The following is a 115,343-nucleotide window of genomic DNA, read 5'->3' as shown; positions in this document are numbered from 1 at the left end:
AACAATTTCATCTATTCCATGTTCCTCCATGTGTTTTCTTCCTGCTTCTATATTTAATTCTTCAATTGCTTTTCTTCTTGTATTTTGCGGGGCACCCGTGTAAATCATAAATGTATTTGCTCCATACGAGACTGCTTCCTCACTTGCTCCGAGAAGCATTTTTTTTCCACTCATGGAAACATGTGAACCGATTTTAAGCATATCAACACAACACTCCTTTTTTAACAATACTTCAACATAATATCATAACTTTATTAAATTAGAAAAACTTAGCTTTTCTTATACTCTGTTCCTTTACTTTTTAAGAGATAAAAAAATAAAAAGCTCCCTCATTGAGTAGGGAACTTTTCATTGTTATTTTCGCTTACCTTTATTTAGTTTTTCAATTTTTTGACGCATTTTTTTCTTATAACCAGGTTTTACTTTTTTCGGCTTTGGTAATGAGGCTTTTTGTTGAGGCTGAGGCGGCTTTCTCCTCACTCTTTTCTTAACAGGAATAAACTCTTCTCCTTTTACATCAACAAATTGAAATGCAATACCGCGTTTTTCCAACTTTTGAACGGCTGCTTCTTCTTGCTCAGGGTTATAGATTGTAATAGCCGTTCCTGATAAACCAGCTCGACCAGTACGTCCAACACGGTGAACATAAAAATCTAAGTCTGTTGGCAGTTCTATGTTAATAATATGACTAACACCTTTAATATCAATTCCTCTTGAAGCAAGATCGGTTGCAACAACAAATTGACACTCAAGTCGCTCAATCCGCTTCATAACTTGTTTTCGCTCTCTCGGTTGAAGCCCCCCATGAAGGACTTCTATATTTAGTCCAGCTTCACTTAACGCTTTTGCTGCTTCATCTGCATGTGATTTCGTATTTGCAAAAACAATTGCTAAATAAGGATTAATCGAATTAGCGATTTTAATAAGTAATTCGCTTTTATCACGGTGGCGAAGATCAATTGCCAAATGTTCAATTTCAGCTGCTGCAGCTTGCTCTGGTTTCACTTCAACAAACTTAGGGTTTTCCATATATTTCTTTAGAAATGGCTGCAGATTTTCTGGTATTGTTGCAGAAAAAACAAGCATTTGTAAGTTCTCAGCCATTCTAGAGGCAATTTGGTCAACATCTTCAATAAAGCCCATATCAAGCATTTGGTCTGCTTCATCTACAACAAGCATTGCTGCTGGGTAAACGGATAAAGCTTCTTCTTTAATTAAATCGTGAATTCTCCCTGGTGTTCCTACAACAATATGAGGTGGATTTTTCAATTTACTTACCATACGTTTTTTATCTGTGCCGCCCACTATTTTCCGGGCACGATATACATCATTCTTTGGAAGCAGTTTTAACAGCTCTTGATAAATTTGGGCAGCTAACTCCCTTGTTGGAGCTGTAATAATAGCCTGGCATTCATTCTTTTCTGGGTCAATCCGTTCAATAAGCGGTATTAAAAAAGCAAGTGTTTTACCCGTTCCTGTCTGCGACTTTCCAATTGCACTATTTCCATTGATTACCCCTGGAATTAAACGCTCCTGAATCTCTGTTGGTTTTACAAATCCTTGATCTGTTAATGCCTCTATTAAAAATGGCTTTAATTTAAATTGTTCAAATTGTGTTTTCAATGATATTCCTCCATTAATTCTTCGTTCTTACATATTTAATATACCGTCTCCTATAAGTATGTCCCTCATGTATTATAGTCTAGTATTTAGGGAAACGCTATGTCATTTAGCGAATTTCTTTTCTATGGAATGAAATCTTATAGGTATATACCCATTCTAACTTATTATACACACTCTTATAAAAAAGCAAGCATATTCTTAATTGAGATCCCAAAATAACCGCTCTTGAAAGGAGGGATTTCATGAACGGTTTTCCATCCCCGCCTCCCCAAAATTATAATCCAATGATGTCAAATCCTTTTTTTGGTCCTCCACCAAACATGCCGCAGCAAATGCCCATGTCAGGTAATGCTGGAGGAGGTCTGCTCAGTCGATTACTATCGAATAGCGGTTCAACAGGTGGAGGCGTTAACTTAGGCGGAATGCTCGGAAACATTCAACAAGGATTAAAAGTAGCGGAGTCTGTAACACCGATGATCCAACAATACGGTCCTCTTATAAAAAACATTCCAGCTATGATCAACATGTATAAAGAAATTATGTCTTCTAATTCATCCAGCACTGAATCTAAAAAGGAAGAGAAGGATAACAATGGCAAACAAGTAAAAAAGAAAACAAAAAAGAAAGCGACGCCTTCTCATCAAAAAAGAAAAAAACAGCGAACACCTTCCAAAAAAACAGTATCAACAAAAAAAACGAAAACTGCTTCTAAAACGAAGATCCGCTCTTCTAACCCAAAGCTTTATATTTAGCTTTTAATACCGCCTGTCTAAATATACATTTTCAGTACTTCCCCTGTTATAAGTGAGAATGTCTTTCATTGTTTTCTCTTCCTCTCTCCTTTATAATGAGAGAAGTGATAAGATTTTGACCTGTCAGGGAGGAACGAAAATGGAAGTCATAAAAATATCTCCACGCGGCTACTGCTATGGTGTTGTTGATGCTATGGTTATTGCTCGAAATGCTGCAATGGATAAAACTTTGCCAAGACCGATTTATATTCTTGGAATGATTGTTCACAACAGCCATGTAACAGAGGCATTTGAAGAAGAAGGAATTATTACACTAGACGGAAAAAACCGCTTAGATATATTAAAACAAGTTGATCAAGGTACCGTTATTTTTACGGCACACGGCGTCTCCCCCGAAGTACGAAAACTAGCAGAGGAAAAAGGCTTAACCTGTATTGATGCAACTTGTCCTGATGTAACTTCCACACATGATATTATTCGAGAAAAAGCTGCAAAAGGTTATGATATTATTTATGTTGGAAAACATGGCCATCCTGAACCAGAAGGTGCCATTGGCGTTGCCCCACATGCTGTACATCTTGTTGAAAATCAGGAAGATGTTATAAAATTAACCCTTCACAATGAACGTATTTTAGTAACAAATCAAACAACAATGAGTCAATGGGATGTTCGTGAAGTGATGGATCGAGTAAAAGAAAAGTATCCACATGTTGAAGTGCATAATGAAATTTGCTTAGCAACACAAGTTCGACAAGAAGCAGTAGCGGAGCAGGCAAAAGAAGCAGATCTTTTAATTGTTGTTGGCGATCCGCGAAGCAATAACTCTAACCGATTAGCACAAGTATCTGAGCAAATCGCCGGTACAACCGCGTATCGAATTGCAGATTTATCTGAACTTAATCTTGAGTGGCTGGATGGTGTTAAAAAAGTTGCCATAACGGCCGGCGCAAGTACACCAACACCGATTACAAAAGAAGTACTCCGCTTCTTAGAACAATATAACCCTACTGATAAAGCAACATGGAACAAAGAACGAACAGTAACACTAAATAAAATCCTTCCAAAAGTACGAAAAAAGTCACTATAAAGAGTGTACCCATAAGAGCCAGACCTAAAAAAGTTTTTAGGTCTGGCTCTTTTTGTTTTTATATCAACCTTTTTACATAAATTGAAATGGATCCGTATTTTTTTGTGAGGAGATTACCTCCGTCTCATATTTACTGCTTAGAGCGCTTTCCAAATACTTTCTAACCCCTTCTTTCATAATCTTTTCCACATTATGACCAGGATCGACTATATTCAGTCCTTCAAGCATGGCATCGTGGGCAACATGATAATAAATATCTCCTGTTACATAGACATCAGCCCCCTTAAAAAGGGCTTGCGTCATATATTTATTTCCATCCCCACCAAGCACTGCTACTTTCTTCACTTTGCTTTTTTTATTCCCAACTACCCTTACACCTGTCACATTGAATGTACGCTTTACATGAAGTGCAAATTGCTCTAACGTTAATTCCTCTTTCAATGTTCCAATTCTGCCAAGACCTAACGTTTCCCCTTTATTATCAAGTGAGTAAATATCATAAGCAACTTCTTCATATGGATGTGCTTTAATAACTGCGTTGATCACTTTTTTCTCAAGATAGTCCGGAAAAATACTCTCAATCTTTACTTCATCTACAAACTCTAATTTTCCTTGTTCACCAATATGAGGATCTGTCCCTTCACCTGGTAAAAACGACCCTTGTCCTTCACTGGAAAATGTACAGTGGCTGTAATTTCCAATCGCTCCTGCGCCTATATTCCCAAGCGCTTCACGGACTTTATCTACAGAATCTGTTGGAACAAAAACAACAATTTTTTTCAGGTTTACCTCTGTTGTTGGAACAAGAACCTCTGTATTTTGAAGCTGCAGTGCTTCTGCCATTAAATCATTTACTCCACCTTTTGCTACATCTAAATTTGTATGGGCTGCATATACCGCAATATCATGTTTTATTAGTTTGGTAACTATTCCACCTTCAGCAGAGTCTGTCGTAATTTTTTTTAAAGGTCGAAAAATAATCGGATGATGAGCAATAATAAGATCGACTTCTTCTTCAATTGCTTCCTCTACTACTTCATCAAGAACATCAAGTGCAACCATTACTTTACGAACCGGTTTATTTAATGTACCAATTTGAAGACCAATTTTATCTCCTTCTACAGCAAGCGATTTTGGTGCAAACTTTTCAAACTCTTGAACGATTGCTTGACCATTTGCAAATTTACTCATGACAGCCCCTCCTCTATTCGTTTTATTTCTTGTAATATTAACTTTTTTCGTTCCACTTTTTCTTCATTGTTAGAAGCAGATTCAAGCTGTTTAATAATTTTCCTTCTTTTTTCTAGTTCATGAGACCATTTTTTTTGAAAGACAGCATTTTTTTCTTTCATTAAATAAGGTCCTAATAAAAAAGCTGCTAATTTATCGTTTTGATACAATGATTTATCATTTCCCCGCTCTGCTGCCAGTACTTCATAAATCTTACCATCTTCTTCTAAAATTTCTTCACTAATAAGCAGCCAATTATTTTTGTGCAGCCAAATGCGAATTTTATCAGCGGCAACGTTCGGCTGCAGAACTAATCGTTCTACTCCCTCTAATTTTTCTTTACCTTCTTCTAAAATATCGCGTATTAATCCTCCGCCCATCCCCGCTACTGTAATTACATTCACTTCTTTTGGGGCAATAACAGCTAGACCGCTCCCTTTTCGCACTGAAATGGCATCATTCATCCCAAGCTTTTCAACTTGCTTTTTTGCAGAAAGATATGGCCCTTCATTTACTTCCCCTGCAACAGCGCCCTTGATAAGTCCATTGTTATAAGCATAACAGGGCAAATAAGCATGATCAGAACCAATATCAGCTACTATTGCTCCTTTTGGTATGTAAGATACGACTGCTTTTAATCGTTTTGAAAGGTATTGTTCATTCATTTTTTCACCACATTGTCTCACTTTTTTAGTTATTCTCTTATCATCATAGCTTTTTCCTTATCTTGACGCAAGAACAGCAAAAAGCTTTCTGGATTATCAGAAAGCTTCTTTTTTGCTTATTTTTTTTCAGCAAGCCACTCAGCAAGTTTATCTTTATCAGCGCCAGATACTAAACCTGATGGCATACCTCCTGGTAATCCTTCTTCAAGAATGGTTGCAATTTCTTCTGCAGAATACTTAGATCCTACTTGCTGGAGGTTCGGACCCATGCCGCCTTCTAGTTCACCGCCATGACAGCCGGAGCAGGTTTGTGTATAGATTTCTTCAGGTGCTAATTCAGCAGTCTCTTCCCCGCCATGAGCTTCTTCGTTCAAATTATTTAAACCAACGAAGGAAAGCGTAAGAATTAAAATAAATCCAGCTACTGCAGTTACTAGAAATGGGATAAGCGGATTGCCTTTCATCTTTTTTCCTCCTTGCTCTACTTTTTCTTACATAGTTTTCCCGATTATGTACGAGTAAACAAATCCATTATTATTTTACTTTAAAACATACAAGATGAAAAGCCTTTCCATTATATTTATTGATTTGTCACGAATTCTTCAATAATTTATTCAACATTTTCATCTTGTATTTGTTAAGTAATTGCTACAAAAAATTAACATGCTCTTAAAATTTGTATGGCATGATTAAATTATGCTCTTTTATCCATTCTTTTTCATTCTACTGCTTAAAGCGTTGAATAATTTTTATGAACTTCATTTGCAAAATCCAAAAAAAATCAGTAAAATAAATGACAAGAAATGTTATTGAACATTGACCTTGAAAAGGCATTCATTTTTGTTAACAAAACGCCTATTTAATTAAAATAAAATAGAGTTTGCTTAGTGATTAAGCAAACTCTATAAACCCTAAACAGATTGTCCCTTAATCTAAGAAGTCTTTTAAACGTTTACTACGGCTTGGATGGCGAAGTTTACGCAATGCTTTTGCTTCAATTTGGCGGATCCGTTCTCTTGTAACTCCAAATACTTTTCCAACTTCCTCAAGCGTACGTGTACGACCATCGTCTAGTCCAAAGCGTAAACGAAGCACATTTTCTTCACGATCAGTCAATGTATCAAGCACATCTTCAAGCTGCTCTTTCAGCAGTTCATACGCTGCAGCATCTGACGGAGCAAGTGCTTCTTGATCTTCAATAAAATCTCCTAAATGAGAGTCATCTTCTTCACCAATAGGCGTTTCAAGTGAAACAGGCTCTTGGGCAATTTTTAAAATTTCGCGGACTTTATCTGGAGAAAGCTCCATCTCTTTTCCAATTTCTTCTGGAGTTGGTTCTCTACCTAAGTCTTGTAAAAGCTGACGCTGCACACGAATTAACTTATTAATGGTTTCCACCATATGCACAGGTATACGAATTGTTCTCGCTTGGTCTGCAATGGCCCGTGTAATTGCTTGGCGAATCCACCATGTAGCATACGTACTAAATTTAAATCCTTTGCGATAGTCAAACTTTTCAACGGCTTTTATAAGTCCCATATTTCCTTCTTGAATTAAGTCGAGGAAAAGCATTCCTCTTCCAACGTAACGCTTGGCAATACTTACAACGAGACGCAGGTTCGCTTCTGCTAATCGGCGTTTTGCTTCTTCATCGCCGTCCTCAATTCGATTGGCAAGTTCAATTTCTTCTTCAGCAGAAAGTAAATCAACCCGTCCAATCTCTTTTAAATACATGCGTACTGGGTCATTAATTTTCACTCCAGGCGGCACACTGAGGTCATTTAAATCAAACTCTTCTTCTTTTCCTTCTTCAGGAATCGTTGCCGTTCCTGAATCCTCAATTACTTCAACACCCTGATCTTCCAAAAAGTCAAAAAACTCGTCCATTTGTTCAGAGTCTTGGTCAAATGGTGATAACCGATCTGCAACCGTTGAATAAGTAATAACTCCCGTTTTTTTACCTAAATCAACTAGTTGTTCTTTCACTTGATCGATGGTTAATTCACCTTCTGGCGCTTGGCTAGTAGGTTTCTCAGCCATTCGATCCCCCTCCTTCCATACTTCTACGACACTAATAATTATTTATTTGTGAAGGTTTTTTTAATTTCAATAATTTCCATAGCAATCTTAGCGGCCGTTAAAAAGTCTTGTCTTCGTTCAGCTTCCTTTTTTTCTTTTTCTTTTTCTTCAATCTGCATTTTCTTTGGATATATAAGAATTTGCTTCATATAATCGTCTAACTCTTTATCCGATATATCCTCATTAATTTCCAACATCGCAAGTTCCGATGCTGTTTTTATTAATTGCGGTTCATGAAGCCTTTCTAGAAAGGCACTTATATTTGGCTGATTTCCTTCTGCATAATAGGCATACAAATATGCAGCCACTGCGCTGTATTCTTCGATATTAAATGCGCCGCCAATTTCCTCTTGAACCTTTTCAGCAATTTCAATGTTACGAATCATATGAGCAAGAAGCAGCCTTTCAGCATTATGAAAAGCAGGTAGTAGGCGCTGAACATAGAAGTTTTTTCTAGCCTTATTATCTCTTTTCTCAAAAGGTTTATCCTGTTTTTTTTGTGATTGTTTATAAAATTGATGCTGCTGCTGTTTTAATGCATCTAATGATAAAGAAAACTCATTGGCAAGCTGCCTTAAATAATGATCACGTTCCACCGCTTTTTTTAATGTGCTAATTTCCTGCAGTACCTCTTCGATATACTGCATTCTTTCTCCTTCATCTTGAAGGTTTTTTCCTCTCCGAAAGTAATCCATCTTAAAGGACATAACCGTTAAACTTGTTCCAATGACATTCGTTAAAAATGCTTCTGCTCCATACTTACGAATATAGTCGTCAGGATCTAATCCGTCGGGCATCTTTGCAATTTTAACGAGACAGTCGGTTTGTGCAAACATTTCAGCTGCCCGAAACGCAGCATTGACACCTGCATTATCAGAGTCATAACAAATCGTGATCCCTTCAGCATTACGGCTTAAAATTTTTGCCTGTTCCTCTGTAAGAGAAGTCCCTAAAGTGGCCACACCATTTTTAACCCCAGCTCTCCATGCTGATGTCACATCAACATATCCTTCGAAAAGTACAGCTTGTTGGGTTAACCGAATTTGAGGCCTAGCAAGATGGAAGCCATACAAAGTTTTACTTTTGTTAAAGATCTTAGTTTCAGGACTGTTTAAATACTTTGGTTCTCCTTTACCTAAAACACGCCCACCAAAACCAATCGCATTTCCTTTTGCATCAAAAATGGGAAACATAATTCGATCACGAAAACGATCGAAATACTTTCCATCAAACTCTCTTTTACCAATTAGCCCAGCTTGTTCTACTTGATCTAGTTGAAAGCCTCGCTTTGCTAAGAATGCAGATGCAAATTCCCATGAATCAGGTGCATAACCAAGGTTATAAGTTTTGATGGTTTCCTCATCAAATCCTCTATCCTTTAAATACGCTAATGCTTGCTGCCCTTGATCTGTATTCAACAGACAATGATGATACAGCTTTGTTAATAGTTCATGTGCCTGCTGCATGACTTCACGATCACGATTTGATTTTTGATGTGCTGGAGACTGGTCAAGCTGCGGCAAATGAATTCCAACTTTTTCTCCAAGGTGGCGGACAGCTTCCGGAAATTGAAAGCCTTCAATTTCCATTAAAAAAGAAAAGGCGTTACCTCCTGTGCCACAACCAAAACAGTGGTAAATTTGCTTATCTGGAGAAACTGAGAAAGAAGGTGTATTTTCCCCATGGAAGGGACATAAACCAAAATAATTTCTACCTTGCTTCTTTAGCGTCACATAATCATTGATAACATCAACAATGTCCACTGCTTTTCTAATCTTTTCAACGGTATCTTCAGGAATACGAGTTGCTCCCATTAATCACATCACCGTTCTTTAAATTACACTACTTTTTTCGACAAATTTCACAAAAGTCCTTCTTTTTTTAAAACTTTTTTAAATTCTTCACTAAATCGTTCTTTGTCTTCTTTCCGGAAAGGCTTTGGGCCCTTCACACGGTTTCCTGCTCTACGTTCTTTACTAGATAAATGGCGCATATATAACAGGTCATCAATATTTTTCTCTAAATACCGTTTACCACGAGGCGAAAGAACATAAACTCCCTTTGGAAGAAGAATACTTGCTAGACCGTAGTCTTGAGTAATAACAAAATCGTTTGGAATCACATGATTGACAATATAGAGATCCACTTCTTCCCGATTAGAATCAACAATAATCCATTTTGTGTTTTTCTCCTCATTCATAACATGTGCATAAGAAGCAACAAAAAGTACATCTACAGGTACATTCCTACATATATCTTGAATTTCCTGTTTAATTGGGACTGGACACGCGTCTGCATCAATAAATATTGTTTGCATCTTTTTCGGCATATTTCTCTATTCTACATCTCCTTATGGATTCCTTCTTACATTTCTTTGTTTTAAAATTTAGAAATTTGTCGAAGTCTTTCGATTATCTGGTTATATTGTAACCATTTTAATTAACTTTTAAATCACAATATTTTATTATAAATGATTCATTACTAATTCGCTAGCAAAAAAAAGAAAAAAGCACAAAATTCTCAAGGAATTATGTGCATTAACGATATCCTTTTCCATGATAAATATTTAATATAATATTTGCAGTTTCCTCAACCGCTTTATTTGATACATCAATTACTTCACAGCCCATCTTTTTTACAATATCATCGAAATACTGCAGCTCTGCTTTAATTCGTTCAATATTTGCATAATTTGCTTGATCATTTAACCCTAATGATTTGAGGCGCTCACGGCGAATATCATTAAGCTTTTCAGGACTGATTTTTAAAGCAAAACACTTCTGCTGGGATACTTTAAATAACTCTTCCGGCGGTTCTACTTCTGGAACAATTGGAACATTTGCAACTTTTACGCGTTTATGGGCAAGATATTGCGATAAAGGAGTCTTGGAAGTTCTTGAAACACCAACAAGGACAATATCAGCGCGTAAAATTCCACGAGGATCTCGACCATCATCATATTTTACCGCAAATTCAATTGCCTCTATTTTCCGAAAATAATCTTCATCAAGTTTATGAACAAGGCCGGGCTCTCTTCTTGGTTGGCGTTTTGTTACACTTTCCATTTTTTCCATCATTGGCCCAATAATGTCCACGTATTCTACGCCTTCTTGTTCAGCAATAGAAATGAGATATTCTCTTATTTCGGAAATAACTAATGTAAAAGCAATAATTGCCCCTGCTTCTTTTGCTAAAGACACAACTTCACGAATTGTTGCTTTATCTTCTACATAAGGTACTCTTCGTACTTCAATATTTGCCGTATTAAATTGACTTGCTGCCGCTTTTACAACAAGATCTGCTGTTTCTCCGACAGAATCAGATACCACATATATTAATGGACGTGCCGTTAAACTATATTCCATTCTGTCATCCCCTTTCTACTATTCATTCTATATCTAAATCACTTCATCTATTGCTAAATCCACTAAGGCTTTTGTAATATTAGTCTTTGTTAATCTGCCAATCACTTCAAACCCTTGGAGATTTTCTGCTTCTTTTACAACCGGGACGGCATCAATTTGCTTTTCAATAAGCTGATTTGCTACATCAATTAATAGATCTTCTTTATAGCAAACACTAATATTCGGCATTCTTGTCATAATGATATTAAGCGGTATGGATGCTAAATCTTGTTTTCCCATGCTGGCTCTCAATAAATCTTTCCTAGAGACCACTCCAACAAGCTTTGCATCCTTATCAACGACAAAGAGAGTCCCCACATCTTCAAGAAACATCGTACAAATTGCATCATAAACGGTTGCTGCTTCATTTACAACAACAGGCATTGATTGAAAATCCTGCACTTTAATTTTTTTAATTTTTTCAGTTAACAGCTGTGAACCTGTTTTTCCTGTATAAAAATAACCTACTCTTGGTCTTGCATCTAAAAAACCTGCCATTGTCAATATGGCTAAGTCTGGTCTTAGCGTAGCACGAGTTAAACTTAACTGGTCCGCAATTTGCTCACCAGTAATCGGTCCTTCATCTTTTACAATCTGTAAGATTTGTTCTTGTCGTTTATTAAGTTCGATATGACTCACCACCTTTACCAGTCTATCTTAAATAGGCTATACACTTTACGAAATTATTATATACGATTTAGCTTCTTTTGAGAAATGATTAAATTGACTCACTTCAACTTTTGAATGAAAAATTCTAATCGATTTTAAATTGATCAAGCTGATCAAGAAAACGTTTTGATTTCAATTTAAGACCAGAATAGGTATCATAATAAGTTGTAAGTATTTGCTTGATTTCAGCTTTTGTCTGCTCTTTTACCGAGACCTGACCTAAGCGAGTAATGTCAAAATGATAAAAAAGCCTAAGAAGCTTTGCAGTAGATGAAGAGATTTTTAAGTGGTGTGGATCAATGTGTTGACATTTATGACAGAGAAAACCTCCCTCTCTTATTGAAAAAACAAATTGTCCTTCCATTGTTCCACAGTTAGCACATTTATTAAATTCAGGGGCAATTCCTGCTGCTGAGAGCATTTTCACTTCAAATATAAAAGTTAAGATTTCAGGGTCTATCTCTTCATGCATAAAATAAAGAACTTGATAAACTAATTCAAATAAATACGGATTTGGCGTTTTTTCCTCTGTAAGTTTATCTAATAATTCGACAACATAGGCAGCATAAGCTGTACGAAAAATATCTTCACGAATTCCTCGAAAAGAAGAAATCATTTCTCCTTGACTTAAACTCCCTAACCCACTCGATTTTTGAAATAAATATTGGCCATATGTAAAAAGCTGTGAAACAGAAGAGAGGCGACTGTTTGCTTTCTTCGCCCCTCTTGCCATAACGCCAATTTTTCCAGATTCCCTTGTATAAAGCGTTAATATTTTATTTGATTCTCCATAGTCAATTGATCGAATAACAATTCCCTCTACTTTTACCAGCATACTATTCTCACCACTAATTATTTAAATAAAAGATGACAAACATTAAGTAAACGGCACATTGACCTCACCTTCACCCATCACTTCTTCAACTACTTCTTTTCCCTCGTCACTTGAATAATTTTCCATCTCTTTTACTAAAAGATAGGTTTCCACATTTCCTGTTACACAAAATACTTTCCAAGCAAAATTCAACAAGAAAGCTCCCACCTTTCTACAGTGATTCGTTCTGTATGTTTATGATGACCTTCTTTTATTAAAATGATGTGAGATAAATTTTGTCAATTCCACTTCAAGTTAAAGGATGAATGTTTGTGACTTCTTCTTAATACTCGTCTTCAGTAAATCCAAAGTCTCTTAACACACTTGATTTATTGCGCCAATCTTTTTGTACCTTTACCCATAATTCCATATAAACTTTACTGCCAAGCATCGCTTCAATATCATAGCGAGCACGTTTTCCAATTTCTCGAAGCATTGACCCCTGCTTACCAATAATAATTCCTTTTTGAGAAGAGCGTTCTACAATAATCGTTGCATCAATATCAACAATCTCTTTGTCATCCCGTGCACGCATTTGATCTGTTACAACCGTAACCGAATGTGGGACTTCTTCCCTTGTTAAGTGCAGCACTTTCTCACGAATCATTTCCGCCACAATAAAACGTTCCGGATGATCTGTAATTTGATCGGCTGGATAATATTGTGGACCTTCCTCCAAATAATCTGTAATTTGATTAAGCAATGTGGGAACATTATTTCCTTGTAATGCTGAAATAGGCACAACTTCCGCAAAATCATAATGCTCTTTGTACTGCTTAATAAACGGCAGCAGTTGATCTGGATGCACTTTATCTATCTTATTTACCACTAAAAATACTGGCTTTGAGACTTTTTTTAAGCGCTCAATAATAAATTCATCGCCTCTCCCAAGCCCCTCTTCCGCATTGACTAAGAACATAACGAGATCCACTTCATTCAACGTATTTTCAGCCATTTTTGTCATAAAACTCCCAAGCTTATGCTTTGGTTTATGAATGCCTGGCGTATCGATAAATACAATTTGTGATTCATTTGTTGTATAAACACCATGGATTTTATTACGTGTTGTTTGCGGCTTATCACTCATAATGGCGATTTTTTGGCCAAGCACTTGATTTAATAAAGTTGATTTTCCAACATTCGGACGACCAATTAATGCGACAAAACCTGATTTATATTCTTGATTATTCATGATTATATCCCTCGCTGCTATTAAGAATCATGTTCTTAATTACTATATTCTCAATTCCTTACAATACTAAACGTAAAATAGGCGGTATAAAAAACAGTACACCTATTATAACAGCAACTATACTAAATATAAATACAGCCCCTGAAGCTGTATCTTTAGCGATCTTTGCTAATGGATGATAGTCAGGAGAAGCTAAATCAACCACACATTCAATTGCAGTATTCATTAACTCCAGTGCTAATACAATTCCAATTACGATAATAAGGATCGAAATTTTCATTACAGATAGTGCAAATATTTTGGCCATTACAAGAACAACGATCACTGCCGCTGTATGAATACGAAAATTCCTTTCGTTTTTGAAAGCATACCATATACCTTCCAATGCATAACGAAAGGAATGAATAATGGTTGGATTTTTTTTATCTCGTAAGGCCATATTGGTTTAAAATATCCTTTTGTCTTTGAAACATTTCTTTTTCTTCTTCTTCAGTCATATGATCATAACCTAATAAATGTAGAAAACCATGAACAGCTAAAAACCCTAATTCCCTTTCAAATGAATGATTGTAAGCATCTGCCTGCTCTTGAATACGAGGAATAGAAATAATAATATCCCCCAGTATACGGGGCATATCTGCTCCAACAATCATCATTTCATCTTCTCCCTGCTCCTCTAAAGCAAATGAAATCACATCGGTAGGTTGATCTTTGTCTCGGTATTCACGATTAATTTCTTGAATTCTTTCATCGGTTACAAAGGTTAATGAAACTTCTGCTTCTTCATGAATACCTTCCATTTCTGCTGCTTTTTGGAGCACCTCTTCTGCTAAAGCAAGATGCTCCTCAGAAAGACTATTTGTTTCATCATAGCTCTCAATTAATAATGCCATACTAATTCACCTTCTTCTTTAAATCTTCTGGATACTCAATTCTTGAATGAAAAATTCCTTTTAACGTTTCGCAAATTGTTTTTGCAACAATATCTAATTCTTTTAATGTTAGATCACTCTCATCAAATTGCCCGTCTTCAAGACGATCGGTAATAATTTTACGAACTAACGTCTCTATCTTTTGAGGAGTTGGCTTTGCGAGAGAACGGACAGCGGCTTCCACTGAATCAGCAATTCCAACGATCGCAGCTTCTTTTGTTTGAGCTTTTGGACCTGGATAGCGAAATTCTGCTTCTGGAATCTCTTTGTTCGCTTGACTGTTTGCTTTAAAATAAAAATATTTCAGCAGTGTTGTGCCATGATGCTGTTCAGCAATATCAATGATTTCCTTTGGAAGCTTATGCTTTTTTAATAAATCTGCCCCATCATATGGATGGGAGATAATAATGGTTTTACTTAATTGAGGTGCAATATTATCATGAGGATTTTCCATATTTAATTGGTTTTCAATAAAAAAATGGGGCCGCTTTGTTTTTCCAAGGTCATGATAATATGCCCCAACTCGAGCTAAAAGACCGTTCGCTCCTACTGACTCACATGCCGCTTCAGAAAGGTTAGCAACAATGACACTATGATGATATGTTCCTGGTGCCTCTATCAACAGCTTCCTTAACAGCGGCTGATGTGGGTTAGAAAGCTCAATTAGCTTCATTGTTGATAAAATACCAAAAGCGGCTTCAAAAAACGGCATCAATCCAAGTGTTAAGACAGCTGCTAAAAATCCTGATAATAATGAAAATCCTATATCTAATCCCATATGTATCCAATCGTATTGTCCGCTTTTTAACATATAAATGATCGCAACAACCACGGCATTAACAAAGGCTACAAACAAGCCAGCTTTTAATATTTTAGATCGCAAATTTCGCTTTCCAAGATAAAAGATACCGGCTAGAGAACTAAATAATATATAAACGCCGTATAGAGCATTTATTTGACCAGTGATATCTCCATTAAACAGAATACTTCCCACAACTGAAAAGACAATGCTTGAGGCTACTGCTGCCTTTTCATTAATAAGCATCTTTATCATCATTGTTCCCATTGCAACAGGTACTATAAACCCAATATCAACCGTTAATTCATGAATAACACTGGTGATTTTCATAATAAGTATTGCAATAAAAAAGAGTACAACAAATAGTAATAACTTTCTATTTTTATTATGCTTATTTGACTCGATCTCACGTAAATAATAATATAAAACTCCTGTTAAAAGGAAAACAAGCAATGTTAGTCCCACATAAGGGAATGGTTGAAAGCGATTATCAAGAAGACCAACAATATCAAGCTGTGAGAGAATTTCTCGATTAATAATTTCGCCTTCCCTTACCAAAATTTGTCCTTCACGAATCATGACAGGTGCCACAGCTTCTAAAGCTTCTTCTCTTTTGACTTTCGTCGCTTTTGTATCTAAAAAATAATTTGGAACAATTACAAATTGTGCCACTTGTTTTGCAGCACTCTTAAGCTTTGTATTTAAAGAAGCGTCCGGCATGATATAGTCCACTTCTTTTTTAGCACTTTCTAATTTATCTACAGAAATTTGCTGCTGCATTACTTTTGTTACCGCATTCATTGCCATCTCTTTTGAAATTTGGAGCTGAGAAGGAGCGGCTTCTAAAAGGGTCTCTAGTGTGCTTGTTGAAAGTTCTTCAGAGGCTGCAGTCGATAATAACTGGCGAAGCTGCTGTACTTGGTCACTTAACGGAACGGGTTCTTCTTTGCTGCTTACATCATTAGAAACCTTTTCAACTGAGTCGTATATTCCCTCTAATTGTTCCACTTGAAACTGTGCTGCCTCTTTTTTTAGTGTGAAAACAGGTTGAATATTTTGTGCTGCATCATTTTGTTTATCAATGGTTGCTTGTTTATCTTCAATGGTGATTGGTGATTGAATATCTTTTTCTGCGGCAGAATAAAGGGTAACAGCTATCTTCTCAGGAGTTATGTTTGAAAGCATAGCAGCATACATAATTAAGCAAATGATTCCATACAGCAGCACTTGTACATAACGATCATTCCGAAAAAGCTGACTACGGCTTAACCAGCTTATAAGGTTATTCATATCCGTTTTCACCTCACGACGTAGTAACCCAGATCGAATCTTTTTACTAGTAAATGAACTTTTATAAATTTTATCATGTATTCCTAAGCGGTAAAAGAAACAATTTTTTATTATTTAAGGATTTGAAACAAAAGATAAGACTCGTCAAACGTACGAGTCTTATCACATCTCTACACATTATCTTGTTTTTCATAAGCTTTAATGATTTTCTGTACAAGCGGATGACGTACCACATCGGCTTGTTGTAAATACATAAATGAAATGCCAGAGACAGTTCCTAATGTTTCTTCAGCTACTCTTAATCCAGATTTCTTTCCTTTAGGTAAATCAACCTGTGTAATATCTCCAGTAATAATCATCTTTGAACCAAATCCAAGTCTTGTTAAAAACATTTTCATTTGCTCAGGAGTTGTATTTTGTGCTTCATCTAAAATAACAAACGAGTCGTCAAGCGTTCTTCCACGCATATAAGCGAGTGGTGCAATTTCAATAGTCCCTCTTTCAATCAGCCGCTGAGTATGCTCTGTACCTAATACATCATGAAGAGCATCATACAAAGGCCTTAAATAAGGATCAACTTTTTCTTTTAAATCACCTGGTAAAAACCCTAAACTTTCACCCGCCTCTACTGCTGGGCGTGTTAATACAATACGTTTTACTTTATTATTTTTTAAAGCAGTAACAGCCATAACGACTGCCAAATAGGTTTTCCCTGTTCCTGCAGGTCCAATTCCAAACACAAGATCATGCTTTTTCATTGCATTTACATAATGCCGCTGTCCTAATGTTTTAACTCGAATTGATTTTCCTTTAGCATTCGTGGTGATTTCTTCTTGATAAAGTTCGGATAACTGTTCAAGCATTCCTTGTTGTCCTAATTGAATTGCATACATTACATCTCGCTCAGAGACATTAATCCCCTGCTCAATAAGACGGTGTAATGATTCCAAAATATCCTTTACAATGTGGAACGCTTCCTCATTCCCTTTTATAAGAATTTCTGCGCCTCTTGTTATTAACGAAACATTTAAAGCTTGTTCAATTAATTGTAAGTGGGAATCACTTGGACCGAATAAAGCTTGTGCTTGGTTTGAATTTTCAAGTTCTAACTGGATTTCGTATCGTTCTGCCAATATACTCAGTCTCCTTGAATAATGGGTTGTTCAACTGCAATATTTTCAATAACAGTGTAATGCATCTTTAACTTAACTTTACCATTCTCTGTCTTTTCGTGCAAAACTTTTTCTTCTTTTATCTCTGCATCATGATCAATTTTTCGTATTAATTCTTCTCGTGCCATCTCTTTTGCAGCTTGAACAGCCTCTTCTTTTGAGTAAGTTCTTTGGACATTTTCTGTCTCTAAATAGGTTTGTTTTGTGTATCCAAATGGCAGTCTCCATTTAAAAAAATAAAAAGGATAGTTCGTTTTAATTTTTTCATACTCTTTAAAACCCACTTCTCCAAAACCGTATACAGGAATCTTTACATTTCCCATTGTTATATAGTGTTTCACTTTATTTTCTCCCGTATGTGTAATAAAAGTGGTTTTAAAAGGAATGGTAACTTCTGACTCATACCACACCTCTCCTAAAATAACTCCTTTTGCCGGCACAATGTTCGTACTTTCTTCTTTTCCGATAATACCAGAAACAAGCAGTTTTCCTTTTGCAACATACTCATTCTTCTTAACCATCAGTTGTCCATTTTCAACAAAAACATCATAAATGATTGCTTTTTTTTCTGCTACTAAATGTCTTGGATTTAATGTTTTCTCTTTTTCAGGAAGCTCTTTTTCAACGACATCAAATGTATATTTTGTACCATCTATCTTTACTCCCACCCATGTTACACCCGTAAGCTGCTCTGTAACTTGCTGCTGCACATCTTGTACACTAGGTAATAAAAAAAGAAACTTCCCCCGTTTAATTCCTATTTCGTTTACTGCCTGCAGCAGTTCATGCTCTGCCTTTGGACTAGCTCCTTTTACGTCAATACTCCAAACCATATTCGATAAAATAAAAGTTAAGATAAAAAATAATAAAAGGCCAATTATAATTCCACTTCTTCTAAGAAGATGCTGAATAAAGAAAGGAATTCCCTTCTTTCGCTTAAAACGCACTTTGCAGCGGGCTTTTTTCAAATGAAAACGAACTCTTTTAATATCTTTTATATACATGGAAGCATGCAGTGTTTCTTCATTCACACGTTTAATACCCCATATTGGAATACGATATTGAATACATCGATTTAAAAAAAGTTCTGCATACTTTCCTTTCACTTCAATTTCTACATAACCGATCATTGAATCAATCCATTTATTTTTCAACGAAATCACCTCTCTTCTTTTTCAAATTATGGATAGCGTGTAATTGTCCGCGGTTTTTCCTGCTTTGGAGGAGCTTCTAAATAGAGAACTTGATCTATTTTCCCTTCAAGTAAAATTTCCTCTGGTAAAATGGTTTTAATGACAAATGCTTCTCCTTTAACAAGAAGCTGACCTTGCTTTAATAAGAGGCGCAGCTCTTGGTTTGAAAAACGAAGAACTCCTTGGTGATTTTCTATGTAAATGTGAAGCTGCCCAATCATTGTAATGCGTGGTAGGTCCATTACTGTGTCAGCAGGAAGTTCCATTTTTTGCATCATCCATTTTTTAATGCGCTCTCTCCATTTTGCCATTCGTGAACCTCCTCTCACCTCATGTGTATGAAATAAAAAAACAAAGTATCACTTTAAATAAAAAAACTTAACAGCTCATTTATTTCATCTTCTAAAAAGCTTGGAAACCGCGGTAATCTCACTTATCTGCTCCCAGTCTTTTTTTCTTAACCTACAACAAAAGGTTGAGCTGTAAGCTCAACCTTTTGTTCGTCGAAACGCATCTCTTCCATATGGTTTATGTGCTCTTGGTGAATGAAGAATTTCTGCCCATATGATGCCTTCCCTCAGTTTATTTTTAGATGGATTTTTAAACGTCTTTTTATTGATAACCGTTTTATTTAGCGAGTGACGTTTCAGCTTAGTAGATGACCTTTCTTCTACTTGTTCTTTGAATTGATAAAGCTTTTCTTCAGCATGTTGGAGATTGGTTTGCGGCCGCTTATTCTCAACTTGAATTGTTTCTACAGATGAAAAATCCGGATTTTGTTCTCTTGGAATGGAAGCCTCTTGCTTTTTTCCACTAACAGACGGGCGCTGAGCCGGCTTTGAAGGTTGATTATTAGTTTCTTTAAGCCGCTTCAAAAAGCTAATAATGCCACCAATAATGATAAATACAAAGAAAAGATTACTAAAAATAAATTCAATAAGAGTTTCAAGCGTCATTGCTCTCCTCCTTTGTCATCAGATGAACGGATGAGGCTGTTGGATCACTAGTTTTGTTCATTATCTGAGTCATTCTCATCTTTTCCAAGCATTTGTCTCATATCAGTATCTGCTTGAATATTTTTTAAGTTCAAATAGTCCATAACCCCAATATTCCCAGATCGTAGTGCTTCTGCCATTGCCATTGGGACTTGCGCTTCAGCTTCGACAACTTTTGCATGCATCTCTTGTACTCTTGCACGCATTTCTTGTTCTTGTGCTACCGCCATTGCCCGACGCTCTTCAGCTTTTGCTTGAGCAATATTTTTATCCGCTTCTGCCTGGTCTGTTTGAAGAACGGCGCCAATATTTTTACCAATATCAATATCTGCAATATCAATCGATAAAATTTCAAAAGCTGTTCCTGCATCTAAACCTTTTGATAAAACCGTTTGTGAAATTAAGTCAGGATTTTCCAATACTTTTTTATGATTGTCTGAAGAACCAATTGTTGAAACGATTCCTTCACCAACACGGGCAATAATTGTATCTTCTCCAGCTCCACCAACAAGTCGATCAATATTAGCACGAACAGTAATGCGTGCTTTTGCTTTCACTTCAATACCATCCATTGCAACCCCGGCAATAAACGGTGTTTCAATTACTTTTGGATTAACACTCATTTGCACTGCTTCAAGGACATCTCGGCCAGCTAAATCAATGGCTGCACAGCGTTCAAAGCTTAATTCAATATTTGCTCGATGCGCCGCAATTAAAGCATTTACAACACGATCCACATTACCGCCTGCTAAATAGTGACTTTCTAATTGATTCACTTGTAAATCAAGACCCGCTTTAACTGCTTTAATTAGCGGATTAATAACGCGTGATGGAATAACGCGGCGAAGCCTCATTCCTACTAATGAAAAAATACCAATTCTTACACCGGCCGCAAGAGCGGAAATCCACAGCATCACCGGTACAAATGTAAATAATACTGCTAATACAATAACAATCAAGCCAACAAGCAATAATGTTCCTATTGTCCCTATATCTAATGGCATAAAAGCCCCTCCTTTAATTATTCACTTTGATTATTAGTAGTGATTTCACGTACAACAACTCTAGATCCATTTGTTTTTACAATTTTTATTTTTTTATTTGCTGCAATATAATTACCTTCTGTTACAACATCTAGACGCTCCTCATTAAAGACTGCCGTTCCAGAAGGTCTTAATGGGGTCATTGTTTCCCCTTCAAGTCCAATAATATCTTCCCGAGTTACACTTGCGACATAACCTTGTTCTGTTTTTGTAGCATCAAATAAAATAATTTTACGCAGAAAGCCTTTATAACCAAATATTTTGATAAAAATAACAGAACCAATAACGGTAATAACAATTGCAATTAATATCGATAAAAGGCTGTATTGTAAAGAGGTGCCTGATGCTAAAACAATACTTGCTACAACTGCAATCGCTCCAAGAATGCCAAAAATGCCACCAGGTGTAAAAATTTCAATTAATATTAGGATAATTCCTGCTGCAAGTAATAATAATGCTTCCCATCCAGCAAACCCGGCAATCATATGACCGAAGAAAAATAATAACAGAGCGACCGCCCCCATTATTCCTGGGATCCCAAATCCGGGTGAATATAATTCTAAAACAAGCCCTAAACTTCCTATTGAAAGCAATATAGGCACAATAACTGGATTTGTTACAAACCGTGCTAATTTCTCTGCAAAGCTTATATCAATTTCTTTCGTTACAGCATCAGTTAATTTTAAATAGCTCAGCAGTGCTGTACGATCCTCAACAATTTTTTCAGCATATCCCACCTTTAGTGCTTGATCAGCTGTCAGCGTAAGCAATTCACCTTTCCCTGCACCGTATTCTGGTAAATCGATATCAGGGTTGGCCATCGCCATTGCATATTTCGGATCACGATTATTCAGCTCTGCAGATGCTTTCATTTCCGCAAGCCAATATGATTCTGCTTTTTTCCCTGCTGTATTACCTGACTGGTCAATAATAGCAGCCGATCCCATCGTACTTCCCGGCTTCATTACAATTTGATCTGTGTTTAAGGCTATGTATGCGCCTGCAGATAGAGCTTTTTTCGTAACAAATGCTGTTATTGGTATGTTTGTTTGTCTTAATAAATCAGCAATGTTATCTGCAGCATTCACCGCTCCACCAGGTGTATTAATTTCAAGAACAATGTGATCAGCTCCTTCTTCACCTGCTTCATCTATTCCTCGCTGCAAGAAAGCTTCTAACCCTCGTTCTACTTCTTGTTCCACCGGTATAAAATAAACAAGCTTTCCTTCTCCCTCACCATAAGCAGTTGATGCTATAAAAACTGCTGCGAAAGAAATGATGGTGAATAAAAATGAAATACCTTTCCGATATCGATACATCTTTTCCCTCCTTTCTTCTTTATTACTATATATTATGTACGTTTAAATTAGAAATAAGTTTCAACTTTTTAAACATGTATTTTTTCATATATCGTCCAAAAAAGAAAAATAAAAACACGCCTTGTATGAAACAAGACGTGCAGCATGTTTTATGATAAGTGCTGTTGTACAAGACGATTTATTTGTGATCCATCTGCCTTACCCTTTACTTTTGGCATAATGGCACCCATCACTTTGCCCATATCAGCCTTTGAGCTAGCGCCAACTTGTGTGATTGTTTCTTTTACAATGGCTTCAAGCTCTTCATCTGATAATTGCTCTGGTAAATATTCTTCTAAAATCAAGAGTTCTTCACGCAGTTTTTCAGCAAGATCATCTCGACCTGCACTTTCAAATTCATGGAGGGAGTCTTTACGTTGTTTTACTTCGCGAGTCAGAACAGTAAGTTCAGCTTCTTCGGAAAGCTCGCTTCCAAGCTTAATTGATTCATTTTGAAGCGAAGAACGCACCATACGAATCACTGAAAGCTTGAACTTATCTTTATTCTTCATCGCTTGTTTCATATCATCAGCTAAACGGTTACTAAGACTCATTTAAGAAAACACCCTCTCTTAAAACTTACGCTTTCTTGCTGCCTCTGATTTTTTCTTACGTTTAACACTTGGCTTTTCATAATGCTTACGCTTTTTTACTTCAGCAAGTGTTCCCTCTTTAGAAACCGTTCTTTTGAAGCGACGAAGTGCATCATCGATTGATTCATTTTTACGAACGCGAGTTTCTGCCATTTCTATCCCTCCCTCCAAAACATTGCATACAATCATAAACTAACATGCTAATCATTTAAAAACATGTCTTTTGACATTATAATATATAGACATTTCGCGGTCAACTACATCTTCTTGTTTATAGAAAGTAAAATGGTTAAAATTAATATTTTCGTCATGGCTTTACTACCTTGTCCATATGATATACCAAGGTGGTGAAAGCTATGCCTGAAGTGCTCTCGCTCATGGCGATATTTGTTGGTATTTTTTTATTTGGAATGACAGTTATTCGAATTGGTTTACAAACAGCATCAAAAAAGCATATGCAAGTTTTATTAATGAAAATGACGGATACTCCATTAAAAGGACTTATTACCGGTACCATTGTAACAGCCATTATGCAGAGCAGTTCAGCTGTCCTTGTCATTACAGTTGGCTTAGTTGCTGCTGGATTTCTCACATTTAAACAATCAATTGGAATTATTTTAGGTGTTAATATTGGCACAACTTTTACAAATGAATTATTAACATTAGATCCAAGCTCCTACCTGCCTTTTTTATTAATAGGTGGTACTGCGCTTATTCTTTTTAATTATCGTTTATTATTTAGTGTTGGCTGTTTATTTTTTGGACTTGGATGTATTTTTGTAGCAATGCAGGGTTTTGAATCATTAGCTGATCCTCTCTCCTCAACAACTGCTTTTACTTCTTTTCTGACAGATTCAAATGAAAATATTTTTTTAGGAGTTGGAATTGGTACTTTATTAACAGCCATTATTCAATCTAGTACAGCAACGACTGGCATCGTAATGGGTTTGCTGAACCATCATCTTTTAACATTGCCTGCAGCAATTGCCATTGTATTAGGTGCCAATATAGGCACATGTATTACCGCTTATTTAGCAAGCATTGGAACGAACATCGAAGCAAAGCTTGTGGCATACGCTCATATTTGGTTAAATATTTTAGGTGTACTTTTATTTTTACCCATTATTAAACAACTTAGCTTTATCACGGAACAGTTAACGTCCTTTCCTGATGTCCAAATTGCCCATGCTAGTTTAATTTTTAACCTTCTCTCTTCATTGTTAGCTTTACCGTTTGCGGGATTGCTGGCTTCCCTTTTGTTAAAGATACACAAAAAAAGACCAAGCTAATGTGCTTGATCTTTTTTATTTAAGAAGAAATGGCTGTTTTTGATGAAATTTCATTATCTATTACACGAACAAATTGACCCTCATTATAAGGATAGCCCGCTTTTGTAATTTTCACTTTAACAAGCTTTCCAACCATTTCTTCTGAAGCTTGCACTTTTACTTTCAAGTAATTATCTGTATAACCGACATACAGTCCGCTGTTAGGCTCTTCCTTATAAACCTCTTCAGGAATTACTTCCAGAACTTCTTCCTCAAATTGTGAAGCATATTCTTTTGCAAGCTGATTTGATAATTCAATAAGGCGGTGCACCCGTTCATTTTTTATTTCTTCAGGAACTTGATCTTCCATCCGTGCTGCTGGCGTACCAGTACGCTTAGAGTATGGAAAAACATGAAGCTCAGAAAACTTATGTTTTGCTATAAAATCGTATGTTTCTTGAAACTCTTCTTCTGTTTCACCCGGAAAGCCAACAATAACATCAGAAGTAATGGCTAGTCCTGGTAATACTTTTTTTAATTTCTCTAAACGATCAGCAAACATTTGCATTGTATATTTGCGGCGCATTCTTTTCAGCACAGTATTTGAAGCAGATTGAATAGGAATGTGAAGATGACGAACAATTGTGTTAGATTGCTTCATTGCTTCAATGACTTCATCCGTTACTTGACTTGCTTCAATGGAAGAAATACGCAAGCGCTTTAAGCCATGCACTTTTTTATCGAGATCTTTTAGCAGCTTTGCAAAATTATAATCCTTCATATCTTCACCGTATCCCGCGGTATGAATACCTGTTAGCACAATCTCTTTATAACCTGCATCTACAAGTTTTTGTGCTTGTTCAATAACTGCCTCAGGATCACGAGAACGCATAAGACCGCGTGCCCATGGGATAATACAAAACGTACAAAAGTTATTACAGCCCTCTTGAATCTTTAATGAAGCACGTGTACGATCAGTAAAAGCAGGTACTTCTAATTCTTCATATACACGAGCCTTCATAATATTGCTAACCCCATTAATCGGTTGACGTTCTTGTTTATACTGTTCAATATATGGAATCATTTTTGTGCGATCTTGTGTACCTACAACAATATCCACACCCGGAATGGCCATAATTTCTGCTGGCGAAGTCTGGGCATAGCAGCCTGTTACACAAATAACTGCATTTGGGTTTTTACGGACTGCACGACGAATGACTTGACGGCTTTTTTTATCTCCTGTATTTGTTACCGTACACGTATTAATTACATATACATCAGCAGTGCTTTCAAAATCCGCTCTTTCATATCCTTCATTTTGAAAAAGCTGCCATATTGCTTCTGTTTCATAATGGTTGACTTTACAACCTAATGTTTGAAATGCAACTGAAGGCATTATATTTCACCTCACATTAATTCAGTATGGTACGAAACAGCCGCTAAAAAATAAAGCGCAGCCGTTTCTGTACGCAAAATTCTTGGACCAAGACCGCATGAAACAAAGCCTTGCTCCTCTAATGCCATTACTTCATGCTCCGATAAACCACCCTCTGGTCCAATAACAAGGAGGATTGTTTGACCTGACTGCACTGTATTTAACGTTTTGGCCAAGTTTTTCTTTTCGCCTGTTTTAGCTGATTCCTCATAAGCAATCAGCTTAATATCATAATGGCTGCTTTCTTTAAGTAAATCTTGAAATGACGTTGGAAGCTGCACAGTCGGTACTTGAGTTCGGTGTGATTGTTCAGCAGCCTCTTTTGCGATCTTCTCGAGGCGTTCAATTTTTTTTTGCCCCTTTTGAGCATTCCATTTCACAACAGAGCGCGCTGCAGCAAAAGGCCAAAAACTATTTGCCCCAAGTTCTGTTCCTTTTTGAATAATGTAATCCAGTTTGTCACCTTTAGGAAGACCTTGGGCAATCGTGACAGCCACAGGAAGCTCTTTTTGCTCCTCTATCCATTCTACAATGTTTGCTGTTACTTCGTTATCTGTAATCTCTTCCAATTTACAGCGTGCCGCTTGAATGGAATTGCTGCAAATAATCATATCTCCTATTTTCATTCGCATCACACGTGCTATATGTTTCACATCTTCACCCGTAATGGTTACTTTGGTGTCTGTCATGTTTTCTTTTGGTACAAAGTATCTTTGCAACATTTACACCTGCTTCTATCCGTTATTTCTGGCGATAAAGGCAACCCAATCTTCCATTTCCAATGTCTCTTCAATTGAAAATCCTTGTGTAATAAGCTCCTGCTTAACTTCCTGCTTTTTGCCTTGAATAATTCCTGAGGTAATAAAGAATCCACCTGGCTTTAAGACACGCGGCACATCACCAGCAAAACGAATAATGATTTCAGAAAGCAAATTCGCTACCACAACATCTGCTTGAGCCTCTACATGATCAAGTAAATTATTCTGTTTAACGGTTACTTTTTCTTGCTCTTTGTTAAGTTTAACGTTTAAAATCGCACTTTTCACAGCTACTTCATCTAGGTCAAATGCATCTACTTTTTTTGCGCCAAGTTTTGCTGCAGCAATGCTTAAGACGCCTGAACCTGTGCCAATATCAAGCACATAGCCTCCTGAGTGAACCGTTTTTTCTAAAGCCTGAATGCACATAACCGTTGTTGGATGTGTCCCAGTTCCAAATGCCATGCCAGGATCTAATTCAATAATGAGTTCATCGGTACTTACCGGTTCATACTCTTCCCATGTCGGCGTAATGGTTACTTTCTCTGAAATCTTTACAGGCTTATAATATTTTTTCCATGCTGTTGCCCACTCTTCTTCATTCACTTCACTAATTGTGACTGTATTATAACCTAGATCAATATCATATAAAAGCAAGCTGTTAATTGCTTCCTTAATTTCCTCAACGGTTTCGCCTAAAAAGCTTGTAACAGATAAATATGCTTTAATTATAACGCCTTCTTCAGGATAATCGTCAGGATTGAGTTGATAGATTTCACCTAGTGAAGTATCCCATGACTTCACTAAATCACTGGGATCTTCAATAACAACACCACTAGCCCCTGCTTCATGTAAAATATTTGATACAGGCTCAACAGCCTCCTGAGTCGTATGAATACTAATCTCCGTCCATTTCAAGTTCTACCAACTCCTTACTTAATCACCTTTAAAGGCGCGTTTCACTTTAGCAAAAAAGTTTTCATGCTGTTCTTCGGGATGTGTCCCACTAATTTGCGCAAATTCACGCAGTAAATCTTTCTGCTTCTCTGTTAAATTTTTCGGTGTTACCACTTTAACTGTAACATGTTGATCACCTTGGCCATAACCTCTAACATTCGGAACACCTTTTCCACGCAATCGGAAATTTGTCCCTGTTTGAGTGCCAGCTGGTATTTTAATTTTTACTTTTCCATGCAGTGTTGGCACTTCAATTTCATCACCCAGTGCTGCCTGCGCATACGTTAACGGCATTTCACAGTGAATATCATCTCCATGACGCTCAAAGAATTCGTGTGGTTGAATATGAAAGACAACATAAAGATCCCCTGGAGGCCCTCCATTTACACCAGGCTCCCCTTTACCGGCAATACGAATTTGCTGCCCTTCATCAATGCCCGCTGGAACTTTTATATGAATTTTTGCTTGTTTATTTACTTTTCCGCTGCCTTGACATGTACGGCATTTTTCTTTAATTTCTTTACCGGTTCCACTACAGTAATGGCACACTCTTCGGTTTACTACTCGACCAAACGGTGTATTTTGTTCAACGTTTAATTGACCGCTTCCCTTACAATGGGAACATGTTTCTGGAGATGTTCCTGGTTTTGCACCACTGCCATGGCAAGTATTACACTCTTCCTCTTTCGGAATAAAAATATCCGTTTCTTTACCGAACACTGCTTCTTCAAACTCAAGTGTCATAGAATATTGAAGATCTGCACCTTGTCTTGGGGCATTCGGATTACGACGGCCGCCCCCGCCAAAGAACATATCAAAGATGTCGCCAAATCCTCCAAAGTCGGCACCGCCACCGCCAAAACCTTGATTAGGATCGGTATGACCGAATTGATCATAGTGAGCTTTCTTTTGCGGATTTGTTAATGTTTCATATGCTTCTTTTGCTTCCTTAAATTTATCCGCAGCTTTTGGGTCATCTTTATTTACATCCGGATGATATTTTCTTGCTAATTTTCGATACGCCTTTTTAATTTCATCAGGCGAAGCACTTTTCTCAACACCTAAGACTTCATAATAGTCTCTTTTACTCATGCTATCCACTCCCGATTCGTTTCACATAAATTTTATCTTATCACTATCTTTATAATCTGTGCAATACTCATCTCATGCTTGCATCCATTATATTTATGACATATAAAAAGTCAAAGCCAAGACAGGCCTGACTTTGACTTTTTATATATTAGTACTGCTGCTATTTTTATTAAGAATTACTTTTTCTCGTCATCTACTTCTTCATAATCAGCATCGACAACATTATCGTCAGCTTTGCCTTGCGCACTGCCATCTTGTTGAGCTTGTTGAGCTTGCTGCTGCGCCTGCTCATACAATTTTACAGAAAGCTGCTGAACAATTTCTTGTAACTCGTCTTTAGCTGTTTTGATTTCTTCAAGATTGTTTTCCTCAAGTGCTTTTTTAAGCTTATCTTTTGCCTCGTTAGCATTGTTAACTTCGCTTTCGTCCACTTTACCTTCAAGGTCTTTTAATGTTTTATCAACTGTAAAGACAAGCTGATCTGCTTCGTTGCGAAGTTCTACTTCTTCACGACGCTTTTTATCTTCTTCCGCATTTTCTTCTGCTTCTTTTACCATGCGTTCTACTTCTTCATCAGATAAACCAGATGATGATTTAATCGTAATCGACTGCTCTTTGTTCGTACCTAAATCTTTTGCTCTTACATTTACAATACCATTTGCGTCAATATCAAATGATACTTCGATTTGAGGCACACCGCGTGGTGCTGGCGGAATATCTGTTAATTGGAAACGACCTAACGTTTTATTGTAAGAAGCCATTTCACGTTCACCTTGTAAAACATGAATGTCTACAGATGTTTGGTTATCTGCTGCCGTTGAGAATACTTGAGAATGACTTGTTGGAATCGTTGTATTACGCTCAATTAGCTTTGTAAAGACGCCACCCATTGTTTCAATTCCAAGAGAAAGTGGTGTTACATCAAGTAATACAACATCTTTCACATCACCAGCAAGTACGCCAGCTTGAATGGCTGCACCAAGTGCTACTACTTCATCAGGGTTTACTCCTTTTGAAGGATCTTGACCAATTTCCTTTTTAATTGCTTCTTGAACCGCAGGAATACGAGTAGAACCACCAACAAGGATAACTTTATCAATTTGGCTAGCTGAAAGCCCCGCATCTTTTAATGCTTGACGAGTTGGTCCCATTGTTTTTTCAACTAACTCAGCAGAAAGCTCTTCAAACTTCGCACGAGTTAATGATACTTCTAAGTGCTTTGGTCCTGATGCATCCGCTGTAATAAATGGAAGCGAAATTTGTGTTTGCGTTACACCTGAAAGGTCTTTTTTCGCTTTTTCAGCAGCATCTTTTAAACGCTGAAGCGCCATTTTATCTTGAGATAAATCAATACCGTTTTCTTTTTTAAATTCTGCCACAAGGTGGTCAATAATTACTTGGTCAAAGTCATCTCCACCAAGACGGTTATCACCAGCTGTTGATTTTACTTCAAAGATACCATCGCCTAATTCAAGAATCGATACGTCAAATGTACCACCACCAAGGTCAAATACAAGAATTGTTTGATCGTCATCTTTGTCTAAACCATATGCAAGTGCTGCAGCAGTTGGTTCATTTACAATACGTTTTACATCTAGTCCTGCTACTTTACCAGCGTCTTTTGTTGCTTGACGTTCTGCATCGTTAAAGTAAGCTGGTACTGTAATAACAGCTTCTGTTACGGCTTCACCTAAATATTCTTCTGCATAAGATTTTAACTTTTGTAAAATAATCGCAGAAATTTCTTGTGGTGTATATTCCTTACCTTCAGCCTCAACTTTATAATCTGTTCCCATATGACGCTTAATAGATTGGATTGTATTTGGATTTGTAATAGCTTGACGCTTTGCAACTTCCCCTACTAAACGCTCGCCATCTTTAAACGCAACAACTGAAGGTGTTGTACGGCTTCCCTCTGGATTTGGAATAACTGTCGCTTCGCCGCCTTCCATTACAGCGATACATGAGTTTGTCGTCCCTAAATCAATTCCAATAACTTTACCCATTGTCTATTCCTCCTATAACTTATTTATGTAGTTACTCGCTTACTTTTACCATTGCTGGGCGAATAACGCGATCTTTTAATTGGTATCCTTTTTGCAATACCTCTATTACTGTATTTGATTCATGATCTTCAGATTGAACCTGCATAACCGCCTGATGATAATGAGGATCAAACGACTCGCCAACTGCATTAATTTCTTCAACACCTTCTTTTTCTAAGGCATCTTTCAATTGACGGTAAACCATTTCCATGCCTTGAAGAACTGATTTACTCTGTTCATCTTTTACTTCTACGGCAAGGGCACGCTCAAAATTATCTATTACCGGCAGTAATGATTCAACTAAATCTTTTGCTCGGTACTTTGCAGCTGCGGCCTTCTCATCTCTTGAACGGCGGCGGAAATTATCAAAATCAGCTTGTGTGCGAAGAAGACGTGTTTTAGTATCTTCAAGTTCCGCAAGAAGGGATTCTTTTTCTTGATCTGTTTCCTCAGACTCTTCGATAAGTTCAACATTGTCAGCTGAGTCTACCTTTTCATCACTCTGTTCACTTTCAGCAGCTGTATCAATTACTTCTTCTTCTGTTTCGTGTTGTTTATTTTCCATTTATTTCACCTCCCCTAATTTCTATCATAGATGTAAAACACTCTTCAAACAGTGTAGTATTTTATCCATTAGAAAGGGATGGAAGAAAATGCTCTTCCATCTCATATGTCACTATTACCATTTCTACCTAGATTGATACCGTTCTGTCAAGAGCTTCGTTAAATCTTTTGAAATAAAATCAAGAAGACTAATTACACGACGATATTCCATACGAGTTGGACCAAGCATAGCAATCGATCCCATATGTTTACCACTGATGGAATAAGAGGCTGTAATGATACTACAATTTTTCACCTCTTGCAAATGATTTTCTTGACCAATTTTCACTTCAATACCCGGCGCTTGTGCACGAACGAGTTGATAAACAAGCTCTTCTTGTTCAATTGCATTTAGAAGCATTCGAACTTTATCCACATCACGAAATTCCGGTTGTGAAAGAATGTTTGTTTTTCCACCATAAAACACTTTTTCATTCTTCGTAGCTGAGAAGCTTTCATTCAACATCGTAAGAACATGCTGATAATTTTTAATATGAGCCTTTAAAACATCAGCAATTTCTTCAAATAATTTACTTCGCAGCTCAATAAGCGAAACATTTTTTAAACGTTCGTTTAAAATATTAATAATTTTCTCCAACTCAGAGCGGTCAACCTGTTCTGGAATGGAAATAGTCTGATTTTCGACATGCCCTGTGTTCGTTACAAAAATTACTACAGCTGTCCCATTTGATAACGGGATAATTTGTAGATGTTTTAAGCGTGTTTCAAACATTTCTGGCCCTAAAATAATGGATGTATAATTGGTCATTTCCGAAAGAATTTTCGCAGACTCTTGAATCACTTTTTCAACTTCATATAATTTCTCTGTAAACAATCGTTTGATACTTTCGACATCTTCACCGGAAAGAGTTGATGGCGAAAGCAAATGATCAACATAGAAGCGATATCCTTTTTCAGATGGAATTCTTCCTGAAGAACTATGTGTTTTTTCGAGAAAACCCATTTCTTCAAGATCCGCTAATTCATTTCGGATGGTGGCTGAGCTGAATGTTACATCTTCACGCTTAGAAATTGTACGCGAACCGATGGGCTCTGCTGACCGAATATAATCATCCGTTAACAACTGTAAAATCAACAATTGACGATCCGTCAACATGAAACCATCACCTCTGTTAGCACTCGATCTGAGCGAGTGCTAAATCTAATAATAACTTACCAAAAGCACCTTGTATTTGTCAATTATTATTACACATTAAGAAACTGTTGAAACACTTCATTACCTAAAAAAATCCCTTGCTTGGATAATGTTAAGCGTTCTTCGTTATCAATAAGCAAACCCTTTTTTGCTAATGAAGTAACTTGTTCACCAAATACATCATATATGGATTTATTATATTTTTTCTTGAATTCATTTTTTGATACGCCTTTTATTTTCCGAAGCCCCATAAACATTTCTTCTTCCATTTTCTCATTCTCTGTTAACACGTTTTCTTCACGATATGGAAACCCTGTTTCTGTAATACTATTTATATATTGTTTTAACGGCCCTGCATTTACCCGTCTTACTCCATTAATATAACTGTGAGCTCCTGCCCCTATACCATAATAATGTTCATTACGCCAATAAGTTAAATTATGCCTACTTTCAAAGCCAGGCTTAGCAAAATTACTGATTTCATACTGTGCAAAACCGTTTCGTTCCATCTCATTCATCAGCAGCTCATACATTTTATATTCATTTTCTTCTGAAGGAACTTTAAGCTTGCCTTTATTCATTAAATTGTAAAATAACGTTTTTGGCTCAATTTGCAGCGAATAAGCAGACACGTGCGTAATATCGAGCAAAAAGGCTTTTTGGAGAGATTCTTGAAACATTTGAACGGTTTGATGAGGAAGACCAAACATTAGATCAATTGATAAATTATGGATACCTATTTCATATGCTAAAGAAACAATTTCAAAAATGTCTTCATAACGATGTGTACGTCCAATTCCCTTTAATAATTCATCTTGAAACGCTTGTACACCAATACTTAACCGATTAACACCCGCCTCTTTTAGAAGTTTAAGCTTGTCTTTTCCGATGTTTCCGGGATTTGCCTCAAAAGTAAACTCATAGTTGTCAGCTAACTTAAAATGCCGATGAATTGAATTCAAAAACAATTCTAACTGCTCAACATTTAAAGCTGTTGGCGTTCCTCCTCCTACGAAAATGGTTTTCATTTTTCGATCCGAGAATCTAGAAGTTGTATGAGCCATTTCCCTTTCCATTGCTCGTAAGTACTCTTCAACAGGCTGCCTATCTAAAAATACTTTATTAAAATCACAATAATGACAAATTTGCTCACAAAACGGGATGTGTAAATAAGCGGCTGTAATAGCCATATTATCACTGCTTTCTAAATAATCTTTATGGAGGAAAAGGACTGTCTCAATAGGGTCTGATCCCCTCCAATACCTACAATACATCGATACTTTTAATAAAAAGCATGTTGTATTAGACGAGGAAGATCTGACCCTATGTTTTTGAGACAGCCCTTTTTAATATTTCATTTTCTTATATTATTTTTCCTTTTTGTCTGAATCCATCTTCAATACAGACATAAAGGCTTCTTGCGGAACTTCTACTCGACCTACCATCTTCATACGCTTTTTACCTTCTTTTTGTTTTTCAAGAAGTTTACGCTTACGAGAAATGTCCCCGCCATAACATTTTGCCAATACGTTTTTGCGCATCGCTTTAATACTTGAACGAGCAATAATTTTCTGGCCAATCGCTGCTTGAACTGGTACTTCAAACTGCTGTCTAGGAATTAACTCTTTCAACTTTTCAGTAATCGATTTTCCACGTTCAAATGCAAAGTCTTTATGAACAATAACAGATAACGCATCAATTTGTTCACCATTTAATAAAATATCCATTTTTACTAACTTTGAAGCACGGTAACCAATTAGTTCATAGTCTAATGAGGCATACCCTTTTGTATTAGATTTTAATTGATCAAAGAAATCATAAACAATTTCACTAAGAGGAATATGATACGTAATGTTAACACGGTTTTCATCTAAGTACTGCATATCAATAAATTCGCCGCGTTTCTTTTGACAAATTTCCATTACGGACCCTACATAATCATTCGGCGCCATAATAGAAGCTTTCACATACGGCTCCTCTACTTGATCAATTACCTGTTGTGCCGGCATTTTTGATGGATTATCAACGGTCATTTCTTCACCATTTTGCAGTTTCACATTATAAATTACACTCGGCGCAGTGGTAATTAAATCAATACCAAATTCACGCTCAATACGTTCTTGAATAATCTCCATATGCAGCAGTCCTAAGAAACCACACCGGAAACCAAATCCAAGCGCTTGAGATGTTTCTGGTTCATACTGCAATGATGAATCATTCAATTCAAGCCTTTCTAATGCTTCACGAAGATCATTATATTGACTTGAATCAATAGGATACAACCCGCAATACACCATAGGATTCATTTTCCGATAACCAGGCAGCGATTGATCAGCTGGATTTTTCACTGTGGTGATCGTATCCCCCACTTGTGTATCTCCAACATTTTTAATAGCTGCTGTTAAAAATCCTACATCCCCTACCGACAGTTCTTTTTTAGCAATAGGCTTTGGAGTAAACACACCAAGCTCTGTAACTTCAAACTCTTTTCCGGTTGCCATCATTCGGATTTTCTCCCCGACTTTTACCGAACCTTCAACAATTCGAATATAGGCAACTACACCTCGGTAAGGATCATATAAGGAGTCAAAAATTAACGCCTTTAACGGACCTTCTGGATCTCCTTGAGGCGCTGGTACTTTTTCAACAACTTGTTCTAAAATTTCTTCAATACCAATGCCTTCTTTAGCAGATGCAAGAACCGCATCGGAAGTATCAAGACCAATTACATCTTCTACTTCTTTTTTTACGCGCTCTGGTTCGGCACTTGGAAGATCGATTTTATTTACAACCGGTAAGATTTCAAGATCATTTTCAAGCGCTAAATATACATTTGCAAGTGTTTGAGCTTCTACACCTTGTGCAGCATCAATAATTAATAAAGCCCCTTCACATGCTGCTAAGCTTCGCGATACTTCATAAGAAAAGTCGACATGGCCCGGCGTATCAATTAAATGAAAGATGTATTCATTACCATCTTTTGCTTTATACGTTAACTGTACGGCATTTAGTTTAATTGTAATTCCGCGCTCACGTTCTAAATCCATTGCATCGAGCATTTGTTCCTTCATCTCGCGCTGCGTTAATGCACTTGTTTTTTCTAAAATACGATCCGCAAGCGTTGATTTCCCATGGTCAATATGGGCGATGATGGAAAAGTTGCGGATCCGTGATTGCCGTTCTAATTTTTCTTTTCGATTCATTTTCTAATCACTCCTACAAAATTGAGCAAACTACACTAGATTAAATTATAGCAACTGCAATCCCTAGATTCAATGAGGAGTTTTAAATGAATACAATGTTTGCCTACTTTATTTAGTTTAGTGTGTCATTATTACCTTAATTATCTATTGAAAAATAAGCTGAAGAATTTTTTCAAAGAGTGCTGTGGTAAATCCAATCGTGATCTTTAAAAGTTCAATGATAAGTTCTGTTAGCTTTTGACCAATTGTAGAAAAAAAATTAAATGATTCCATTTCTTCAAGTTTTTTCTGCTTTTCTTTTAAATCATGAGTCGTAATGGTTTGGCCCAATACTTCTGCTTCCTGCTCATTGCTGGAAAGTTCAAAAGCATTAGGAAAGGAGGCATTTTCACCACGCATTTTCTTTAAGCCGCTATTTGCTTCCTGCATGCCTAAAAGTACTCCAAAAAACAATACCATTGTAAGCAGCAAACACTTTACTAAAAAACGCATGATGTTCCTCCTTTTATTTCTTTAATTATTCACTTTCTCAGCTTGCCAGTAATAGTCACTAATTACTTCCGCTAATGCTTCAGCAGTACGCGACAATTCCTCTATAGTATTGTCAACTCCTCCGATTTCAATAACTAAAGAATTTGGAGATAAATCTTGATTATAAACACCATTTACCCCTTTACCCTGTTTACCGATAATCCCTCGACTTAATCCTGGATATTTTTCATCAATTAGAGTGTGCAGCATATTTGCCATTTTTAAATTTTCTTGGTAATTTCCGTTTTCTTCTCCGATCACAAAGACCGTCTTTGCATAAGCTTTGTTATTAATAGTTACTGTTGTTTTATCTTTTCGTAATGAATCTCTGTGTAAGTCAAAGAAAAATTTAAGATCTTGATTATTAGCCATTGCAGATTGCACAATTGGTCTTGAAGCACTGTAAGCTCGGGAGGAATTCCATCCCTTTTTATGAAGCTCCTCCCCCATATTTGTTTTATTAACTTCAACACCAATCCCTCGTTTTTCCAACTCTTTACCAAATTTTTCACCAATAAGAGTAATATTTGTTTTAGAGTCTGTTGCTTGATTTGCATCGGATGTATCAATATCTTTAAGCAGTGGAAAATATGATTCCCAGCTGTGAGTATGATAAATATAAACCACTTTTTTCCCATTCGTTGTTAATGCAGGGGTAGGAATTTTATTTTCATCTGTTTCCAATCCCTCTAAATTTTCAACTGTCGCTTCTCGCTCTGCCATTAACACTTCCATAGGTGGAGCTGATTCAATTGGTAAGTTTGTAAAATCTGTTCCTTCTCCTGCTACTAATATATTGGCATCATAAAGAGCAAAGCCCGGCAGTTCTCTTCCTAAAAGACTTCGAATATCGCCAGGAGTTACACTTGTTGCAAGCTCAAAAGCAACCTTTGATAAAGAAGGTGGTTCACTTTCTTTTGATAATACTTGTGTAAAGTATGCATTTTCCATCCCCATCACATAAACAAGTGATTCACCGGAAAAACTTGTAATCCACTGATGAATCGAGGAGGACTGTAAACGATATTTCGCCTCAAATGACGTTAAAAAGCCAACCAGCAAAAAAATCAACACAATACCAATCACACCAGCAATCATTAGCTTTCTAAAGCTTGTCCGTTCAATTGCGACTTGAAAACTAAACGGCCGATTCATACTCCCACCCTTTCATAGCTTGTCTACATAACATATGCGAAAGCTTAAAAGGACAGAACTTTTTTTCTAATTAATGGGTATATGCTCCTGTATTGCCTTGATCAATTTGTTGATGAAGAGCCGCATTTAATCCCCCAGCAAGCACGTTTGCCATATCTTCAATAAACACGTCCACTTCTTTTGGAGTTACCATTAAATTATGACCAAGCGGAGCTAACACTTCATGCATTAATCTACGCTTTTCTTCCTCTTCTAATCCACCTACAATTCCTAAAAAGCGCTGTCTTTCCGGCTCATCAGGCAAGTCTTCCTCTGTTAAAGTACGCTTTTCACCAAATGTCATTCCAGATGGCACTAATGCTCGAGACGGTTTATCTTTTTCTTTTAACTCACGGCCAAAATGCTTTAATACTAAATCAATGCTGTCGCTTGCTATTGTTACAGCATCTAAAACAGTTGGAATTCCAATTGCAATCACAGGAATGCCTAATGAATTATAACTTAATTCTTTACGCTTATTTCCAACACCAGATCCGGGATGAATACCTGTATCAGAAATTTGGATTGTACTGTTTACACGTTCAATTGATCGTGATGCGAGCGCATCAATGGCAATAATAAAATCAGGATTTGTTTTTTGAACAACCCCATGGATAATGTCACTCGTTTCAATTCCTGTAATTCCCATGACACCAGGTGCGATCGCACTAACAGAACGAAATCCTTCTTCTACATTTTCTGGTGCTAACTCAAATAAGTGTTTGGTTACAATGACATTTTCTACAACAATTGGACCAAGCGCATCTGGCGTGACATTCCAATTACCTAATCCAACAATTAAACAGCTGGCATCTTTCGAAATGTTGAGCTGACTTAAAAATGATGAAAATTCTTCAGCAAAAACGGATTCTACTTTTTCTTGTAAGGCTGTATCCTGCTGACGTATCCCCTGTACTTCAAGCGTTAAATAACGCCCTGGTTTTTTCCCAATCATTTCGGCACCTTTTTCACTAATTTCCACTGCGGTTAATTTAATGCCATCCTTTGTTCTTTCCTTTACAATAACGCCTTCAATTTCTTCACGGGATTTTTGTTTTTCAGCCGCCATTTCGCGTGCTTCTACAGCTAAATCAGTCCGTACTTGATATTTTGAAAGATCTAACTTTTCGTTCATATTCTTCCTCCTTCATCATCATTTGCTATAAAATTAGAATGAACGTTAAAAGACATTTTCATTCCTGTATTGCATTTATAATATGAATTTGATAAAATACTTTTGTTCTACATTGAACCTTTTTAAAAAAAGCAGAAGTATCTTCTTATCCCTAAAGATTTAATTTTATGCTATAATAAGATTTTCATTCGTTGAATCGAACAAAACATCTAAAGGGTATAGATACTAGAGCTAGTTATATGGGTTACATATAGTAGGAGGTGAAAGGAATGCCAAATATTAAATCAGCAATTAAACGTGTAAAAACAAATGATGCTCGTCGTGCACATAATGCAGCAATTAAATCTGCAATGCGTACTGCGGTTAAAACAGTTGAAACGAAACTTGCGAATAACGATGTTGAAGGTGCAAAAGCAGCATACACTGTTGCTTCTAAACACCTTGATAAAGCAGTTAACAAAAACATCATTCATAAAAATGCAGCAGCTCGCCAAAAATCTCGTTTAGCAAAGAAGTTAAACACAGTTTCTGCATAACATAAAAATGGCTCTATCTAGTATCTAGATAGAGCCATTTTTATGTTCGTTACAGTAAATAAAAACTGTGAATTTTAATTACTTTAATCATTTTTTAACTTTGTGATTAACATTTCTAAAATTAATTTTTTATCCATAAATCCTGTTTTCATTTGATAATCGGCCTCTGCAAACGCAGCAATAATGGCTGATAAATCTTTTCCCTTAAAAAATTTAGCTTGTCCTGCTGCAACCTTTACTCCATAGGGATGGATTTTTAATGTCGCAGCTATTTGCTTTTGGGAATACCCGCGACGAGTTAATTCTTTTACATGATAGATAATTCGAAATTGCCTTACAAGAAGGGCAGCAATTTTAATCGGTTCTTCATTTTGCTGAAATAAATCATACAAAATCCGAAATGCTTCTTCTAACTTTCGATGAACGACTCGATCGACCAATGCAAAAATGTCATTCTCTAATGTTCTTGCTACTAAGAGGTCAACGGTTTCGCTATTAATTTCTCCTCCTTCTCCAACATACAAAGCCATTTTTGCTATTTCACTTGAAAGAAGCATTAATTTCGCTCCTAAAAGCTGTAGTAAACGATCTGCACCATCTGATGTTAAAGTAATATGATGCTCACCTGCTCGTTCATAAAGCCAACTATAAACAAGCTTTTCATTCATTGGAGAAGCATGAAGAACCTCAAACTGTTTTTTAATTAACTTTACGACTTTTTTTCGTTCATCTAATTTTTCATAAGGCGCTTCGATTATAAGACATGTATAAGGCACAGGATCGTTTATGTATGTTTCCAATCGTTTTAAGTTATGTTCAACTTTTTGCTTTTCCTTAGTCCCAGTTAGGAAAGCAGCATTTTTTAAAATAACAACCCTTTTTTCTCCCATAAACGGTAATGTTTCAGCATCTTCTACCGCTGTTTCTACAGAAACCTCATTCATATCATACGTTGATAAATTAAAATCATACTCTTCTTGATTTAACGCTGTCGTAATAATTTCTTGTTTTATTTCATTAATGAGGAAATTCTCCGTTCCATATAATAAATAAACTGGGGAAAGTTGCCCCTTCTTTAACTGCTTTTTTATTTCAGTTGACAATTCGCTCACCTCATCATTTATCGTAGAAGTTTTTTCTTTCATTCGCAAGCAGTTCCAATAATTTTTTTTAGTTATTCGCTACGTTAGCGAAAGAGAGGATTGTTAGATAAATGAATACAAAAGGGAGACCGAACGATTACGGTCCCCCATTTATATTAAACGCCAACAGCTAGACCCTAGGAATTCTAACTGGTGACGGTTTTCATTGCTGGTGTATTTGTTATGATATCCTATGCTTTGAAAAAGTATAGGTGACAACTCTTGACAAATTAGGAATCCGCCATTTGAAAACGTTTTAAAAAATTTTCAACTGTTAAAGATATTTCACAAGGAATTCTGGATTTTTCGCTTTTTTTAGCTTATACTATGTAGTGAAATAGGAGGGGTGCGGAAATGAATGAATTTGAAAAGGATGTTCAAGCAAAATCAAACGATGCCATTGAATCTGGTATAGGTTTTGGAGTATCATTTTTATTTTTCACAATCATCTTCTTTACCGGAGTTCTTATTAAAGCATTCGGTTAAGCAGCAAGTTATGTTACACACAAAAGACTTCCGTTGTACTTACAACGGAAGTCTTTTGTGTGTAAGAGCCTCCTTATTCCTATCATTATTTTACTCAATAACCCATGTGAAGATCTGTTTATTTTTTGTATACCTATATGTAATCGCCCCTCTCTCATCTGTTCTTAATATCGTTATTTTCTTGTCCATCAGCCTTTTTATGACACGTTGATGCGGATGTCCAAATCGATTGCTCCTGCCCACAGATATAATCGCAATTTTCGGGGAAAGATGTTCTAAAAATTCCTCACTTGTTGAAGTATCACTGCCATGATGACCAACTTTTAAAACATCCACAAATAAGTTTGGATATTGTGCGATTAATCGTTCTTCTCCTTCACTTTCTAAATCTCCCGTAAACAGCCATTTCACCCCACTTAAGTCAGCATAAAGAACAATAGAACGTTCATTTTTCTCACTTTCATAACCAACTGGATTTAAAACTTGAAAATTATTATTACCTTCCGACCATTTCACACCTTCTCCTATAAATACAACTGGAACACCATTTTTTTCAGCTTCTTCTAGTAAGCCGCGCTCTTCTTTTCCATGGACTGGACCTACAGGATATAAGATTTGTTCAACTTCCAGCTCCTTTATTACTGCTTGAGCCCCTCCAATATGATCATAATCTCCATGTGTTAACAAAAAACGATCAATTTGACGAATCCCCTTTGCTTTTAAAGTTTGAACAACGATGTCTTGTCCAATTTCAAACGTCTTTCTCCGTTTCTGCCACTCTTCATCATTACTAAAGGAAACCAATCCCCCACTATCTATTAAATAAACAGCTTTGCGATACGGCAATTCAATTAGAATACTGTCCCCTTGTCCTACATCAAGGATTGTTACCTTTCGTTCAGGATTTAGAAACGGAGCAATAAAATGCACAATTAGTATTACCATCATTGGCACAATTGCTTTTATAATCCAATGCTTCCCTTTATTCTCCCATTGTAACAAGGCGATAAAAATAGATAGAAAAAGAAGGAAAATAATAACGTCATGAGGCTTACCAACTATTATATGTCCAAATGGAATAGCTTGAATAAAATGCAGTGTCCTATGAATAAATTGAATAATGAAGCTAAGAACCACTATAAGGAATTGTCCAGCCTCAGGAATGATTACCAGCAAAATATAAGACAAAAATGATAAGGGGAGAACTATATAAGAAATAACAGAACAAACAATATATTAACAAATAAGCTCCATAAAGAGATTTCATAAAAATAAGTAATAATAAGTGGAAAAGATATAAGTTGGGCTAGAAAGGAAATCCAACCAAAACGCGTAAATAGATGGCGATAATCGTTTATAACCGTTTTAGCAGATAGGATTAATGAAAAGCTAATGAGAAATGATAATTGAAAACCTATGTGAAATAAATAGTAGGGGTTTACAGCTAATAAGAGAAGCCCAGCAGCACTAATACTGTCTAAAGGATTCCAAAACAATTGAAAACGCATAACAATCAAAACCGCTATTGCCATAATTCCTGCTCTTAATACAGATGGCGCCCCTCCTGTTAGAACAATATAAATCGGAATAGTAAAAATTAAAAAAGAAGCTGCCTGCTCTTTTGTTAGTCCTATTCGTATAAAGAAAAAATATAAAAAGCTTACTATAAGCCCAACATGCAGCCCTGATACAACCAATACATGCACAAGCCCTAATGACTGATAAGATAATCTAATTTCATCTTCTAAAAGATCTCTAGAACCGAATAATAAAGCAGAAACAATTCCTTCTGATTCAGCTGAATAAGCTTTCTCAATGAGCTGTAGACTGTTTTGCCGATACTGTTTTAAACGTTCAATACTGCTTAAAGGTTGATTTACACATGATGAAACAGAAAGGTGCTTTACATAGAAAAGCCAATGAATTTTTTGATAATACAAATAGGATTGATAATCAAATCCCCCTTCATTGCGGGCTGAATTTGGCTTCTGCAAGTTCCCTTCCACACGACAAAGCATCCCTACGTTTATTTTTTTCAAAAGCTTTTTTTCCTTTTCCTGTGAGATTCTATAAGTGATTTGAACATTTTCTTTTGTTGAAAGTTTCATGCGAAAAGAGAAATGATCCCCATCAACGATAGGAATTGAAGAAATTGTTCCTGTTAATAAAGAGGTATTGGGAGGTAATTTAGTGTGATTAAAATGATCAACTAGTAAATAAAGACAAAAATAACTAAGCAAAATACCAAAGCAGCATCGTGTAAAAAAATTATTCTTTTTTATAACAGAGAGGAAAACTGCCAAACCTACAGCAGGTATGGCAATTTCGTGATTTCTTCCGATTATAATTCCAAGGATCGCGTAAAATAAAAAGATATATAATTTTCCGCTAATCATTATTTTCACGTTGTATACAAATTATTGGCCTGCTCATATAACTCACGCACTTCACCTTCATCAATACCAGCTTTTTCTAACATTTGAAGAAGTGCTGCTGTAAATTCAAGTTTTTCTTTGTTTTTAGTATCTAATATCATCTCTTCTAATTCTACCTGCTCTACATGGACACCGGCATTTTTAAATAGTTCTACTGCATAGGGATGATTTTTATAATCTTGGGCATAAAAAACGGATTTAATGCCGCTTTGAATGATTCCTTTACAGCAGTGAATACATGGAAAATGAGTAACATACATTTCCGCTCCATCTGTTGAAGCACCAAATTTTGCACATTGAATAATGGCATTCATTTCAGCATGAATAGTGCGGACACAATGATTATCAATCACATAACATCCCTCATCAATACAATGAACCCCTCCAGAAACAGAGCCGTTATATCCTCCTGCAATAATTCGTTTATCTCTTACAATTGTTGCCCCTACTGCTAATCGTTCACATGTACTTCTTAGTGCAAGCAAATGGCTTTGCGCCATAAAGTATTGGTCCCAAGCAATACGTTTCACTTTAATTCCCCCTTAATATGTACCGTTTTCTCACTATTAGTTTAGACATGCTGTTTTCTTTCCGTCAATCAACAATTTTAGTTAATTTTTATTTTATCTTTTAATTGTTCAAATGATTTTTCACCAATTCCTGACACATAAAGAAGTTCTTCTATCTTTTTAAACGGCCCGTTTTCTTCCCGATACGCTAGAATGGCCTCAGCTTTTGAAGGACCTATCCCAGGTAATGTTTCAAGTTCTTGACTATCTGCACGGTTAATAGATACTTTCCCACCCTCTGTAGAATTTGGAATAAAAGCCGTCTCTTCAGATATTAACTCATCATTTGTTGGAATATAGATAACCATTTCATCATAAACAAGCATCGCTAGATTGATTTGCCTTTCATCAGCATTTGACAGCAGGCCTTCTGCTTTTGCAATCACATCCTTAATCCGCTGTCCTTCTTTCATTTCATAAACCCCTGGTGAAGAAACAGCTCCCTTTATATCTACCATAATAATGGTTTCAACTGTCTCTCCTGATTGACTCGCTTCCATTGCTACCTCTTCAACTTCTTCATCAGGAAATACCATTACTTCCTCTTGTTTTTCTGATGAGAAAAATAAATTCCAGCAAAAAAGCAATATAACAATAATCAAGCCAATTCCTAATCCCAATTCTCGTTTTGTCCACTGCATAACTGTTCCGCCTTTCAAATGAATTTAACACATAATTTATTGGCACCCATCATAACTTTTATGGTAGAAAGCTCTTTGTAAGGGAGGGAAATCAATGAAGGTTGGAATAATCGGAACCGGGAATATGGGTGGGATTTTAATTCACTCTTTTATTGAATCAGAAGCAGTAAAATCTTCAAATATGATTATTACAAATCGAACACTTGCAAAAGCACAAAAATTCCAAAAAAAATATTCTTCACTTCATATAGCGGGCTCTGCAGCTAAAGTTGCTGAAACAGCCGATATTATTTTTATATGTGTAAAACCTCGTGAATTTTATCCACTTTTACACGAAATAAAACGTTATCTCTCAGCAAATAAAGTACTTATTTCCATCACAAGCCCTATTACAATAGACGATTTAGAAAGCATTGTTTCATGTCAAGTTGCCCGCGTAGTGCCAAGTATTACAAATCGAACGTTGAGCGGCTGTTCATTAGTGACGTTTGGGCGAAACTGCTCAGAAGTAACTAAACATAAACTCGAACATTTATGTTCATATATATCAACACCTATTCAAGTTGAAGATAAAAATATACGTGCAGCATCTGATATCGCCAGCTGTGGCCCTGCTTTTTTCAGCTTTTTACTGCAGCGTTTTATTGATGGCGCAGTAAAACAAACAGACATCTCAAAAGAACAAGCAACAAGATTAACAAGTGAAATGATTATTGGAATAGCAAAATTGTTAGAAAATAACGTTTATTCCCTACAAACTCTTCAAGAAAAAGTATGTGTAAAAGGTGGGGTAACCGGAGAAGGCATTAAAGTGCTTGAAGAAGAACTTGGAGAAATATTTGAACATGTTTTTGAAGCTACTCATAAGAAGTTTAAAGAGGATCGTGAAAATATCATTGCGCAATTTTACAAATAATTTCTATAATTATTTTTCAACATCTCCCTTGAAAATCCTTTCTAAATTTAAAAATTCCATCGAATTTCATTCGATGGAATTTTAACGTTTTTCCGCTGCAAAAAACACTCTTTCAGTGCCGGGAGACGGAGAAGTATCCAAAAAGTCACCTGTAATTTCTAGAATTTCAAAATCAAGTTCACGTAACCACTGCTCATATTGCTCAATCGGAAAGGTACGTTGAAAGTGCAGCTCATCAAAACGATCATATGTCCCGTCATTACGTTTACTAAAGAAAGTTAGCTCATGCTCTACACTGTTTAGATGCTCTCCTTCAAAACACTGCCATAAATAAGACAGCTGCGGATCACTTCCACCATATGTTTGACCTACAAATAAATGTTCTATTTTATAAGTAGAATGAACATCAAAAAGGAGCAGACCACCTTCTCTTAAGTGATCATACATACCTTTAAACGTACGTTTCACTTCTTCTTCAGTTCTTAAATAATTAAGTGAATCACAGAAGATTACAATCGTATCAAATTCCCCAAGCCCAATCATAGAAGACATATCTTGTTGAAATAAGGGAATATGAAGTCCTTTATGTTCAGCTTTTGATCGTGCAACTGTGAGCATATCTTCTGATAAATCAATCCCTGTTACGTTAAAATTCTCTTGTGCTAACTGAATAGATAAAGCCCCAGTTCCACAACCAACATCTAATATACGTTTTCCAGAGTGTTGATACTCTTTATATATCCGCTCCACATAATAAAGCCAATTTTCATAAGGCACGTCAGCCATTAACTGATCATAGTAATAGGCAAATTGCTCATAACTCATCGCTTTTTACTTGTCCATTACATAAGCTTCTCAGCGATATCCAGCTGTGGTGCATCGCCCCAAAGTTTTTCTAAATTATAATATGAACGCTCATCTTTATGAAAGACATGCACAATTACACCGCCTAAATCAACAAGAATCCAACGCGATTCATCTTTTCCCTCTAAACGTTTAATTGAAACGCCGTTCTCCTGCGCTTTGTCCTTTACTTCTTCAGCTATTGCCTGTACTTGTTTTTCAGAATTTCCATGACAAATAATAAAATAGTCAGCGATTAATGATATACCTTCCATATTTAATACAATAATATCTTGGGCTTTTTTATCATCAGCTGACTTTGCTGCTAAATAAACTAATTGTTTTGATTCCATCCAATTATCACTCCTCTTTGTATATTTATCATTTCCCTTTAATAGACAGTAATATATCATTATATGCCGCAATCGTATCAGGAAATACAAGTTGATTTTGTTTCATTAAAAACTGTACAGTGTTTTTTAATGACTGCAGCACAGCTTCTTCTAAGCTTTGTTCTGCTGTTTTGCGTACTTCTTCTACACCTGGAAAAGCTCTATTTGGTTCTATATAATCTGCTAAAAATACAACTTTTTCAAGCAAGCTCATTCCAACCCTACCTGTTGTATGATAGCGGATAGCTCTTAGAATATCTTCATCCTTAATTCCAACCTCTGTTTTAACTAAATAAGCACCCACTGGCGCATGCAGTAATTCACTGCTGTAAGAAAGCAGCTGAAGATCCATGCCTTGATCTTTAATGATTTGTCTCATTTCCTCTTTTGGTCGGAATTTCGCATAATCGTGAAAAACAGCTGCAATTTCAGCTTTTTTCACATCAGCTCCATATTTTTTAGCTAACATTACAGATGTATCCGTTACTCCAATTGTATGTTGATAGCGATGTTCTGTTAAGTGCGGTTTAACAATCTTTAATGCTTCACTTCGCTCCATATAGATCATTCTCCTCTATATATTCTCTAACTTTCTCAGGAAGGAAGTAGCGCGTATTTCCACCATTAACAAACCTCGTTCTTAGAAAAGTAGATGACATTTCAAATTGCGGCACTTCTATAGAAATCATTTTTTTTGCATAAGGCGATTTAATTACTGTGCCCGGTCTTTTCACTCCAATAAAAGTAACAACTTGGAGGAGCTTATCAATCTCATACCAATTAACTAAATCATTCACCATGTCTGCTCCAATAATAAAATAAAAGCTTGTATTCTCATGAACTGACGTTAAATAGTTTAATGTTTTATACGTATAAGAAAGACCTTTCCGCTCAAATTCGACTAATGAAAGGCGAAAATGTGGATTGTTATCAATCGCAAGCTTTACCATCTCAATACGCTCTTCTGAAGCGGTGATGTGCTTATCCTGTTTATGAGGAGGCATGTAACTTGGCATAAACCATACTTCATCCAGATGGCAAGTCGTTAATGCTTCTTGTGCAATCATTAAATGACCATTATGTGGGGGGTCGAATGTGCCCCCTATAATTCCTACTTTACGCATTGTAGTGTCTCTCTTATTGAGGTAATTCTAATTGTTTATTTTCTTTAGATTCTTTATAAAGCACAATTGTATTACCAATAACTTGTACAAGTTCAGCTTTTGCTCCGCTGCTTAATTCGGCTGCCACATCCTCTTTATCTTCAAAACAATTTTGTAAGATACTTACTTTAATCAGCTCTCTTGCCTCAAGGGCATCATCAATTTGTTGAATTAAATTTTCATTTACCCCTGCTTTTCCAACTTGAAAAATTGGATTTAAATGATGAGCTTTTGAACGTAAAAAGCGTTTTTGCTTACCTGTTAACATAACTATCTTCCTCCAAGTGTTTCTTCAACAATTTTTTTCATTCTTGCTTGATTCGGCTCGACGCCGGTCCATTTTTTAAAAGATAACGCTCCTTGTCCAACAAACATGGATACTCCGTTATCAATGATCGCACCCTTCTCTTCTCCGATTGTTAACCATTTTGTTTTCAACGGGTTATAAATTAAATCAGACAAAATGGTTCCTTCCCTCAAATTATGAAGTGAAAGCGGAATATCATCGACATTTGGACTCATTCCAACAGATGTTGTGTTAATGACAACATCATATTCATTAAGAGCTTCTTCTGCCTGCTGAAGTGTTAATGACTTAGATGTGGCGAATTTCAATGCATGTTTTGACATTTCTTCTGCTTTTTCACTAGTTCGGTTTGTGATATCAATTGTCTTCACTCCATGCCTTGCAATAGAAGTAACAATCGCTCTCGCAGCTCCTCCAGCCCCAATGACTAAAATGCTTTTTCCCTGCAGAGATTCACCCGTAATTGTTAATAAGGACTGTAAATAACCTTGGCCATCTGTATTATAACCAATAAGTTGGCCATCATGATTAACAATCGTATTGACGGCCCCAATACTTGCTGCTTCCTCATCAATCACATCTAAAAAGTCCATGACAGCTACTTTATGAGGGATTGTTACATTAAACCCTGAAATACCAAGAGCTCTCATTCCTGTAACAGCATGTTCAAGCTGGCTTGGTTCGACGTTAAATGCTTGATAATAATTCGGCATTTCTAACTGACTAAACTCATTGTTATGCATTAATGGTGACATAGAATGACCAATAGGATAGCCAATTAAACCATATAATTTCCCCATCTTTCCCCATCCCCTTACTTAAATTAAAGATTTGCGTACTGAGATGCCAACTCCTTCTGGTGCATAGGCGATTACTTTTGCGCCTGGCTCATTAACGGTTACCCAACCCAGTCCCGAAAACACAATATCCATCTTCTCCTCTTTTAAGAGTAGTTCGTGTTTTTTTAAAGGCGGCAGGTTCTCTTTATTTTCCAATCTAGGCGGTTGAAGCAGCTCGCCTAAATGATTTTCATACAATTCATCTGCTTTTTCTAACTTTGTACGATGAATATGAAGTTCATTTGATAAATAACAAACCAACGAACGCCTTCCACCTGACACATAATCTAATCTTGCTAATCCCCCCAAAAATAATGTTTGTTCTTCATTTAATTGAAAGATCTTTGGCTTAATTTCTTTTTTTGGAGAAATGATTTTTAATTCTTCTTTATCAACAAAATGGGCCATTTGATGATGGTTAATAATCCCTGGAGTATCGTACAATGTTTTCCCATCATCAAGTGGAAGATCAATTAAATCTAGTGTTGTTCCAGGAAACTGTGATGTTGTAATAAGCTGTTCTTCATCACCGCCAAATTCTTTAATAAGGCGATTAATAAAAGTAGATTTCCCAACATTTGTACAGCCAACTATGTAGACATCTTTTCCATTTCGCTCACGATCAATTGCGTCAGCAGCTTCCATTACACCATGACCTTTTTGGGCGCTAATCAAGTGGACATCTTCGGGTTTCAATCCGTATTCTTTAGCGGAGGAACGCATCCATTGAATTAACCGGCTTTGATTGACTGATTTGGGTAATAAATCCACTTTATTACCTATTAACAATACTTTATTATTTCCAACAAAGCGGTGAATTCCAGGGAGCCAACTTCCATTAAAATCAAAAATATCAACAATTTTAACAACAAGAGCATCAGTTTGACCAATCCCATTTAATATCTTTAAAAAATCATCATCTGTTAGTGAAACATCTTGAATCTCGTTGTAATGCTTTAAACGGAAACAACGTTGGCAAATAATAACCTCTCTTTTTAGTGCAGATGAAGGCGCAAACCCTAATTCTTCTTTCTTTTCAGTTTGAATCTTCACACCACAACCCGCACAAATAATTCTGTCACTCACTTTTCTTCCTCCCAATGAATTAATCCTTTTTTCTTCATTTTTCCTAGAAGGACACGTTCCATACGACGATTAAATTTCGTAATAAAACCATCTGTACTTGCAACAGGGACAACTAGTATTGTATGTAATCCTAAGCGATTTCCTCCTAATACATCGGTAAAAATTTGATCGCCAATCACTACAATTTCTGTTGGCTGGAGTTTCATATCCGTTAACGCTTGTTTAAATGCACGTGTCATTGGCTTTTTAGCATGATATATAAACGGTACATTCAGAGGCTCTGCAAACGCCCCTACTCGCTGTTGATTATTGTTTGAAACAATGGTAACAATAATCCCTTTTTCTTCTAAATGTTGAAACCACTTTATTAATTCAGGCGTCGCATCTGGACGGTCCCATTCAACAAGAGTATTATCAAGGTCAGTAATAATCCCTTTAATTCCCCTTTTTAACAATAAATCTGCGTCAATCTCAAATACACTTTTTACGTGTTCATCCGGCAGAAATTTTTTTAACAAATTCAACACCTCTAAACTAGCATGTAATATCACAGTACTCTATTATAACAGTCTTTGCAAAAAGAAAAACCTTAAATATTTATTATTAGAAGACGTTTTTATATTTGTTACCATTGTATTCACCCTTATATCTGAATTTTAATTTTATGGTCATAAAAAGAAGGGTTCCTACCTAAGGGCGGTTTTCTAGTCATTATTCGCAATTTTTTAGTCTAAATATACAAATAAGAAAACAATTGTTCTTAAATGAATTTCATGTTATTCTTTTTTTATGTTTATTTTTTGAAATTTCTGGATTATATTTGTTTACTTTAATCATAAATCATTCTACTTTATGAAAGGGGACACTAAATGAATTGTAATAATCCTATTGCTGATTTATCTGATGACCTTTTAATTGAATCTTATCAAAAAGCACAAGATCTTCAGCTTAGTGTAGACTTTATTACTCTTATTCAAAAAGAGTTAGAACGCCGCTCTCTATCATTTACCTCCCACTCTATACATAAAAAGCTTACTTAATATACAAAAAGCCAACAAATACAAAATGTTGGCTTTTTATATTTCATCTAATACTTTATTCCACTCTAACTCCCACTCTTTTATATTCACGCTATATTTTTTATTTTTTAACTTCTTTATCTTTCTAAACTGAGCTGGAGTTGTGACAAGAGTGGCCGCAATTCCTTCGCTTTCTAACTGCTGTGAAATTCCTTGTTTTACTTCATCAAAATTTTTTTGATAATAGGCAGCTGGCTTAATTGCAATTAACATTTCTCCGCTATAACTAAGCATTATAATATCTCGTATTTTTGGATGTTGTTGAAATTTCTGCAAGATTTGCTGTGCTTTATCTTCTCTATCCGTTAGAGCGATTCCCACTTGTTCTTTGGAAATCCCACTTCGATAGTATTCTCTCGGTTCAAATGCTTCATCTAAATCTTTTTTATAAATAGATGATGTCATACATCCTGTTAATAGCATACATATAACCGAAATCCATAAAGTAATCCGCATATTCAGTCATTTCCCTTTTTTTAGTATTTTTAAAACATTGTTCTATCTAACTTTCATGTAAGTAGTGGACTTTACATATTTTGAACAAAAGCGGAACATTTATACAAGCCACCTTTTTAACAAATAACCGAGAGTAAAAAAATTTTTTTTTATTTACTATTAAATATGTAGAAACTAAGCATAACCTTATCAAGCATCGACAACCTTCTCACTTTAAAGTTGATAAGTCACAATTTTTTTGATTACAATTAACATGTTAGGAATTATAAAGGGTTTCATTTTTAATGATTAAAATCTTTTTAGATGATTTAAGGAGGATCTACATGATATGTTAATGCTTGCTGTATTAGCGCCTTTTTTAGCAGCTTTTTTTGTACCATTATTTCATAAAAAATTGAAAGGTATACATACTGGTTGGTTTGTTTTGCCTGTTCCAGTCGCTTTGTTTATCTATTTCTTATCGTATTTGCCAGACATTCATCATGGCGAAATTCTTTTAACGACCTATGAATGGATTCCATCACTTTCCATTAATTTTTCATTTCTCATTGATGGATTAGGGTTATTCTTTACATTGCTTATTACTGGAATTGGTTCCCTTGTTGTTTTATATTCCACCTATTATTTACACATTACTGAGAAGCTTGGACATTTTTATGTTTATTTACTCATGTTTATGGGAGCAATGCTTGGAGTTGTATTATCTGACAACTTGTTTGTTCTCTATACATTTTGGGAGTTAACGAGCTTATCTTCTTTTCTATTAATTGGCTATTGGTATTATAGAGAGCGCTCTCGCTATGGTGCGTTAAAATCCATGCTAATTACTGTATTTGGCGGACTTGCAATGCTTGGTGGATTTATTTTCCTTTACGTTCTTACAGGAACTTCAAGTATCCGCGGGGTAATTGAAAATGCTGATCTCGTTATTAACAGTGATTATTTTGTTGGTGTGCTGGTGTTACTGTTACTTGGGGCCTTTACAAAATCAGCTCAGTTCCCTTTTCATATTTGGCTTCCGGATGCAATGGAAGCGCCGACACCTGTCAGCGCCTATCTTCATTCTGCGACAATGGTTAAAGCCGGCATTTATTTAGTGGCGCGTTTTTCACTTGCCTTTAGCGGAACAGATCTTTTCTTTATTCTCGTTAGCGGCTTTGGTCTTTTAACATTGTGTTGGGGTTCTTATATGGCTGTGCGCCAAACAGATTTAAAAGCTATTTTGGCATATTCTACAATTAGTCAGCTCGGTATGATTATGGCAATGCTTGGCTTTGGTACTGGTGCAGCTATTTTAGCAGCTGTCTTTCACATTTTTAACCATGCAACATTTAAAGGAAGCTTATTCATGGTTGCTGGAATTGTCGATCATGAAACAGGCACACGCGATATTCGTCGTCTAGGCGGACTGATGACGATGATGCCAATTACAGCTACACTTGCTTTATTTGGAACATTCTCAATGGCTGGTGTACCGCTGCCAATTTTTAACGGATTTTTAAGTAAGGAAATGTTTTTTGATGCTTCCCTTGATATTGAATCAAGCTCGGCTGTTGTTGAAGCGGTCGCACCATACTTCCCTTTTATTGCTGTGTTAGGAAGTATTTTTACATTCGTTTATTCGATGATGTTGTTCTTCCAAACATTCACAGGTAAACGAAAAGGAAAGCTGAAAAAAGAGCCTCATGAAGCACCAATTGGCATGTTAATTCCTCCAATCATTTTAGTATCACTCGTGATATTAATTGGGCTTATGCCAAATCTTATTAACGAAAGCTTACTTGCGCCTACTGTGGCAGCAATTAATGGAGAACTTCCGCATGCCCACCTTGCATTTTGGCACGGGTTGAATATTCCGTTAGCGATGTCGCTAACAGTACTTGTCTTAGGTATACTTCTTTATAAAACACGAGAAAAGTGGACAGGCTTTTATCGGATTTTACCTGGGAAATTATCAGCTAATAAAGTGTACGATATTCTTGTAAACAGTTTAACTTCTGTTTCAGCTAAAATTACAAACACATATATGACAGGCTCAATCCGGCACTATATGATTTATATTTTACTATTTATGATTGCGGTTTTAACATGGAGCCTTATTAGAACAAATGGCTTTCAATTCTCAACAGAAGATTTAGCACCTATTTCCTGGCCTGAACTTTTAGTTGGTGTTGTCATGCTTATTGCAGCAGTTGGAACAATTGTTATGAAAGAGCGAATCGCAGCAATCCTAGTATTAGGCGTTGTCGGTTATGGACTCTCCCTTCTGTTTGTATTTTTTAGAGCACCTGACCTTGCTTTAACACAGCTGATTGTTGAGACTGTTACCGTTGCATTATTTTTACTATGTTTTTATCATCTTCCCAATATTGATAAAGCAAAAGGGCCTTCTGGGTCAAAACTTCTTAACATTGTAATTTCGTTATCTGTAGGCGTATTAGTTACACTTATTGCGATTTCATCCCACAGCACAAAACTATTTGAACCGATCTCTACTTATTTTGTAGAAAATTCGTATCACTTAGGTGGCGGAAAAAATATTGTTAACGTTATTCTTGTTGATATGCGTGGTCTGGATACGATGTTTGAAATTACGGTTCTTGGTATTGCGGCACTAGGAATCTTTACAATGATTAAACTACGAAAAGATGGGGGGACGAATAAATAATGGAAATCGCAATGTCAATATTAGCAGGCGGTCTTTTTGCAGCAGGTGTTTATTTAATTTTACAAAGGCAGATGCTGCGCATTATTTTTGGAACGGCCCTTCTTTCACACGGCGCTCACCTCCTCATTTTAACAATGGGAAAATTAAATAGAGGAGCACCGCCAATATTATCAGAATCAAAATCTACTTATGTAGATCCATTACCACAAGCACTTATTTTAACGTCAATTGTAATAAGCTTTGGCGTGACAAGTTTCTTGCTTGTGCTTGCTTATCGGGCTTATAAAACGAATAAAACGGACAATTTGGAACAATTAAGGGGTACAGATCATGAGTAATTTAGCAGTTTTACCAATTTTAATCCCATTAGTAACCGGAATTCTGTTAATTTTTTTAAATACTAATTTAAAAGCAGCGCGCTTTATAACAAAACTGATGACAATTGTAAACTTAATTGTTGTGAGTTATATCGGCGCACTTGTTTTTCAGAACGGGGCTATTATTTTAGAAACAGGAGATTGGATTGCGCCATTTGGTATTATTCTAGTCGCTGATCCGCTTGCAATGGTACTAGTTATTGTTACGAATATCATTGCCGTGGCTGCTACTTTTTACGCAGCCCGCTCTCTTGGTGAAAAACGTGAAAGATTCTACTTTTATTCATTTTTTCAATTTCTAATTACTGGCGTAAGTGGAGCATTTTTAACAGGTGATCTTTTTAACTTATTTGTATTTTTTGAAGTGTTATTAATGGCCTCTTATGGACTTATTATTTTAGGAGGTACAAAAGAACAATTTAGAGAATCGTTAAAATATATTTTAATTAATTTATTTTCTTCAATGCTTTTTGTTACGACAGTCGCTTTCCTTTATTCTGTTACCGGAACTGTTAATATGGCTCAGCTTGCAGAACGCGTTGGAGAAGTAGAACAAACCGGTATCTTAACGACAATTGCTGTTCTTTTATTTATCGTATTTGCCACTAAGGGAGCTCTTTTTCCTCTTTATTTTTGGCTTCCAAAATCTTATGCAGTGCCGCCTACAGTTATTTCAGCTTTATTTGGCGCACTACTTACAAAAGTAGGGGTTTACTCGATTTTACGCGTGTTTACTTTAATTTTTATTCATAACTTAGAATTCACGCATCAACTGTTTCTCTTCTTAGCAGGCTTTACGATGTTATTTGGAGTGATTGGAGCTCTATCAACGAATAATGTAAAAGCAATTATTGCTTATAATATTATTCCAGCTGTTGGTTTTATGATGATGGGAATTGGCATTTTTTCAGCAACAGGTTTGGCAGGTTCCATTTATTATTTAGCACATGATATGATTATTAAAGCTGCACTATTCTTTTTAGTAGGAGCAATGGTCGTTATTACCGGAACAACCGATCTTCGTAAAATGGGCGGATTAATTACTCACCATCCACTATTAGGTTGGCTTTTCTTCATAAGCGCAATCGTTCTTGCCGGCATTCCACCTTTTAGCGGATTTATCGGAAAAGTTCTCTTAATTCGGGCTGCGATTGAAGAGGAGCACTTTATTATTGTTGGTGCTGCATTGTTGTCAAGTTTGCTCATTTTATTTTCTGTTATGCGTATTTTTATTAACGGCTTTTGGGGAGAAACAAAACTTGAAAAAGCAGCAGAAAAAGGAAGCGAAAAAGGACTTATTTTCCCAACTGTCCTTTTACTCATTTGTTCCATTGCATTAGGGGTTGGTGCTGAATACTTTTATCCTTCCATTCAAGAGATCGCCGATAATCTTGTAAATCCATCCCTCTATATTGATTCGGTGTTAAAGGAGTAGATGATATGCCTTTACAAATTATATTAAACTTACTTATTGCAGTAATTTGGATGTTTCTCCAAGAAAATTATAACTTTACAAGTTTTTTAATTGGCTACTTAGTCGGGATTGGTCTGCTCTTTTTATTAAGAAGGTTTATACCTGACGCCTTTTACTTTAAAAGAATATGGGCAATTACTAAATTAATTCTTCTATTTATTAAAGAATTACTGCTCGCAAATATTGATGTGGTTAAAATGGTTTACAAGCCTAGATTGGATATGCAGCCTGGTATCGTGGCTGTTCCAACAGATTTAAAAACAAATTGGGAAATTACCCTTCTTGCAAATCTTATTACATTAACACCAGGTACATTATCTGTTGAAGTTTCTAATGATAATAACTACATTTTTATTCATGCGATGGATATACCCGATGTGGATGAAACCATTCAGCAAATTAAAAATTCTTTTGAAAAAGCTATTATGGAGGTGACAAGATAATGGATCTTCTCCATACAACAGCGATCATTTGCCTTTTAGTTACTTCCATATCTATTATGATGCTTCTCTATCGCGCTATTAAAGGTCCAACAAATCCAGATCGGGCCGTTGCACTTGATGCCATTGGTGTTAACTTAATTGCAATGGCAGGTTTATTAGCAATATTATTAGTAACAAATAAATTTAATGATGTGATTTTACTTATCGGCATTTTAACCTTCATCGGTACCGTAGCCCTCGCCAAATTTATAGAAAAGGGTGTTATTATTGAAAGAGATCACGATTAGCATTTTGTTAATTTTAGGAACCTTCTTTATTTTTTCAAGTTCTGTAGGTGTTTTACGTTTTCCTGATGTTTATTCAAGACTTCATGCTGCATCAAAAAGTGCAACGCTCGGAGTTGCAGGTGTTTTAATTGCAGCGTTTCTATTTTTCCTCTTTGAAGAACACGTGGTGAGCGGTAAGCTGCTTCTAGGAATTGTATTTGTTCTTCTTACCTCTCCTGTAGCAGGGCATATGATTTCACGTGCTGCTTATCGGTCTGGTGTAACTTTATCGGATAAAACAGTAACAGATGAACTTAAAGCTTATATAAAAAATGACCAAAAAAGAAATGCAAAATAAGAAGCAGGGCAGCTGTCCTGCTTCTTATTTTACGTTTATTTTTCAAATGAGCCGAGTTTGCTTCCCATTTTCACTTCCATTCCTTGTTTCAATTGGTCCCCAGTTTTAAAAGAGTCGCTTTCAATTAGTAAAATAACAGTCGACCCAAAAGAAAAATAAGCTAGCTCTTCTCCCTTTTCAACTTGTAAACAATTATGAGTTAAGTGAATACTATTAATATTCAAGGCACCTACTTTAACAGTCATTATCCTGCCGTATGAAGTCGACATTTCTGTGATGACACGATAGTTTGTGGAAAAAGGACGTTTTCCATATTTTAATCCTAGGTGATTTACAGGATAAGATATCCCTCCTGTATGCCATTGTTCCACAATTTCTCCGTTAATTGGACTATGTATGCGGTGATAATGCTGAGGACTTAAATATAAAATAAAATAAGTACCTTGTTTATAAACTTGTGCTTTCTCTTTACTTCCAAGCATCTCTTCTAAGTCATAACGCTGTCCTTTAATAAAAAAAGTTGCGTCTTCTGTCACTTTGCCAAAAGATTCAATTCTTGCATCAACAGGACTTACTAATATGAAAGGAGAAGATAATATAGGCCGAACGTTTTTTTGTAATTTACGCACAAACAACTGCTGTAATGTTTCATATTCGCTTAGGTTTTTTTCCATTTCTTCAAGGTTTAGTTTATAAACTTGTGCAAAAGGTTTTATAAGTACACGACTCAATCTTGAAGTTGTGAATTTCTGGATGATCTTTGAAGCATAACGATTTCCTGTTAGTTCCACAAACAGTCGGAACAGCGGCTTTATCAAATAAACCCCCCCTTTTTTATATTTCTATAGTCTCTTTTATATCATTAACCAATACTGTATACTAGTAATATTATTTAATTGGTTTTGCGCTCATTCACAATTAGGAGTGATGAAACATGTTTTTATTAGAACGATTTGATCATAATATAAAAAAGCTGAAAGCACAAACAGCAAATATCTTAACGATGGTAAATTTAAGTCTTGGGGTGCTGGGGGTTCTCTTTATTTTAAAAGGAGAGCTTCATACAAGCTTACTAATGATCTTTCTCGCTGCTTTCTTTGATCGCTTTGATGGAATGATTGCACGGAAATTACAAATTGAATCTGAATTTGGAAAACAACTTGATTCCTTATGTGATTTAATTTCCTTTGGAATTGCTCCTGCTCTTTTATTGTATCAAGCTGTTGTTTTCAATTATGGCGCTGCTGGAGTATGGTTTACCATCATATACATCTTATGTGGAGCTATTCGCTTAGCTCGCTTTAATGTGACGGAATTTACAGGGAGCTTTGTCGGTCTTCCCATTACCGCTAGCGGCTGTATTTTAACTGTAAGCTATCTAGCTATTCAACATCTTCCTGGCTTTATATTTATGTTTCTTCTTCTCATTCTTTCATTTTTAATGATCAGCACATTTCAAATAAAGAAAATGTAACAACACCTATCTCCTTGATAGGTGTTGTTTTACTGCTAATAATATTTGCTGTAATAATAATAGCCTCCACCAATAATAAGCAGTAAGACTAATAAAACAACGATTAAAGCAAATCCATAGCCAGACCCTTTATAATAGTTGTAGGGATATCCAGGTGAATATGGATAATAAGATTGTCCATAACAACACGACATACATATTCCCCTTTCTAGACATTTTATTTTGTATACTTCAGCATATGTCTTTCTTAATAATGTTGTAAAGGGCATATGACTACTAAAAACAGTTAAAGGAACAGTCCTTAATTAAGGACTGTTCCTTTAACTGAATAAATAGCTTATTAAATGTAATTTTAAAAGAGAGTATTATAAGTTTCTCTTCTCTTTTTCTTCTTTATAAAATTCATGAAACAGCTTCATAAGAGCTCGTTTTTCAATTCTAGAAACATAACTTCGTGATATCCCTAAACTTTTTGCAATTTCGCGCTGTGTTCGTTCTTTTTTTTGATCTAATCCAAAACGTCCAACAATGACTTCTTTTTCCCGATCATCCAATACATGAATATATTGGTAAATTTTTTGTTTTTCCATATTTAACTGAATTTTTTCGACGACATCTTCTGTGTCTGCTTTCAAGACATCAATTAACGAAATTTCATTGCCTTCTCGATCTTGACCAATTGGATCATGAAGTGAGACGTCTTTTTTAGTTTTTTTCAGAGAGCGCAAGTACATAAGTATTTCATTTTCGATACAGCGCGCCGCATATGTTGCCAGTTTTGTTCCTTTATCGATGGAATAACTTTCAATTGCCTTTATTAAACCTATTGTTCCAATTGAAATTAAATCTTCCGAGTCTTCACCTGTATTATCAAATTTTTTAACAATATGTGCTACAAGCCTTAGATTATGTTCAATTAACCGATTACGCGCAAGGTCGTCTCCTTTTTCCATCAACTCTAAATACTTCTTTTCATCCTTGTCTGATAGTGGCTGCGGAAACGCGTTGTTTTTAACATATGAGACAAAAAATAGCACTTCTTTAAAAAGATAAGCAACTGCTGCAAACAACGTAGACACAACCATGCACCTCCTAAAGTAAACGCTATGATTATATTCATATGTCCCTTTAGGCTTGTTTGTGTCTGTACCATTTTAAATAATTAAAAAAACAAAGATTGTGTAAACTTAATAAAGAGGTGAACGCTTCATGGAACACACATGCGAATTATGCAATCGTAATAAAGTAAAAACAACTGTACATCATTTAACACCAAAAAAAAAAGGGGGTACCTTTCTTCCAACTGCCAGCCTTTGTATACCTTGTCATAAACAAGTTCATGCCCTTTTTACAAATGAACAGTTAGCTGATCATTTGAATACAATTGAGAAATTAAAAAGCAATGAACAAATAATGCGCTTTATTAAATGGATTCGCAAACAGCCGTCATCAACCCTTCCCCAAATAAAAAAATCTAACGCTCTCAAACGAAGATAATCACACACGATAAGAATGAATAAGAGCAGCTTACAACATTTTTGCATTATCATTTTTAAACAAACAGTCCCGTTCACACTTTGTACTGCTCTACTTCGTTTCAAAATAAAATTCGTTTTATCCATTCATTTATATTTTTTGGTTAAAATATGCCAAGCCTCTACATATATTAAAATGGAGGTGACTGTTATATGTTTCAACTAACAAATATTATTCTTTCGATTATTGGTTTTATCGTCTTATTTAGTGTGATTAGTCATTTTCAATTGATGAGTCAATTGAAAGGGTGGCTGAAAGAAATAGAAAGTATTTCCTCAAAGCATATTGAAAGTCCGCACCTGTCTATATGGCTTCAGCTAGTTATTGATGATTACAAAACTCATCATTTATCAGGTGTATATCCTTTAAATACAGGAGCAATTATTGAAAAACATCTTTTCTTCCAAAAAATTCGGCTGTTTGGCATTTTTTCAGTACCCATTGGAAATGGAATGCGCTTACTGCAGCAGCTTCCATCGGCTGCCATTATTACTGGTATTCTTGGAACATTTATTGGATTAACACTTGCAATTCAATCTATGCAGGAAACATTATTGTTAATTAGCAATAATGCTAATGAACAGCTGACAATTCAAAATATTTTATCTTCTATTTCCTCTCCTTTCCAAGGAATGAGCCTAGCATTTATAACAAGTATTGCCGGAATTGGGGGCGGGCTTTTTCTTTCAATGCTTCATGCCGGATACTTCTCTGGTGGTAAATCGCTATTATATTTACAAAATCAAATTTACAGCAGCTGTGAAAACCTTCTCGATCATCAGCTGCAAGGAGAATTACAAAACGAAAAACCGAAAGATTCAATGGAAAAATTGTTAGACCGTTTAGTGACAAAAGTGCAAGAAAGTTTTCAACAAAGTATTGGCAGCTTCGGAGAACAGATGGTAGATTTCACAATCGGTCTCAAAACAGCAATGGATGATGTAAAAGGAATTTTTGAGGAACAGCGAATATTTACGGAACGATTTTCAGAAGCAAGCAGCAAGCTTCAGCAATTTGGCGAAACATTTTCTCATACCACTCAAACATTAAATGAGATTCAAACGACTACTTCTAACAGTTATTTAGCAGTAAAAACTAGTATTGATCAGTTTACAAAACAGATAAAAGAAAACCAAACAAAGCTGGATCACGGTCAGCGCCGCTTTGAACAATTATTAGAACGCTCTGATCAAGTTTTAAAAGATGGGCAGCAAAAATTTGAACAGCTGACAAACCTCTCTTTAAGGGGACTTGAAGAGCAGCTTGAACGTTTTCATCAGCGGACTGAAGAACAAGAACGACGTCTTCAGGACAAAAATGATGAATGGTATTATCGCTATCAAGAAAAACAAGATCATTACACACGCGCAGCACAAGATTTTGCAGCATCCGTACAGCAATTAGAAAAAGCGTGGCAATCTGCTGTTGAACGTGTAAAGCGCGATTTTACCGAACAGCTGAATTACAGCTTGGAGCGTCATCGTGATTTAAACAGCCGCGATCAATTCAATCAGCAGGAACTAAGACAAATTGTTCATCAAATGGCGGAAATGCAGCAGAATCTTACGCGAGGACTAAAGGAAATTCAGCATTACCTAGCAGAAGAAAATCAAATTTTATATCGTCTTGTTCAGATTCGCAACCAAGAAAATTTATCACAAACTCAAATTCCTTCAAGAATTATTGAATAGGTGAGAACCATGAGAGAAAAAAAGCGTTTTTTTGAAAGCGATGAAGACCAAAATATTTATTGGCCCTCTTTTACAGATATGATGGCAATGATTGTACTCATTATTTTATTCATTGCAATGATTGCTTTCGTACAAAGCATTTACAATGCTTATGAACAAAAGGTTATTCAGCAAGAAGCAGCAAAAGTTACAAACGTAAAAAAACATATTTCAGATTTACTTGAAAAAAAATTAGCCGAAAATGTTGGAAAAGATAAAATTGTTCGTGGACCGAATAATACCATCTCTATCGAAGGAGACATTTTGTTTGATACAGGAAGTGCAGAAGTAAGTGAAGAAGGAAAAGTGGTATTAAATAGTCTTGCAAACGGACTGACTGCCATTATTGAAGAAGATGAATTAAAAGAATTTTTATATATTATTTTAATTGAAGGACATACTGATGCGGTTCCATATGATAATTGGACACTTTCTACTGAAAGGGCAGTAGCAGTAGTTAAATATTTAATGCAGGCGGATCCTAAACTTTCTCAAAAAGATTATGCGCAGTATATAGCTGCAACAGGTTATTCGGAATATAAACCAATTGCACAAGGAAATTCAAAAGAAGCGCTTCAAAAAAATCGGCGCATTTCCTTTCAAATTATTTTAGACGATGAGAAGTGGCAGGAAAAGTTAAAGCATATTCTAGCAAATTAATATGTATAAAAGAGAGCTTAACACGCTCCCTAACTATGATGTTCCATTCCTTTTCTAATTAAGTTTGCTTTGTGTAAAAAGAAAACAGAAAACAACATCAACAGTGTAATAACTACGATTAAAATAATAAGCTGTTGATTATCTTTTCCCTCAAAAGGAATGTATAAACCAAATGATAGAAAGGCACCTAAACAGAATAGAACAGAACTAAAACGAGAATAATCAACAACTTTTTCATGAAGTTCTTTTTCCATTTGCTTCATTCTTCACCACTCCACACTACTAATCTTTAATTCCTTTATACTCAATATAACATAAAAATCAGCAAAATTGCGGTGGCAAATGAAGCCAATGAAAGAGAGGTTGTCTTTATAGAGTCTGAACCTATAAAAACAACCTCTCTTTCATTGATGTTCTGTTATTTGTTATTCTGCAAACACAATATGCCACTCATCTTTATGGCTTAACATTTCTTCTGCAATTTCCTTTGCACCTTCAAGGCTGTGATTAGCTGCCCAACCGCATTGGACTTCATTACAAGCAGGAACTTCCTCAGCTTTAAGGACATCTTGTAATGTTTTTTCTAATGCTTCAATAATATCTTCAAAAGAAGAATTATTTAATACAGATAAGTAAAATCCAGTTTGACATCCCATTGGTCCGATGTCAATAACATTATTAAGATGATTACGGATGTTTTCAGCCATTAAATGCTCAATTGAATGAAGTCCTGTCATTTCCATATAAGCTTTATTCGGCTGCTTAAAGCGAATATCATATTTATAAATCTCATCGCCATGCTCTCCTTTTGTAATGCCCACAAGACGCACATACGGCGCTTTCACCTTTGTATGATCAAGGTTAAAGCTTTCCACATTCATTTTTTTAGTCATGATTTTTCAGCTCCTTTATCATTAATAAAATAAGATTGGCAGAATTTTTAGAAGCTACTTCTAAAAACTGCTCAAATGACATTGGCGCATCTTTACCCGCAATATCTGAAATCGAACGAATAATCACAAACGGAACATTAAAACGGTGACAAACTTGTGCAATAGCCCCTGCTTCCATTTCTGCTGCATAAAGCTCCTTAAATTTACTGCGAATTACTTCTACCCGTTCAGCATCATTCATAAAGGAGTCACCTGTTGCAATAAGTCCTTTCAACACTTGCTGATCAGTAACTTTTTCTGCACTTTTTTCTGCTGCCTCTACAAGAAACGGTTCAGGTAAAAAGGCTGCAGGCATTTGCGGAACTTGCCCATACTCATAACCAAAAGCTGTCACATCAACATCATGGTAACGAACTTCTGTAGAAATCACCACATCTCCAACATTTAATGTTTGATTAAATCCTCCTGCAGAACCTGTATTAATGACATAATCAGGATGATATACTTGGTTTAAGAGCGCTGTTCCAATTGCTGCGTTCACTTTACCAATACCTGATTTTAGCAGCACAACGTCTTGTCCTTCAATTGTACCTGTCGAAAATTCAAAACCAGCAATTTCTTCATCTTTTCGCTCTTCAATTTTATCTTTTAAAATTTGTACTTCTTCATCCATTGCGCCAATAATTGCAATTCTCATTTTCACGTTCACTCTTTCTCTTAGTTTTTACAGCCTGATTGACCGCCTCTCCGAAATAATTTTAACATTTTATAAAAGCAATTGAAAAGTTTTTACGGCTGCGTATCTTTGCTATAATACTCTTATATCGATTTCTAGTAAAGATTCGACGTCCACTAATTAAGTTGAAGCTATATAGGATGAAAGGAGTTGAAAATAGAATGGGTTTCTCGTTAGAAAGAATAGAAGATAAAGTTGAATTGTTTGAGGCGCGCGATTTATCTACACTTGAACGAAAAATTAACGAACAAATCGATATTAACAAAGCACTTTTATTACAAGTTTATCATGTGTCACATAACGTTTACACAGATCCTAATGACGGAAAACCACTTTATACAGCTGTTATACATTTTAAAGCAAAAAACTAGATGCTATATCCTTTATAGCGTCTAGTTTTCTGCTTTAATTATTTATTAATTTTTTTTACGCTTATTGGCTTCCATCCCTCATTTTCAATCCATTCTAAATAAACTTCATAGGGGGTATTACGATTTTCAGGTAAACTTACAACCCCACGAGCTTTTTCTGGTCCTCCTCCGTTACCAAGCCACCAGATAACCATTCCTTCTTCTCTTGACAAACCTGTTGCATACTCTAATGCTTTTATTTTTTCTTCCCAATCAACTGTTCCTTTCTCAAAACTGGATGTATGAGCGCCTTCCTGTTCTGTACCAATAGGTTCCCATGGCCCCTCTGGTCCGCCACCATCTACTGTCTTCTCTTCTAACTCATCACTATTCTCTGAGTCTTCCGGATTCTCCACAACTTCATCATTTATTTCTACTTCAAAGTTATCTTCTGATTTGTTTGTATCTGTATTCTTTTCCCCTGGCGCAGTTGTTTCTACTGCTTCAGGTTCACTGCTAAAAAATAGTTGGTATCCAAATACTAAAATTAATCCGACCACAACAGCAATTAATACATTTAAAATTCGGTTTTGATTACGCTTTTTATTTTTTTCACTGTAACGTGAAGTCATGTCGATCTCCCCCTAACATGCATTGCTTGTCATATACCTATTATACTCTTTCGAAAGTTTTTTTTCATATTTGACTGTAAAAAATTGTTACAACATTCAAAAATTATTATATTGAGTATGTTTTAAAAGGTACTCCTAATCATGTTTTAGGGTGAGTCTTCCTATCATATTCATAAATAAGCTCTACCACTTTTTCAAAAGCATTATTTACGCTGCTGTCATTGTTTTCTAAATTAAATACAACCACTGCATACTTAGGATTCTCGTATGGGAAAAAGCCTGCAAACCATTTATTGTGTTTTTCTTTGTTTTGTTTCTGTGCGGTACCAGACTTTCCGGCAATCGTATAAGGTAAATCAACAAAGCGATGACCTGTCCCATTCTTACTTGTTACAACACTTCGAAGCATCTCCTGTAGGATTGCCGCAGTTTGCTTGGTAATTTGTTCTCCTTGAAGAGAATGTGCTGTAAACGGAATAGCAGTTGTCCCTTGTTTATACACAAGTTCACTGACAATACGCACTTGTTTCTTCTCTCCTCCGCGGGCAATCGTTGCCATCATATTAGCTGCAGCTAACGGTGTTAAGCGAACATTTAATTGACCAATCGCCGTTTGTCCAACTGCCTTGCTTACATTTTTATCACTTTCACTTCCCCAAAATTGGTTATGGCTTTCTCCTTCTAGTTGTTGAAAGTTATCTAGATGATAAACATTTCCGCTCCATCCTACATGTTTTGCTATTCCAAGTTTTTCAGCATATTCTTCTACTATATTTTTATGTTTCTTAATCATTTCATCAGCAAGAACAGCAAAAGTTCGATTGCAGCTTTGCGCAAAACTTTCTTCAAATGTAAGCATTCCAAGCTCTCGCTGTGATTGCCCTTCGCCATATAAATTTTCATTACAATTAAACAGTTGATCTTTAGAAATGATTCCTGATTCAATGGAGGCTGCACTAATCACTGTCTTAAAAATAGAGCCGGGAATATGAGATTTTAACACTTCATTATCTGCTCCTCGTCCTAGTGGGTCACTCTCATCAAAATGCGGCCTGCTTACCATTGCTAATACATCGTTTGTTTCAATGTCTAAAATGACAATACCGCCATGCTCAATTTTCTCTTGATCGACTGCTTCTTCTGCTATTACTTGAATTGATTTATCAATTGTAGTCCTTACCTTAAGTGGATAGAAAGGATTTGCTGGACCTGCGTATTTTACACTTAATCCAAATAAGGGTCCCCCGTAACCATCTGCATGATAAACAAGTTTTTCTTCTCCTTCTGATACAATAAATGGATCAAAAGCTTTTTCTAAACCGCTGATTCCAAGTTTTGTATCTTTCATTAAAATACCTTTCTCCACTTTTTCCGGATACCGATTTTTTAGTTCTTCAAAATTTAATCCTGTACTGCCAATTAAGTGCTGTGCAAACGTATCTTTTTGTTCACCATCAATTACTAATGCATACATACCTGGTATTTTTAATTGATTAATTTTCTCCATTTGTTCTTTAGATAACTCTTTAAAATAAGTAAAGGGCTGATCTTCTTTTTCAATTTGGCTTAAAAGGGTAGATGGTGATGTATTTAAAATAGAAGCAACGGCTTGGGTCGGCCATACCAATGTTTTGATTACCGGAAAAATAACAAGAGCACGTTTCTGGTTATGCTGTAATGGCTCATAAAATCGATCGATAAATGTTCCTCTTCCATTATTTATAATGTAAGACTGGGTTCGCTGTTCAATACTTGCTGTAATGAGGTTAATATTATGTTTAGAAAAGGATTCTACCGATATTAACTGAATATGAGCCAGGCGCCCCAAGAGCCCTAAAAAAATAATCAGTAAAAGAAATGAAAATAATTGAAGACGCTTTTGATGCATCGATTTCACCTCAGCATCATTTTCGCCTTATTTAATAGAATTTAACCATTAAATCCCTTTTAAAATATAAAAACTCCCCTGCTCTTTGCAGGAGAGTTTTGCTTTTATTTTACATTCACAATTCTTACTGAGATATCGCCACCTGGTGTTTGGACGACAACCTCATCACCAATAGATTTTCCTAATAAACTTTTCGCCATTGGTGAATCGTTTGAAATCTTACCTTCAAATGGGTCAGATTCCGCACTTCCAACGATCGTATATTCTTCTTCATCACCATCAGGAAGTTCAACAAATGACACTGTTTTGCCAATTGAAACAACATTTGGACTCGTTGATTCATCTTCTTCAATAATGACTGCATTACGAATCATATTTTCTAATTGAGCAATACGTGATTCAACAAATGCTTGCTCATCTTTTGCAGCATCATATTCAGAGTTTTCGGAAAGGTCACCAAAACTGCGAGCAATTTTTATACGCTCAACGACTTCTTTACGCTTTTCAGTACGTAAATGGTCTAATTCTTTTTGTAATTTTTCCTTACCTTCCTGAGTCATATAAAATTCTTTTTCTTCTGCCATATTTAACACTCCTTCAACTTCACTCTCTATAAGTAATATGCTGTAAACACCAAATTATATGAAAAAAAGAGGTGAACCACCTCATTTTTTAACATGAATGTTTCTTCATTCATAAAGCATACTGTCTTACGCAGTTATATGAACAAGCGCTTCTTATAAAAACGCTTTTTCTTCCAAAATGATTTTGATTTTCGTAACCATTAAATCAATTGCTACTTTATTTTGGCCACCTTCAGGTATAATAACATCTGCATAACGCTTCGTTGGTTCAATAAACTGTAAATGCATTGGCCTTACGACAGTTGAATACTGTTCAATAACCGATTCTAACGTCCGGCCGCGGTCTCGAGTATCACGTAAAAGCCTTCTCATAATTCGAATATCAGCATCTGTATCCACAAATACTTTAATATCCATTAAGTTTCTTAAACGTTCGTCTTCTAGTATTAAAATACCTTCTAAAATAATGACATCTTTTGGTTCAATTGAAATAATTTTATCACTTCTTGTATGAACTGTATAGTCATATACTGGTTTTTCAATTGCTTTATGACGAAGCAATGCCTCAATATGAGTAATCAACAAATCATTATCAAATGCTAAAGGGTGGTCATAATTTGTTTGTAAGCGCTGTTCCATTGTTTGATTTGATTGATCTTTATAGTATGCATCTTGTTCAAGAATTAAAATCGATTGATTTTTGAACTGACGATAAATTTCTTTTGCCACCGTTGTTTTCCCTGAACCTGAGCCGCCAGCGACACCAATTACAACAGGCTTTTTTGACATTTGCATATTCCTTTCTAACCAGATGTTATATTACTTCTCCTTTATGCTGACTGCAATGCCATCACCAATTGGATAGATTGTCGTACTATAGTCTGGGTGTTCCATTAAAAACTTATTGTACTGTTTTAATTTTTTCACCATGCTACGGAATCGTTTTTCAACAACTTCTTCTTCCGCAACAAGTCCTCGGAATAACACATTATCTGAAATAATAATCCCGCCTGATTGGACATGTTCAGCATATGTATCATGAAAACGCATATATTGTCCTTTAGCAGCATCAATAAATAATGCATCATATGGTCCTTCATACTTCACTTCTTCTGCCGCTTCTAACGCATCGCCTTCAATCACTTTAATGCGAGCAGTTAAACCGGCTTTATGAATATTTTGTTTTGCAAATTGAAACCTTTCTTCATCACGTTCAATTGTAATAATCTCGCATTCAGGCAGTGAAAGCGCCATTCTAATTGCTGAATATCCAATAGCCGTGCCAATCTCCAAAATTCTCTTTGGTTTTTTAAGCTGTAATATATTCAACATCGCTTCCATACTAACAGGATCCATAATTGGCACATGATGTTCTTTTGCATATAACTCCATTTCCGTTACATAAGACGGAAGTGGTTTTCTTAACTGAACGATATATTCTTGAATCTCAGTTGAGACCATTTCGCGCAGCCTCCTTTACAATAACCCGATATATTTTAACATAAAAAGAAGGAGGATTGCGAGTTTTTCTCACAATTCTCCTCTTGGAAAACGATGTTAATTATTATTTTTCTTTTCTTTAACCTCTTCCCACTCAGGTTTATACTTTTTAGCCGTTTGATTATGAGCTTTTAATGTTTCATTATAAATAACTTCTCCATTTGGACGAGCGTAAAAGTAAAGGTCGTCCACCTGCTCTGGATGTATCGCTGCCTCAATGGCCGCTTCTCCTGGACTAGCAATTGGTGCAACAGGAAGGCCTGTATTCTTGTACGTATTATATGCTGACTCTACTTCTAAATCGCTGTAAAGAACTTGCACACGATGATCTTGCTGGGCGTATAAAATGGTAACATCAGATCCAAGCGGCATACCTGCTTCAAGACGATTATAGAAAACACCGGATACTTTTTTCCGATCTTCTTGTTTCTTTGTTTCTTCTTCAATTACAGAAGCAAGTGTGAGAATTTCATGGGTACTGTATTGACTTGCATTTATATCGCCTTTATATTTCTCTAGTATTTGTTGCATTTTTGCAACCATGCTATGAATAATTCCCTCTAAATCTGGTTCTTCTTTCACAAATTCATAGGTGGCTGGAAATAGATAGCCTTCAAGAGGATAAATAATACCTTCTGCTTCGATTTTTTCTTTATCAATCATTGAATAAGTGCTTGCTAAAGAATTAATAAAGCCTTCATCTTGGAGTTTTGTTATAACTTCTTCATTAGTATATGGTGTTTTTTCTGCAATTTTTTCTGCAATTTCAGTAAGACGCAGCCCTTCAGGAATCGTAATTTTTAACGCTGCCTGCTGAATCACTTTACCTTCTTTTAACGAGCCAATAATTTCTTCTAGTTTCATTGCCGGTGTTAATTCATAGTCTCCTGCTTGAAAGCCTGTCTCATTTTTATATTTGACATAATAGCGAAAAACAAGTGCATCTTTAATAATGCCATTTTCCTCTAGTATTCGACCGATTTGAGATACAGAGGAACCAATCGGGATCGAAACATTGACCGCCTCTTGATTCTCTGAATCTACTGGTTTTAATGCATTATTTACATAAACATAACCGCCTGTTACTATTGCTCCTACCGCAATTACAATTAAAGCTACAATTGTAAAAACAATACGGCGCACAACACGGTTTTCTTTTTTACGCTCTTCTAATTGTTGATGATTGATTTGAAAAGTTGGTTCTGCCAAATCAGATCTCCTCCTTTCACCTGTACTATTATACTATATGTGTATAAAATGTCAGCTGTTTTTTAAGAAGCATTTAAGCACATCGCTTATATTCTAGATGTATTTCCTTATTTTCCACCATAAAAAACATCATTGTACAAAAGCTTTAAAAATAAAAATACGAACCTCTTTGTAAGAGGTTCGTATTTTATAATCGGTTCTATCTTTTAAAGAAAACTTTTACTTATTCATCCTCATCTTCTGGTGTAAACGTATTAAGCATTTCTTCTACCATTTCCCACTCTTCATCTGTTTCAATTGCATGAAGTTCTAGATCATCATCTTTTTCGCCTTTTTCTTCATAGCGGAAGGCGAAAACTTCTACTTCTTCTTCTTCATCATATTCTTCACCAACTGGAATCACTACAACATATGAGTTATTTGTCTCATCTACATCAAATGTAAAAAGTACTTCAAATAAATGTTCTTCACCTTTTTCATTTGGAATAATAATTCGCTCTTTGCTTTCAATTGCCATTTTCAGCACCTCGTTTTTCTATTTATTTGCTGTCTAAATAACCTTGTAAAATCATTACAGCAGCCATTTTATCAATAACTTTTTTCCGTTTTTTTCGGCTCACATCAGCAGAAATAAGCATTCGTTCTGCAGCAACAGTCGTCAATCTTTCATCCCAAAGCACTACAGGAAGTTCAAATACCTCTTCAAGATGAGCTGCAAATGCTTGACAAGCTTCCCCACTCGGCCCAATGGAACCATTCATGTTTTTAGGCAATCCAACAACAAACTTATCGACATTATATTGTTCTACAAGCTCTTTTAAACGGTTCTCCTCGTCTTCTAATCGAGCTGTTCGTTTAATTGTTTCAATCCCTTGAGCTGTCCAACCCATTTCATCACTTACGGCAACGCCAATCGTTTTTGATCCAACATCTAAACCTAAAATTCTCATACTTTCTCCTTTTAAAGGCTGTAAAAAGGCATCAATGCATCGATTGACGCCTTTTTACATTTACTGAAAACCTTAACTGTTCTTTAAATAGGATTTCACTAATTCCTCAATTAATTCATCACGCTCAATTTTACGAATTAAACTGCGTGCATCTTTATGACGTGGAATATAAGCAGGATCCCCTGACAATAAATAACCAACAATTTGATTGATCGGATTGTACCCCTTTTCCTGCAGTGCTTCATAGACATTGTTTAATACTTCATTCACATTGTGATTATAGGAATCGTCTTGAAAATTAAACTTCATTGTTTTGTCCATTGAACTCATTTCTAGCACACTCCTCTCTCAGCTTTCCCGCTTAAAGCCAACCTTCCATATTTCGCTAGTTCTATTGTACACTAGGATGACTGATTATGAAATGGATTTTACCCATTCATATGCATATTGAAGTGCTTCTTCTAATTTCGCTGGATCCTTTCCGCCTGCTTGAGCCATATCTGGGCGACCGCCGCCGCCTCCGCCGCAGCGCGATGCCACTTCTTTAATTAATTTTCCAGCATGATAGCCGCTTTCTATTAAATCTTTTGTCACACCAGCAACTAAGTTTACTTTATCATTTTGTGCTGATCCTAAAATAACAATACCAGAATCTAACGAATTTTTCAGATCGTCTACAATGGCACGTAAATTGTTCATATCAGAAGCATTTACTTTTTTAGCAATAATCGAAATCCCATTAATTTCCTTTACTTCTTGAGCAAGACTTTTTGCTTCAATATTACCTAGTTTTGCAGATAAAGATTCGTTTTCACGCTGCAAATTACGAACTTGAGTCTGTAATGCGTCAATTCTTCCTGGCACTTCTTTTACATTCGTTTTTAAAGCAGATGCTGCTTCTTTTAAAATATGAATTTCGCTGTTCATTAACTGATAAGCTTCTTTTCCTGTTACAGCTTCAATACGACGTGTACCCGCTCCAATCCCTGATTCAGATACAATTTTAAATAAACCAATTTCAGCCGTATTATTGACATGACAGCCGCCGCACAGCTCTAAACTGTAATCCCCTACTTGAACAACGCGAACAACATCCCCATACTTCTCACCAAACAAGGCCATTGCTCCCATTGCTTTTGCCTCTTCAATTCCTTTACGCATAATATTAACTGAGATATTTGCCCATACTTTTTCATTTACAATTGCTTCGATTTTTTCAAGCTCTTCAGCTGTAATTTGACCAAAGTGTGAGAAATCAAAACGCAGACGCTGTGGTGCAACAAGAGAACCTGCTTGGTTTACATGATGTCCAATCACATCCTTTAATGCTTGATGCAGTAAGTGTGTTGCCGTATGGTTTTTAACAATTTCCGCACGCTTTTCTTGATTCACCAGCGCTTGTACTGCTTGACCTTTTCGCAGTGAACCGCTCTCTACAACAACCGTGTGAAGATGCTGTCCGTTTGGTGCCTTTTGCACATCTTTTACGCTTACAAGTAGGTTTTCTGCCGTAATGGTTCCTTGGTCAGCAATTTGACCGCCGCTTTCTGCATAAAAAGGCGTTTGATTTAAAATAATTTGCGCTTCCTCACCTGCTGTTACTTCATCAGTAAAATGATTATCTTTTACAATCACTTCAACAGCAGCATCAATGACAAATTGATCATACCCAATAAACTCACTCTCTACTTTTACATCACCAAGGACACCGCCCTGGACCTGCATGGATCCAACTTCTTGACGTGCTGCACGCGCGCGTTCTCGTTGATTAGCCATTTCACGATCAAAGCCTTCACGATCAATCGTTAATCCTTTTTCTTCCGCATATTCTTCTGTTAATTCAAATGGAAATCCATACGTGTCATATAAGCGGAATGCATCTTCTCCAGAAATGACTGTACTATTTTCTTGCTGAAGCTTTTTCATAATTTCTGAAAGGATGGCTAAGCCTTCATTTAATGTTTCATGAAAACGCTCTTCTTCTGTTTTAATAACTTTTTGAATAAACGCTGTTTTTTCCTTCACTTCTGGATAATAATCCACCATAATATCACCAACAACAGGGACAAGTTCATACATAAATGGACGATGAATATTAATTTGTTTTGCATAACGAACCGCACGTCGAAGTAAACGTCGTAACACATAACCGCGCCCTTCGTTCGATGGAAGTGCGCCATCTCCAATTGCAAATGTCACTGTACGAATATGGTCGGCAATTACTTTAAAAGCAACGTCTTTTTCAGCTGCTTCATTATACTTTTCTTTTGCAATAAGCTCTGTCGCTTCAATAATTGGAATAAACAAGTCTGTATCAAAATTTGTTTTTACATTTTGAATAACTGAAACCATACGCTCGAGCCCCATACCAGTATCAATGTTTTTCTTCGGAAGCGGCGTATAGCTGCCATCAGGGTTATGATTAAATTGAGAAAAGACAAGGTTCCAAATTTCTAAATAACGCTCATTTTCTCCTCCAGGATATAATTCTGGATCATTCGGATCATCACCATACTCTGGACCACGATCATAGAAAATTTCAGTATTTGGACCACATGGACCTTCACCGATATCCCAGAAATTATCTTTTAAGCGAACAATACGCTCTGTCGGAACACCAATTTGATCATGCCAATAGTTGAATGCTTCCTCATCATCAGGATAAATCGTAACAGAAAGTTTTTCAGGGTCAAATCCAATCCATTTGTCGCTTGTTAAGAATTCCCATGCCCATTCGATTGCTTCTTCTTTAAAATAGTCACCAATTGAGAAATTCCCAAGCATTTCAAAAAACGTATGGTGTCTTGCTGTTTTCCCTACATTTTCAATGTCGTTTGTACGAATTGATTTTTGCGCATTTACAATACGCGGGTTTTCAGGAATAACCCGGCCATCAAAATATTTTTTTAATGTTGCAACTCCACTGTTAATCCAAAGCAATGTTGGATCTTCATGTGGCACAAGGGAAGCACTTGGTTCAATAGAATGACCTTTTTCTTTAAAAAAATCTAAATACATTTGTCTTACTTGTGCGGATGTTAACTTTTTCATACTACTCCTCCTCAATTTTATGTATAAAATGGTTCATTAGAAAAGCGTAAAGTACCTAGAGATGTAATTAAAACAAATAAAAAAACTCCCATCCCTAAAACAGGGACGAGAGTTTACACTCACGCGGTACCACCCTGGTTATGAACAGTTTTGTCCATCACCTTTAAGACCATAACGGCGGTCAACCGACAGGATTTGCCTGCTCTCTGGATTAGCATTCCATTACTCTTCATCTAGAATTTCTTCCAGCCTAAGGAAATTCTTCTCTTACATTGTGCAAACAATGCTTAGATGGGCTGTAATGTACTCGATCCGTCATCAATTTACTTATAATAAATTCATTATCTGCCGTTATTATAGAAAAGCTAAGCGTACTTTGTCAATGTTTTGTCCGATAAGTTCGAAAGTAAACAAATAATACTCTAATTACAGCTAGAATGGGCACTGCCACAATCATTCCAAATATCCCGCCAACTTCTTCTCCAACTAAAAGCGCAAAGATAATAAAAATAGGGTGCATATGCAAACTTTTTCCGACTATTAATGGTGATAAAACATTCCCCTCTAAAAATTGCAAAAATAAGACAATTCCTGCAACTAAAAATATTTTTTTAATAGAAATAGCAGCCGCAATAAAAACAGCAGGCAGTGCACCTAAAATAGGACCAAAATATGGAATGATATCCGTAATACCAATAATAACACCAAGCAATATTGGATAAGGCATCCCTATTGCCCATAAACTAAGCGCGGCCACAATCATTAAAATTGTAATCACTAATAATTGTCCACGTATGTAATGTCCTAATGATTCATCTATTTGTTTTAATAATGAACAAGCATGCTTTCTCCACTGTTTTGGGGTTATATACCATGCTGTTCGTTTCACACTTTCAAAATCCTTTAATAAATAAAAAACAAGAAAAGGAACAACAATTAACACGAAGATCCCATTTAACAGTTCCTTTATCCCAGCAATTAATGAATCAATGCTTTGATTAAGAGTATTTTCCAAATCAACAAGAGTTTGTTCAATTCTTGTATGGAAAAATGGAGGTAAATGGGATGTTTGATTATTTAACATACGAATCCAATTGTGATAGATTTCAAATAAATCAGGCATTCCTACTGCTAACTCTTGAAGCTGTTTTATAATATGAGAAAGTCCTTTTACAACACTAAAACCGACACCTCCAAAAAACAATAAATAAATAAGTAATATCGCTAACCAGCGTGGGATATGCCTTTGATGAAGTTTTTCAATAATGGGATGTAACAAATAGGTAATAAATCCGGCAATAAAAAATGGGACCAATAGTGTGATGATTACTTTAAGCACTGGTTCCCAAATCGGCGCCAGCTTTAAAAACATGTAGCTGCATAAAAAAATAAGCAAAAGAACAGTGAGTCGTATAAGCCATGGAACAAATTGATCTTTTTTCATTAAACTCCCTCCGTAATATTAGCTTGCAACAAGAAGGATATAAATATAACGAGGTTAACTCTTAAGAGTTAACCTCGTCTTCACAATTAATCAATTAGTAAATAGCTTTTGAAATTCTTTTCCTTAATTTTTTCACGTTTTTACTTGATAACATCTCCATATTTCGATTTCTTGCCATATTTGCTGCTGTTGCACCAACTCCCGCAGCAAGAATAGATGTTATGACACGATTCAAAAGAACCACCTCATTTTACATTTCCGCCTGTCTCTCTGTTTCATCAAATAAATCATCAAGCGTTGTTAAACTGCCATCTTCTTCTACTTGATTTAGGGAATACACACCGTTTGAAAGCGCAAGTTCAATATAGCAGCTCCAACAATAATAATGATTCACACCAATTTTACCTAAATTTTTACTTGAACAATTTGGGCAGCGCAAGTTTTGCTCCTCCTTAGGTATTTTTCACAATAAGGATATCGTTTTGTACGGAAAGCCCAGAATGAAACTTAATCTGTTTTAATCCTTCCGTCATATCTGTAAACCATCCTTCTGTCATCTCAATACCCTCAATTGTGCCCGCATGCTCTTGAAAATATACATCTTTTACTAACCCAAGTTGTTCACCATCTTCTGAAACAACAGGTTTACCCATCATAGCATGGCGCTGCTCCATTGAATAATATGATTTTACATCTGCAGTCATCGGCATTAAATCATCTCTGCTGTAAATGATTAACCCTTCTTCTTCAAGTAAAAACGGGACGGTAAAAGGTAAAAAGTGATCACGCTGCAGAAAGCCTTTGACATCGATTTTGAAACCTTTTATTTCACCTATTTGATCAAACAAAAGGTCTTCAATGCTCCCTAAAACCGAAACATCGGTAGAGTTAACAAGATAGACAGGCAGTTTTTTTAACTGGTTAAATGTCCGCAAAAGCATCGCCACCTTCCCGAACATTTATAGTTTATGTGTCAAGAAAGGAATCATCCGTTGAAACGATTTCCATTAAACGTTCCTGCAGTTTCGTTTTTAACATTGAATTTCGCTCTTCCTGCTCGTATTTTTCAACAGCCATTTTTATCGCAGCTTCTTCTCCGCACAACAATAAAAACTCTTTACTTCTTGTAATAGCTGTATAAATTAAATTTCTTCTCAGCATACGAAAGTATCCTTTTACAATTGGTAAAATGACAATTGGAAATTCACTGCCTTGAGATTTATGGATGGAACAGCAATAGGCATGTGTTAATTGGTTGAACTTATTTCGTCCATATACGACTTCGATTCCATCAAAAGAAACAACAAGCTGATCTTCTTTTTCCGTATTTTCTTTTGCATAAAACACAGCGACAATTTGTCCAATGTCTCCGTTAAAAACATTATTTTCTGTGTCATTAACAAGCTGCAGCACTTTATCACCAACACGGTAAAACAAGTCGCCAAACTGCAGTTCACGAGTTGTTTCCTTTTTAGGATTAAACAGCTCTTGGAGCATACGGTTAAGCTTTTCCACCCCTGCATTTCCCCTATACATTGGAGCTAATACTTGAATTTCATTTGCTGTATATCCTTTTCCAATCGCATTTTTACAAATTTGCTCTACTGCATCTCCAATTTGCTCCTGTGTACAGGGAAAAAAACGTCGATCATGTGTGGGCTTCTGTAAGTCATCCGGAAGTTCCCCATTTTTTATATGATGTGCTAGTTGAATAATCGATGATCCTTCAGCCTGTCGATAAATATCAGTAAGACGAACGGTTGGAATAACTGCAGAATCTAATAAATCTTTTAACACTTGTCCTGGTCCAACAGATGGAAGTTGATCTTCATCTCCCACTAAAATCACCTGCATACCTTTTGGAAGACATTTAAATAACTGATGGGCAAGCCATAAATCAACCATTGATACTTCATCAACAATTAATAATTTCCCTGATATTGGGTGGTCTTCATCATGCTCAAATCCTTCTCCTTTCCAGCCTAATAAGCGATGAATCGTAACGGCTGGCAGTGCAGTGGATTCACTCATACGCTTCGCAGCTCTTCCTGTTGGAGCCGCTAACACGATTGGAAACGGATTATCTTTTGAATAATCTCGTCGATTAAGCGAGAGATCATGAAGTTTTGCATATATTTCTACAATTCCTTTAATAACTGTTGTTTTCCCTGTTCCAGGTCCACCTGTTAAGATCATTACCGGCGACGTCAATGCAGTATGAATGGCGCGTTTTTGAGATTCTCCATACTGCATGTTGAACTGCTTCTCAATTTCCTCAAGCTTTTCATAAAATTGGGCTTCCGAAAAATGTTCTTTTACATCCGTATTCCCCATTAATTTCTCAATATTCGTAACAAGACCTTTCTCAGAAAAATAGAGTGATGGTAAATAAATCCGCTCTTTATCTAAGATGATTTTCTCTTCTTGATAAAGGCCAATTAACTCCCGGGAAATTTCCTGTTCATCTATTTTCCTTCCATCGTCTAGAAGCTCCTGCACCCCTGAAATATATGTTTCGTATTGTAAAAAAGCATGCCCCTCCTGCACAGACTTATCACTTAGCCAATACAAACATCCAGCACGAATTCGTTCTGGATGTTTACCACTAATGCCAAATGTTTTTCCAAGCTCATCTGCTCTTTTAAAGCCAATTCCTTCTACATCATGAATGAGCTGATAGGGATTATTACGAATCACTTCAATCGTTTCTTGTTTATAAGCTTTATATATCTTCATTGAAAGCTGTGGGCCAAATCCATAATCAGATAAAGCAATCATTACCCGTTCTAACCCTTCATGCTCTTTTAATGTTTGATACAGTGTTTGCGCCTTTTCCTCTGAGAGCTTTGGAACTTTCTCAAGAACAGCAGGATTGTTTAATATTTTTGAGATGGCTCGTTCTCCAAGGGCGTCGACAATATGTTCTGCTGTTTTCTTCCCAATCCCTGAAAATAAATCCCCAGATAAGTACTGAACAATTCCATGCTTCGTTTGCGGAAGTTCCCTTTTATGCTTTCGCACGTGATACTGATTCCCAAATCTAGGGTGATCAATAAAATCCCCATAAAAGGTGTAGGTCTCCTGTTCGTAAAGAAGAGGCAGACTTCCTGTAATCGTAATTTCTTTTCCATCATAGTTTTCAGTTGTTTCTTTAATTTTGATTTTTGCAACCGTATAGAAATTCTCCTCATTATAGAAAATATAATGAAGCAGGATTCCCTTAATAAAGCGTTCTTCTTCTTTATAAAAATCTAGCTGCTGTTGATCCATTGGACTTCTTCCTCACCTCTCTTTTAAGGCTTTCAATGATTTAACAGCTCTTCTACTTTCTTTTTACCATTTCCAGCCAGGAGATGATCAGGCTGTATTTCTAATGCTTTATTAAAAAAAGCTAAAGCATTTTCCGGCTGCTCTTGATAGATATATACTACCCCTAAATTAAAATAAGCATCTGCATGTTTAGGATCATGCTCAACAACCCATTGGAATTGTTTCTTCGCCTCATCAATTTGTTCGAGCTGCGCTAAACACAAGCCAAATTGGAATTTTGCATCAATATCTTGATTATTCTTTTCAACTGCCCGCTGTAAATGCGGTAATGCATAATGAAGCTCTCCTAAATGATAATACGTCATCCCTAACATAAAGTAGGCATCACCTTCATCTAGTCCCTTTTCAACCGCTCCTCTATACATCTCAACTGCTTTTTCATACTGCTCTAAATTGTAATAGGCATTTCCAGCACCATAGTAAGCTGTAGCGGAATTTCCATCGATTTCAATGGCACGATTATAAAAGCGAATCGCTTTATCAAGTTCATTGACCGCTGAAAGCAAATTCCCAAAATTTATATATGGAACTGGATCATTCGGATGCTCCTCAATTGCTTCTTGAAACATTTTTGCAGCCTCTTCAAGCTGCCCTTCCTGCATATGTTTAATTCCTAATTGATTTTTATCCATCATTACTCTCCTTATTGCATTGACGTTTTCATTGACAGTATAGCAAAGAAATGACATTCATTCAGCGTTTTAATTTTCATGCCGAAAAGGGACTGTCTCAAAATCATAGAGTCAGACCCTCCCCGCCTAATATGTAGTAAGTGTTTTATAAAAAGGCATCTACATATTGTATAAGTTGAGGGGGTTCAGACCCTATTGAGACAGCCCCTTTGTTATTAAAGATATGGAATTTTTTTACCATTTTTCAAAATATCATCTATTGTTGCACCACCAAGACAAACCTCTCCATCATAAAAGACAACTGCTTGTCCTGGTGTAATTGCACTCTGCGGCTCATCGAAGATAACTTCACACCTGTTCTCTTCTTTCATATGCACCGTTACTTTTACATCTTTTTGACGATAACGAAATTTCGCCGTGCATTCAAATGTGGAAGCAGGTGCTTCACCGCTAATAAAATTAATTTCAGAAGCCGTTAAAGCATCAGAATAAAGCGCCTCATTATCAGCACCTTGTGCAACATATAACACATTTTTCTCTAGATTTTTTCCAACAACAAACCAAGGTTCACCAGCGCCGCCAATTCCAAGCCCTTGGCGCTGTCCAATTGTATAATACATTAACCCATCATGTTTACCTTTCACTTCCCCGTCTAAAGTTTGCATCTCACCGGGTTGTGCTGGTAAATATTCGCTTAAAAACTCCTTGAAGTTTCGTTCACCAATAAAGCAAATACCTGTGCTGTCTTTTTTACCAGCAGTCGCTAAGTTTGCTTCAGCAGCTTTTTTGCGCACTTCAGGCTTTGGTAAATCACCAATTGGAAAGAGCACTTTTGCAAGCTGTGTCTGTGATAATTGATTTAAAAAATACGTTTGATCTTTGTTGCTGTCTATACCGCGCAGCATCTTTGCTTTACCATCTTCGTGCTCGATTCGCGCATAGTGGCCTGTTGCAACATAGTCCGCTCCAAGACTTAAAGCATGTTCAAGGAATGCTTTAAACTTAATCTCTTTATTGCACATAACATCCGGATTTGGCGTTCGCCCTGCTTTATACTCATTTAAAAAGTAAGTAAATACTTTGTCCCAATATTGTTTTTCAAAATTAACGGCATAATAGGGAATTCCAATTTGATTTGCGACGCGAATAACATCATTATAATCTTCTGTTGCTGTACACACTCCGTTTTCATCTGTATCGTCCCAATTTTTCATAAAAATGCCGATAACATCATATCCCATTTCTTTTAAACGAAGAGCAGCAACAGATGAATCAACTCCTCCCGACATTCCTACTACAACACGAATTTCTTCAGGCGGACGAGGATCGTGATTTGTAAGCATCTTGCTTCACCTCTTGCTTTTTTATTGTTTTGTTAAACGTTTAACGATCTTCACTGTTTCTTGGGCGGCTTTTTGAATATCTTCTTCCGTATTCCCTAAACCAAAACTAAAACGAAGCGAAGAATAAACGCGTTCGGATTCACCAAACATCGCCATCAGCACATGAGAAGGATCTACCGATCCAGCTGTACAAGCTGATCCGCTTGAAACAGCAATACCTGCGAGATCCAAATTCACAAGCATTGATTCTACATTTGTTCCTGAAAAACTTACATTTAGTATGTGCGGCAAATATTCTGTTGAATGTCCATTTACTCGAAAATTGATTTGCTCATTTTTAAATACATTTATCATATGGTTACGAAAGCTCTGATATTTTTTTTGACGCTCAGCTTTCGTTTCAAGCATAATCTGCACTGCTTTTTCAAATCCAACAATTCCGGCTACGTTCTCTGTCCCTGCACGTCTTTTACGTTCTTGTTCTCCTCCATGCTGCAGAGGCAGTATTTTTGTACCTTCTTTTACATATAAAAATCCAATCCCTTTTGGACCGTTTATTTTATGCGCAGATACAGATAACAAGTTGACATTCAGTTCCTTTACATCAAGTTCAACCATGCCGTATGCTTGGACTGCATCTGTATGAAAATAAATATCTTTTTCCTTTAAAAAAGCGCCAATTTCTTTTATCGGCTGCAGTGTTCCTACCTCATTGTTTCCATACATGACACTTACAAGAATGGTTTCATCTTTTAACGATTTTCCAAGTGTTTGCAGCGAGATTTGTCCTGTTTCATCCACTGGTAAATAGGTTACTTCAAAACCGATTCCCTCTAAAAACTGACACGTATGAAGAACAGCATGATGTTCAACTGCAGTTGTAATAATATGCTTTCCTTTATGTTGATTCGCTAATGCTGCCCCTATTATAGCTGTATTATCAGACTCTGTTCCACCGCTTGTAAAAATAATTTCGTTTACAGCAGCTCCGATACTCTTAGCAATTGTCTGACGGGCCTCATCAACAACGTGACGCGTTTTTCTTCCAAATCCATGAATGCTTGATGGATTTCCAAAATGCTCCGTTAAAAAAGGCAGCATAGCTTCTGCAACTTTTGGATGTGTTGGAGAAGTTGCTGCATGATCAACATAGACTGCCTGCATGAGATCACCTTTCTTTCATAAACTCAATTGAAACAACATGTATAGATTATATATAAAACATGTATGATTCTTGATCATCTTCACCTTCATATGTTGCTAAATATTCCAGTGTAGTATTGTCTAATACATCTTTGACTGCATCACGAATTTTAATCCATAAATCTCGTTTTGCCGGCTCTTCATCATCCATCACTTCCACAGGACTAATTGGTCCTTCTAAGACGCGAATAATATCGCCAGCTGTAATGGTTTCCGGCTCATGAGCTAAAATATACCCACCATATGCGCCCCGAATACTCTTCACTAACCTTGCATTACGAAGCGGAGCAATAAGCTGTTCTAAATAGTGTTCTGATAAATTATGTTCTTTTGCAATTGACTTTAATGAAGTGGGACCTTCACCGTGCTTTCTTGCTAATGCCATCATGATTGTTAAGCCATAACGGCCTTTTGTTGATATTTTCATCTGCAACCCCTCTTTCAAAAATTCCATTCACAAACGTACGGCATTGAGGTAGTGTGAAGCCAACAATAGAACCGATGCTAAAGCTGAAAATAAGCGTTCCTATTGAAACAGGTCCTCCTAATAACCATCCAAAAAAAAGAACAACAAGTTCCATTATCCCGCGCACCCATTGGACTTTTAATCCTACTTTTTCTGTTAGTGCTAACATTAAGCTGTCTCTTGGACCTGCTCCACAATTGGCAGCAATATATAGACCTATTCCATAACCAATTACAATAATACCTATTAAAAGCATCACTAGTTTCCCCATAAAAGAACTTGGTGTTTTTAGTATAGGTAATAATAAATAAAAATCAATAAAAACACCTACTAAAAGCATGTTTAAAAATGCCCCAAATAAAGGACGCTGTTTTGTTAACAGTGTTGTTAAGCCAATTATAAAAAAACCGATTATAATAGACCATGTTCCTATTGTTAATCCAAATTGGTAATATAACCCAACATGAAGCACATCCCATGGTGCACTGCCTATATTTGCTTTAATCATTAAAGCAATTCCAAAAGCCATAATGAGCAAACCTATTAAAAAAACAAGCCAACGAAGTGCAAACACGCTGTTAAAAAGTTCTTTCCGCTGTATCCCCATGCTTGCAGCCTTCTTTCTTCATATTTTTCTCTATTATCTCTCATCTTTAACCTAAGACATTATAGCATGAAACAATCTTTCTTGCATTTCGTAAACCTCTATAGTATTTTCAAGGAAACTAGAAAGGACGGTTTTAGATGGATCTATTTCATTATTCAACAGAGGAAAAACAAAAACTTACCAGTCCTTTAGCAAACCGCATGCGTCCGCGTACGCTTGATGAGTTTATTGGACAAGGTCATATTGTTGGGGAGGGAAAATTACTGAGGCGGGCAATAGAAGCAGATCAGCTTACACCAATGATTTTCTTTGGCCCCCCAGGCACTGGGAAAACAACACTTGCTAGAATTATCGCTAACTCTACTTCTGCAAAATTCGAACAACTAAATGCTGTTACATCAGGAGTCCAAGAAATTAGGGAGTTCATAAAAGAAGCAAAAGAAAGACTAGCAATCGACCAAAAAAGGACCGTACTTTTTATAGACGAAATTCATCGCTTTAACAAAAATCAACAAGATGCCCTTTTACCGCATGTTGAAGATGGTACCATGGTATTAATTGGCGCTACAACAGAAAATCCGATGTTTGAAATTAATTCTGCTCTTTTATCACGTTCTCGGTTGTTCCGTTTTGAACCATTAACAGATCAAGATATTATGAACATGCTCGAAGCTGCCTTAAATGATAAAGAACGAGGATTTGGCAGCTATTCTATTACAGCAGATAAAGAGGCAGTAGAACATATTGTTTCTGTATCAAATGGTGATGCTAGAACGGCATTAAATGCATTAGAACTTGCTGTCATTACAACAAAACCAAATAAAGAAAAAGTCATTTATATTACGCTAGAAATTGCCGAAGAGTCAATTCAGCAGCGTGCTTTACAGTATGATAAAGCAGGTGATAATCATTATGATACAATTTCAGCTTTTATTAAAAGCATAAGGGGATCAGATCCTGATGCCACCTTGTATTGGCTCGCAAAAATGATATACGCAGGAGAAGATCCTCGCTTTATTGCAAGACGTCTATACGTTCATGCAGCAGAAGATATTGGAACTGCAGATCCAAATGCTCTCCTCGTTGCTCAAGCAGCTGCTTATGCTGTTGATTTTATCGGCATGCCGGAAGCACGCTTACCCCTTGCAGAAGCAGCACTCTACTTAGCAACTGCTCCAAAAAGCAATGCTGTTATTAAAGGAATTGATGCTGCCCTTCAAGCCGTTCAAAAAGAAAAGTCCGGTCAAATCCCCCTTCATTTACGTGATGCTCATTATAAAGGGGCAGGTCATTTAGAGCATGGAAAACATTATAAATATCCGCATGATTATCCAGGGGGCTTTGTTCCACAGCAGTATTTACCTGATCGAATGAAAGGGAAGAAATTTTATCATCCTACAGAACGAGGCTATGAAAAAACAATCTTAAAACGACTTGCCTATTTTGATGAACGCAATAAAAACAGCAGTATTGAAAAGTGATAGAAGTCTATCACTTTTTTTATTTATATTTTCTGTTTAAAAACGCTTTTAATTTTAATTTCAAGCAATTAATAGAATGCAAGTATAAAACTCTCTTTAATTGGAAATGATTAAAACTGATAATCATTGCTTTGATCTATTAAGGTTAACCTTCCTTAAAGTAGAAAAAACATAGGCAAAGCAGATAGATGTATATGAAACAAATTCATATTCAACGATTCAGACAATTAAAAGGAGAGAACAATCATGAAAATTAGACAAGATGCTTGGTCACATGAGGATGACTTATTACTAGCCGAAACTGTTCTTCGTCATATTAGAGAAGGCAGTACCCAATTAAATGCATTTGAAGAAGTTGGTGATCGATTAAATCGTACATCAGCTGCTGTAGGATTTCGATGGAATGCCATTGTAAGACAAAAATATGAACAAGCTATTGGAATTGCAAAAAAACATAGAAAAGAACGCAAGCGTGCCCAAGCATCACAAACCGCTGCTGCACCATCTTCACCAAGAATTTCAGCTGAAAAAACTACTATACCAGACGCACTCTCATTAGATGATGTCATTCGCTTTTTAACGAAATTTAAAGATGATAAAACACAGTCTCAAAACTTGCAAAGCCAATTTGATAAGATTCAAAAAGAAAACGATCAACTTCAAAAAGAAAATCAAACACTTCAATCTGAGCTTAATCTATTGGAAGAAAAGTTTGCAATTATGCAGGAAGATTACCAATCTGTTATTCAAATTATGGAACGCGCAAGAAAAATGATTTTGCTTCAGGAAGATGATAAATTAGCTCCATCTTTTAAGATGGATAAAAACGGTAACTTGGAAAAAATCGCAAAATAAGTGCAGCAGTGTTATCTGCTGCACTTATTCCTTAATTATTGCGATCAATAACAATGTTATGTTTCTCTAGCAATTCATTTATTACATATCCTGCCATAATTAACCCTGCCACAGATGGCACAAAGGCATTAGAGGAAGGCGGCAATTTCGCTTTACGAATTTCTGCTTGATCATTTCCGACTTCTTTACGAATTTCTTCTTTAATTTTAATTGGATGTTCTTTTGAGAAAATAACCTTAATTCCTTTATGAATTCCTTCTTTGCGAAGCTTCGTACGAATGACACGTGCAATAGGATCATAACTTGTCTCTGAAATGTCAGCAATTTCAAGACGTGTAGGATCGGTTTTATTCGCAGCTCCCATACTCGAAATAATTGGTATTTTTCTCTCTAAACATTGTTTCATTAAATGAATTTTAAAAGAAATAGTATCTGAAGCATCAATTACATAATCAATTGGATATGAAAAAAATTTTTCATATGTTTCTTCATTGTAAAACATTTTTAATGCAATTACTTCACAATCAGGATTAATATCTGCAATTCTGTTTTTCATTAGCTCTACTTTATCTTGACCTACCGTTGATAGTAATGCGTGAATTTGTCGGTTAACATTTGTAATATCTACACTGTCTTTATCGACAAGAACAAGACGCCCAACACCTGAACGAGCTAAAGCTTCAGCAGCAAAAGAACCAACACCGCCAATTCCAAGCACTGCTGCTGTACTATTTTTTAAGGATTGTAATCCTTCTTTTCCAATCGCTAATTCATTTCGTGAAAATTGATGTAACATATTGTTCTCCTTCCAAACATCGTAAAAAATCATTCATTTTGTTAATTTATTAACGATATGACTATATCATAGACTGCCTCAAAAGTAACCATTTTATCGATATAGGACAAACCATTCAATTAAATATATATTTACCCATCTATGTATAAGCAATAAACGCATAAAAAACCTAAGGAGAAGTCTCCTTAGGTTTTTTACACAAAGTAAGAGCCCCAATTGTGCCGTCATATCCTTTGTTTTGAACCTGCTCTCGGCAGGTGGGTGCTCTGCTTCATTCTTTGTAAGTCCTCTCTTTTTAAAAATGAGGCATGTACTCCAAATGAAAACTCCAAGCTCCCGTTGTAAAAATGTTGGCTCAAAACAATCGGTATTTAACGAACACCTTAGGACTCTTAAATTGTTTATAATTGAATAATATCATAACTCTATTATTTTTTCAACATTCTGTTAATTACATCTCTATTACAATACGCAACTAAAAAAGAGGATGCCCGATATTTCCGAGTGCATCCTCCTATAAACAAAAATGTTATGAGTTTGCTTCTACTTTTTCTTGAACAGTTTCTAAATGAAGTTCTTTTAACTGTGCTTCACTTACTTCACCTGGAGCATTTGTCATTAAACAGCTCGCACTCGCAGTTTTTGGAAAAGCAATCGTATCACGTAAATTGCTGCGACCTGCTAAAAGCATAACAAGACGATCAAGTCCTAAAGCAATCCCACCATGTGGAGGTGTACCGTACTCAAAAGCGTCCATTAAGAAGCCGAACTGCTCACGCGCTTCTTCTTCACTGAATCCAAGTGCGGCAAACATTTTTTCTTGAATATCGCGCTTATAAATACGCTGTGATCCACCACCTAGTTCATAGCCGTTTAACACAAGATCATAAGCTTCCGCACGAACTTTGCCCGGATCTTTGTCTAAATACGCTAAATCTTCCTGCATTGGACTTGTAAACGGATGGTGCTCAGCAAAATAGCGGCCTGCTTCTTCATCATAAGAAACAAGCGGGAATTCTGTTACCCATAAGAAGTTTAATTTGCTTTCATCAATTAATTGAAGTTCTTTTCCAAGCTTCAGACGAAGAGCTCCTAAGCTGTCTGCAACAACACTTTTCTTATCAGCAACAAACAATAATAAATCCCCTGTTTTTGCTTCAAACGCCTCAATAAGCGCATTTGCTTCTTCCGCTTTAAAAAATTTAGCAATAGGTCCTTTTAATCCGTCTTCCTCTACTTTTAACCATGCAAGTCCTTTTGCCCCATACACTTTTACAAATTCAGTTAATGCATCAATATCTTTTCGCGAATACTGAGAGGCAGCTCCGGCAACATTAATTCCTTTTACCTGGCCTCCGCTATTTACCGTACTTGCAAATACTTTAAAATCAGAGTCCTTAACGATTTCACCAATATCTGTTAATTCCATTCCAAACCTTGTGTCTGGCTTATCGGAACCAAAACGGGCCATCGCTTCATGATACGGCATGCGGGCAAACGGTAAAGAGATCTCAATTCCCTTTGTTTCTTTGACCACTTTCGCCATCATCTTTTCAGTCATTTCAAGTAAATCTTCTTTATCTAAAAATGATGTTTCAATATCGACTTGAGTAAATTCTGGTTGACGATCTGCTCGTAAATCTTCATCACGGAAACAGCGTACAACTTGATAGTAACGTTCAAACCCAGAAACCATTAGTAATTGTTTAAAAATTTGCGGCGACTGCGGCAGTGCGTAAAACTCACCTGGATGAACACGACTTGGCACTAAGTAGTCACGCGCTCCTTCCGGCGTACTTTTCGTTAACATTGGCGTTTCAATTTCTAAAAATTCTTCATTATCTAAAAAGTTGCGAATTGTTTTCGTTACACAATGGCGAAGCTTAAATGTTTCCTGCATAACAGGACGCCTTAAATCAAGATAGCGGTACTTTAATCTTACATCTTCCGCTACTTCTGTTTCATCTTGAATCATAAATGGCGGGTTTTTTGCAGCATTTAAAATAACTACTTCATCTGCCACAACTTCAATTTTTCCTGTTGCAATATTTTCATTAATAGTACTCTCATCTCGTTCTACTACCGTTCCTTTTATGTCAAGAACAAACTCATTTCGTACCTGCTCTGCAGTTTCAAATGCTTGTTTTGCAATTTCAGAATTTGCAACAACCTGCACAATACCAGAGCGGTCTCTAAAATCAATAAAAATAACTCCTCCTAAATCGCGACGTTTTTGCACCCAGCCTTTCAGCTGTACCTTAGCGCCGATCTGTTCTTCACTTAATTGTCCACAGTTATGTGTACGACCTTTCATGGTAATTCCCTCCTAATTTTATTCCTTATATTTTTCTTTTTAAAAAATCTACAATCTCTGTTAAACTTACTTCCTGCTGCTCACCTGTTGCCATTTCTTTCACTGAAATAATTCCTTTTTCAAGTTCTTCATCACCAAGTACAGCTACATATTTTGCTTGAAGACGATCAGCTGTTTTAAATTGAGCTTTTAACTTTTTATTAAGATAATCTTTGTCTGCTTTAATACCATTTGCTCTTAATTGATATAGAAGCGGAGTTAAACGATCTTTTGCTCCATCGCCAAGTGAAACGAGATAACAATCAAGCCCCTGCTCAATCGGCAGTTCCACATTTTCAGCATCAAGGGCCATTAATAATCGTTCAATACTTAACGCAAATCCAATGCCAGGTGTTTCAGGTCCATCAAGTTCTTGAACAAGACCATTATAACGACCACCGCCAGACAATGTCGTAATCGCTCCAAACCCATCTGCATCACTCATAATTTCAAATGCTGTGTGATTATAATAATCCAATCCCCGTACAAGGTTTGGATCTACTACAAAGTCAATATCCATCGCTTGTAAATAAGCTTGAACTTTTTTAAAATATTGTTTAGATTCCTCATTTAAATAGTCGATAATGGCTGGTGCGGATGCCATTAATTCATGGTTACGATCTTTCTTACAATCTAAAATTCGCAGCGGGTTTTTCTCTAAACGTGATTGACAATCTGAACAAAACTCATTAACCCTAGATGAAAAATGATTCATCAATGCTTGTCGATGTGCTGTACGGCTTTCTGTATCTCCTAAGCTGTTAATAACAAGTTTTAACCTTTTTAAACCGACTTCTTTATAAAACGACATCGCAAGTGCAATTACTTCTGCATCAATGGCTGGATCATGACTTCCAAGCGCTTCAATACCAAACTGCACAAATTGCCGCATTCTCCCTGATTGCGGGCGTTCATAACGAAACATTGGTCCAATATAATAAAGCTTTGTTGGCTGCTGCGGCTGACCAAACAACTTATTTTCTACAAATGATCGAACAGCAGCTGCTGTTCCTTCAGGGCGAAGTGTTAAACTTCGATCACCGCGATCTTTAAATGTATACATCTCTTTTTGAACAACATCTGTTGTTTCACCTACTCCTCTTTGGAAAAGCTCTGTTGATTCAAAAATAGGAGTACGTATTTCTTGGTAATTAAAGCGAGAACAAATGTCACGCGCTTTTTTTTCAACATACTGCCAACGTTCTACCGTTCCTGGCAAAATATCTTGTGTTCCGCGTGGAATTTGGATTTTCATGCTTTCTTCCTCCTTTATAATTAACACGTTATGTACTAATACACAAAAAAACCCCCGCCCTTGAGAAAACTCAGGGACGAGAGTACGTATAATTTACCCGTGGTACCACCCTAATTGAAGCATGTTTGTTATGCTTCCACTTAAACAGTTAACGCCTGCACACGTTCCTTCCTACTAAAAACTTCAAAAGGAAACCTACGAAGTGTTCTTCAATAAGTCCTTATGCAGAAATACTCTCAGCCACGGTATTTCCTCTCTTAGCATTGGTGTTCTTATCTACTTTTCTTCATTATCAGTTTAAACGTATCAAATTCTATAATGCAGCTTTTTTTATAATATGAATAATACAACAATTTGTCAAGAACTGAAACAGCTTTTTAGCGCCTCATTCGATGTTTCATTACTTCAATCGCTTTTGACGAAGAGCCGAACTCATTATCAGCTAACATTTGTGTTATAATTTCTTGCTTAATTAACATATCATGAAATTCAACACCTGAAAACATTGATAATTGATGGTACACTGCATGTTCTTTATCTTGATAACGCATTATTTGACTCCTTCTCAATCTTTTTAGTTATATTGTACCCAATTTCAAGAAAAACCTTCCCTAATGTTCAAAGTGTTTTTTATAATGAATGTGTAAGCAATTTTTAAATTTACAGAAAGGAGAGTGATGAAGCTTGAAAAAAACCTGTTTGTTTGCCGCCATTTTATCTTTATTATTAAACCTCGTCTTTACGATTGAAACAAGTTATGCTCAAACGACTGCAACTGTTTCAGTAAACACATTGAATGTTCGATCCGGTCCCAGCTTATCTGACAGCATTATTACCCAAATAAAAAAAGGAGAAACATATCCAGTTCTTAAAGAACAAAATGATTGGATTAACATTAAACTTAGCAGCAATCAAAATGGCTGGGTTGCCGGATGGCTTGTATCAAAAAATCAAGAGACTGCTGTAAAAGATTCTGGATTATTAGGACAGGCCTCCGCAAAAGTAAACGCCTTAAATGTTCGAAAAGGACCAGCGTTATCTTATAATGTCGTTACTCAAATTAACAAAGGAAATACATACCCCATTCTTTCTGAAAAAAACAATTGGGTTGAAATTAAACTTTCAAATAATGAATCAGGATGGGTGGCTGGTTGGCTCGTCTCAAAAAGTGAAGCAAAAACATCGACACCAACTAACACTCAAAATAATGATAAAACAAATAAAAGTTCGAAAGTAATATCATCAACTGTCAATGGGTTAAACGTGCGTTCTGGTCCCGGAACTAATTTTCAAATTATCGGTCAGCTTAACCAATATGAATCTGTACCTTATGTGAAAGAACAAGGAAATTGGACAAACCTTGTGTACGAAGGAAAAAGTGGGTGGGCTGCTTCTTGGTTAATTACAACTTCTGAATTAAAAGAAAATGACCAGGCCTCATCACCACATCCTAAAGAAACATCAGCTGTTGTAAAAGCAACTTCCCTTAACGTCCGCTCTGGACCTAGTACTACTTACAATGTAATAGGTGCAGTAAAAAAAGGGGAGAAAGTTTCTATTATTGCTGTAAAAGAAGGTTGGTATCAAATAAACTTCCACAATAAAACAGGTTGGATTTCAAAAGACTATGTTGAATCAAGCAGCAATCATACTGATTCCTCTCAAAACCATTCAGATAGCGCAGTTGAAAACAGTCCAACTGTTACACTGCTTTATAATGGTACCAATTTAAGAAAAGGGCCAAGTACAAGTACAACTGTTATCGGTCGTGGAGATAAGGGAGATCAATTTCAGATTATTGACACTGCAGGCAGCTGGTATAAAATTCAACTATCGAATAAAAAAGAAGCCTATGTTGCAGGCTGGATTGTGAAAGTGTCAAACGATCTTCCTATTATTGAAAAACCAAATAACAACAACAGCTTAAAAGATAAAAAACTTGTCATTGACGCAGGTCATGGTGGTTATGATAGTGGATCAATTGGTGCGCAATACGGTACACTTGAAAAATTATTAACATTACATACCGCCAAGCTGTTAGCAGAAAAACTAAAAGCTGCCGGCGCTAGCGTTTCAATGACCCGCACTGATGACTACTATACCTCCTTGAGTTACCGTGTCAGTCTTTCTCATTATTATAAGGCAGATGCTTTTATTAGCATTCATTATGATTCAGCCCTGCAGTCAAGTGCAAAAGGTATTACAACTTATTATTACAGCCCATCAAAAGATCAAGAACTCGGTCAAAACATTCAAAAAGAGCTGGCTAAAGGCACTGGATTATTTAATCGCGGGGTACGTTTTGGTAACTTTCATGTATTACGAAACAATGGACAGCCTGCAGTATTGTTAGAATTAGGATTTCTTTCAAATCCGCAGGAGGAATATTTTGTCCGAACAAATAGTTATCAAGAAAAAGCTTCGCAAAGCATTTATAACGGTTTAATTCGTTATTTTTCAAAGTAAATAAAAGAGAGATCCAATTTGGATCTCTCTTTTATTTACTTTCAACAATTAATGTTACAGGCCCGTCATTTGTAAATGTAATATCCATCATCGCACCAAAACGACCGGTCTCCACCTTTATCCCCTGCTCTTCTAAATAACGATTGAATGCTTCATAAATTTCAAGAGCATGATCAGGCTTTGCTGCACTCATGAAATTTGGACGTCTTCCTTTGCTGCAGTCCCCATACAAAGTAAACTGAGATACAGATAATGCTTGTCCTTCTACATCTATTAATGAATGAGTCATCTTTCCTTCATCATTTTCAAAAATCCGCAAATTTGCTACTTTTTCAGCCGTATATTTTGCGTCTTCTTCCGTATCATTATGGGTAATTCCAACCAGCAGCATTAGTCCATTTTCAATTTTTCCAACCACTTCGTTATTTACTGTAACGGCAGCCTTTTTTGATCTTTGCACAACTACTTTCACTGCTAAAACTCCTTTGAAGCTATTTTCATCTTATTTACTGCATAACTCGTCTCACTGAATAAATATCTGGAAGTCTTTTTATACGTTCAACAACCTTTTGTAAATGATTAATATTATGAATAGAAATTGTCATATTAATGGTTGCCATTTTATTTCGGTCAGAACGTCCTGATACAGTCGTCATATCTGTTTTCATTTCCGCTACTGCCTGCAGCACTTCATTTAACAAGCCGCGTCGATCAAACCCAGTAATTTCAATATCCACATGATAATTTTTCATTCGTTGATCGTCACCTTCCCATTCTACCGGCAGTAAACGGTTAGATGCTTCACCTGTTTGAACATTTGGACAGTCTGAACGGTGAATGGAAACACCACGTCCTTTTGTAATATAGCCAACAATATCATCACCAGGTACAGGGTTACAGCACTTCGATAAACGAATGAGTAAATTGTCAACACCCTTTACGCGCACACCGCTTTCTGTACGTTTTGGCGGTGAATAAGGCTTGACTGCTGAAATTGTTTCAAGCAGTTCTTTTTGATCTTGTTCTTGATCCTTCTTTTTACGAAGCTTTTCAGTTAATCGCGTTGCAATTTGAGCAGCAGTAATGCCGTTGTATCCTACAGCTGCATACATATCTTCTTCATTTGAAAAATTGTATTTTCCCGCGACATTTTGCAAGTTTTCCTGCGTCATTACTTCTTTACTTTCAAAGCCATGCTTTTCCACTTCTTTTTCAACAAGTTCTTTTCCTTTTGCAACATTTTCTTCACGCTTTTCTTTTTTAAACCATTGGCGAATTTTATTTTTAGCATGAGAACTTTTAGCAATTTTTAGCCAATCTTGACTTGGTCCATAGGAATGTTTAGAAGTTAAAATTTCAATAATATCGCCAGTTTTTAACTCATGATCAAGGGTAACCATTTTTCCGTTCACTTTCGCTCCAATTGTTCGATTTCCAATTTCAGTATGAATGCGATAAGCAAAATCAATTGGTACCGAACCGCTTGGAAGTTCAATGACATCACCTTTAGGAGTAAAAACAAAAACCATATCTGAAAATAAATCCATTTTTAACGATTCCATAAACTCTTCTGCATCAGTCACATCATTTTGCCATTCTAAAATTTGACGGAACCATGTTAGTTTCTTAGAGAAGCCGTCCGTTTGCCCATGACTAATTCCCTCTTTATAAGCCCAATGAGCCGCTATTCCATATTCCGCCACATTATGCATCTCATGGGTGCGAATTTGGACTTCAATCGGATCGCCTTTTGGACCGATAACTGTCGTATGAAGAGATTGATACATATTCGCCTTTGGCATTGCAATATAGTCCTTAAAACGTCCCGGCATTGGCTTCCAGCACGTATGAATAATTCCAAGTGCTGCATAACAATCTTTAATACTGTCCACAAGAACACGGACAGCCAGAAGATCGTAAATTTCCGTAAACTGCTTATTTTGTTTTGCCATTTTGCGATAAATGCTGTAAATATGTTTGGGTCTTCCTGAAATATCAGCTTTAATCGTAACTTTTTCAAGTCTCGTGCGAATTTCAGTCATTACTTCCTCAATATTATTTTCACGCTCGGCACGACGTTTTTGCATGAGGTTCACAATTCGATAATATTGCTGTGGATTTAAATAACGTAAGGCAATATCCTCTAGCTCCCATTTTATTGTTGAAATCCCGAGACGGTGAGCTAAAGGAGCAAAGATTTCTAAAGTTTCATTCGCCTTTTGGACCTGTTTTTCTTTTGGCATATGTTTTAATGTACGCATATTATGGAGGCGATCGGCAAGTTTAATTAAAATACAGCGAATATCCTGAGCCATTGCAACAAACATTTTTCGGTGGTTTTCAGCCTGCTGTTCTTCTTTAGATTTAAATTTAATCTTTTTTAATTTTGTTACGCCGTCTACAAGCATGGCAAGATCTTCACCAAAGTTTTCTTTAAGATCCTCTAAAGTAACGCTCGTATCCTCTACAACATCATGCAAAAAGCCGCTTGCAACAGTAGTCGGATCCATCTCTAAATTAACAAGTATCCCGGCAACCTCAACAGGGTGAATAATATAAGGCTCTCCGGACTTGCGATATTGATCTTTATGGGCTTCTTTTGCAAATTCATAAGCTTTATTTAAAAAAGAGACATCTTCATTTGAAAGATACTCTTGCGCTCTTTTTAATACTTCTTCTATCGTCATGGAATCACCTTTAACTCGAAAGTGTATTGTTCTTATTATCTTTAAAAAACGTAACGCTGTAAAGTAAAATTCGAAATTTGTCGTTTTTTATATAAAAGGAAACTGTTCAATTGCTGAAATGTTCAAAAAACTCACCTTATACTCCTTCTTGTAGTGAATCTTTTTAAAACTTATAAAACAAGAGCGCTCAAAACAAGTTGAGCACTCTTTTATAAGGATGTCAGGTTGTATCTTAATATTGTGTTAATGTAAATATATCATAATTGTTTAACTTTTGGCGACCATCTAAATATGTTAATTCAATTAAAAAAGCTGTTCCTACTACTTTTCCGCCAAGCTGTTCAACAAGCTTTATTGTTGCTTCAATGGTGCCTCCAGTCGCAAGAAGATCATCGGTAATTAATACTTTTTGGCCTGGTTTAATAGCATCCTTATGAATAGTTAATACATCTTTTCCATATTCAAGACCATAATCAACTCTTACCACTTCACGCGGCAGCTTTCCTTCCTTGCGTACCGGAACAAAGCCTAAATTAAGTTCATAGGAAACAGGACACCCTACAATGAATCCTCTTGCTTCAGGACCAACGATCACATCTACATCTTTCTTTTTTGCATATTCTGCCACTTCCTGAATTGCTTTTTTATAAACATCACCATTTTGCATAAGTGTTGTAATGTCTTTAAAACGAATGCCCTCTTTTGGATAATTTTCAACTACAGTAATATATTTTTTATAATCCATTTTAATTAGCAGCCTCCTCAAATTCATCGAAACCTAACTTAGTATATTCAAACCACTTTTTTAAAGATTGATAAGATGAATACACAAACTCATTTTCAAGCTCAATATATGCTTGCTTACGCTTATAAGTCGGTGATTCACTTAAATCACGTTTTTCCGGCTGACCATTTAAAGAAACGAGACCATCATTTATTGTAACAAATTTTAAATCCAAAAACACTTTAATCATGAAATGAACCGTTTCCTTCGTCCAACCTCTATATTTTGCTAATTTTTCAGATTGATTCATATGAAAGGATTTTTGTTTTAATAAAAAGCTGTAGAACCACTTAAAATGTTCACGTGAAGGAATGGTCATAAAAAAATGATCTTCTTCATGAAAAAAAACAACATAGGTCCGCTCAGGCTGCTCGTGCTTTTGAACAAAGTCAACAAGCTGTTCCTTACAATCAGGTAAATCTAATAATACTGTATAACGGTCACCTAATGATAAAGTGGATTCATTGTTTTGCTTTAAACAAACATGGTAGTCCTTCCATTCCTGAAGTTCAAGCTTATCTATTGTATCTTCTTGAAACGATACAAGCAACAGCTTTTTCTTATCAAAAGATGCTAATTGTGTTTTTAAGTTACGAATGCTTCGATAATCAAACAGCTGCCACTCTTTTACCGCGATATCTTGAAGCATTAACTGGGGCTTTCGGATCCCATTCCATTCATTAATTGAAAGTTCTCCTACGACCGATATTTTAGACTGAGCATTCACTTCATTAAATAAATAACCAAATTGAAAGCCAATAATGTCAAGCTTTTCACTTTCATCTTTTACTAAAAGCTTTAAATGACTTTCATCGCTGCCAATGCGTTTTATTTGTGAAATATCCACATCTTCAATCAGGACTTTTGGTGTCGGATTACTCACACCAAACGGAGCAAGCTGTGCCATCTGTTCGATTGTTTCAATTGTAATATCGTCAAGCTTACATGTTAAATCAATACTTGTAATTGGAAGGAAATCTTCTTCCGTAAGTTTTTCTCCGGCTAAAGTATCTAATCGTTTCCTTAACTCCTCTAAATTTTTTGCTTCAAGTGTCATTCCTGCTGCCATAGGATGTCCACCAAAATGAGGAAGAATATCTCTGCACGTTGATAAATTCTCAAACATATCAAAACCTTCAATACTTCGCGCTGAGCCTTTTGCTAATCCTTTTTCCGGATCAATACTAAGCACAATGGTAGGACGATAAAATCGTTCAACAAGTCTTGAAGCAACAATACCAATGACTCCTGCATTCCAATTTTCTTTTGCAATGACAAGAACTTTATTTTCTTCTGGAGGAAAAAGCGTTTCTACCTCTTCAATTGCTTCTTTTGTCATCTCATTTACTAGAGCTTGTCTTTCCCTATTAAGCGCATCAATTTCTGCCGCAAGCTTTTCAGCTAACGGTTCATCTTCTGTAATTAATAATTCAACTGCAGGTGCTGCTGAATCTAAACGTCCTGCTGCATTAATACGCGGACCAATTCCAAAACCAATGTGTTCGGCATTTAACTCACTTGCTTCTAACCCGCATTGCTTTAAGAGAGCCTTTATCCCTTTTTTAGTAGAATGCTGGAGTGCTTTAATTCCTCTTTTGGCTAGAAGGCGATTTTCATCCTGCAGGGGAACAAGGTCAGCTATTGTGCCAATCGCTGCAATATCTAATAAGTGAGTAGGTACTTCCCCAAGTAAAGCATGAGCTACTTTAAATGCTACCCCTACACCTGCTAACCCTTTAAACGGATACGTACATCCAGGCTTTTTCGGATTAATCGTTGCAAAGGAATCTGGAAGGATAGGCGGCGCCTCATGGTGATCAGTAATAATAAGATCTATTTCTAATTCTTTTGCTATATTTGCTTCATGGACAGCTGAAATGCCGGTATCTACGGTAATAATTAAGCCAAAGCCCTGTTCCTTAGCCCAGCGAAAAGCTGCTTCATTTGGTCCATATCCTTCTGTAAAGCGATTTGGAATATAATACTCAAAATCAGCTCCCAACTGCCTCATTGTATAAACCATCACCGTTGTACTGCTTACACCATCAGCATCATAATCTCCAAAGATTAAAATTCGTTCATGATGTTGAATGGCTTTATTAATTCGCTCAACTGCTTCTTTCATCCCATTCAATAAGTAAGGATCATAAAATTCAAGTTCTCCTTGATGTAAAAAACGAGATGCTGTTTCAATCGTATCCATTCCTCGATTCACCAGCAGTTTTGCAGTTAAAAATGATACTTGGAGTTCATTTTGTATTTCTTCAACTTTTTCATTATTTGATGAATCAATCTTCCACCGTGTTTTTGCTCGTAACATGAAATCACCTCTTGACTTCTCCTATTATACAAAAGGAATGCAAGAGGTGGCAAAAAAATGATTTAAACTTATCAATTTAAGAATGATTTTCTTCCGTTTCTTTTTTATTTTCTTCTATTTCAGTCACTGTTTCATCTGGATCCATTCTTTTTATTTCAAACTCCTCTGTTTCATTATCCAGCTTCTTTTTAGTTTCAGTTAACTGGCTATTTTCTTTACGAAGACGTTTTACTTCACGCTGCAAATTAAAAATACGAAAGCCTCCAACAAAAGCAACGACGATTCCCCCCATTAAAACAGAAGTTAAAATCACTAATACTAGAGGCCATTCTGAAACTCCAAACCCATAATGAACTTGAACTGGATTCACATTTAATACAGCAAAAACAGCAATAAGAAGTGCAAAAAGAAGTGCAAAAATTAAGCGTGTTTGACCTTTCATATCTTTTTCCCCCTTTACAAAGTATGTTTGTTACTCATCATCAGCATATGGATTAATATGTACAAATACATCTTTTACTTCATTTAGCTTCATTAATGCATGTTTAACCTTTTTTCCAATCTGATGACCTTCTTCAACGGTTATATACGGATCAACCGCAATTTTCAGATCAATAATAACATAATACCCATGCTCTCTTGCAAAGAATTCATCAATTTTTTTTACCCCTTTTATCCCTTGAACAACTTCTTTCATCTCAATTGTATCTTCTTCATGCAGCACATGATCTAATGTATTATGAATGGATTCTTTTCCTAACTTCCATGCCATTCTAAGCACCATTAAAGATACTAATACCCCAGCAACCGGATCAGCATACACAAGCCACTCTACTTCATATTTCCCCCCAAGTACTGCACCACTAATCCCAATTAAAGCAGCAATCGAAGAATAAACATCTGAACGATGCTCATAGGCATTTATAATAATGGCGTCACTTTTTATTTTTTTACCCAGTTTATATTTATATTGAAACATCGCTTCTTTAACAATAATAGAAATCACCGCTGCATAAATGGCAATCGTTTTTGGGGCTTCTAACGGAATAAAAAATGCTTGAACAGAACTTTTACCAATTTCTAGACCAACAATAAACAAAAGAACAGCCACAATAATCGCTGCTATTGATTCGGCCTTTCCATGCCCATAAGGATGATCACGATCTGGAGGAAGCTTTGCTGCCCTTACCCCAATAAACACCGCTAATGAGCCTACAACATCAGATGCAGAATGTACAGCATCTGCAATTAAAGCACGACTGTTTGCTAAAAAACCAACAACCATTTTTACAGCAGCTAATAGTATATTGCCAACTACTCCAACCATCGCCGCAAATTCCGCCTGTTTAAAGCGGTGATTTGTTTCCAATCGATCACCTCGCCAAAAGTAATAGTTTCCAGTTTTTACAGTCTATCTTAACATATCCTATTTTTGCATGATTCATGAAAAAGTAAAACAGCCGCGGCATGCGCCGCGACTTCACCAAATTATGCTTCATTTTCAACAGATTGAAAACGTTTCTTTTCAAGCTGCTTTCCTTTCCATACTGCCCAAAGCTGAGATGCAATGAAAAGTGAAGAATATGTTCCTGCAATTAACCCAATAAATAAAGCAATCGAAAACGTTCGGATAGATTCGCTTCCAAAAACCATTAAAGCAGCTGCCGCAAAAACGACGGTTAACACCGTATTAATTGAACGTCCTAAGGTTTGAATTAAACTTTTATTTACAACTCTTGCCACATCTTCAAACGTTCTTACTTTCTTTTCATACTTCATATTTTCCCGAATACGATCAAATGTTACAATCGTATCATTAATCGAATAACCAACGATCGTCAAGACTGCAGCAATGAAAGCAATATCTACTTCTAACTGTAAAATACTAAACAACACAATAATAAAATAGGCATCGTGAAAGAGAGCAATAATTGCTGCCACTCCTTGAAGCCATTCAAAACGAATCGCTACATAAATAATAATTCCAATTGATGCAATCACTACAGCAATAAACGCATTTTTTGCAAGTTCACGACCAACTTGCGGTGAAACGGTGCTTATACTTGGTTCTGCATGATATTCGGAAGAAAAATGGTTTTTAATAGAAGCAATTTCTTCCTGAGAAAGAACACCAATAAAACGTGCTACAGCGATTTCACTGTTATTTCCCGCTAATGTAACTTCCTCTGGGGTAAAACCAATCTCTTCAAATTGTTCTTTTATTTCATCGACACTCAGTGTCTGTTCAGTTGTCACATCTACACGTGAACCACTTTTAAAATCAATGCCTAAATTTAGACCAAAGATAAATAAACAAATCGTCCCTAAAACCAATAAAGATAATGAGATTAAGAAAAATTTATTTCGATGTTTGACAAAATCAAACTCCCACTTTTCTGTATTAAAGCTCATTAATCTCACTCTCCTTTACACCAAAATAACCTGGTTTCTTATTAAGAATTCGGCTTTTAACCCAAAGACCTAATAATAAACGCGAACCATATACAGCGGTAATAAAACTTACTAAAATGCTTGTGATTAACATGACTGCAAACCCTTTAACAGAGCTTGTTCCAAATGCAAAGAGAACACCCGCTGCAATCAAAGTTGTAATATTCGCATCAAAAATAGTTGCAAATGAGCGGCGGCTTCCCGCTTTAAACGCAGATAAAATGGTTTTCCCTGATTTAATTTCTTCTTTCACACGCTCATATGTAATAATATTCGCATCAACTGCCATCCCCACTCCTAAAATAAGAGCGGCTATGCCTGGCAATGTTAAAACAGCATTCATCCAATCAAATACGACTAAAATTAAATAAATGTATACACTAAGCGTAAGTACCGCAATAATACCTGGGAAGCGATAATAGAAAATCATATATAAGAAAATGACGGCTATTCCAATAATTCCAGCAAAAATCGTTTTTTCTAATGCTTTCTCGCCAAACTGTGCTCCGACAGAGGTTGAATAGATTTCTTTTAATTTTACCGGTAATGAGCCCGCATTTAATAAATTGGAAAGGTTTGTTGCTTCTTCAACTGTAAAATCACCTTGGATGACAACATTTTTTGTATTAAGCACTTCCGAAACACGCGGTGCAGATAGAAATTTAGGGTTTTCTTTTTGTACTTCTTCTTGAAAGGAGTCCCCTTCTTGATAATCAAGCCAAATGACAAGTAAGTTCTCTCCTAAAGGACGCTCTGAAATTTCCTTTGTGATTGCACCAAATTTATCAGCATCTTTCAATGTTAAAGAAACCCACGGCTGATTTGTTTCACTAAACGTTAAACTTGCTCCACCTTCTTGTAAATCAGCACCATCAAGCATAAGCGTATCATTCACATCACGAAACGAGAGCTGTGCTTGTGTAGACAGCAGTTCCCGAGCTTGATTTTGGTCTTCTATCCCAGCAAGCTGGACACGAATTCGATTTTCACCTTCAATGTCTACATTAGGTTCTGACACACCGAGAACATCAATTCGACTGCGAATTGCTTCTACTGTTGCATCAAGTGTCTTACTGTTAATTTCTTGATCTTCTTTAACTGTTTCAACTTCATAAAGCACTTCAAATCCGCCTTGGAGATCAAGACCAAGCTTAATGTTCTTTGTTGTATCTGTAACCGTGTAAGCAATCAACCCCGCTAAGGCCAATACAACAATAAAAAATGTAATGATCCTTCCTTTCTTCACCATTCTCCCTGCTCCTTCCATAAAACCCAATAGTTATTTAATATGTATGAGAATAAATGTTCTAACCTCTTACTTTTTTATCAGTATAAAGAATAGACGCAATATCCTTATTATAGCGATCAATAATTTTCTCTGTCAATTTGATTGTAAATATCCGGCTTTCTTATAAAGTTTTGTTAATAACCATCTCACAAAAAACTTGGCATTTGCCAAGTTTTTTTGTGAGATGGTCAAACTTGTATTCCACCATTCCTTTTTATCATTTTCACCTCATTCAAAGAAAGAGATCAGGTTGCTTGATCTCCTATAAATAAGCCTGGAGCTTGATATGCTTTAATCGTAAGCCAATTCATATATTCATTGACAGACATTCTTAAAATAACATTAATAAATTGATGCAGCATATACTCTTCATTTTTTCGTTCTAATTTAGCCATCACGCAGTTCCACACTTCATTCGTTGTGACTCTCCCATACCCTAATAAATGAAACTCTTCCGCTTTACTAAGCAAAGCAGGATAAACCGCATCTTTCCATTCCTGTAATTGCTCCATATTTGCTGCCATATCATCCTCTCCCTTAAGAAAGAAATTCGTTACTAACAGTAAATTCCCCTTTTTATGACGCTATATTATAAGGCCCAGTTAATTTTTATTAAAAAATTGAATAAATGGCAAGACCTACTCCGAGTCCAGCAATTAATATACCAGCGGCGATCGCTGTAAATGCGTATTTAAACCGAATAGAAAATAGAGCTGCCGCCACACATGCACTATAAGCCCCTGTAGTCGGAAGCGGTACGGCTGTAAATAATACAAGCCCTAAAGCTCCATATCTCTCTACATTTTTACTGTTTTTTATTGTGCGGTGATACAACCAATTGTACATTTTTTCATACCATGCAAAGCGAAGAAACCAATCGCTCAGCGGTTTAAAAAGCAGTAAAAGCGGAATAACCGGCAAAATATTACCAATGATTGAGTAAAACAATGCTTCCCAAAGCGAAAAATCGAAGCTTCTTGCAAGCGGTATACCTCCGCGCAGCTCTAAAATCGGCATTGCTGAGACCGTTATGACGATTAATTCTTGGGGTAAAAAACTTAAATGTTCAACTAAAAATTCTTTTAATATTTCTTTCAAGAAAAACACTCCTATACCTTGTCATGCTTTGTCCATTAATAAGCATATACATAGTTTTAAAAAAGGTCTACATTTTTTTAGAAAGAGGGGCAATCATGTCAAAACAAACATTTTTACAAGGTACTTTTATCCTGATTATTGCAGGACTTATTACTAAAATTCTTGGATTTGTAAATAAAATTGTTGTCGCAAGAATAATGGGTGAAGAAGGAGTTGGCCTCTATATGATGGCCGTTCCCACCCTTCTTCTAGTTATTACTTTAACACGGCTTGGTTTACCTGTTGCCATTTCAAAGCTTGTAGCCGAAGCCGAAGCTGAAAAAGATTATAAGAAGATGAAACGCGTTCTTCTTGTTTCGCTTTCTATTACAATCATGTTAAGCATTATTTTTACTTCGGCACTTTTCTTAACAGCACCTATTTTATCACAAACCCTTTTAACGGATGAACGGACTTTTTATCCGTTAATCGCAATTGCCCCAGTCGTTCCCATTGTGGCGCTTTCTTCTGTGTTACGAGGATATTTTCAAGGAAGACAAAATATGCGTCCTTCCGCTTATTCTCAAGTAATTGAACAGGTTGTACGAATTACCCTTGTTGCCATGCTAACAAGCTTATTTTTACCTTATGGAATAGAATTCGCAGCCGCTGGAGCAATGGTGTCGGTTGTTATTGGAGAACTAGCCTCCTTGCTGTTTTTATTCTCTATGTTTAAATTCAAAAAGCAATTTAAACTGCGCACCGGCTTCTGGCATCATATCACTTCTGGAAAGAAAACATTAAATGAAATTTTAGGCATCGCATTACCGACGACAGGCAGTCAATTAATTGGTTCCATCTCTTATTTCCTCGAACCAATTGTAGTCGCTCGAAGTTTATACATTGCTGGAGTTGCTTCCCATGAAGCCACAAAACAATATGGAGAGCTTGCAGGTTTAGCTATTCCTCTTTTACTGCTTCCAACGTTTGTAACATTTGCAATTTCTACTTCCCTCGTTCCAGCAATTAGTGAAGCAGCGGCTCAAAAACATTACCGAACAATTGATTATCGACTTAACCAAGCCCTGCGACTTGCAATGATTTCTGGAGGAATATCTGTTGTTATTACTTATATCTTTGCTGTTCCAATTATGGAATTAATGTACGATGCCCCAACCGTAGCATCTTATGTAAAAATAATGTCACCCTTTTTCTTTTTTCTTTACTTTCAAGCCCCTCTTGCAGCAGCATTACAAGCACTTGATTTAGCAAAAGCAGCGATGATTAACAGTTTAATTGGTGCTGTAGTAAAGACCGCAGCAATCTTTGCTCTGGCTGCAAATCCTGATTTTGGTATTATAGGAGCAGGACTTGCGATAACATCTGGTATCGTACTTGTTACAATGCTTCATTTTGCAACCATTTTAAAAGCGATTCCATTTACGATTATTGTGAGGGACTATATAAAAGGCTTTATCGCAATTATTGCTACAGGATGTGCGGCATCCTTTCTCTATCACCATTCCTTATTAAAGGTTAATTTGCTTGTAGATACAGTGTTTTCAATCAGTATGACCGTTTTATTTTATTTTATTTTCTCAATGCTTATTGGAATTATTAAAAATGAAGACTTACAACCAATTCCTGTTATTGGGAAGTGGTTTCAAAATAAAAAATAACCAATCCAAAGCAAAAAGATTGGTTATTTTTTATTTTATAGAAATTAGTTCAAAACAGGAAAGAAGATAAAAAAATCAGCTTTTCATACATTAGAAATATGAAAGCTGACATTATTAATAATCATCTTTTAAATCAATAAAGAATGTATTATTTTGATCTAAAGAACAGTAAGATATTTTTTTTATATCGCGGTAACCTAACTTTCTCAGCTCCTGCCTTAACCAAAGCGGTGTTTTGTCAAGCTGTTTTAAATGTTCTTCTTGTACTTTCCCATCTAAAATAAGAGGCAGCATCATAAGAGATGAAGAAGATTTATTTGATGAACCCTGGGATATGTTTTTCTTTATAACTGACATTTTCCCAGACGGCTCTAAAATTGCAAACTCCACATCCGATAATTTTGAAATGTCTTTTTCACGCAGTTGAACAAGCAAATCATCAAAATTATACCGCTGTTTTTTCATTTCTTTTTCATCAATTTTCCCTCGGTTTATAAGCACTGATGGTGTACCGTCAATCAGTTCGCGAATGCTTTTACTTTTTAATGAAAAGTAAGCCATCATTATTTGAATAACAAAGAGGATAATGATTGGTAGAACTGTTTTAATTAAAGGTGTTTCAGGACTTTCGATTGATACTACGGCAAGTTCAGCAATCATAATTGACACAACAAGATCTAATACGCTAAGCTGTCCAATTTCTCGTTTACCCATTAGACGATAAATGAGAAGGATGAAAAAGTATAAAAAAAGTGTCCGTAATAAAATTGTAGCAAGCTCCATCTTGCTTCCCCTTTCACTTATACTTATTGTTAGTGTGACCAAGCAAAGGAAGAACATTAGATGAAGCAATTGGAAATAGAACGTTAATATATATAATTAATCAAATACCGGAAATAAAGGTAGATAGTTGAAATAAATAAAGATAACAATACAACCAGCATACCAATCTTTAAATAAGAAAAAAATGAAAAATGGAAGCGTTCTTTTGCTGCAAATCCAGCAACAATGACATTGGCAGAAGCACCAATAAGAGTACCATTTCCCCCTAAACAAGATCCAAGTGCTAGCGCCCACCATAGAGGGTCAAGATCTGTCATACCATAATCTTTAAATTCTAGTATAACTGGTATCATAGCAGCAACAAAGGGGATATTATCCAAAAAAGCCGAAAGAATACCTGATCCCCATAAAATTGCAACCGCTGTTATCGGCAAGTCTCCTTCTGTATAATACAAAATACCTCGCGCAAGTTCATCAATAATGCCAACTTCCTTTAAGCCTCCAATTAACATAAACAACCCAATAAAAAAGAATAACGTTACCCACTCAACAGACTTAAAAACTTCTTCCGCATCTTGTTCATTGTGAGTAATAAGCAATAATAACATGGCACCCGCCATTGCTACACTTGTTAAGTCAACATTTAATATTGGATGAAGCAAAAAACCTATTATTGTCATTAATAATACGGAAACAGATTTATAAAGAAGCGGTCCATTCTTCAAGTAACTTACAGGATCAATATTCATTAACTTTTGTTGATTTGTTTGACTGACAGTTAATTTGTTTCGATAATAAAACGATATAATCGAAAGTACAACACTAAAAATAATTAATATGGCTGGTCCTAGATTAAATAAAAAGTCGTTAAAGTCAAGGTGGCCCACAGCTTGCCCAATCATAATGTTAGGCGGATCACCAATGAGCGTGGCGGTTCCCCCAATATTTGAAAATAAAATCATACATAGTAAAAAGGGAAACACCTCTACATCAAGCATTTTGGTTAACGTTAGCATAATAGGTACGAGAAGAAGGACTGTTGTAACATTATCTAAAAATGCAGACCCGATCGCAGTTAACGTCGACATTACAATTAATAGTGGAACCGGCTTTCCTTTTACTTTCTTTGCAACTGTTACCGCTATAAACTCAAACACACCGTTTTGACTCGTAATCGAAACAAGAATCATCATTGAAAATAATAATGCAATCGTATGCCAATCAATATGCTCCATAAATGTATTATTAATATCTAATATTCCAAGAAGAAGCATTAAAATACCGCCACCGCACGCAATTAGGGCACGATTAATCTTTTCAGTAATAAAGCCAATATAACATAGCAAAAAGATGATACATGTTAAAATTATTTCCACTATTCCAACTCCCTCCATCGTCCCTTTCTTTCTATCATCATATGATGAAGGTGGATGAAACATGTTGTCCTGTTTTATAGGACAATTTCACTTCTAATTTGTCCGGTTACGAATAAAATGTACTATTACTTGCATACAAAGGGGGAAGCAGAGTGTCAGTACAACAATTATTACGAGCTGTTGGTTATGGTTTTTTAGCTATTATTACAATTGTTTTATCAATAAGTTTTATTTTCTCAGTCATATTAAGATTTTCATCGCTTACTGAAGGTTCCATTCGTTGGTTAATTGTCGGATCATCCTTTATTGCGATCTTTATAGGAGGTATTATTGCTGGAGGACGCGGAAAAGAAAGAGGCTGGATTATTGGAGCACTAACAGGATTACTTTATACAATTTTTGTGTTTTTTGTTCAATTTCTTGGCTATTCAATGACCTTTGATTCATCACAAATGCTTTTTCACTTTGGATATATGGGCACTGCCGTACTTGGAGGAGTCATTGGAGTAAATTTGAGCAGTAAATAGTTAAAATAAAACGAGCGGGATTCCCCGCTCGTTTTATTCATTAATCATTTTTTTTAACTTCTCTTATTGCTGCGCGATCATATGTAAGTTTTGAACCATCACCAGCACGAAGCACAATTGTCGTTTCATCTACTGCTTCAATCATCCCGTGAAAACCGCCAATTGTTACAACACGATCTCCTTTTTGTACACTTTCCTGCATTTGACGTGTTTGTTTTTGCCGCTTTTGCTGAGGACGAATTAAAAGGAAGTAAAAAATCGCAAACATAAGTAATAACGGTAATACTGAACCTACCAAACCTTCCACTTTTCCATTCCCTCCTTTCTAAATAAACATGAAATTTTATAAATGTGCACCTTTCAGTTTATCTCTTTTATAATAAAAATGATAATCTGAGCGCTGCACCTTTACATCATTAGAAGTTTTTTGCATTTGGCTTATTAAACCCGTACTGCTCAAAAAACTCTTCTTTAAAGTCAAGCAGACGATCCTCACGAATTGCTTGGCGTACCTGCTCCATCAATTTTAACAGAAAATACAGGTTATGATAAGTTGTTAATCGGAATCCGAATGTTTCATTTGCTTTTACTAAATGACGAATATAGGCACGGCTGTATGTTTTGCAAACATGACAATCACAATTTTCATCAAGCGGAGCGAAATCACGAGCAAATTTTGCATTTCGGACAACTAAGCGCCCATTGCTTGTCATACATGTTCCATTTCTTGCAATTCGGGTTGGCAGCACACAGTCAAACATATCAATCCCGCGAATTGCTCCATCAATTAAAGAGTCCGGTGAACCTACTCCCATTAAATAGCGAGGCTTATTTTCCGGAAGATGTGGGGTGGTAAAATCCAGTACACGATTCATCACATCTTTTGGCTCCCCTACTGATAAGCCGCCAACTGCATAGCCGGGAAAATCAAGAGAAACAAGATCGCGAGCACTTTGTTTACGCAGCTCTTCATACTCTCCACCTTGTACGATGCCAAATAATGCTTGGTCTTCAGGGCGTTGATGTGCTTCAAGGCAGCGTTCGGCCCAGCGGCTTGTCCGTTCAACAGAAGATTTCATATAGTCATACTCTGCAGGATATGGCGGACATTCATCAAAAGCCATCATAATATCAGAGCCGAGGGCATTTTGAATATCCATTGCACCTTCTGGAGATAAAAACAGTTTTTCCCCGCTTAGATGATTGCGAAAATGAACCCCTTCCTCAGTAATTTTACGAAGATCACTTAAGCTAAAAACTTGGAAGCCGCCTGAATCTGTTAAAATAGGGCGATCCCAGTTCATAAATTTATGCAGGCCGCCTGCTTCTTTTACAATGTCATGTCCTGGCCGAAGCCATAGATGATACGTATTGCTTAAAATAATTTGTGAGCCCATTTCCTTTAATTCTTCCGGACTCATTGTTTTTACTGTAGCTAGTGTACCAACAGGCATAAAGATCGGTGTTTCAATTACCCCATGTGGTGTATGCAGTTTTCCTAATCTTGCCCCTGACTGTTTACACGTTTTAATAAGCTCATATTTCACTGCTGTCATGTTCTAAACTCCCTTCTAAGATGAGCATTGCATCGCCGAAACTAAAGAAGCGATATTGTTCACGAACCGCTTCTTCATATGCGCTTAAAATAAATTCTCTGCCCGCCAATGCACTAACAAGCATCACAAGCGAAGACTTTGGCAAATGAAAATTTGTAATCATTCCGTTAATTGCCTTAAATGCATAACCAGGGTAAATAAAAATCGAAGTCCAACCCGATGCTTCCTTAAAAACGCCATCGTTATCTGAAGCAATTGTTTCAAGCGTTCGTGTCGACGTTGTTCCAACAGCGATAATTCTTCCGCCAGCGTCTTTTACCGCATTTAGCTTTTCCGCAGATCCTTTTGAAAGCTGATAAAATTCAGCATGCATTTCATGCTCTTCAACTTTGTCAGCAGATACAGGTCGAAATGTCCCAAGCCCTACATGTAGTGTTAAATAAACAATGTGCACACCCATCTCTTCAATTTCAGTTAAAAGTTTCTCTGTAAAATGAAGGCCTGCAGTTGGTGCTGCTGCACTGCCGCGATGTTTTGCATAAACAGTTTGATAGCGTTCTTTTTCATCCAGGGTTTCCTTAATATAAGGAGGCAGCGGCATTTCACCAAGTGAATCTAACACTTCATAAAAAATCCCCTCATAGTGAAACTCTAAAATACGCCCGCCATGCTCAAGCTCCTTTATACAGGTTGCTGTTAAGCGGCCATCCCCAAAAGAAAGAACTGTTCCGTTTTTAACTCGCTTTGCAGGCTTTACAAGTGTTTCCCATTGATCATCTTTTTCTTGTTTTAAAAGCAAGACCTCAACCTTTGCTCCTGTTTCCTCTTTTATACCATAAAGACGAGCAGGTAATACGCGTGTATCGTTTAACACTAAACAATCACCAGCATTTAAAAACTGCAAAATATTCTTAAACTGATGGTGACGAATTTGGTTTGATTGTGGGTCAACAACCATTAAACGTGAACTTGTACGATCTTTTAATGGTGTTTGCGCAATTAATGACTCTGGTAAGTTAAAATCAAAAAGATTTACATCCATATTTTTCACCTATTACTTTCTTTCAACTAAAAGATTATTTAAATTTGCCAATGAAGTAAAATACTAGTGACAAAACAATACTAATAACAATAGAAGTTACAATTGGAAAATAAAACGTTGTATTTCCTTTCTTAAATACAATATCTCCAGGAAGTTTTTCGATAAACTGCCATACTAAACCAATCACTAAAAAAGTGATGCCAAGCACAATAAACATTTTTGAAACGCCCATTATTTTGGTGCCTCCATATTAAAATGTTCATAAACTTTATGGGTAACAACTCTTCCTCTTGGTGTACGCTGTAAAAAACCAATTTGTAAAAGATACGGTTCATACACATCCTCGATTGTGTGAGATTCTTCACCAATTGAAGCTGCGATTGTATCTAATCCAACTGGACCACCGCGAAAGCGCTCAATAATTCCTTTTAGTAATTTATGATCGACGTGATCTAAGCCGAGCCGATCGACCTGAAGCCTTTCAAGTGCCTTCTCTGTAATTTCTGTTGTAATGACACCATCTGCTTGCACTTGAGCAAAATCGCGTACTCGACGAAGCAGGCGATTTGCAATCCTCGGTGTCCCGCGTGCCCTTTTAGCAATTTCATGGGAAGCAGGTGTTTCAATTTCTACACCAAACACTTCAGCTGTACGCCTTACAATCATTGCAAGCTCTTCCTCATTATAATACTCTAAGCGGCTGACAACGCCAAACCGATCTCTAAGAGGAGCTGAAAGATATCCCGCTCTTGTTGTAGCCCCAACAAGCGTAAAAGGAGGCAAATCAAGTCTTACTGAGCGAGCTGTTTCTCCTTTCCCAATTACAATATCTAGACAAAAGTCTTCCATTGCTGGATAAAGAACTTCTTCTACAGAACGATGCAGGCGATGAATTTCATCAATAAAAAGCACATCTCCCGGCTCTAGAGATGTTAAAATCGCCGCTAAATCACCCTGCCGCTCAATAGCAGGTCCTGCAGTTGTTCGAACATTAACACCCATTTCATTTGCGATAATGGTTGATAATGTTGTTTTCCCAAGCCCTGGCGGCCCATACAGTAATACATGATCGAGCGGCTCTTGACGCATTTTTGCGGCTTCAATAAATACATTTAAGTTTTCTTTTACTTTTTCTTGGCCAATATACTGAGATAAAAGAGTTGGACGCAAACTAAATTCATAAGCGTCTTCTCCTTTTATTTCTCCACTGACAATACGCTCGTCCATCTTTTCCACCTCCTAGCTTTTCGATGATAACTTTATTGATTTAATAAAAGCTGAAGTGCTTTTTTAATGAATTGGTCAGTTGTCATCTCTTCATTCATAAGCTTTGGTTCAATTTTTTTAATCTCACGTTCTGCATATCCTAACGCTTTTAACGCTTCTAATGCTTCTTCAAGCTCTTTTGAATAAGAAGATAAAGGAGCCTCAAATTCTAAAGGAAGGGACTGATCAAAAGATACAAGCTCTTGAAGCTTTCCTTTTAAATCTAAAATAATTTGACGAGCTGTCTTCTTGCCAACCCCTGGAAATTTCGTTAAAAACTTTTCATCTTCCCTTTCTATGGCCGATACAACCTGATCAGGCTGGCCGGTTGCCAAAATAGCAAGTGCCCCTTTTGGCCCAATTCCCGAAACATTTAGCAGCTTTACAAACAATGCTCGTTCTGATCGTGTTTTAAATCCATACAGCGCTAATATATCTTCGCGTACATGCTGATATGTATATACTTTAATTTCTTGATCGGATTGCTGAAAGATAAATGGATTGCCGCAATAAACTTGATAACCAATATTATTTGATTCTATAACAATATACTGTGGGTGAACATAATCAACTTTTCCAATAATAAATTCAATCAACAAACTTCTCTCCCTATACCCGTAGTAAAAGACGAACATGCATTTCTATCACTTATTTTACCACAGTCCTCTTAAAATGCCACATTGAAGGTAGGCTGTCAATACCGATAAAAATACCCTGCTCGTCTCAAAAGGTGACAGCAGGTTTTATGATAGAAAAAATAACAATGAGAGCTGCAATCGTTAACGCAGCTCTCATTGTTATTTTTCATAATTGCTCATTTTATTAAGAACATCTTGATAATGATCTGTTGATTTAATATCAATACCTTTACTTAATGCTTCTTCATAATTGGCTTCAAGTTTTTTTAAATCTAACTGAAAAAACTTTTTAATTTCCCTTTTTCCACTAGGCTTTCCATCATACATTGTTAAAATATTTTCACTAGAAATACCAAAGTATCCATTCGCTTTTGATAACGGAGAAATAGATGGTACTTCTTTTTGAAATATAACCTGTTCTTCATTTTGATCAATTAACTGCCAATCATCATAACTTGCCCAAAAATCTTCCATTGCCCATATTGTCTCCTGCACTACTTCTTCTATAATTTCCCCGTCTAAGTAAGCAGTTCGCAAATGAACATTGATTGTTTTCGGCCCAGTAATTTGAAAAACTTCTTCACTCAAATTTTCACTACTTTTCTTTGCATTAGCACCTTCTATAAACTGGAAACCAAGTACATAGAGCCCTCCAATAAGTGTAAAGCAAATAAAAAGTACGAGAGAAGAACGATTTATCAGCTGTTTTTGCATAGTGATCACCTCATATTTTGGAGATGCTGTTAGTTATTTATAGTCTTGCCATAACCACCCTAAATTATCCCAGCTATAAAAAATCTCCCCCTAAAAAATACAATAAAAGAGCAGAAAAAATTCTGCTCTTTTTCATTCGCTTCATTACGAATTGTCTTGAAATGGTCGTTTCATTGTATCACCAAGATCATTAAAAATATTATTGATTTCTGGCTGTACTTCATTAAAGTCACGACCATCACGCATATCGTTATTAATATTGTCAATACGACCAAACAAGTCTTCATCTGTTACGACTGTTACATTACGTCCTTGTACAATGCTGTTTACTGCTTTTCTTACACTTGCTTCTACATCTTGATCATTTTGATCATTTGTATCTACAGCAATAACAACCCGATTTCCGTAAACAAGTGTATTGACATCTTTAATATTATTTAATTTTTCTACTTTATCTGCAATTCTTTCAGCAAGTTCATTATCTGTCCCATCATAATAACCAACATTTCTTGGTCGGTCATTTGGACGATCCATGACACCTCTTCGATTATAATTGCGCGGGTCATTTCGATAATGATAATTGTCATCTTGATCAACCATATCTGTTAATGGACCTTCAGCTGTGTTATCTAAATTTCCCATTCCCACATTTCGATTGTTATAGTTGACCCCTAAAGGACGGTTATTTCCATTATCATTTGAATAATAACCGATAGGTCTGACATTGTCGTTGTAATCCATCGCTTCATTATTATCATTCATGTTACATGCTGTAAGCCCACCAATTAACATAGTTGCGGAAAGTGTCCAAGCGATTTTTTTCATTTTAAAACCTCCTTTCATCTTTAGAATGGCAAGAGGAGGCATTAATTAAACTGTTAGTTCTAGGTAGTCATATGAAATTTTGGAGAAATAAAAGCTAAGTATCCTTATTTAAGAAGCACCAACCATTTACTTCATCAAATTTTCGATATTCGTTCATAAGTTCCATTATCGTTGAATAACGCATATAAAATTTCATTTCCATATCTTGTATAAATAATGGAGATTGACGCTCTTTACAGCGAAAATAACGATTCCATTCCCGATATAAATCTGTTGGATATATAAGTGCTAAATAAAACCATGCTTTTTCTAACAAAGACTGAATCTCATTGTTTTCCAGTTTGTTTAAAGCAGGGATCTTCCACTTATAATAAGGCATAATTCGATTTAAATATTGAAGATAATCATATTCAATTGGAGCTTCTGCTAATAAATCGCAATCTAATAATAAAACCGATTGATCTTTTATACGTAAAAAATTATGGGAAGCAACATCTCCGTGCACCCACTGATGCTCAAAACAAGCTTTTTGTTCTAACTGCTTTAAATAATATAAAGGAAGCCTTTGTAATGCAAATTTTCCCCACCGCAGCAATTCATCAGCTATTGCTTTGAGCCGCATTTCCATATTAACTGAGTAGATGCTTTCTTGGAATGTTTCATATCTTTTTTTCCAATAAGAAAAAAGAGAAAATCGAGGAGTTTGTATGGAAAAACACATACTTAATGTTTCTTTATGAAAAAGATGAAGTTGATTTAATCCTTCCTGCTGATCCTTTAGATGTTTAAAGTTAAGAGGTGTTCCCTCTATATAAGGCATGATTCCCCAATAACCGTTTTCCTCAATAAAGAACTGTCCATCCGGAAAAGCTTTAAAAGGAATGATGATGTTCTTTTTAGATAAATATTTGCTTAAGGCAATTTGCAGTAATAAGGCGTTTTTTGTTGAATAACGCTTTAAAATATAAGAGCCGTTTTTTGTATCAACTAATAAGACATGTTTTTTAATGATTTTATAATGTTCGACCGCATACTTTGTTAATTGATAAAAAGAAAAAAAGAGACGATAATAATGTAAATCGTCTCCATTGCTATTCCTATAATGATTCATCATCATGACTTTCCTCAAACCGTTCCATTTGTGGATAACTTCCCATTTCTTGTGAAGGATACATATTATAAGAAGGATAAGATGGCATCATTCCATATGGGTAATATCCTTGATGGCCGGCATATTCTGCTGGCATTGAATAACCTGGTACTGCTGGTCCTGGCTGCTTACTACCTCCACAGCCGCAGCCGCAATCTCCCTGACTATATGGAGAATAAAAAGGTTGGGGGGGCATCTGGCCGGGCATCATCTGCTGACCCATTGGCGGCATCTGACCAGGCATCATCTGCTGACCCATTGGCGGCATCTGACCAGGCATCATCTGCTGACCCATTGACGGCACCTGACCGGACATCATCTGCTGACCCATTGGCGGCATCTGACCGGACATCATCTGCTGACCCATTGGCGGCATCTGACCGGACATCATCTGCTGACCCATTGGCGGCATCTGACCGGACATCATCTGCTGACCCATTGGCGGCATCTGACCGGACATCATCTGCTGACCCATTGGCGGCATCTGACCGGACATCATCTGCTGACCCATTGGCGGCATCTGACCGGACATCATCTGCTGACCCATCAAATCCGGCTGTTCTGAGGTTGGAGTTGGATAGTCCTCTTGCGGCATATAACTTGATGACTCCATCTCTTCTTCCGGTTCACTCCCTGAAAACATTGATTTATCTCCTATAGGCATTGAATAAGGCTGAGGAGCCATCCCAAACGGCAAGCCTGTTCCCGGAATCATTCCAGTCATTGGTACACAATCCCCATGAGGCATCATAGACTGCTGTGGATAAGGTGCTGGCATTTGCTGCTGCGGATAAGGTGCCGGCATTTGCTGCTGCGGATAAGGTGTCGGCATTTGCTGCTGCGGATAAGGTGCCGGCATTTGCTGCTGCGGATAAGGTGCCGGCATTTGCTGCTGCGGATAAGGTGCCGGCATTTGCTGCTGCGGATAAGGTGCCGGCATTTGCTGCTGCGGA

Annotated in this window: 124 protein-coding genes, 1 other RNA gene, 1 pseudogene and 1 other annotated feature (1 of these 127 running past the window's edge); of the genes and pseudogenes, 23 read left to right on the top strand and 103 right to left on the bottom strand. The window is 36.3% G+C overall.

Annotation, left to right across the window (positions count from 1 at the left end):
* Nucleotides 1-201: the 5' portion of a deoxyribonuclease IV gene (locus DS031_RS05745; RefSeq protein ID WP_113804978.1), read on the bottom strand. Its footprint begins 693 nt before the window's first position; only the first 201 of its 894 coding nucleotides appear in the window; the start codon lies at nt 199-201; its stop codon lies off the left edge, out of view.
* A 153-nt stretch (nt 202-354) separates the two neighbouring features.
* Nucleotides 355-1,629 (bottom strand): DEAD/DEAH box helicase, encoded by a 1,275-nt coding sequence (locus DS031_RS05740; protein ID WP_113804977.1) that lies wholly within the window; start codon nt 1,627-1,629, stop codon nt 355-357.
* A 236-nt stretch (nt 1,630-1,865) separates the two neighbouring features.
* On the opposite strand from DS031_RS05740, the gene vrrA reads away from it, so the two are divergent.
* Together vrrA and DS031_RS05730 are read left to right on the top strand one after the other, a co-directional pair.
* Nucleotides 1,866-2,375: a VrrA/YqfQ family protein gene (vrrA, locus tag DS031_RS05735; RefSeq protein WP_113804976.1), complete on the top strand. Its 510-nt coding sequence runs from the start codon at nt 1,866-1,868 to the stop codon at nt 2,373-2,375.
* A 139-nt stretch (nt 2,376-2,514) separates the two neighbouring features.
* The gene (locus tag DS031_RS05730) at nt 2,515-3,462 is read left to right on the top strand and encodes a 4-hydroxy-3-methylbut-2-enyl diphosphate reductase (RefSeq protein WP_113804975.1); all 948 of its coding nucleotides are present in this window, start codon (nt 2,515-2,517) and stop codon (nt 3,460-3,462) included.
* Between the two features lie 72 nt (nt 3,463-3,534).
* Here the strand turns inward: DS031_RS05730 and DS031_RS05725 are convergent, their stop codons facing one another.
* The 22 genes from DS031_RS05725 to rpsU all read right to left on the bottom strand — a co-directional run bounded on the left by DS031_RS05725 (nt 3,535) and on the right by rpsU (nt 23,103).
* Nucleotides 3,535-4,653 (bottom strand): Nif3-like dinuclear metal center hexameric protein, encoded by a 1,119-nt coding sequence (locus tag DS031_RS05725; RefSeq protein ID WP_113804974.1) that lies wholly within the window; start codon nt 4,651-4,653, stop codon nt 3,535-3,537.
* The gene (locus DS031_RS05720) at nt 4,650-5,357 is read right to left on the bottom strand and encodes a tRNA (adenine(22)-N(1))-methyltransferase (protein WP_113804973.1); all 708 of its coding nucleotides are present in this window, start codon (nt 5,355-5,357) and stop codon (nt 4,650-4,652) included. The genes DS031_RS05725 and DS031_RS05720 overlap by 4 nt, the downstream gene beginning before the upstream one ends.
* A 116-nt stretch (nt 5,358-5,473) precedes the next feature.
* Nucleotides 5,474-5,821: a cytochrome c550 gene (gene cccA, locus DS031_RS05715; protein WP_113804972.1), complete on the bottom strand. Its 348-nt coding sequence runs from the start codon at nt 5,819-5,821 to the stop codon at nt 5,474-5,476.
* A gap of 463 nt (nt 5,822-6,284) precedes the next feature.
* Nucleotides 6,285-7,397, bottom strand: a complete 1,113-nt coding sequence (gene rpoD, locus DS031_RS05710) for an RNA polymerase sigma factor RpoD (protein ID WP_113804971.1) — start codon at nt 7,395-7,397, stop codon at nt 6,285-6,287.
* Nucleotides 7,398-7,435: 38 nt separating this feature from the next.
* Nucleotides 7,436-9,250: a DNA primase gene (dnaG, locus tag DS031_RS05705; RefSeq protein ID WP_113804970.1), complete on the bottom strand. Its 1,815-nt coding sequence runs from the start codon at nt 9,248-9,250 to the stop codon at nt 7,436-7,438.
* 47 nt (nt 9,251-9,297) lie between these two features.
* Nucleotides 9,298-9,765 carry a YaiI/YqxD family protein gene (locus tag DS031_RS05700; protein WP_113804969.1) on the bottom strand — a complete coding sequence of 156 codons (468 nt, stop codon included), beginning with the start codon at nt 9,763-9,765 and terminating at the stop codon, nt 9,298-9,300.
* A 208-nt stretch (nt 9,766-9,973) separates the two neighbouring features.
* Entirely contained in the window at nt 9,974-10,801 is an 828-nt protein-coding gene (locus tag DS031_RS05695; RefSeq protein WP_113804968.1) for a pyruvate, water dikinase regulatory protein, read from the bottom strand.
* Between the two features lie 33 nt (nt 10,802-10,834).
* Nucleotides 10,835-11,482 carry a transcriptional regulator CcpN gene (ccpN, locus tag DS031_RS05690; protein WP_113804967.1) on the bottom strand — a complete coding sequence of 216 codons (648 nt, stop codon included), beginning with the start codon at nt 11,480-11,482 and terminating at the stop codon, nt 10,835-10,837.
* A 112-nt stretch (nt 11,483-11,594) separates the two neighbouring features.
* The gene (gene recO / locus DS031_RS05685; protein ID WP_113804966.1) at nt 11,595-12,344 is read right to left on the bottom strand and encodes a DNA repair protein RecO; all 750 of its coding nucleotides are present in this window, start codon (nt 12,342-12,344) and stop codon (nt 11,595-11,597) included.
* 42 nt (nt 12,345-12,386) lie between these two features.
* Nucleotides 12,387-12,539, bottom strand: coding sequence for a YqzL family protein (locus DS031_RS05680; RefSeq protein ID WP_113804965.1), 153 nt, complete (start codon nt 12,537-12,539; stop codon nt 12,387-12,389).
* A gap of 127 nt (nt 12,540-12,666) precedes the next feature.
* Nucleotides 12,667-13,575, bottom strand: coding sequence for a GTPase Era (gene era, locus DS031_RS05675; protein ID WP_113804964.1), 909 nt, complete (start codon nt 13,573-13,575; stop codon nt 12,667-12,669).
* 58 nt (nt 13,576-13,633) lie between these two features.
* Entirely contained in the window at nt 13,634-14,014 is a 381-nt protein-coding gene (locus tag DS031_RS05670; protein ID WP_113804963.1) for a diacylglycerol kinase family protein, read from the bottom strand.
* Nucleotides 13,998-14,468 carry an rRNA maturation RNase YbeY gene (gene ybeY / locus DS031_RS05665; protein ID WP_113804962.1) on the bottom strand — a complete coding sequence of 157 codons (471 nt, stop codon included), beginning with the start codon at nt 14,466-14,468 and terminating at the stop codon, nt 13,998-14,000. The genes DS031_RS05670 and ybeY overlap by 17 nt, the downstream gene beginning before the upstream one ends.
* A 1-nt stretch (nt 14,469) precedes the next feature.
* A complete protein-coding gene (locus DS031_RS05660; RefSeq protein ID WP_113804961.1) occupies nt 14,470-16,596 on the bottom strand; it encodes an HD family phosphohydrolase in 2,127 nt (708 codons plus the stop codon).
* A gap of 170 nt (nt 16,597-16,766) precedes the next feature.
* Complete coding sequence (locus tag DS031_RS05655) at nt 16,767-17,729, bottom strand: PhoH family protein (RefSeq protein ID WP_113804960.1); 963 nt, start codon at nt 17,727-17,729, stop codon at nt 16,767-16,769.
* 5 nt (nt 17,730-17,734) lie between these two features.
* A complete protein-coding gene (gene yqfD / locus DS031_RS05650; RefSeq protein ID WP_245947230.1) occupies nt 17,735-18,931 on the bottom strand; it encodes a sporulation protein YqfD in 1,197 nt (398 codons plus the stop codon).
* Between the two features lie 17 nt (nt 18,932-18,948).
* Nucleotides 18,949-19,272, bottom strand: a complete 324-nt coding sequence (yqfC, locus tag DS031_RS05645) for a sporulation protein YqfC (RefSeq protein ID WP_113804958.1) — start codon at nt 19,270-19,272, stop codon at nt 18,949-18,951.
* 177 nt (nt 19,273-19,449) lie between these two features.
* Nucleotides 19,450-19,917, bottom strand: a complete 468-nt coding sequence (locus DS031_RS05640) for a hypothetical protein (RefSeq protein ID WP_113804957.1) — start codon at nt 19,915-19,917, stop codon at nt 19,450-19,452.
* 47 nt (nt 19,918-19,964) lie between these two features.
* Nucleotides 19,965-20,960, bottom strand: coding sequence for a flotillin-like protein FloA (gene floA, locus DS031_RS05635; RefSeq protein ID WP_113804956.1), 996 nt, complete (start codon nt 20,958-20,960; stop codon nt 19,965-19,967).
* Between the two features lie 17 nt (nt 20,961-20,977).
* The gene (locus DS031_RS05630; protein ID WP_113804955.1) at nt 20,978-22,318 is read right to left on the bottom strand and encodes an NfeD family protein; all 1,341 of its coding nucleotides are present in this window, start codon (nt 22,316-22,318) and stop codon (nt 20,978-20,980) included.
* Between the two features lie 149 nt (nt 22,319-22,467).
* On the bottom strand, nt 22,468-22,911 hold the full coding sequence (locus DS031_RS05625; RefSeq protein WP_113804954.1) for a GatB/YqeY domain-containing protein: 444 nt from the start codon (nt 22,909-22,911) through the stop codon (nt 22,468-22,470).
* 18 nt (nt 22,912-22,929) lie between these two features.
* The gene (rpsU, locus tag DS031_RS05620) at nt 22,930-23,103 is read right to left on the bottom strand and encodes a 30S ribosomal protein S21 (protein ID WP_113804953.1); all 174 of its coding nucleotides are present in this window, start codon (nt 23,101-23,103) and stop codon (nt 22,930-22,932) included.
* Between the two features lie 203 nt (nt 23,104-23,306).
* Between rpsU and DS031_RS05615 the strand changes: the two genes are divergently transcribed.
* A complete protein-coding gene (locus tag DS031_RS05615; RefSeq protein WP_113804952.1) occupies nt 23,307-24,239 on the top strand; it encodes a Na/Pi symporter in 933 nt (310 codons plus the stop codon).
* A 19-nt stretch (nt 24,240-24,258) separates the two neighbouring features.
* Here the strand turns inward: DS031_RS05615 and mtaB are convergent, their stop codons facing one another.
* From mtaB to gpr, 12 genes are all read right to left on the bottom strand, one after another.
* Entirely contained in the window at nt 24,259-25,614 is a 1,356-nt protein-coding gene (gene mtaB, locus DS031_RS05610) for a tRNA (N(6)-L-threonylcarbamoyladenosine(37)-C(2))-methylthiotransferase MtaB (RefSeq protein WP_113804951.1), read from the bottom strand.
* 11 nt (nt 25,615-25,625) lie between these two features.
* A complete protein-coding gene (locus DS031_RS05605; RefSeq protein WP_113805098.1) occupies nt 25,626-26,372 on the bottom strand; it encodes a 16S rRNA (uracil(1498)-N(3))-methyltransferase in 747 nt (248 codons plus the stop codon).
* Nucleotides 26,373-26,387: 15 nt separating this feature from the next.
* Complete coding sequence (gene prmA / locus DS031_RS05600) at nt 26,388-27,329, bottom strand: 50S ribosomal protein L11 methyltransferase (protein WP_113804950.1); 942 nt, start codon at nt 27,327-27,329, stop codon at nt 26,388-26,390.
* 18 nt (nt 27,330-27,347) lie between these two features.
* Nucleotides 27,348-28,460: a molecular chaperone DnaJ gene (gene dnaJ, locus DS031_RS05595; protein ID WP_113804949.1), complete on the bottom strand. Its 1,113-nt coding sequence runs from the start codon at nt 28,458-28,460 to the stop codon at nt 27,348-27,350.
* A 176-nt stretch (nt 28,461-28,636) separates the two neighbouring features.
* Entirely contained in the window at nt 28,637-30,466 is a 1,830-nt protein-coding gene (dnaK, locus tag DS031_RS05590; RefSeq protein WP_113804948.1) for a molecular chaperone DnaK, read from the bottom strand.
* Nucleotides 30,467-30,497: 31 nt separating this feature from the next.
* Nucleotides 30,498-31,070, bottom strand: coding sequence for a nucleotide exchange factor GrpE (gene grpE, locus DS031_RS05585; protein ID WP_113804947.1), 573 nt, complete (start codon nt 31,068-31,070; stop codon nt 30,498-30,500).
* 123 nt (nt 31,071-31,193) lie between these two features.
* Nucleotides 31,194-32,225, bottom strand: coding sequence for a heat-inducible transcriptional repressor HrcA (gene hrcA / locus DS031_RS05580; RefSeq protein WP_113804946.1), 1,032 nt, complete (start codon nt 32,223-32,225; stop codon nt 31,194-31,196).
* An 89-nt stretch (nt 32,226-32,314) separates the two neighbouring features.
* On the bottom strand, nt 32,315-33,448 hold the full coding sequence (hemW, locus tag DS031_RS05575) for a radical SAM family heme chaperone HemW (RefSeq protein ID WP_181833044.1): 1,134 nt from the start codon (nt 33,446-33,448) through the stop codon (nt 32,315-32,317).
* 183 nt (nt 33,449-33,631) lie between these two features.
* Nucleotides 33,632-35,467 (bottom strand): translation elongation factor 4, encoded by a 1,836-nt coding sequence (gene lepA / locus DS031_RS05570; protein WP_113804944.1) that lies wholly within the window; start codon nt 35,465-35,467, stop codon nt 33,632-33,634.
* A 144-nt stretch (nt 35,468-35,611) separates the two neighbouring features.
* The gene (locus DS031_RS05565; protein WP_245947229.1) at nt 35,612-35,959 is read right to left on the bottom strand and encodes a DUF3679 domain-containing protein; all 348 of its coding nucleotides are present in this window, start codon (nt 35,957-35,959) and stop codon (nt 35,612-35,614) included.
* Between the two features lie 21 nt (nt 35,960-35,980).
* Nucleotides 35,981-37,153, bottom strand: a complete 1,173-nt coding sequence (gene spoIIP, locus DS031_RS05560) for a stage II sporulation protein P (RefSeq protein ID WP_113804942.1) — start codon at nt 37,151-37,153, stop codon at nt 35,981-35,983.
* Between the two features lie 70 nt (nt 37,154-37,223).
* Nucleotides 37,224-38,327, bottom strand: a complete 1,104-nt coding sequence (gpr, locus tag DS031_RS05555; protein WP_113804941.1) for a GPR endopeptidase — start codon at nt 38,325-38,327, stop codon at nt 37,224-37,226.
* A gap of 269 nt (nt 38,328-38,596) precedes the next feature.
* Here gpr and rpsT point away from each other — a divergent pair, with 269 nt between their 5' ends.
* Nucleotides 38,597-38,863: a 30S ribosomal protein S20 gene (gene rpsT, locus DS031_RS05550; RefSeq protein ID WP_113804940.1), complete on the top strand. Its 267-nt coding sequence runs from the start codon at nt 38,597-38,599 to the stop codon at nt 38,861-38,863.
* A gap of 83 nt (nt 38,864-38,946) precedes the next feature.
* Here the strand turns inward: rpsT and holA are convergent, their stop codons facing one another.
* A complete protein-coding gene (holA, locus tag DS031_RS05545; RefSeq protein WP_425451932.1) occupies nt 38,947-39,975 on the bottom strand; it encodes a DNA polymerase III subunit delta in 1,029 nt (342 codons plus the stop codon).
* Between the two features lie 384 nt (nt 39,976-40,359).
* On the opposite strand from holA, the gene DS031_RS05540 reads away from it, so the two are divergent.
* On the top strand, nt 40,360-40,491 hold the full coding sequence (locus DS031_RS05540; protein WP_113804938.1) for a YqzM family protein: 132 nt from the start codon (nt 40,360-40,362) through the stop codon (nt 40,489-40,491).
* A 90-nt stretch (nt 40,492-40,581) separates the two neighbouring features.
* Here the strand turns inward: DS031_RS05540 and DS031_RS24555 are convergent, their stop codons facing one another.
* From DS031_RS24555 to DS031_RS05520, 4 genes are all read right to left on the bottom strand, one after another.
* The gene (locus DS031_RS24555) at nt 40,582-41,667 is read right to left on the bottom strand and encodes a DNA internalization-related competence protein ComEC/Rec2 (protein WP_342767232.1); all 1,086 of its coding nucleotides are present in this window, start codon (nt 41,665-41,667) and stop codon (nt 40,582-40,584) included.
* A 29-nt stretch (nt 41,668-41,696) separates the two neighbouring features.
* Nucleotides 41,697-42,887: a ComEC/Rec2 family competence protein gene (locus DS031_RS24550; protein ID WP_113804936.1), complete on the bottom strand. Its 1,191-nt coding sequence runs from the start codon at nt 42,885-42,887 to the stop codon at nt 41,697-41,699.
* Between the two features lie 5 nt (nt 42,888-42,892).
* Nucleotides 42,893-43,456, bottom strand: coding sequence for a ComE operon protein 2 (locus DS031_RS05525; protein ID WP_113804935.1), 564 nt, complete (start codon nt 43,454-43,456; stop codon nt 42,893-42,895).
* A gap of 77 nt (nt 43,457-43,533) precedes the next feature.
* A complete protein-coding gene (locus DS031_RS05520; RefSeq protein ID WP_113804934.1) occupies nt 43,534-44,136 on the bottom strand; it encodes a helix-hairpin-helix domain-containing protein in 603 nt (200 codons plus the stop codon).
* A 94-nt stretch (nt 44,137-44,230) separates the two neighbouring features.
* Between DS031_RS05520 and comER the strand changes: the two genes are divergently transcribed.
* A complete protein-coding gene (comER, locus tag DS031_RS05515) occupies nt 44,231-45,052 on the top strand; it encodes a late competence protein ComER (RefSeq protein WP_113804933.1) in 822 nt (273 codons plus the stop codon).
* Nucleotides 45,053-45,133: 81 nt separating this feature from the next.
* Here comER and DS031_RS05510 read toward each other — a convergent pair whose 3' ends face one another.
* From DS031_RS05510 to DS031_RS05475, 8 genes are read right to left on the bottom strand one after another with little or no spacing between them, the layout of a single operon-like run.
* Nucleotides 45,134-45,877, bottom strand: coding sequence for a class I SAM-dependent DNA methyltransferase (locus DS031_RS05510; protein ID WP_113804932.1), 744 nt, complete (start codon nt 45,875-45,877; stop codon nt 45,134-45,136).
* A gap of 17 nt (nt 45,878-45,894) precedes the next feature.
* Nucleotides 45,895-46,248: a ribosome silencing factor gene (gene rsfS, locus DS031_RS05505; RefSeq protein WP_113804931.1), complete on the bottom strand. Its 354-nt coding sequence runs from the start codon at nt 46,246-46,248 to the stop codon at nt 45,895-45,897.
* 28 nt (nt 46,249-46,276) lie between these two features.
* Nucleotides 46,277-46,846, bottom strand: a complete 570-nt coding sequence (yqeK, locus tag DS031_RS05500; RefSeq protein WP_113804930.1) for a bis(5'-nucleosyl)-tetraphosphatase (symmetrical) YqeK — start codon at nt 46,844-46,846, stop codon at nt 46,277-46,279.
* A complete protein-coding gene (locus tag DS031_RS05495; RefSeq protein ID WP_113804929.1) occupies nt 46,833-47,411 on the bottom strand; it encodes a nicotinate-nucleotide adenylyltransferase in 579 nt (192 codons plus the stop codon). Before DS031_RS05495 ends, yqeK begins: the two co-directional genes overlap by 14 nt.
* A 13-nt stretch (nt 47,412-47,424) precedes the next feature.
* Nucleotides 47,425-47,718, bottom strand: coding sequence for a ribosome assembly RNA-binding protein YhbY (yhbY, locus tag DS031_RS05490; protein WP_113804928.1), 294 nt, complete (start codon nt 47,716-47,718; stop codon nt 47,425-47,427).
* 2 nt (nt 47,719-47,720) lie between these two features.
* Entirely contained in the window at nt 47,721-48,557 is an 837-nt protein-coding gene (gene aroE / locus DS031_RS05485) for a shikimate dehydrogenase (RefSeq protein WP_113804927.1), read from the bottom strand.
* Between the two features lie 18 nt (nt 48,558-48,575).
* Nucleotides 48,576-49,682, bottom strand: coding sequence for a ribosome biogenesis GTPase YqeH (gene yqeH, locus DS031_RS05480; protein WP_113804926.1), 1,107 nt, complete (start codon nt 49,680-49,682; stop codon nt 48,576-48,578).
* Nucleotides 49,679-50,206, bottom strand: coding sequence for a YqeG family HAD IIIA-type phosphatase (locus tag DS031_RS05475; RefSeq protein WP_113804925.1), 528 nt, complete (start codon nt 50,204-50,206; stop codon nt 49,679-49,681). The genes yqeH and DS031_RS05475 overlap by 4 nt, the downstream gene beginning before the upstream one ends.
* Before the next feature lie 345 nt (nt 50,207-50,551).
* Between DS031_RS05475 and DS031_RS05470 the strand changes: the two genes are divergently transcribed.
* Complete coding sequence (locus DS031_RS05470) at nt 50,552-50,722, top strand: sporulation histidine kinase inhibitor Sda (protein WP_220182074.1); 171 nt, start codon at nt 50,552-50,554, stop codon at nt 50,720-50,722.
* Nucleotides 50,723-50,758: 36 nt separating this feature from the next.
* Here DS031_RS05470 and DS031_RS05465 read toward each other — a convergent pair whose 3' ends face one another.
* A complete protein-coding gene (locus tag DS031_RS05465; RefSeq protein WP_142675754.1) occupies nt 50,759-51,166 on the bottom strand; it encodes a hypothetical protein in 408 nt (135 codons plus the stop codon).
* A 379-nt stretch (nt 51,167-51,545) separates the two neighbouring features.
* Between DS031_RS05465 and DS031_RS05460 the strand changes: the two genes are divergently transcribed.
* Genes DS031_RS05460 through mnhG form a run of 6 tightly spaced genes read left to right on the top strand, consistent with a single transcriptional unit; the run spans nt 51,546 to nt 56,803 of the window.
* Nucleotides 51,546-53,885, top strand: a complete 2,340-nt coding sequence (locus tag DS031_RS05460; protein WP_113804923.1) for a Na+/H+ antiporter subunit A — start codon at nt 51,546-51,548, stop codon at nt 53,883-53,885.
* Nucleotides 53,885-54,223 (top strand): Na(+)/H(+) antiporter subunit C, encoded by a 339-nt coding sequence (locus tag DS031_RS05455; RefSeq protein WP_113804922.1) that lies wholly within the window; start codon nt 53,885-53,887, stop codon nt 54,221-54,223. Before DS031_RS05460 ends, DS031_RS05455 begins: the two co-directional genes overlap by 1 nt.
* Nucleotides 54,216-55,697 (top strand): Na+/H+ antiporter subunit D, encoded by a 1,482-nt coding sequence (locus DS031_RS05450; RefSeq protein ID WP_113804921.1) that lies wholly within the window; start codon nt 54,216-54,218, stop codon nt 55,695-55,697. The genes DS031_RS05455 and DS031_RS05450 overlap by 8 nt, the downstream gene beginning before the upstream one ends.
* 5 nt (nt 55,698-55,702) lie before the next feature.
* The gene (locus DS031_RS05445; protein ID WP_113804920.1) at nt 55,703-56,179 is read left to right on the top strand and encodes a Na+/H+ antiporter subunit E; all 477 of its coding nucleotides are present in this window, start codon (nt 55,703-55,705) and stop codon (nt 56,177-56,179) included.
* Entirely contained in the window at nt 56,179-56,466 is a 288-nt protein-coding gene (locus tag DS031_RS05440) for a Na(+)/H(+) antiporter subunit F1 (protein ID WP_113804919.1), read from the top strand. The genes DS031_RS05445 and DS031_RS05440 overlap by 1 nt, the downstream gene beginning before the upstream one ends.
* Nucleotides 56,447-56,803 (top strand): monovalent cation/H(+) antiporter subunit G, encoded by a 357-nt coding sequence (mnhG, locus tag DS031_RS05435; protein ID WP_113804918.1) that lies wholly within the window; start codon nt 56,447-56,449, stop codon nt 56,801-56,803. The genes DS031_RS05440 and mnhG overlap by 20 nt, the downstream gene beginning before the upstream one ends.
* Before the next feature lie 35 nt (nt 56,804-56,838).
* On the opposite strand, the gene DS031_RS05430 is transcribed toward mnhG, so the two are convergent.
* Complete coding sequence (locus DS031_RS05430; RefSeq protein WP_113804917.1) at nt 56,839-57,621, bottom strand: phosphatidylserine decarboxylase; 783 nt, start codon at nt 57,619-57,621, stop codon at nt 56,839-56,841.
* Nucleotides 57,622-57,737: 116 nt separating this feature from the next.
* Here DS031_RS05430 and pssA point away from each other — a divergent pair, with 116 nt between their 5' ends.
* The gene (pssA, locus tag DS031_RS05425; protein WP_113804916.1) at nt 57,738-58,277 is read left to right on the top strand and encodes a CDP-diacylglycerol--serine O-phosphatidyltransferase; all 540 of its coding nucleotides are present in this window, start codon (nt 57,738-57,740) and stop codon (nt 58,275-58,277) included.
* A gap of 35 nt (nt 58,278-58,312) precedes the next feature.
* On the opposite strand, the gene DS031_RS05420 is transcribed toward pssA, so the two are convergent.
* Both DS031_RS05420 and sigK read right to left on the bottom strand, forming a co-directional pair.
* Nucleotides 58,313-58,471: a YjcZ family sporulation protein gene (locus DS031_RS05420; protein WP_113804915.1), complete on the bottom strand. Its 159-nt coding sequence runs from the start codon at nt 58,469-58,471 to the stop codon at nt 58,313-58,315.
* Nucleotides 58,472-58,642: 171 nt separating this feature from the next.
* Nucleotides 58,643-59,362, bottom strand: a complete 720-nt coding sequence (gene sigK, locus DS031_RS05415) for an RNA polymerase sporulation sigma factor SigK (RefSeq protein ID WP_425451928.1) — start codon at nt 59,360-59,362, stop codon at nt 58,643-58,645.
* 124 nt (nt 59,363-59,486) lie between these two features.
* On the opposite strand from sigK, the gene DS031_RS05410 reads away from it, so the two are divergent.
* From DS031_RS05410 to DS031_RS05400, 3 genes are all read left to right on the top strand, one after another.
* Nucleotides 59,487-59,774, top strand: coding sequence for an HNH endonuclease (locus DS031_RS05410; RefSeq protein ID WP_113804914.1), 288 nt, complete (start codon nt 59,487-59,489; stop codon nt 59,772-59,774).
* 191 nt (nt 59,775-59,965) lie between these two features.
* Entirely contained in the window at nt 59,966-61,504 is a 1,539-nt protein-coding gene (locus DS031_RS05405) for a hypothetical protein (protein WP_113804913.1), read from the top strand.
* A 9-nt stretch (nt 61,505-61,513) separates the two neighbouring features.
* On the top strand, nt 61,514-62,203 hold the full coding sequence (locus tag DS031_RS05400; RefSeq protein ID WP_113804912.1) for an OmpA/MotB family protein: 690 nt from the start codon (nt 61,514-61,516) through the stop codon (nt 62,201-62,203).
* A 29-nt stretch (nt 62,204-62,232) separates the two neighbouring features.
* On the opposite strand, the gene DS031_RS05395 is transcribed toward DS031_RS05400, so the two are convergent.
* The 3 genes from DS031_RS05395 to mtnN form a co-directional block, all read right to left on the bottom strand.
* Nucleotides 62,233-62,466, bottom strand: coding sequence for a YrhC family protein (locus DS031_RS05395; protein ID WP_113804911.1), 234 nt, complete (start codon nt 62,464-62,466; stop codon nt 62,233-62,235).
* Between the two features lie 162 nt (nt 62,467-62,628).
* A complete protein-coding gene (locus DS031_RS05390; protein ID WP_113804910.1) occupies nt 62,629-63,096 on the bottom strand; it encodes an S-ribosylhomocysteine lyase in 468 nt (155 codons plus the stop codon).
* Nucleotides 63,089-63,793, bottom strand: coding sequence for a 5'-methylthioadenosine/S-adenosylhomocysteine nucleosidase (gene mtnN, locus DS031_RS05385; protein WP_113804909.1), 705 nt, complete (start codon nt 63,791-63,793; stop codon nt 63,089-63,091). The genes DS031_RS05390 and mtnN overlap by 8 nt, the downstream gene beginning before the upstream one ends.
* 200 nt (nt 63,794-63,993) lie before the next feature.
* Here mtnN and DS031_RS05380 point away from each other — a divergent pair, with 200 nt between their 5' ends.
* A complete protein-coding gene (locus DS031_RS05380) occupies nt 63,994-64,203 on the top strand; it encodes a YrzA family protein (RefSeq protein ID WP_113804908.1) in 210 nt (69 codons plus the stop codon).
* 38 nt (nt 64,204-64,241) lie between these two features.
* On the opposite strand, the gene DS031_RS05375 is transcribed toward DS031_RS05380, so the two are convergent.
* The 20 genes from DS031_RS05375 to DS031_RS05280 all read right to left on the bottom strand — a co-directional run bounded on the left by DS031_RS05375 (nt 64,242) and on the right by DS031_RS05280 (nt 83,021).
* Complete coding sequence (locus DS031_RS05375; protein ID WP_113804907.1) at nt 64,242-64,814, bottom strand: YrrS family protein; 573 nt, start codon at nt 64,812-64,814, stop codon at nt 64,242-64,244.
* Between the two features lie 139 nt (nt 64,815-64,953).
* Nucleotides 64,954-66,702 carry a peptidoglycan D,D-transpeptidase FtsI family protein gene (locus DS031_RS05370; RefSeq protein WP_113804906.1) on the bottom strand — a complete coding sequence of 583 codons (1,749 nt, stop codon included), beginning with the start codon at nt 66,700-66,702 and terminating at the stop codon, nt 64,954-64,956.
* Between the two features lie 104 nt (nt 66,703-66,806).
* Nucleotides 66,807-67,286, bottom strand: coding sequence for a transcription elongation factor GreA (gene greA, locus DS031_RS05365; RefSeq protein ID WP_113804905.1), 480 nt, complete (start codon nt 67,284-67,286; stop codon nt 66,807-66,809).
* Nucleotides 67,287-67,439: 153 nt separating this feature from the next.
* The gene (gene udk / locus DS031_RS05360; protein ID WP_113805095.1) at nt 67,440-68,075 is read right to left on the bottom strand and encodes a uridine kinase; all 636 of its coding nucleotides are present in this window, start codon (nt 68,073-68,075) and stop codon (nt 67,440-67,442) included.
* A 30-nt stretch (nt 68,076-68,105) separates the two neighbouring features.
* Nucleotides 68,106-68,747, bottom strand: coding sequence for an O-methyltransferase (locus DS031_RS05355; protein ID WP_113804904.1), 642 nt, complete (start codon nt 68,745-68,747; stop codon nt 68,106-68,108).
* Between the two features lie 96 nt (nt 68,748-68,843).
* Nucleotides 68,844-69,995: an endolytic transglycosylase MltG gene (gene mltG, locus DS031_RS05350; protein ID WP_113804903.1), complete on the bottom strand. Its 1,152-nt coding sequence runs from the start codon at nt 69,993-69,995 to the stop codon at nt 68,844-68,846.
* A 223-nt stretch (nt 69,996-70,218) separates the two neighbouring features.
* Nucleotides 70,219-70,512, bottom strand: coding sequence for a DUF1292 domain-containing protein (locus DS031_RS05345; protein ID WP_113804902.1), 294 nt, complete (start codon nt 70,510-70,512; stop codon nt 70,219-70,221).
* A 22-nt stretch (nt 70,513-70,534) separates the two neighbouring features.
* On the bottom strand, nt 70,535-70,945 hold the full coding sequence (gene ruvX / locus DS031_RS05340) for a Holliday junction resolvase RuvX (RefSeq protein ID WP_113804901.1): 411 nt from the start codon (nt 70,943-70,945) through the stop codon (nt 70,535-70,537).
* A gap of 72 nt (nt 70,946-71,017) precedes the next feature.
* The gene (locus tag DS031_RS05335; RefSeq protein ID WP_113804900.1) at nt 71,018-71,275 is read right to left on the bottom strand and encodes an IreB family regulatory phosphoprotein; all 258 of its coding nucleotides are present in this window, start codon (nt 71,273-71,275) and stop codon (nt 71,018-71,020) included.
* Between the two features lie 84 nt (nt 71,276-71,359).
* Nucleotides 71,360-73,996, bottom strand: coding sequence for an alanine--tRNA ligase (alaS, locus tag DS031_RS05330; RefSeq protein WP_113804899.1), 2,637 nt, complete (start codon nt 73,994-73,996; stop codon nt 71,360-71,362).
* Nucleotides 73,997-74,375: 379 nt separating this feature from the next.
* Nucleotides 74,376-75,440 (bottom strand): AI-2E family transporter, encoded by a 1,065-nt coding sequence (locus DS031_RS05325; protein ID WP_113804898.1) that lies wholly within the window; start codon nt 75,438-75,440, stop codon nt 74,376-74,378.
* A 94-nt stretch (nt 75,441-75,534) separates the two neighbouring features.
* A complete protein-coding gene (locus DS031_RS05320; protein WP_245947228.1) occupies nt 75,535-75,684 on the bottom strand; it encodes a DUF3918 family protein in 150 nt (49 codons plus the stop codon).
* A 6-nt stretch (nt 75,685-75,690) separates the two neighbouring features.
* Entirely contained in the window at nt 75,691-75,879 is a 189-nt protein-coding gene (locus DS031_RS05315) for a hypothetical protein (protein WP_113804896.1), read from the bottom strand.
* Nucleotides 75,880-75,892: 13 nt separating this feature from the next.
* Nucleotides 75,893-76,375, bottom strand: coding sequence for a PRC-barrel domain-containing protein (locus tag DS031_RS05310; protein WP_181833029.1), 483 nt, complete (start codon nt 76,373-76,375; stop codon nt 75,893-75,895).
* Nucleotides 76,376-76,406: 31 nt separating this feature from the next.
* Entirely contained in the window at nt 76,407-78,710 is a 2,304-nt protein-coding gene (gene recD2 / locus DS031_RS05305; protein WP_113804894.1) for an SF1B family DNA helicase RecD2, read from the bottom strand.
* 32 nt (nt 78,711-78,742) lie between these two features.
* Nucleotides 78,743-79,402, bottom strand: coding sequence for a tetratricopeptide repeat protein (locus tag DS031_RS05300; RefSeq protein ID WP_113804893.1), 660 nt, complete (start codon nt 79,400-79,402; stop codon nt 78,743-78,745).
* A 215-nt stretch (nt 79,403-79,617) separates the two neighbouring features.
* Nucleotides 79,618-80,745: a tRNA 2-thiouridine(34) synthase MnmA gene (mnmA, locus tag DS031_RS05295; RefSeq protein WP_113804892.1), complete on the bottom strand. Its 1,128-nt coding sequence runs from the start codon at nt 80,743-80,745 to the stop codon at nt 79,618-79,620.
* Nucleotides 80,746-80,766: 21 nt separating this feature from the next.
* Entirely contained in the window at nt 80,767-81,909 is a 1,143-nt protein-coding gene (locus DS031_RS05290; RefSeq protein ID WP_113804891.1) for a cysteine desulfurase family protein, read from the bottom strand.
* A gap of 46 nt (nt 81,910-81,955) precedes the next feature.
* A complete protein-coding gene (cymR, locus tag DS031_RS05285) occupies nt 81,956-82,375 on the bottom strand; it encodes a cysteine metabolism transcriptional regulator CymR (protein ID WP_113804890.1) in 420 nt (139 codons plus the stop codon).
* Entirely contained in the window at nt 82,308-83,021 is a 714-nt protein-coding gene (locus tag DS031_RS05280; RefSeq protein WP_113804889.1) for a YczE/YyaS/YitT family protein, read from the bottom strand. The genes cymR and DS031_RS05280 overlap by 68 nt, the downstream gene beginning before the upstream one ends.
* A gap of 137 nt (nt 83,022-83,158) precedes the next feature.
* Between DS031_RS05280 and DS031_RS05275 the strand changes: the two genes are divergently transcribed.
* Together DS031_RS05275 and DS031_RS05270 are read left to right on the top strand one after the other, a co-directional pair.
* On the top strand, nt 83,159-84,502 hold the full coding sequence (locus DS031_RS05275; protein WP_113804888.1) for an AAA family ATPase: 1,344 nt from the start codon (nt 83,159-83,161) through the stop codon (nt 84,500-84,502).
* A gap of 246 nt (nt 84,503-84,748) precedes the next feature.
* The gene (locus tag DS031_RS05270) at nt 84,749-85,357 is read left to right on the top strand and encodes an RsfA family transcriptional regulator (RefSeq protein WP_113804887.1); all 609 of its coding nucleotides are present in this window, start codon (nt 84,749-84,751) and stop codon (nt 85,355-85,357) included.
* Between the two features lie 31 nt (nt 85,358-85,388).
* Here DS031_RS05270 and DS031_RS05265 read toward each other — a convergent pair whose 3' ends face one another.
* From DS031_RS05265 to DS031_RS23535, 5 genes are all read right to left on the bottom strand, one after another.
* Complete coding sequence (locus DS031_RS05265) at nt 85,389-86,153, bottom strand: tRNA threonylcarbamoyladenosine dehydratase (protein WP_113804886.1); 765 nt, start codon at nt 86,151-86,153, stop codon at nt 85,389-85,391.
* Between the two features lie 205 nt (nt 86,154-86,358).
* A non-coding RNA gene (gene ssrS, locus DS031_RS05260) (6S RNA) lies at nt 86,359-86,546 on the bottom strand.
* Nucleotides 86,547-86,682: 136 nt separating this feature from the next.
* A complete protein-coding gene (aspS, locus tag DS031_RS05255) occupies nt 86,683-88,467 on the bottom strand; it encodes an aspartate--tRNA ligase (RefSeq protein ID WP_113804885.1) in 1,785 nt (594 codons plus the stop codon).
* Between the two features lie 25 nt (nt 88,468-88,492).
* Nucleotides 88,493-89,761 carry a histidine--tRNA ligase gene (gene hisS / locus DS031_RS05250; RefSeq protein WP_113804884.1) on the bottom strand — a complete coding sequence of 423 codons (1,269 nt, stop codon included), beginning with the start codon at nt 89,759-89,761 and terminating at the stop codon, nt 88,493-88,495.
* Between the two features lie 69 nt (nt 89,762-89,830).
* Nucleotides 89,831-90,063, bottom strand: a binding site (T-box leader).
* A 75-nt stretch (nt 90,064-90,138) separates the two neighbouring features.
* Nucleotides 90,139-90,312 carry a hypothetical protein gene (locus tag DS031_RS23535; protein WP_181833028.1) on the bottom strand — a complete coding sequence of 58 codons (174 nt, stop codon included), beginning with the start codon at nt 90,310-90,312 and terminating at the stop codon, nt 90,139-90,141.
* Between the two features lie 133 nt (nt 90,313-90,445).
* Between DS031_RS23535 and DS031_RS05245 the strand changes: the two genes are divergently transcribed.
* The gene (locus DS031_RS05245) at nt 90,446-92,227 is read left to right on the top strand and encodes an N-acetylmuramoyl-L-alanine amidase family protein (protein WP_113804883.1); all 1,782 of its coding nucleotides are present in this window, start codon (nt 90,446-90,448) and stop codon (nt 92,225-92,227) included.
* A 31-nt stretch (nt 92,228-92,258) separates the two neighbouring features.
* Here DS031_RS05245 and dtd read toward each other — a convergent pair whose 3' ends face one another.
* From dtd to DS031_RS05200, 10 genes are all read right to left on the bottom strand, one after another.
* Nucleotides 92,259-92,699: a D-aminoacyl-tRNA deacylase gene (gene dtd / locus DS031_RS05240; protein WP_113804882.1), complete on the bottom strand. Its 441-nt coding sequence runs from the start codon at nt 92,697-92,699 to the stop codon at nt 92,259-92,261.
* Nucleotides 92,700-92,733: 34 nt separating this feature from the next.
* A complete protein-coding gene (locus DS031_RS05235; RefSeq protein ID WP_113804881.1) occupies nt 92,734-94,914 on the bottom strand; it encodes a RelA/SpoT family protein in 2,181 nt (726 codons plus the stop codon).
* A gap of 232 nt (nt 94,915-95,146) precedes the next feature.
* Complete coding sequence (locus DS031_RS05230) at nt 95,147-95,659, bottom strand: adenine phosphoribosyltransferase (RefSeq protein ID WP_113804880.1); 513 nt, start codon at nt 95,657-95,659, stop codon at nt 95,147-95,149.
* A gap of 1 nt (nt 95,660) precedes the next feature.
* A complete protein-coding gene (recJ, locus tag DS031_RS05225; protein ID WP_113804879.1) occupies nt 95,661-98,018 on the bottom strand; it encodes a single-stranded-DNA-specific exonuclease RecJ in 2,358 nt (785 codons plus the stop codon).
* Between the two features lie 76 nt (nt 98,019-98,094).
* The gene (locus DS031_RS05220; protein ID WP_113804878.1) at nt 98,095-98,460 is read right to left on the bottom strand and encodes a LapA family protein; all 366 of its coding nucleotides are present in this window, start codon (nt 98,458-98,460) and stop codon (nt 98,095-98,097) included.
* A gap of 30 nt (nt 98,461-98,490) precedes the next feature.
* Nucleotides 98,491-99,387 carry a cation diffusion facilitator family transporter gene (locus DS031_RS05215; RefSeq protein ID WP_113804877.1) on the bottom strand — a complete coding sequence of 299 codons (897 nt, stop codon included), beginning with the start codon at nt 99,385-99,387 and terminating at the stop codon, nt 98,491-98,493.
* A gap of 119 nt (nt 99,388-99,506) precedes the next feature.
* Complete coding sequence (gene secF / locus DS031_RS23530) at nt 99,507-100,430, bottom strand: protein translocase subunit SecF (RefSeq protein ID WP_181833027.1); 924 nt, start codon at nt 100,428-100,430, stop codon at nt 99,507-99,509.
* A complete protein-coding gene (gene secD, locus DS031_RS23525) occupies nt 100,420-101,718 on the bottom strand; it encodes a protein translocase subunit SecD (RefSeq protein ID WP_181833026.1) in 1,299 nt (432 codons plus the stop codon). Before secD ends, secF begins: the two co-directional genes overlap by 11 nt.
* Before the next feature lie 284 nt (nt 101,719-102,002).
* Complete coding sequence (locus DS031_RS05205) at nt 102,003-102,281, bottom strand: post-transcriptional regulator (protein ID WP_245947227.1); 279 nt, start codon at nt 102,279-102,281, stop codon at nt 102,003-102,005.
* 88 nt (nt 102,282-102,369) lie between these two features.
* Nucleotides 102,370-102,864: a COG2426 family protein gene (locus tag DS031_RS05200; protein ID WP_245947226.1), complete on the bottom strand. Its 495-nt coding sequence runs from the start codon at nt 102,862-102,864 to the stop codon at nt 102,370-102,372.
* An 86-nt stretch (nt 102,865-102,950) separates the two neighbouring features.
* Here DS031_RS05200 and spoVB point away from each other — a divergent pair, with 86 nt between their 5' ends.
* Nucleotides 102,951-104,513: a stage V sporulation protein B gene (spoVB, locus tag DS031_RS05195; RefSeq protein WP_113804876.1), complete on the top strand. Its 1,563-nt coding sequence runs from the start codon at nt 102,951-102,953 to the stop codon at nt 104,511-104,513.
* A 114-nt stretch (nt 104,514-104,627) separates the two neighbouring features.
* Here the strand turns inward: spoVB and DS031_RS05190 are convergent, their stop codons facing one another.
* Nucleotides 104,628-105,296 (bottom strand): DUF421 domain-containing protein, encoded by a 669-nt coding sequence (locus DS031_RS05190; protein WP_113804875.1) that lies wholly within the window; start codon nt 105,294-105,296, stop codon nt 104,628-104,630.
* Between the two features lie 83 nt (nt 105,297-105,379).
* Complete coding sequence (locus DS031_RS05185) at nt 105,380-106,672, bottom strand: ArsB/NhaD family transporter (RefSeq protein WP_181833025.1); 1,293 nt, start codon at nt 106,670-106,672, stop codon at nt 105,380-105,382.
* 152 nt (nt 106,673-106,824) lie between these two features.
* Here DS031_RS05185 and DS031_RS05180 point away from each other — a divergent pair, with 152 nt between their 5' ends.
* On the top strand, nt 106,825-107,199 hold the full coding sequence (locus DS031_RS05180; protein WP_113804874.1) for a TIGR04086 family membrane protein: 375 nt from the start codon (nt 106,825-106,827) through the stop codon (nt 107,197-107,199).
* A 40-nt stretch (nt 107,200-107,239) separates the two neighbouring features.
* Here the strand turns inward: DS031_RS05180 and yajC are convergent, their stop codons facing one another.
* The 10 genes and pseudogenes from yajC to DS031_RS05130 all read right to left on the bottom strand — a co-directional run.
* Nucleotides 107,240-107,506: a preprotein translocase subunit YajC gene (gene yajC / locus DS031_RS05175; protein WP_113804873.1), complete on the bottom strand. Its 267-nt coding sequence runs from the start codon at nt 107,504-107,506 to the stop codon at nt 107,240-107,242.
* Between the two features lie 109 nt (nt 107,507-107,615).
* Complete coding sequence (gene tgt / locus DS031_RS05170; RefSeq protein ID WP_113804872.1) at nt 107,616-108,755, bottom strand: tRNA guanosine(34) transglycosylase Tgt; 1,140 nt, start codon at nt 108,753-108,755, stop codon at nt 107,616-107,618.
* The gene (gene queA, locus DS031_RS05165; RefSeq protein WP_113804871.1) at nt 108,736-109,797 is read right to left on the bottom strand and encodes a tRNA preQ1(34) S-adenosylmethionine ribosyltransferase-isomerase QueA; all 1,062 of its coding nucleotides are present in this window, start codon (nt 109,795-109,797) and stop codon (nt 108,736-108,738) included. Before queA ends, tgt begins: the two co-directional genes overlap by 20 nt.
* Nucleotides 109,798-109,831: 34 nt before the next feature.
* A complete protein-coding gene (locus tag DS031_RS05160; RefSeq protein WP_113804870.1) occupies nt 109,832-110,029 on the bottom strand; it encodes a DUF2905 domain-containing protein in 198 nt (65 codons plus the stop codon).
* Nucleotides 110,029-111,024, bottom strand: a complete 996-nt coding sequence (gene ruvB, locus DS031_RS05155) for a Holliday junction branch migration DNA helicase RuvB (protein ID WP_113804869.1) — start codon at nt 111,022-111,024, stop codon at nt 110,029-110,031. The genes DS031_RS05160 and ruvB overlap by 1 nt, the downstream gene beginning before the upstream one ends.
* 32 nt (nt 111,025-111,056) lie before the next feature.
* Complete coding sequence (gene ruvA / locus DS031_RS05150) at nt 111,057-111,659, bottom strand: Holliday junction branch migration protein RuvA (RefSeq protein WP_113804868.1); 603 nt, start codon at nt 111,657-111,659, stop codon at nt 111,057-111,059.
* A gap of 201 nt (nt 111,660-111,860) precedes the next feature.
* Nucleotides 111,861-112,415, bottom strand: a complete 555-nt coding sequence (locus DS031_RS05145; RefSeq protein WP_113804867.1) for an intercompartmental signaling factor BofC — start codon at nt 112,413-112,415, stop codon at nt 111,861-111,863.
* A 144-nt stretch (nt 112,416-112,559) separates the two neighbouring features.
* Complete coding sequence (locus DS031_RS05140) at nt 112,560-113,240, bottom strand: YhcN/YlaJ family sporulation lipoprotein (RefSeq protein ID WP_181833024.1); 681 nt, start codon at nt 113,238-113,240, stop codon at nt 112,560-112,562.
* Between the two features lie 94 nt (nt 113,241-113,334).
* Nucleotides 113,335-114,351: a phosphotransferase gene (locus DS031_RS05135; protein ID WP_181833023.1), complete on the bottom strand. Its 1,017-nt coding sequence runs from the start codon at nt 114,349-114,351 to the stop codon at nt 113,335-113,337.
* Nucleotides 114,338-115,343, bottom strand: a pseudogene (locus DS031_RS05130) (hypothetical protein); the annotation flags it as partial. The pseudogene DS031_RS05130 and the gene DS031_RS05135, both read right to left, overlap by 14 nt.

The sequence above is a fragment of the Bacillus taeanensis genome (genome assembly GCF_003318295.1).
Classification (GTDB): domain Bacteria; phylum Bacillota; class Bacilli; order Bacillales; family UBA6769; genus Maribacillus; species Maribacillus taeanensis.
The sequence above is the reverse complement of the archived record's forward strand: the minus strand, read 5'-3'. Positions and strand labels throughout refer to the sequence as shown.

Coding starts and splice junctions, on each gene's coding strand:
- yqeK (WP_113804930.1), bottom strand. CDS start 46,846: ATGGAGCGAAGTGAAGCATTAAAGATTGTTAAACCGCACTTAACAGAA.
- DS031_RS24550 (WP_113804936.1), bottom strand. CDS start 42,887: ATGATTAGCGGAAAATTATATATCTTTTTATTTTACGCGATCCTTGGA.
- DS031_RS05145 (WP_113804867.1), bottom strand. CDS start 112,415: ATGCAAAAACAGCTGATAAATCGTTCTTCTCTCGTACTTTTTATTTGC.
- yhbY (WP_113804928.1), bottom strand. CDS start 47,718: ATGTTAACAGGTAAGCAAAAACGCTTTTTACGTTCAAAAGCTCATCAT.
- DS031_RS05445 (WP_113804920.1), top strand. CDS start 55,703: ATGCCTTTACAAATTATATTAAACTTACTTATTGCAGTAATTTGGATG.
- DS031_RS05460 (WP_113804923.1), top strand. CDS start 51,546: ATGTTAATGCTTGCTGTATTAGCGCCTTTTTTAGCAGCTTTTTTTGTA.
- spoIIP (WP_113804942.1), bottom strand. CDS start 37,153: ATGAATCGGCCGTTTAGTTTTCAAGTCGCAATTGAACGGACAAGCTTT.
- DS031_RS05725 (WP_113804974.1), bottom strand. CDS start 4,653: ATGAGTAAATTTGCAAATGGTCAAGCAATCGTTCAAGAGTTTGAAAAG.
- DS031_RS05450 (WP_113804921.1), top strand. CDS start 54,216: ATGAGTAATTTAGCAGTTTTACCAATTTTAATCCCATTAGTAACCGGA.
- DS031_RS05230 (WP_113804880.1), bottom strand. CDS start 95,659: ATGGATTATAAAAAATATATTACTGTAGTTGAAAATTATCCAAAAGAG.
- greA (WP_113804905.1), bottom strand. CDS start 67,286: ATGGCAGAAGAAAAAGAATTTTATATGACTCAGGAAGGTAAGGAAAAA.
- recO (WP_113804966.1), bottom strand. CDS start 12,344: ATGCTGGTAAAAGTAGAGGGAATTGTTATTCGATCAATTGACTATGGA.
- DS031_RS05640 (WP_113804957.1), bottom strand. CDS start 19,917: ATGACGCTTGAAACTCTTATTGAATTTATTTTTAGTAATCTTTTCTTT.
- tgt (WP_113804872.1), bottom strand. CDS start 108,755: ATGACAGCAGTGAAATATGAGCTTATTAAAACGTGTAAACAGTCAGGG.
- DS031_RS05660 (WP_113804961.1), bottom strand. CDS start 16,596: ATGAATAACCTTATAAGCTGGTTAAGCCGTAGTCAGCTTTTTCGGAAT.
- DS031_RS05135 (WP_181833023.1), bottom strand. CDS start 114,351: ATGAATCATTATAGGAATAGCAATGGAGACGATTTACATTATTATCGT.
- DS031_RS05720 (WP_113804973.1), bottom strand. CDS start 5,357: ATGAATGAACAATACCTTTCAAAACGATTAAAAGCAGTCGTATCTTAC.
- DS031_RS05290 (WP_113804891.1), bottom strand. CDS start 81,909: ATGCAGGCAGTCTATGTTGATCATGCAGCAACTTCTCCAACACATCCA.
- DS031_RS05495 (WP_113804929.1), bottom strand. CDS start 47,411: ATGCGTAAAGTAGGAATTATAGGGGGCACATTCGACCCCCCACATAAT.
- DS031_RS05325 (WP_113804898.1), bottom strand. CDS start 75,440: ATGAAAAAAGATCAATTTGTTCCATGGCTTATACGACTCACTGTTCTT.
- dnaG (WP_113804970.1), bottom strand. CDS start 9,250: ATGGGAGCAACTCGTATTCCTGAAGATACCGTTGAAAAGATTAGAAAA.
- cccA (WP_113804972.1), bottom strand. CDS start 5,821: ATGAAAGGCAATCCGCTTATCCCATTTCTAGTAACTGCAGTAGCTGGA.
- DS031_RS05335 (WP_113804900.1), bottom strand. CDS start 71,275: ATGAGTTCAATGGACAAAACAATGAAGTTTAATTTTCAAGACGATTCC.
- era (WP_113804964.1), bottom strand. CDS start 13,575: ATGAATAATCAAGAATATAAATCAGGTTTTGTCGCATTAATTGGTCGT.
- pssA (WP_113804916.1), top strand. CDS start 57,738: ATGTTTTTATTAGAACGATTTGATCATAATATAAAAAAGCTGAAAGCA.
- dnaJ (WP_113804949.1), bottom strand. CDS start 28,460: ATGAGTAAAAGAGACTATTATGAAGTCTTAGGTGTTGAGAAAAGTGCT.
- yqfC (WP_113804958.1), bottom strand. CDS start 19,272: ATGGCAAAATGGAGAGAGCGCATTAAAAAATGGATGATGCAAAAAATG.
- rpsT (WP_113804940.1), top strand. CDS start 38,597: ATGCCAAATATTAAATCAGCAATTAAACGTGTAAAAACAAATGATGCT.
- udk (WP_113805095.1), bottom strand. CDS start 68,075: ATGTCAAAAAAGCCTGTTGTAATTGGTGTCGCTGGCGGCTCAGGTTCA.
- hisS (WP_113804884.1), bottom strand. CDS start 89,761: ATGAAAATCCAAATTCCACGCGGAACACAAGATATTTTGCCAGGAACG.
- DS031_RS05670 (WP_113804963.1), bottom strand. CDS start 14,014: ATGGCCTTACGAGATAAAAAAAATCCAACCATTATTCATTCCTTTCGT.
- DS031_RS05465 (WP_142675754.1), bottom strand. CDS start 51,166: ATGACATCATCTATTTATAAAAAAGATTTAGATGAAGCATTTGAACCG.
- ruvX (WP_113804901.1), bottom strand. CDS start 70,945: ATGAGAATTTTAGGTTTAGATGTTGGATCAAAAACGATTGGCGTTGCC.
- DS031_RS05615 (WP_113804952.1), top strand. CDS start 23,307: ATGCCTGAAGTGCTCTCGCTCATGGCGATATTTGTTGGTATTTTTTTA.
- aspS (WP_113804885.1), bottom strand. CDS start 88,467: ATGAAAGGTCGTACACATAACTGTGGACAATTAAGTGAAGAACAGATC.
- DS031_RS05380 (WP_113804908.1), top strand. CDS start 63,994: ATGGGTTTCTCGTTAGAAAGAATAGAAGATAAAGTTGAATTGTTTGAG.
- DS031_RS05265 (WP_113804886.1), bottom strand. CDS start 86,153: ATGTTACATCAATTTTCACGAAATGAATTAGCGATTGGAAAAGAAGGA.
- DS031_RS05235 (WP_113804881.1), bottom strand. CDS start 94,914: ATGACGATAGAAGAAGTATTAAAAAGAGCGCAAGAGTATCTTTCAAAT.
- DS031_RS05510 (WP_113804932.1), bottom strand. CDS start 45,877: ATGAGTTATGAGCAATTTGCCTATTACTATGATCAGTTAATGGCTGAC.
- DS031_RS05395 (WP_113804911.1), bottom strand. CDS start 62,466: ATGAAGCAAATGGAAAAAGAACTTCATGAAAAAGTTGTTGATTATTCT.
- hrcA (WP_113804946.1), bottom strand. CDS start 32,225: ATGTTGACGGATCGTCAATTGTTGATTTTACAGTTGTTAACGGATGAT.
- DS031_RS05375 (WP_113804907.1), bottom strand. CDS start 64,814: ATGACTTCACGTTACAGTGAAAAAAATAAAAAGCGTAATCAAAACCGA.
- vrrA (WP_113804976.1), top strand. CDS start 1,866: ATGAACGGTTTTCCATCCCCGCCTCCCCAAAATTATAATCCAATGATG.
- rpsU (WP_113804953.1), bottom strand. CDS start 23,103: ATGGCAGAAACTCGCGTTCGTAAAAATGAATCAATCGATGATGCACTT.
- DS031_RS05470 (WP_220182074.1), top strand. CDS start 50,552: ATGAATTGTAATAATCCTATTGCTGATTTATCTGATGACCTTTTAATT.
- queA (WP_113804871.1), bottom strand. CDS start 109,797: ATGGATGTAAATCTTTTTGATTTTAACTTACCAGAGTCATTAATTGCG.
- DS031_RS05520 (WP_113804934.1), bottom strand. CDS start 44,136: ATGCAGTGGACAAAACGAGAATTGGGATTAGGAATTGGCTTGATTATT.
- mnmA (WP_113804892.1), bottom strand. CDS start 80,745: ATGCTTACAAATCACGATCCTCGTCCGCCTGAAGAAATTCGTGTTGTA.
- gpr (WP_113804941.1), bottom strand. CDS start 38,327: ATGAACGAAAAGTTAGATCTTTCAAAATATCAAGTACGGACTGATTTA.
- floA (WP_113804956.1), bottom strand. CDS start 20,960: ATGCCATTAGATATAGGGACAATAGGAACATTATTGCTTGTTGGCTTG.
- DS031_RS05730 (WP_113804975.1), top strand. CDS start 2,515: ATGGAAGTCATAAAAATATCTCCACGCGGCTACTGCTATGGTGTTGTT.
- alaS (WP_113804899.1), bottom strand. CDS start 73,996: ATGAAAAAGTTAACATCCGCACAAGTAAGACAAATGTATTTAGATTTT.
- DS031_RS05410 (WP_113804914.1), top strand. CDS start 59,487: ATGGAACACACATGCGAATTATGCAATCGTAATAAAGTAAAAACAACT.
- DS031_RS05440 (WP_113804919.1), top strand. CDS start 56,179: ATGGATCTTCTCCATACAACAGCGATCATTTGCCTTTTAGTTACTTCC.
- spoVB (WP_113804876.1), top strand. CDS start 102,951: ATGTCAAAACAAACATTTTTACAAGGTACTTTTATCCTGATTATTGCA.
- DS031_RS05625 (WP_113804954.1), bottom strand. CDS start 22,911: ATGAGTCTTAGTAACCGTTTAGCTGATGATATGAAACAAGCGATGAAG.
- DS031_RS05345 (WP_113804902.1), bottom strand. CDS start 70,512: ATGGCAATTGAAAGCAAAGAGCGAATTATTATTCCAAATGAAAAAGGT.
- sigK (WP_425451928.1), bottom strand. CDS start 59,362: ATGGTTGTGTCTACGTTGTTTGCAGCAGTTGCTTATCTTTTTAAAGAA.
- DS031_RS05390 (WP_113804910.1), bottom strand. CDS start 63,096: ATGACTAAAAAAATGAATGTGGAAAGCTTTAACCTTGATCATACAAAG.
- DS031_RS05565 (WP_245947229.1), bottom strand. CDS start 35,959: ATGCGTTTTTTAGTAAAGTGTTTGCTGCTTACAATGGTATTGTTTTTT.
- DS031_RS05270 (WP_113804887.1), top strand. CDS start 84,749: ATGAAAATTAGACAAGATGCTTGGTCACATGAGGATGACTTATTACTA.
- DS031_RS05420 (WP_113804915.1), bottom strand. CDS start 58,471: ATGTCGTGTTGTTATGGACAATCTTATTATCCATATTCACCTGGATAT.
- DS031_RS05700 (WP_113804969.1), bottom strand. CDS start 9,765: ATGCCGAAAAAGATGCAAACAATATTTATTGATGCAGACGCGTGTCCA.
- secF (WP_181833027.1), bottom strand. CDS start 100,430: ATGAGCTTTAATACAGAAAAGTGGGAGTTTGATTTTGTCAAACATCGA.
- DS031_RS05355 (WP_113804904.1), bottom strand. CDS start 68,747: ATGGTCTCAACTGAGATTCAAGAATATATCGTTCAGTTAAGAAAACCA.
- DS031_RS05400 (WP_113804912.1), top strand. CDS start 61,514: ATGAGAGAAAAAAAGCGTTTTTTTGAAAGCGATGAAGACCAAAATATT.
- DS031_RS05370 (WP_113804906.1), bottom strand. CDS start 66,702: ATGCATCAAAAGCGTCTTCAATTATTTTCATTTCTTTTACTGATTATT.
- DS031_RS05205 (WP_245947227.1), bottom strand. CDS start 102,281: ATGGCAGCAAATATGGAGCAATTACAGGAATGGAAAGATGCGGTTTAT.
- ybeY (WP_113804962.1), bottom strand. CDS start 14,468: ATGGCATTATTAATTGAGAGCTATGATGAAACAAATAGTCTTTCTGAG.
- DS031_RS05300 (WP_113804893.1), bottom strand. CDS start 79,402: ATGGATAAAAATCAATTAGGAATTAAACATATGCAGGAAGGGCAGCTT.
- dnaK (WP_113804948.1), bottom strand. CDS start 30,466: ATGGGTAAAGTTATTGGAATTGATTTAGGGACGACAAACTCATGTATC.
- DS031_RS05455 (WP_113804922.1), top strand. CDS start 53,885: ATGGAAATCGCAATGTCAATATTAGCAGGCGGTCTTTTTGCAGCAGGT.
- rpoD (WP_113804971.1), bottom strand. CDS start 7,397: ATGGCTGAGAAACCTACTAGCCAAGCGCCAGAAGGTGAATTAACCATC.
- DS031_RS05280 (WP_113804889.1), bottom strand. CDS start 83,021: ATGGGGATACAGCGGAAAGAACTTTTTAACAGCGTGTTTGCACTTCGT.
- lepA (WP_113804944.1), bottom strand. CDS start 35,467: ATGAATCGAAAAGAAAAATTAGAACGGCAATCACGGATCCGCAACTTT.
- DS031_RS05220 (WP_113804878.1), bottom strand. CDS start 98,460: ATGAAAGGTCAAACACGCTTAATTTTTGCACTTCTTTTTGCACTTCTT.
- comER (WP_113804933.1), top strand. CDS start 44,231: ATGAAGGTTGGAATAATCGGAACCGGGAATATGGGTGGGATTTTAATT.
- cymR (WP_113804890.1), bottom strand. CDS start 82,375: ATGAAAATATCAACAAAAGGCCGTTATGGCTTAACAATCATGATGGCA.
- DS031_RS05630 (WP_113804955.1), bottom strand. CDS start 22,318: ATGTATCGATATCGGAAAGGTATTTCATTTTTATTCACCATCATTTCT.
- DS031_RS05540 (WP_113804938.1), top strand. CDS start 40,360: ATGAATGAATTTGAAAAGGATGTTCAAGCAAAATCAAACGATGCCATT.
- DS031_RS23535 (WP_181833028.1), bottom strand. CDS start 90,312: ATGCGTTATCAAGATAAAGAACATGCAGTGTACCATCAATTATCAATG.
- DS031_RS05160 (WP_113804870.1), bottom strand. CDS start 110,029: ATGGGCGTTTCAAAAATGTTTATTGTGCTTGGCATCACTTTTTTAGTG.
- rsfS (WP_113804931.1), bottom strand. CDS start 46,248: ATGGAATCAAAACAATTAGTTTATTTAGCAGCAAAGTCAGCTGATGAT.
- DS031_RS05275 (WP_113804888.1), top strand. CDS start 83,159: ATGGATCTATTTCATTATTCAACAGAGGAAAAACAAAAACTTACCAGT.
- mtnN (WP_113804909.1), bottom strand. CDS start 63,793: ATGAGAATTGCAATTATTGGCGCAATGGATGAAGAAGTACAAATTTTA.
- DS031_RS05140 (WP_181833024.1), bottom strand. CDS start 113,240: ATGAAAAAAATCGCTTGGACACTTTCCGCAACTATGTTAATTGGTGGG.
- ruvB (WP_113804869.1), bottom strand. CDS start 111,024: ATGGACGAGCGTATTGTCAGTGGAGAAATAAAAGGAGAAGACGCTTAT.
- DS031_RS05405 (WP_113804913.1), top strand. CDS start 59,966: ATGTTTCAACTAACAAATATTATTCTTTCGATTATTGGTTTTATCGTC.
- recJ (WP_113804879.1), bottom strand. CDS start 98,018: ATGTTACGAGCAAAAACACGGTGGAAGATTGATTCATCAAATAATGAA.
- grpE (WP_113804947.1), bottom strand. CDS start 31,070: ATGGAAAATAAACAACACGAAACAGAAGAAGAAGTAATTGATACAGCT.
- secD (WP_181833026.1), bottom strand. CDS start 101,718: ATGGTGAAGAAAGGAAGGATCATTACATTTTTTATTGTTGTATTGGCC.
- mtaB (WP_113804951.1), bottom strand. CDS start 25,614: ATGCCTTCAGTTGCATTTCAAACATTAGGTTGTAAAGTCAACCATTAT.
- aroE (WP_113804927.1), bottom strand. CDS start 48,557: ATGGGGAAATTATATGGTTTAATTGGCTATCCTATTGGTCATTCTATG.
- DS031_RS05190 (WP_113804875.1), bottom strand. CDS start 105,296: ATGGAGCTTGCTACAATTTTATTACGGACACTTTTTTTATACTTTTTC.
- recD2 (WP_113804894.1), bottom strand. CDS start 78,710: ATGGATCAACAGCAGCTAGATTTTTATAAAGAAGAAGAACGCTTTATT.
- DS031_RS05695 (WP_113804968.1), bottom strand. CDS start 10,801: ATGGAATATAGTTTAACGGCACGTCCATTAATATATGTGGTATCTGAT.